At 69.2% G+C, this 115,343-nt stretch carries 95 protein-coding genes (1 of these 95 running past the window's edge); 38 read left to right on the top strand and 57 right to left on the bottom strand.

Annotated elements, in window-relative coordinates; genetic code table 11:
* Window positions 1-243 carry the 3' end of a LysR family transcriptional regulator gene (locus tag ACIBTM_RS19085; RefSeq protein ID WP_395878317.1) on the top strand. Its footprint begins 681 nt before the window's first position, so the window shows 243 of its 924 coding nt (coding positions 682-924); the start codon falls outside the window, past its left edge; the stop codon is at window positions 241-243.
* On the opposite strand, the gene ACIBTM_RS19080 is transcribed toward ACIBTM_RS19085, so the two are convergent.
* Window positions 218-1,801 carry an FAD-binding oxidoreductase gene (locus ACIBTM_RS19080; protein WP_395878315.1) on the bottom strand — a complete coding sequence of 528 codons (1,584 nt, stop codon included), beginning with the start codon at window positions 1,799-1,801 and terminating at the stop codon, window positions 218-220. The two genes, ACIBTM_RS19085 and ACIBTM_RS19080, sit on opposite strands and share 26 nt — an antisense overlap.
* A 94-nt stretch (window positions 1,802-1,895) precedes the next feature.
* Here ACIBTM_RS19080 and ACIBTM_RS19075 point away from each other — a divergent pair, with 94 nt between their 5' ends.
* Both ACIBTM_RS19075 and ACIBTM_RS19070 read left to right on the top strand, forming a co-directional pair.
* Window positions 1,896-2,417, top strand: coding sequence for an HAD domain-containing protein (locus ACIBTM_RS19075; RefSeq protein ID WP_395878313.1), 522 nt, complete (start codon window positions 1,896-1,898; stop codon window positions 2,415-2,417).
* A 273-nt stretch (window positions 2,418-2,690) separates the two neighbouring features.
* On the top strand, window positions 2,691-5,147 hold the full coding sequence (locus ACIBTM_RS19070) for a LamG-like jellyroll fold domain-containing protein (protein WP_395878311.1): 2,457 nt from the start codon (window positions 2,691-2,693) through the stop codon (window positions 5,145-5,147).
* 21 nt (window positions 5,148-5,168) lie between these two features.
* On the opposite strand, the gene ACIBTM_RS19065 is transcribed toward ACIBTM_RS19070, so the two are convergent.
* The gene (locus ACIBTM_RS19065; protein WP_395878309.1) at window positions 5,169-6,824 is read right to left on the bottom strand and encodes a DUF885 domain-containing protein; all 1,656 of its coding nucleotides are present in this window, start codon (window positions 6,822-6,824) and stop codon (window positions 5,169-5,171) included.
* An 84-nt stretch (window positions 6,825-6,908) separates the two neighbouring features.
* Here ACIBTM_RS19065 and ACIBTM_RS19060 point away from each other — a divergent pair, with 84 nt between their 5' ends.
* Window positions 6,909-7,907: an enoyl-CoA hydratase/isomerase family protein gene (locus tag ACIBTM_RS19060; RefSeq protein ID WP_395878307.1), complete on the top strand. Its 999-nt coding sequence runs from the start codon at window positions 6,909-6,911 to the stop codon at window positions 7,905-7,907.
* Here ACIBTM_RS19060 and ACIBTM_RS19055 read toward each other — a convergent pair.
* Both ACIBTM_RS19055 and ACIBTM_RS19050 read right to left on the bottom strand, forming a co-directional pair.
* The gene (locus tag ACIBTM_RS19055) at window positions 7,895-8,599 is read right to left on the bottom strand and encodes a hypothetical protein (protein WP_395878305.1); all 705 of its coding nucleotides are present in this window, start codon (window positions 8,597-8,599) and stop codon (window positions 7,895-7,897) included. The two genes, ACIBTM_RS19060 and ACIBTM_RS19055, sit on opposite strands and share 13 nt — an antisense overlap.
* On the bottom strand, window positions 8,592-11,588 hold the full coding sequence (locus ACIBTM_RS19050; protein WP_395878303.1) for a DEAD/DEAH box helicase: 2,997 nt from the start codon (window positions 11,586-11,588) through the stop codon (window positions 8,592-8,594). The genes ACIBTM_RS19055 and ACIBTM_RS19050 overlap by 8 nt, the downstream gene beginning before the upstream one ends.
* Before the next feature lie 85 nt (window positions 11,589-11,673).
* Here ACIBTM_RS19050 and ACIBTM_RS19045 point away from each other — a divergent pair, with 85 nt between their 5' ends.
* The gene (locus tag ACIBTM_RS19045; protein ID WP_395878301.1) at window positions 11,674-12,291 is read left to right on the top strand and encodes a hypothetical protein; all 618 of its coding nucleotides are present in this window, start codon (window positions 11,674-11,676) and stop codon (window positions 12,289-12,291) included.
* Window position 12,292: 1 nt separating this feature from the next.
* On the opposite strand, the gene ACIBTM_RS19040 is transcribed toward ACIBTM_RS19045, so the two are convergent.
* A complete protein-coding gene (locus tag ACIBTM_RS19040) occupies window positions 12,293-12,721 on the bottom strand; it encodes a MarR family winged helix-turn-helix transcriptional regulator (RefSeq protein WP_395878299.1) in 429 nt (142 codons plus the stop codon).
* Between the two features lie 70 nt (window positions 12,722-12,791).
* On the opposite strand from ACIBTM_RS19040, the gene ACIBTM_RS19035 reads away from it, so the two are divergent.
* Window positions 12,792-13,400, top strand: coding sequence for a TIGR03086 family metal-binding protein (locus ACIBTM_RS19035; RefSeq protein WP_395878297.1), 609 nt, complete (start codon window positions 12,792-12,794; stop codon window positions 13,398-13,400).
* Here ACIBTM_RS19035 and ACIBTM_RS19030 read toward each other — a convergent pair.
* Entirely contained in the window at window positions 13,382-14,254 is an 873-nt protein-coding gene (locus ACIBTM_RS19030; RefSeq protein WP_395878295.1) for an alpha/beta fold hydrolase, read from the bottom strand. The genes ACIBTM_RS19035 and ACIBTM_RS19030 overlap by 19 nt on opposite strands.
* Window positions 14,255-14,343: 89 nt before the next feature.
* Between ACIBTM_RS19030 and ACIBTM_RS19025 the strand changes: the two genes are divergently transcribed.
* Window positions 14,344-14,949, top strand: coding sequence for a TetR/AcrR family transcriptional regulator (locus ACIBTM_RS19025; RefSeq protein ID WP_395878293.1), 606 nt, complete (start codon window positions 14,344-14,346; stop codon window positions 14,947-14,949).
* On the opposite strand, the gene ACIBTM_RS19020 is transcribed toward ACIBTM_RS19025, so the two are convergent.
* Complete coding sequence (locus ACIBTM_RS19020; protein WP_395878290.1) at window positions 14,933-15,652, bottom strand: TetR/AcrR family transcriptional regulator; 720 nt, start codon at window positions 15,650-15,652, stop codon at window positions 14,933-14,935. The genes ACIBTM_RS19025 and ACIBTM_RS19020 overlap by 17 nt on opposite strands.
* Before the next feature lie 82 nt (window positions 15,653-15,734).
* Between ACIBTM_RS19020 and ACIBTM_RS19015 the strand changes: the two genes are divergently transcribed.
* A complete protein-coding gene (locus ACIBTM_RS19015; protein ID WP_395878288.1) occupies window positions 15,735-17,201 on the top strand; it encodes a carotenoid oxygenase family protein in 1,467 nt (488 codons plus the stop codon).
* A gap of 43 nt (window positions 17,202-17,244) precedes the next feature.
* Here the strand turns inward: ACIBTM_RS19015 and ACIBTM_RS19010 are convergent, their stop codons facing one another.
* The 6 genes from ACIBTM_RS19010 to ACIBTM_RS18985 all read right to left on the bottom strand — a co-directional run bounded on the left by ACIBTM_RS19010 (window position 17,245) and on the right by ACIBTM_RS18985 (window position 25,077).
* Complete coding sequence (locus ACIBTM_RS19010; RefSeq protein WP_395878286.1) at window positions 17,245-20,001, bottom strand: hypothetical protein; 2,757 nt, start codon at window positions 19,999-20,001, stop codon at window positions 17,245-17,247.
* A complete protein-coding gene (locus tag ACIBTM_RS19005) occupies window positions 19,998-21,110 on the bottom strand; it encodes an AAA family ATPase (protein ID WP_038514683.1) in 1,113 nt (370 codons plus the stop codon). The genes ACIBTM_RS19010 and ACIBTM_RS19005 overlap by 4 nt, the downstream gene beginning before the upstream one ends.
* Before the next feature lie 19 nt (window positions 21,111-21,129).
* Window positions 21,130-22,500, bottom strand: a complete 1,371-nt coding sequence (locus ACIBTM_RS19000) for a VWA domain-containing protein (protein ID WP_395878284.1) — start codon at window positions 22,498-22,500, stop codon at window positions 21,130-21,132.
* Window positions 22,497-23,870 carry a hypothetical protein gene (locus ACIBTM_RS18995; protein WP_395878282.1) on the bottom strand — a complete coding sequence of 458 codons (1,374 nt, stop codon included), beginning with the start codon at window positions 23,868-23,870 and terminating at the stop codon, window positions 22,497-22,499. Before ACIBTM_RS18995 ends, ACIBTM_RS19000 begins: the two co-directional genes overlap by 4 nt.
* Complete coding sequence (locus ACIBTM_RS18990; protein WP_395878280.1) at window positions 23,870-24,367, bottom strand: hypothetical protein; 498 nt, start codon at window positions 24,365-24,367, stop codon at window positions 23,870-23,872. Before ACIBTM_RS18990 ends, ACIBTM_RS18995 begins: the two co-directional genes overlap by 1 nt.
* Before the next feature lie 71 nt (window positions 24,368-24,438).
* Window positions 24,439-25,077, bottom strand: a complete 639-nt coding sequence (locus tag ACIBTM_RS18985) for a haloacid dehalogenase type II (RefSeq protein ID WP_395878278.1) — start codon at window positions 25,075-25,077, stop codon at window positions 24,439-24,441.
* Between the two features lie 64 nt (window positions 25,078-25,141).
* Here ACIBTM_RS18985 and ACIBTM_RS18980 point away from each other — a divergent pair, with 64 nt between their 5' ends.
* Entirely contained in the window at window positions 25,142-25,711 is a 570-nt protein-coding gene (locus ACIBTM_RS18980; RefSeq protein ID WP_395878276.1) for a CGNR zinc finger domain-containing protein, read from the top strand.
* Between the two features lie 52 nt (window positions 25,712-25,763).
* Window positions 25,764-26,948, top strand: coding sequence for a Shedu anti-phage system protein SduA domain-containing protein (locus tag ACIBTM_RS18975; protein ID WP_395878274.1), 1,185 nt, complete (start codon window positions 25,764-25,766; stop codon window positions 26,946-26,948).
* A 91-nt stretch (window positions 26,949-27,039) separates the two neighbouring features.
* Here ACIBTM_RS18975 and ACIBTM_RS18970 read toward each other — a convergent pair whose 3' ends face one another.
* On the bottom strand, window positions 27,040-27,759 hold the full coding sequence (locus ACIBTM_RS18970; protein WP_395878272.1) for a S1 family peptidase: 720 nt from the start codon (window positions 27,757-27,759) through the stop codon (window positions 27,040-27,042).
* A gap of 280 nt (window positions 27,760-28,039) precedes the next feature.
* On the opposite strand from ACIBTM_RS18970, the gene ACIBTM_RS18965 reads away from it, so the two are divergent.
* Both ACIBTM_RS18965 and ACIBTM_RS18960 read left to right on the top strand, forming a co-directional pair.
* Window positions 28,040-28,735 (top strand): nitroreductase family protein, encoded by a 696-nt coding sequence (locus tag ACIBTM_RS18965; protein ID WP_395878270.1) that lies wholly within the window; start codon window positions 28,040-28,042, stop codon window positions 28,733-28,735.
* A gap of 174 nt (window positions 28,736-28,909) precedes the next feature.
* A complete protein-coding gene (locus ACIBTM_RS18960; RefSeq protein WP_395878268.1) occupies window positions 28,910-30,298 on the top strand; it encodes a Gfo/Idh/MocA family protein in 1,389 nt (462 codons plus the stop codon).
* Here the strand turns inward: ACIBTM_RS18960 and ACIBTM_RS18955 are convergent.
* The 3 genes from ACIBTM_RS18955 to ACIBTM_RS18945 are packed head-to-tail and all read right to left on the bottom strand — an operon-like array spanning window position 30,295 to window position 32,578.
* Complete coding sequence (locus ACIBTM_RS18955; RefSeq protein ID WP_395878266.1) at window positions 30,295-30,885, bottom strand: TetR/AcrR family transcriptional regulator; 591 nt, start codon at window positions 30,883-30,885, stop codon at window positions 30,295-30,297. The genes ACIBTM_RS18960 and ACIBTM_RS18955 overlap by 4 nt on opposite strands.
* Complete coding sequence (gene zapE, locus ACIBTM_RS18950; protein ID WP_395878264.1) at window positions 30,872-31,726, bottom strand: cell division protein ZapE; 855 nt, start codon at window positions 31,724-31,726, stop codon at window positions 30,872-30,874. The genes ACIBTM_RS18955 and zapE overlap by 14 nt, the downstream gene beginning before the upstream one ends.
* 57 nt (window positions 31,727-31,783) lie before the next feature.
* Complete coding sequence (locus ACIBTM_RS18945; protein WP_395878262.1) at window positions 31,784-32,578, bottom strand: adenylate/guanylate cyclase domain-containing protein; 795 nt, start codon at window positions 32,576-32,578, stop codon at window positions 31,784-31,786.
* A gap of 227 nt (window positions 32,579-32,805) precedes the next feature.
* Between ACIBTM_RS18945 and ACIBTM_RS18940 the strand changes: the two genes are divergently transcribed.
* Window positions 32,806-33,402, top strand: a complete 597-nt coding sequence (locus ACIBTM_RS18940; protein ID WP_395878260.1) for a DUF6801 domain-containing protein — start codon at window positions 32,806-32,808, stop codon at window positions 33,400-33,402.
* Window positions 33,403-33,484: 82 nt separating this feature from the next.
* Window positions 33,485-34,300 (top strand): hydrolase, encoded by an 816-nt coding sequence (locus ACIBTM_RS18935; protein WP_395878258.1) that lies wholly within the window; start codon window positions 33,485-33,487, stop codon window positions 34,298-34,300.
* Here the strand turns inward: ACIBTM_RS18935 and ACIBTM_RS18930 are convergent.
* The 6 genes from ACIBTM_RS18930 to ACIBTM_RS18905 form a co-directional block, all read right to left on the bottom strand.
* Window positions 34,293-35,618 (bottom strand): MFS transporter, encoded by a 1,326-nt coding sequence (locus ACIBTM_RS18930; protein ID WP_395878256.1) that lies wholly within the window; start codon window positions 35,616-35,618, stop codon window positions 34,293-34,295. The two genes, ACIBTM_RS18935 and ACIBTM_RS18930, sit on opposite strands and share 8 nt — an antisense overlap.
* 21 nt (window positions 35,619-35,639) lie before the next feature.
* Window positions 35,640-36,485, bottom strand: a complete 846-nt coding sequence (locus tag ACIBTM_RS18925) for a DUF3592 domain-containing protein (RefSeq protein ID WP_395878254.1) — start codon at window positions 36,483-36,485, stop codon at window positions 35,640-35,642.
* Between the two features lie 184 nt (window positions 36,486-36,669).
* Window positions 36,670-37,197: a hypothetical protein gene (locus tag ACIBTM_RS18920; RefSeq protein ID WP_395878252.1), complete on the bottom strand. Its 528-nt coding sequence runs from the start codon at window positions 37,195-37,197 to the stop codon at window positions 36,670-36,672.
* A gap of 58 nt (window positions 37,198-37,255) precedes the next feature.
* Window positions 37,256-40,282: a hypothetical protein gene (locus ACIBTM_RS18915; RefSeq protein WP_395878250.1), complete on the bottom strand. Its 3,027-nt coding sequence runs from the start codon at window positions 40,280-40,282 to the stop codon at window positions 37,256-37,258.
* A gap of 1 nt (window position 40,283) precedes the next feature.
* The gene (locus tag ACIBTM_RS18910) at window positions 40,284-41,327 is read right to left on the bottom strand and encodes a hypothetical protein (protein ID WP_395878249.1); all 1,044 of its coding nucleotides are present in this window, start codon (window positions 41,325-41,327) and stop codon (window positions 40,284-40,286) included.
* A complete protein-coding gene (locus ACIBTM_RS18905) occupies window positions 41,324-42,637 on the bottom strand; it encodes a hypothetical protein (protein ID WP_395878247.1) in 1,314 nt (437 codons plus the stop codon). The genes ACIBTM_RS18910 and ACIBTM_RS18905 overlap by 4 nt, the downstream gene beginning before the upstream one ends.
* 155 nt (window positions 42,638-42,792) lie before the next feature.
* On the opposite strand from ACIBTM_RS18905, the gene ACIBTM_RS18900 reads away from it, so the two are divergent.
* Window positions 42,793-45,777 carry a family 16 glycoside hydrolase gene (locus ACIBTM_RS18900; protein ID WP_395878245.1) on the top strand — a complete coding sequence of 995 codons (2,985 nt, stop codon included), beginning with the start codon at window positions 42,793-42,795 and terminating at the stop codon, window positions 45,775-45,777.
* A 67-nt stretch (window positions 45,778-45,844) separates the two neighbouring features.
* Here ACIBTM_RS18900 and ACIBTM_RS18895 read toward each other — a convergent pair whose 3' ends face one another.
* The 4 genes from ACIBTM_RS18895 to ACIBTM_RS18880 all read right to left on the bottom strand — a co-directional run bounded on the left by ACIBTM_RS18895 (window position 45,845) and on the right by ACIBTM_RS18880 (window position 50,882).
* Complete coding sequence (locus ACIBTM_RS18895) at window positions 45,845-47,638, bottom strand: carboxypeptidase regulatory-like domain-containing protein (RefSeq protein WP_395878243.1); 1,794 nt, start codon at window positions 47,636-47,638, stop codon at window positions 45,845-45,847.
* A gap of 78 nt (window positions 47,639-47,716) precedes the next feature.
* Window positions 47,717-48,472, bottom strand: coding sequence for an EI24 domain-containing protein (locus tag ACIBTM_RS18890; RefSeq protein ID WP_395878241.1), 756 nt, complete (start codon window positions 48,470-48,472; stop codon window positions 47,717-47,719).
* 28 nt (window positions 48,473-48,500) lie between these two features.
* Window positions 48,501-49,844 (bottom strand): FAD-binding protein, encoded by a 1,344-nt coding sequence (locus tag ACIBTM_RS18885; protein WP_395878239.1) that lies wholly within the window; start codon window positions 49,842-49,844, stop codon window positions 48,501-48,503.
* A gap of 42 nt (window positions 49,845-49,886) precedes the next feature.
* On the bottom strand, window positions 49,887-50,882 hold the full coding sequence (locus tag ACIBTM_RS18880; RefSeq protein ID WP_395878237.1) for a hypothetical protein: 996 nt from the start codon (window positions 50,880-50,882) through the stop codon (window positions 49,887-49,889).
* A 97-nt stretch (window positions 50,883-50,979) separates the two neighbouring features.
* Between ACIBTM_RS18880 and ACIBTM_RS18875 the strand changes: the two genes are divergently transcribed.
* From ACIBTM_RS18875 to ACIBTM_RS18865, 3 genes are all read left to right on the top strand, one after another.
* The gene (locus ACIBTM_RS18875) at window positions 50,980-51,552 is read left to right on the top strand and encodes a TetR/AcrR family transcriptional regulator (RefSeq protein WP_395878235.1); all 573 of its coding nucleotides are present in this window, start codon (window positions 50,980-50,982) and stop codon (window positions 51,550-51,552) included.
* An 8-nt stretch (window positions 51,553-51,560) separates the two neighbouring features.
* A complete protein-coding gene (locus tag ACIBTM_RS18870) occupies window positions 51,561-52,703 on the top strand; it encodes a GDSL-type esterase/lipase family protein (RefSeq protein ID WP_395878233.1) in 1,143 nt (380 codons plus the stop codon).
* A gap of 266 nt (window positions 52,704-52,969) precedes the next feature.
* Window positions 52,970-54,064 (top strand): S1 family peptidase, encoded by a 1,095-nt coding sequence (locus ACIBTM_RS18865; RefSeq protein WP_395878232.1) that lies wholly within the window; start codon window positions 52,970-52,972, stop codon window positions 54,062-54,064.
* Window positions 54,065-54,082: 18 nt separating this feature from the next.
* Here the strand turns inward: ACIBTM_RS18865 and ACIBTM_RS18860 are convergent, their stop codons facing one another.
* Window positions 54,083-54,979: a LysR family transcriptional regulator gene (locus ACIBTM_RS18860; protein WP_395878230.1), complete on the bottom strand. Its 897-nt coding sequence runs from the start codon at window positions 54,977-54,979 to the stop codon at window positions 54,083-54,085.
* 80 nt (window positions 54,980-55,059) lie between these two features.
* On the opposite strand from ACIBTM_RS18860, the gene ACIBTM_RS18855 reads away from it, so the two are divergent.
* Both ACIBTM_RS18855 and ACIBTM_RS18850 read left to right on the top strand, forming a co-directional pair.
* On the top strand, window positions 55,060-55,467 hold the full coding sequence (locus ACIBTM_RS18855) for a hypothetical protein (RefSeq protein WP_395878228.1): 408 nt from the start codon (window positions 55,060-55,062) through the stop codon (window positions 55,465-55,467).
* Window positions 55,464-57,032, top strand: a complete 1,569-nt coding sequence (locus ACIBTM_RS18850; RefSeq protein WP_395878226.1) for a multicopper oxidase family protein — start codon at window positions 55,464-55,466, stop codon at window positions 57,030-57,032. The genes ACIBTM_RS18855 and ACIBTM_RS18850 overlap by 4 nt, the downstream gene beginning before the upstream one ends.
* Here ACIBTM_RS18850 and ACIBTM_RS18845 read toward each other — a convergent pair.
* From ACIBTM_RS18845 to ACIBTM_RS18835, 3 genes are read right to left on the bottom strand one after another with little or no spacing between them, the layout of a single operon-like run.
* The gene (locus ACIBTM_RS18845; protein WP_395878224.1) at window positions 57,029-57,766 is read right to left on the bottom strand and encodes a fumarylacetoacetate hydrolase family protein; all 738 of its coding nucleotides are present in this window, start codon (window positions 57,764-57,766) and stop codon (window positions 57,029-57,031) included. The genes ACIBTM_RS18850 and ACIBTM_RS18845 overlap by 4 nt on opposite strands.
* The gene (locus ACIBTM_RS18840) at window positions 57,763-60,660 is read right to left on the bottom strand and encodes an FAD-binding and (Fe-S)-binding domain-containing protein (RefSeq protein ID WP_395878222.1); all 2,898 of its coding nucleotides are present in this window, start codon (window positions 60,658-60,660) and stop codon (window positions 57,763-57,765) included. The genes ACIBTM_RS18845 and ACIBTM_RS18840 overlap by 4 nt, the downstream gene beginning before the upstream one ends.
* A 10-nt stretch (window positions 60,661-60,670) precedes the next feature.
* Window positions 60,671-61,837 (bottom strand): pyridoxal-phosphate-dependent aminotransferase family protein, encoded by a 1,167-nt coding sequence (locus ACIBTM_RS18835; RefSeq protein WP_395878220.1) that lies wholly within the window; start codon window positions 61,835-61,837, stop codon window positions 60,671-60,673.
* 156 nt (window positions 61,838-61,993) lie between these two features.
* Between ACIBTM_RS18835 and ACIBTM_RS18830 the strand changes: the two genes are divergently transcribed.
* Window positions 61,994-63,316: an SLC13 family permease gene (locus tag ACIBTM_RS18830; protein WP_395878218.1), complete on the top strand. Its 1,323-nt coding sequence runs from the start codon at window positions 61,994-61,996 to the stop codon at window positions 63,314-63,316.
* A gap of 90 nt (window positions 63,317-63,406) precedes the next feature.
* On the opposite strand, the gene ACIBTM_RS18825 is transcribed toward ACIBTM_RS18830, so the two are convergent.
* The gene (locus ACIBTM_RS18825) at window positions 63,407-64,153 is read right to left on the bottom strand and encodes a GntR family transcriptional regulator (RefSeq protein WP_395878216.1); all 747 of its coding nucleotides are present in this window, start codon (window positions 64,151-64,153) and stop codon (window positions 63,407-63,409) included.
* A gap of 113 nt (window positions 64,154-64,266) precedes the next feature.
* On the opposite strand from ACIBTM_RS18825, the gene ACIBTM_RS18820 reads away from it, so the two are divergent.
* From ACIBTM_RS18820 to ACIBTM_RS18795, 6 genes are all read left to right on the top strand, one after another.
* The gene (locus tag ACIBTM_RS18820) at window positions 64,267-64,620 is read left to right on the top strand and encodes a RidA family protein (RefSeq protein WP_395878214.1); all 354 of its coding nucleotides are present in this window, start codon (window positions 64,267-64,269) and stop codon (window positions 64,618-64,620) included.
* Window positions 64,613-65,257 (top strand): transcriptional regulator, encoded by a 645-nt coding sequence (locus ACIBTM_RS18815; RefSeq protein WP_395878212.1) that lies wholly within the window; start codon window positions 64,613-64,615, stop codon window positions 65,255-65,257. Before ACIBTM_RS18820 ends, ACIBTM_RS18815 begins: the two co-directional genes overlap by 8 nt.
* A complete protein-coding gene (locus tag ACIBTM_RS18810; RefSeq protein WP_395878210.1) occupies window positions 65,254-66,213 on the top strand; it encodes a pyridoxal-phosphate dependent enzyme in 960 nt (319 codons plus the stop codon). Before ACIBTM_RS18815 ends, ACIBTM_RS18810 begins: the two co-directional genes overlap by 4 nt.
* Before the next feature lie 219 nt (window positions 66,214-66,432).
* Entirely contained in the window at window positions 66,433-66,852 is a 420-nt protein-coding gene (locus ACIBTM_RS18805) for a hypothetical protein (protein ID WP_395878208.1), read from the top strand.
* A gap of 170 nt (window positions 66,853-67,022) precedes the next feature.
* Window positions 67,023-67,202, top strand: a complete 180-nt coding sequence (locus ACIBTM_RS18800) for a hypothetical protein (protein WP_395878206.1) — start codon at window positions 67,023-67,025, stop codon at window positions 67,200-67,202.
* Window positions 67,203-67,909: 707 nt separating this feature from the next.
* Complete coding sequence (locus ACIBTM_RS18795; RefSeq protein ID WP_395878204.1) at window positions 67,910-68,287, top strand: hypothetical protein; 378 nt, start codon at window positions 67,910-67,912, stop codon at window positions 68,285-68,287.
* 168 nt (window positions 68,288-68,455) lie between these two features.
* Here the strand turns inward: ACIBTM_RS18795 and ACIBTM_RS18790 are convergent, their stop codons facing one another.
* The 10 genes from ACIBTM_RS18790 to ACIBTM_RS18745 all read right to left on the bottom strand — a co-directional run bounded on the left by ACIBTM_RS18790 (window position 68,456) and on the right by ACIBTM_RS18745 (window position 86,394).
* On the bottom strand, window positions 68,456-69,433 hold the full coding sequence (locus ACIBTM_RS18790) for an alpha/beta hydrolase (protein WP_395878202.1): 978 nt from the start codon (window positions 69,431-69,433) through the stop codon (window positions 68,456-68,458).
* Between the two features lie 13 nt (window positions 69,434-69,446).
* Window positions 69,447-71,012 (bottom strand): acyl-CoA carboxylase subunit beta, encoded by a 1,566-nt coding sequence (locus ACIBTM_RS18785; RefSeq protein ID WP_395878200.1) that lies wholly within the window; start codon window positions 71,010-71,012, stop codon window positions 69,447-69,449.
* The gene (locus tag ACIBTM_RS18780; RefSeq protein WP_395878198.1) at window positions 71,009-77,428 is read right to left on the bottom strand and encodes an SDR family NAD(P)-dependent oxidoreductase; all 6,420 of its coding nucleotides are present in this window, start codon (window positions 77,426-77,428) and stop codon (window positions 71,009-71,011) included. The genes ACIBTM_RS18785 and ACIBTM_RS18780 overlap by 4 nt, the downstream gene beginning before the upstream one ends.
* Complete coding sequence (locus tag ACIBTM_RS18775) at window positions 77,425-79,185, bottom strand: fatty acyl-AMP ligase (protein WP_395878196.1); 1,761 nt, start codon at window positions 79,183-79,185, stop codon at window positions 77,425-77,427. The genes ACIBTM_RS18780 and ACIBTM_RS18775 overlap by 4 nt, the downstream gene beginning before the upstream one ends.
* A gap of 169 nt (window positions 79,186-79,354) precedes the next feature.
* Entirely contained in the window at window positions 79,355-80,731 is a 1,377-nt protein-coding gene (locus ACIBTM_RS18770) for an MFS transporter (protein ID WP_395878194.1), read from the bottom strand.
* A gap of 282 nt (window positions 80,732-81,013) precedes the next feature.
* Complete coding sequence (locus ACIBTM_RS18765) at window positions 81,014-81,931, bottom strand: helix-turn-helix domain-containing protein (RefSeq protein WP_395878192.1); 918 nt, start codon at window positions 81,929-81,931, stop codon at window positions 81,014-81,016.
* A 205-nt stretch (window positions 81,932-82,136) separates the two neighbouring features.
* On the bottom strand, window positions 82,137-83,945 hold the full coding sequence (locus ACIBTM_RS18760) for an alpha/beta hydrolase (protein WP_395878190.1): 1,809 nt from the start codon (window positions 83,943-83,945) through the stop codon (window positions 82,137-82,139).
* A gap of 130 nt (window positions 83,946-84,075) precedes the next feature.
* Complete coding sequence (locus ACIBTM_RS18755) at window positions 84,076-84,531, bottom strand: flavodoxin family protein (protein WP_395878188.1); 456 nt, start codon at window positions 84,529-84,531, stop codon at window positions 84,076-84,078.
* Between the two features lie 82 nt (window positions 84,532-84,613).
* The gene (locus ACIBTM_RS18750) at window positions 84,614-85,516 is read right to left on the bottom strand and encodes a serine hydrolase (RefSeq protein WP_395878186.1); all 903 of its coding nucleotides are present in this window, start codon (window positions 85,514-85,516) and stop codon (window positions 84,614-84,616) included.
* Window positions 85,513-86,394: a LysR family transcriptional regulator gene (locus ACIBTM_RS18745; RefSeq protein WP_395878184.1), complete on the bottom strand. Its 882-nt coding sequence runs from the start codon at window positions 86,392-86,394 to the stop codon at window positions 85,513-85,515. The genes ACIBTM_RS18750 and ACIBTM_RS18745 overlap by 4 nt, the downstream gene beginning before the upstream one ends.
* Before the next feature lie 101 nt (window positions 86,395-86,495).
* Here ACIBTM_RS18745 and bla point away from each other — a divergent pair, with 101 nt between their 5' ends.
* On the top strand, window positions 86,496-87,389 hold the full coding sequence (gene bla, locus ACIBTM_RS18740) for a class A beta-lactamase (protein WP_395878182.1): 894 nt from the start codon (window positions 86,496-86,498) through the stop codon (window positions 87,387-87,389).
* Between the two features lie 53 nt (window positions 87,390-87,442).
* Here the strand turns inward: bla and ACIBTM_RS18735 are convergent, their stop codons facing one another.
* Window positions 87,443-89,317, bottom strand: coding sequence for a Calx-beta domain-containing protein (locus ACIBTM_RS18735; RefSeq protein WP_395878180.1), 1,875 nt, complete (start codon window positions 89,315-89,317; stop codon window positions 87,443-87,445).
* 668 nt (window positions 89,318-89,985) lie between these two features.
* Here ACIBTM_RS18735 and ACIBTM_RS18730 point away from each other — a divergent pair.
* Together ACIBTM_RS18730 and ACIBTM_RS18725 are read left to right on the top strand one after the other, a co-directional pair.
* Window positions 89,986-90,381: an ATP-binding protein gene (locus ACIBTM_RS18730; RefSeq protein WP_395878178.1), complete on the top strand. Its 396-nt coding sequence runs from the start codon at window positions 89,986-89,988 to the stop codon at window positions 90,379-90,381.
* 12 nt (window positions 90,382-90,393) lie between these two features.
* On the top strand, window positions 90,394-91,053 hold the full coding sequence (locus ACIBTM_RS18725) for an LD-carboxypeptidase (protein WP_395878176.1): 660 nt from the start codon (window positions 90,394-90,396) through the stop codon (window positions 91,051-91,053).
* Between the two features lie 42 nt (window positions 91,054-91,095).
* On the opposite strand, the gene ACIBTM_RS18720 is transcribed toward ACIBTM_RS18725, so the two are convergent.
* From ACIBTM_RS18720 to ACIBTM_RS18710, 3 genes are all read right to left on the bottom strand, one after another.
* Window positions 91,096-92,019 (bottom strand): alpha/beta hydrolase family protein, encoded by a 924-nt coding sequence (locus ACIBTM_RS18720; RefSeq protein WP_395878174.1) that lies wholly within the window; start codon window positions 92,017-92,019, stop codon window positions 91,096-91,098.
* A gap of 79 nt (window positions 92,020-92,098) precedes the next feature.
* Entirely contained in the window at window positions 92,099-92,830 is a 732-nt protein-coding gene (locus ACIBTM_RS18715; protein WP_395878172.1) for an aminoglycoside adenylyltransferase domain-containing protein, read from the bottom strand.
* A gap of 17 nt (window positions 92,831-92,847) precedes the next feature.
* A complete protein-coding gene (locus ACIBTM_RS18710) occupies window positions 92,848-93,750 on the bottom strand; it encodes an NmrA family NAD(P)-binding protein (protein WP_395878171.1) in 903 nt (300 codons plus the stop codon).
* A 97-nt stretch (window positions 93,751-93,847) separates the two neighbouring features.
* On the opposite strand from ACIBTM_RS18710, the gene ACIBTM_RS18705 reads away from it, so the two are divergent.
* A complete protein-coding gene (locus ACIBTM_RS18705; protein WP_395878169.1) occupies window positions 93,848-94,402 on the top strand; it encodes a TetR/AcrR family transcriptional regulator in 555 nt (184 codons plus the stop codon).
* 47 nt (window positions 94,403-94,449) lie between these two features.
* On the opposite strand, the gene ACIBTM_RS18700 is transcribed toward ACIBTM_RS18705, so the two are convergent.
* Window positions 94,450-98,145: a CARDB domain-containing protein gene (locus ACIBTM_RS18700; protein ID WP_395878167.1), complete on the bottom strand. Its 3,696-nt coding sequence runs from the start codon at window positions 98,143-98,145 to the stop codon at window positions 94,450-94,452.
* Window positions 98,146-98,433: 288 nt separating this feature from the next.
* Here ACIBTM_RS18700 and ACIBTM_RS18695 point away from each other — a divergent pair, with 288 nt between their 5' ends.
* The 4 genes from ACIBTM_RS18695 to ACIBTM_RS18680 all read left to right on the top strand — a co-directional run bounded on the left by ACIBTM_RS18695 (window position 98,434) and on the right by ACIBTM_RS18680 (window position 101,546).
* Complete coding sequence (locus ACIBTM_RS18695; protein ID WP_395878166.1) at window positions 98,434-98,784, top strand: hypothetical protein; 351 nt, start codon at window positions 98,434-98,436, stop codon at window positions 98,782-98,784.
* A gap of 796 nt (window positions 98,785-99,580) precedes the next feature.
* Window positions 99,581-100,234, top strand: coding sequence for a S1 family peptidase (locus ACIBTM_RS18690; RefSeq protein ID WP_395878164.1), 654 nt, complete (start codon window positions 99,581-99,583; stop codon window positions 100,232-100,234).
* Between the two features lie 60 nt (window positions 100,235-100,294).
* Entirely contained in the window at window positions 100,295-101,290 is a 996-nt protein-coding gene (locus tag ACIBTM_RS18685; RefSeq protein WP_395878162.1) for a LuxR C-terminal-related transcriptional regulator, read from the top strand.
* A gap of 124 nt (window positions 101,291-101,414) precedes the next feature.
* Window positions 101,415-101,546 (top strand): hypothetical protein, encoded by a 132-nt coding sequence (locus tag ACIBTM_RS18680; RefSeq protein WP_395878160.1) that lies wholly within the window; start codon window positions 101,415-101,417, stop codon window positions 101,544-101,546.
* Here the strand turns inward: ACIBTM_RS18680 and ACIBTM_RS18675 are convergent.
* From ACIBTM_RS18675 to ACIBTM_RS18665, 3 genes are all read right to left on the bottom strand, one after another.
* Window positions 101,536-101,751 carry a hypothetical protein gene (locus tag ACIBTM_RS18675; protein WP_395878158.1) on the bottom strand — a complete coding sequence of 72 codons (216 nt, stop codon included), beginning with the start codon at window positions 101,749-101,751 and terminating at the stop codon, window positions 101,536-101,538. The genes ACIBTM_RS18680 and ACIBTM_RS18675 overlap by 11 nt on opposite strands.
* A gap of 55 nt (window positions 101,752-101,806) precedes the next feature.
* On the bottom strand, window positions 101,807-102,559 hold the full coding sequence (locus tag ACIBTM_RS18670; RefSeq protein ID WP_395878156.1) for a trypsin-like serine protease: 753 nt from the start codon (window positions 102,557-102,559) through the stop codon (window positions 101,807-101,809).
* A 75-nt stretch (window positions 102,560-102,634) separates the two neighbouring features.
* Window positions 102,635-103,609, bottom strand: coding sequence for a LysR family transcriptional regulator (locus ACIBTM_RS18665; protein WP_395878154.1), 975 nt, complete (start codon window positions 103,607-103,609; stop codon window positions 102,635-102,637).
* A gap of 111 nt (window positions 103,610-103,720) precedes the next feature.
* Between ACIBTM_RS18665 and ACIBTM_RS18660 the strand changes: the two genes are divergently transcribed.
* On the top strand, window positions 103,721-104,683 hold the full coding sequence (locus tag ACIBTM_RS18660; RefSeq protein WP_395878152.1) for a M64 family metallopeptidase: 963 nt from the start codon (window positions 103,721-103,723) through the stop codon (window positions 104,681-104,683).
* Between the two features lie 7 nt (window positions 104,684-104,690).
* Here the strand turns inward: ACIBTM_RS18660 and ACIBTM_RS18655 are convergent, their stop codons facing one another.
* From ACIBTM_RS18655 to ACIBTM_RS18635, 5 genes are all read right to left on the bottom strand, one after another.
* Entirely contained in the window at window positions 104,691-105,140 is a 450-nt protein-coding gene (locus ACIBTM_RS18655; protein ID WP_395878893.1) for an SRPBCC family protein, read from the bottom strand.
* 74 nt (window positions 105,141-105,214) lie between these two features.
* Window positions 105,215-106,105 carry a helix-turn-helix domain-containing protein gene (locus ACIBTM_RS18650; RefSeq protein ID WP_395878150.1) on the bottom strand — a complete coding sequence of 297 codons (891 nt, stop codon included), beginning with the start codon at window positions 106,103-106,105 and terminating at the stop codon, window positions 105,215-105,217.
* 186 nt (window positions 106,106-106,291) lie between these two features.
* Entirely contained in the window at window positions 106,292-107,347 is a 1,056-nt protein-coding gene (locus ACIBTM_RS18645) for an LLM class flavin-dependent oxidoreductase (protein ID WP_395878148.1), read from the bottom strand.
* Window positions 107,348-107,408: 61 nt separating this feature from the next.
* Complete coding sequence (locus tag ACIBTM_RS18640) at window positions 107,409-108,020, bottom strand: SecDF P1 head subdomain-containing protein (protein ID WP_395878145.1); 612 nt, start codon at window positions 108,018-108,020, stop codon at window positions 107,409-107,411.
* Between the two features lie 18 nt (window positions 108,021-108,038).
* On the bottom strand, window positions 108,039-109,034 hold the full coding sequence (locus ACIBTM_RS18635) for a YbhB/YbcL family Raf kinase inhibitor-like protein (protein WP_395878143.1): 996 nt from the start codon (window positions 109,032-109,034) through the stop codon (window positions 108,039-108,041).
* A gap of 76 nt (window positions 109,035-109,110) precedes the next feature.
* Between ACIBTM_RS18635 and ACIBTM_RS18630 the strand changes: the two genes are divergently transcribed.
* Window positions 109,111-109,743 (top strand): GntR family transcriptional regulator, encoded by a 633-nt coding sequence (locus tag ACIBTM_RS18630; RefSeq protein WP_395878892.1) that lies wholly within the window; start codon window positions 109,111-109,113, stop codon window positions 109,741-109,743.
* 139 nt (window positions 109,744-109,882) lie between these two features.
* Window positions 109,883-112,561, top strand: coding sequence for a beta-N-acetylglucosaminidase domain-containing protein (locus tag ACIBTM_RS18625; protein ID WP_395878141.1), 2,679 nt, complete (start codon window positions 109,883-109,885; stop codon window positions 112,559-112,561).
* Here ACIBTM_RS18625 and ACIBTM_RS18620 read toward each other — a convergent pair.
* Both ACIBTM_RS18620 and ACIBTM_RS18615 read right to left on the bottom strand, forming a co-directional pair.
* The gene (locus ACIBTM_RS18620; RefSeq protein WP_395878139.1) at window positions 112,542-113,423 is read right to left on the bottom strand and encodes a hypothetical protein; all 882 of its coding nucleotides are present in this window, start codon (window positions 113,421-113,423) and stop codon (window positions 112,542-112,544) included. The genes ACIBTM_RS18625 and ACIBTM_RS18620 overlap by 20 nt on opposite strands.
* 13 nt (window positions 113,424-113,436) lie before the next feature.
* Complete coding sequence (locus ACIBTM_RS18615; RefSeq protein WP_395878137.1) at window positions 113,437-114,732, bottom strand: choice-of-anchor B family protein; 1,296 nt, start codon at window positions 114,730-114,732, stop codon at window positions 113,437-113,439.
* Window positions 114,733-115,343: the final 611 nt, after the last annotated feature.

Genomic DNA, 115,343 nt, shown 5'->3' with positions numbered 1-115,343 from the left:
AAGTACGAGTTCGTCCGGTGCGGCGGCGGGATCGCCCTGGTCGGCGGGCTGGGTGACGTCGAGCAGGACGCGGCCACCGAAGGGGTCGCGTACGTGCTGCTCGACAACGCCGTGTTCCGCAAACGCGAAGCCCAGGTGCAGACCATGGCCGGGCGGACGTTGTCCTTGGCCGCCATGCGGTTCACCGCGCTGCTGACGTCGTTCGTCCGGCCTCCGGTCAGCCGATCAGCACCCCAGGATTGAGGATCCCCGCCGGGTCGAGCGCCGATTTGGCGGCGGTGATCGCGGCGGCGAAGGGGCCGGGACGCTGCCGGTCGTACCAGGGCCGGTGATCGCGGCCGACGGCGTGGTGATGGGTGATCGTGCCGCCGTGGCCCGCGATCGCCTCGGAGACGGCGCTCTTGATCTCGTCCCATTGGGCGACCGTGCTCCCCCAGCGCCCGGCGGCGTAGATCCCGTAATAGGGCGCGGGGCCGTCGGGGTACACGTGGCTGAATCGGCAGGTGACGACACCCGCGCCGCCGCACACCGCGTCGATCGCGGCGCGGGCCGCCGAGGTGATCGCGTCGTGGAACTCCGGGAAGCCGTCCCAGGTGCACGCGGTTTCGAAGGTCTCCACGATCAGCGAGCGGCGGGCCAGTGCGTCGCGTTGATAGGGCATCCGCAAGAAGGACGACCGCCAGGCCGACGCGCTGTCCTGACCGGCGGAATCCTTGCTGCGCCTGGCTTTCACGACACCGCCATGACCGGCGGCCAGTTCGAGCGCGCGGTCGAGCCAGGTGTCGACCGGGTGATCGGCGGATTCGAACGCGACCAGCAGGAGGCCGCCGCCCACACTCGCGCCCGCGTTGATCAACGCCTCCGCAGGGTCGAGCAGACGGCAGTTCGACGGATACAGCCCGGACTGCGCGATCGCGCGGGTCGCGGCGACGGCGTCTTCCTGCCTTTCGAAGGCGACGGACGCGGTCACTTGCCAGACCGGACGGTCCTGCAAGCGCATCCAGGCTTCGGTGATCACGCCGAGCGTTCCCTCGGAGCCGAGGAACATCCGATCCGACGAGGGCCCGGCGCCCGATCCCGGCAGGCGCCGCGATTCGCTGATCCCGGCGGGCGTGACGACACGCAGCGATTCGGTGAGATCGTCGATATGCGTGGCGAGGGTGGCGAAATGCCCGCCCGCGCGCGTGGCGAGCCAGCCACCGAGCGTCGAATGGGCGAACGACTGCGGGAAATGCCTCAGGGTCAGCCCCAGCGGGCGAAGCCGGTCTTCCAGCGCCGGCCCGAAGATCCCGGCCTGGATCCGCGCCGCGCGGCTGACCGTGTCCACTTCGAGTACCTCGCCGAGCCCCGCCAGATCCATCGAAACCGCGGGGCCGTCGAACCGCGGCTCGACTCCGCCGACCACGGAACTGCCGCCACCGTAAGGAATCAGCGGGGTCCCGGAGGCCGTGCACCAGTCCAGGAGGTCGACGACGTCCTGTTCCGTGCGCGGGCGGGCGACCAGATCCGGGACGTGGTCGAGCTGTCCGAGCAGATTGCGGACGACGTCGCGGAACGCCTTGCCGCGGGCGTGGGACAACCGGTCGACCGGGTCGGCAGCGCATAACGCGGCGAGCGCCGCGGGCGGCCGGATCCGTGGCGCCGGGAGGTCGAGATCCGCGGGGTCCGGCGGCGCGTGATCGGTGAAGTCGTGGCCGGGCAACACACCCGAGGTGCGGGCGACCAGCGCGTCGGACTCTTCCTTGGACAGTTCGCCGTCGGTGGTGCCCCAGCCCCACCACGAACGCTCCTCGGCCGGCATCGTCGCCTCCGTTCGATCTAACTCGCCAGTAAGTTACTCACCGGTCAATTGCCGTGTCAACGCCTGGAGCACAGCACCGATAACGTGCGTCTTCGTGACGTCCGACCCCGGAAGACTTCCCTTGATCTACCTCGACGTCGATGGCCCGCTCATCCCGTTCGGCCTGGAGCCCGCGCACTACCCGTCGTTCGAGCCGTCGCCGCGAGACGACGAGAACCCGCTCCTCGCCCGCCTCGACCCTTCGCACGGCTCGCGACTGCGAGCCCTGCCCGGCGAACTCGTCTGGGCCACGACCTGGCTGCACGACGCCAACGAATCCCTCTCCCCCAGGCTCGGCCTGCCCCGCCTGCCTGTCGTGGACTGGCCGGAGCCTTCCGACAGTGACGAGTTCGACGCCCGCATCGGCCTGCACTGGAAGACCCGCGCCCTCCTTGACCACGCCCAGGGTCGCCCGTTCGCCTGGATCGACGACGAGATCTCCGGCGTCGATCGCGACTGGGTGTCAGGCGAGCACACCGCACCGGCTCTGCTGCTCCGCGTCGATCCCCGCCGGGGCCTGACCGGCGACGACTACCGCGAACTCGGCGAGTGGCTGCGGGAATTCCACCACGCCTGACATACCGGACAGCTCTTCCGTCCACGACCGATTCGACGCCTTCGACGCTTTACAACGTTGTATCAACGATGTAAAAACATCTGGCGGCCAGCCGTGGCCCGGCTCACACCGGCCACGGGGTCGTGGTTTCACGCCTGCACAGGTCCAGTGGGAGGCGCACCTCCGCCGAGGCGGCCGCCCCCGGAGAAGGGTGTCGAGCAGATGTTGCCAACGTTGTCACCACCACAACGCCCCCGGAGGCCGAGACGCTTCCGGAAGCCCCTGACCGTCGCGGTGGTCGCCCTGACCGCCCTGGCGTTGACGCCGGGGGCAGCGACGGCCGCGGACAGCGGCTGGAAGATGGGCAAGCCACGCCTGACCACCCCGTGGACGAACCAGGTTTCGCCCACGAACGCGTTGCCCGAGTACCCGCGGCCGCAGCTGGTGCGCGAGAACTGGCAGAACCTCAACGGGGTCTGGGAGTTCGCCGGCGCCGCACCCGGCGAGGTCCCGCCCTTCGGTGAGAAGCTCGCCGAGAAGATCCTGGTCCCCTACCCCACCGAATCGGCGCTCTCCGGGATCCAGCGGCACGAGGACTTCATGTGGTACCGGCGCACGTTCACCGTGCCCAGGAACTGGAACGTCGGCAAGGACAACACCCTCCGGATCAACTTCGGCGCGGTCGACTACAAGGCGAAGGTCTACGTCAACGGCAAGGAAGTGGCCGCGCATCAGGGCGGCTACGGCGCGTTTTCCGCGGACGTCACCTCGGCGCTGAAGCCGAAGGGAGAGCAGGAGATCATCGTCGGCGTCGAGGATCGCACCGACGCCACCTGGCAGCCCGTCGGCAAACAGCGCCGGGTCCCCGACCGCGGGATCTTCTACGAAGGCGCCTCGGGCATCTGGCAGACGGTGTGGATGGAGCCGGTCGCGGCCAAGCACATCGGCACGCTCGGCATGGTCCCCGACCTCAAGTCCTCCACGCTCAAGCTGACCGTCGACACCGGCGGGGCCTCCGGGCTGACCGTCGAGGCCGTCGTCCGGGACGGCCGGAAGGTGGTCAGCCGCGGCAAGGCGGCATCCGGTTCGGCGACGATCTCCCTGCCGGTGCCCAAGGCGAAACTCTGGTCGCCGGATTCGCCGTTCCTCTATGACCTCGACGTCGAGCTGAAGGACGGCCACCGCACCGTGGACAAGGTGTCGTCCTACTTCGGCATGCGCGAATTCGGCACCGCGAAGGGCGCCGACGGGAAACTCCGGTTCACCCTCAACGGCAAGATCCTCTTCCTGCAGTCCACTTTGGACCAGGGCTACTGGCCGGACGGCATCTACACCGCGCCGACCGACCAGGCGCTGCGCTTCGACCTCGAACAGCACAAGGTCCTCGGCTTCAACACGGTCCGCAAGCACATCAAGACCGAACCCGACCGCTGGTACCACCACGCCGACAAACTCGGCCTGCTCGTCTGGCAGGACATGCCGTCGATGCGGACCGGTGGCCGCCCGCCGGTCGACGCCCAGCGGCAGTTCAAGGTCGAGCTGCAGGAACTGGTGGAGCAGAAGAAGAACTGGACGTCGATCGTCGGCTACGTGCCGTTCAACGAGGGCTGGGCGGAGTGGTCGCGCGAGGAGACCGGGAAGGTCGCCGAGAGCGTCAAGGCCCAGGACCCGACCCGGCTGGTCAACGCGCACAGCGGGGTCAACTGCTGCGATTCGCTCGGTGACTCGGGCAAGGGCGACGTCCTCGACTGGCACGCCTATCCCGGCCCGGCCAAGCCGATGCCCGACGCCAAGCGGATCTCGATCGACGGCGAACACGGCGGCTACGGTCTCGAAGTCAAGGACCACATGTGGTTCGGCGAAGGCCACGCCTACGAGATGGTGAAGGACCAGGCGACCCTGAACAGCCGCTACGTCCAGAACCAGCGCGACGTACTCGCGTCCGCGCAGAGCTGCGGTATCAGCGGCTCGATCTACACGCAGATCACCGACGTCGAGCACGAGGTCAACGGCTTCTTCACCTACGACAGGCAGGTGAAGAAGATGGACTTCGCGCAGGTGCGCGCGGTCAACCAGGCGATCATCCGTAACGCCGACGGCAGCGGCTCGGGCGCACCCGACCCCGGTCCCGGCACTCCGGGGATCGACGGCGTGCACGCCTACAAGTTCGACGAGGGCACCGGATCCAGTGCCAAGGATTCGGTCGGCTCCGCGCACGCGACGCTGACCAATGCGCAGTGGGCGGGCGGCGTCGAGGGCGGCGCGCTGGCCTTCGCGGGCAATGGGCAGGCCGACACCGGGGCGAACCTCGTCGACACAGGCGGGAGCTACTCGGTTTCGGCGTGGGCGAAGCTGGATGAGGCGAGTGGCGCGTTCCAGACCGTCGTCAGCCAGGACACCGGCCGCGACAGCGCGTTCTTCCTGCAGTACTCCGGCCAGGACCAGCGATGGGCGATGAGCTTCGTCGGTCTCCGCGCCCTGTCTCCGGAGAAGCCGGAAGTCGGCCGCTGGTACCACCTGACCGGCGTTCGCGACGCCAAGGCGGGCACGTTGTCGCTGTACGTCGACGGCACGAAGGTCGCGTCGCAGAACGCCTGCTCGGCCGCCCCGAGCACCGGCCACACGGTGATCGGCCGCGGCCAGTACGGCGGTCAGCAGGTCGACTTCCTGCGCGGCGCGGTGGACGACGTCCGGCTTTACGACCGGCCGCTGTCCGACGCCGAGGTCGCGACGTTCGCGAAGCGCGACTGAGCCCGGGCACGCGACGCCGGGTCACGCCCGGCGTCGCGCGTCCGTCACCCACTCCCGCACGATGTCGCCGAGCACGGGCAGCGGCACCTGCCCGTGCCTCAGCACCACGTCGTGGAAGTCGCGGATGTCGAACGCCTCTCCCAGCTGTTCCTCGGCGAAGGCGCGCAGCCGCTGGATCTCCAGCCTGCCCGTCATGTACGACAGCGCCTGACCGGGCCATTCGATGTAGCGATCGGTCTCTGATTGCACCTCGACATCGCTGAGCACGCAATGTTCCGCGAGGTAATCCACGCATCGCTGCCTGCTCCAGCCCAGCGCGTGCAGCCCGGTGTCGACGACGAGCCGCGCGGCGCGCAAGGAATCCTCGGCGACCATGCCGAGCCGCATCACGTCGTCGGAATACAGCCCCATCTCGTCGGCGAGCCGTTCGGTGTAGAGCGCCCAGCCCTCGTCGAACGCCGAGAGCGGGACTAGCCTGCGCAGCCGCGGCACTTCCTCCAGCTCGTAGGACACACCGGCCTGGAAATGGTGCCCTGGAACGGCTTCGTGGAAGGCGACCGACTCGGCGATGAACCGGAACCGCTCGGTCACCCGGTAGGTGTTGGTGGAGTAGACGCCGGGACGGCTGCCGTCCGCCGACGGCGGCATGTAGTACGCCTGCGCGGCGGAGGGCCCGTCGGCTTCCGGCACGGCACGCACGACGCATTCGGCCGACGGCACCCGCCGGAACCAGCCGGGCGCGGCGGCCGCGGCCCGCGCGACCGCTTCCGTCGCGGTCGTGATCATCTCGTCCGCGTCCCGCCAGCGCAGGGACGGATCGGTGCGCAGCCGCAGCCGGACCGCGACGGGGTCGTCCTCGTCGAAGACGGCCGCGCCGAGCCGCCGGTACTCCTCGTCCAGCGCCCGGCCGAGTTCGAGACCGGTCTCGTGCAGTTCCTCCGGCGAGATCCCGGTGGTGGTGTGCGTCTTGACCAGACCGGCGTAGCTCTCCCGGCCGCCGTCCAGCCAGCAGAGACCCGGCCGGTCGTCGGGGCGGCCACGTCCGGCGATCTCCCTGGCGAGCACCTCGCGATAGGCGGCGAGCGCCGGTCGCACCTGCTCGGCGAACAGCCGCTCCCGGCGCGCGACGCGGTCTCCGGTCAGCTGCGGGACCAGCAGCGGATGGGTTTCGGCGGCCAGGAGCCGGTCGAGGTGGCCGACGGCGTTGCGCACCGCGCGTTCCACCGGGGTCCGGCCCGCCGCGACCCCGGCACGGTGGCGTTCGGCCAGCGCCACGAGGAACTCTGGGAGTGCGGCCAGCCTGGCCAGGTAATCCTCCTCCGCCTGTTCCCCCGACGGCTCCAGCTGCGGAAGCCAGGACAGCGCCCCGATCCCCTCGGACACCATCGGATCGGCGAGGATGAACTCGGTCAGCCGCGAGTCCAGCCTGGTCAGGAGCGATTCCGTGTGATGGGTGATGACACCGAGGGTGATCCGGTCCGGGTCAGTGGACCGGGCGGCGTGCCCGGCGATCCGGACGGCCCGTTCCCGCAGCCGGTCGGCGCCCGCCTCCGAAACGTCCCGCAGTTCGTGGTCGTGCCCGGGGACATTGTCGAACGTCGCCATTAACGGCATCTCGGCGGCGAGGACGTCGAGAAGTTCGTCGGCCAGCTCCGCCGCGGTGGGCTCATCGCTCATAACCGATGACTACCAGAATCACGTGCGCTGAGGCATACGCCACAACTCCGACATAGTAGGACTTCCGACTTTTAGGGTGGCTTTGTGAACGACGTCCAGTTCTTCGTCGAGAGCGGAATCGGCCGGATCACGCTGAACCGGCCGCGCGCGCTGAACTCGCTGAACCACGGCATGGTCCTCGCCATGCTCGACCACCTCGAAGCGTGGCGCGCCGACCCGGGAGTCCGCGCCGTGCTGATCGACGGCGCCGGCGACCGCGGGCTCTGCGCGGGCGGCGACATCCGAGCCATCTACGAAGACGCGCGCCACGGCGGCACCGCGTCGTTGCGGTTCTGGGCCGACGAATACCGCCTCAACCTCCTGATCTCGCGCTACCCCAAGCCGTATCTCGCGCTCATGGACGGGCTCGTGATGGGCGGCGGGGTCGGCGTCTCGGCGCACGGCAGCCACCGGATCGTCACCGAACGCTCCCGCGTCGGTATGCCCGAGACCGGCATCGGTTTCGTCCCGGACGTCGGTGGCACGTACCTGTTGTCGCGGACTCCCGGCGAACTCGGGACGCATATGGCGCTCACCGCCGGGGCGATCTCGGGGCCCGACGCGATCCACTGCGGACTCGCCGACCACTTCGTGCCCAGCGAACGGATCCCGGACCTGCTCGACGCGCTCGCGTCGCGCACCACGGACGCCGCGCTGGAGCTGATCGCCGAACCCGCGCCGCCGAGCGCGCTGGCCGGGGACGCCGCCTGGATCGACCGGTGCTACGCGGCGGACACCGTCGAAGAGATCCTGGCCAGGCTCCACGCCGGGGGTGACTCGGCGGCCACCGCCGCCAAGGAGATCGAGGCGAAGTCGCCGACCGCGCTGAAGGTGACTTTGCGGGCACTCCGGTCCGCGGCGGCGATGCCCGACCTGGAAACCGCGCTGGCGCAGGAATACCGGATCGCGGCCCACGCTCTCTCGTCCGCCGAGTTCGCCGAAGGCATTCGCGCGCAGATCATCGACAAGGACCGTGCCCCGAAGTGGTCACCCGCCACCCTGTCCGAAGTGGACGACAGGATCGTCGACGCCTACTTCTCCTGACCGGTGATCGCCCGGTAGAGCGGCCGCAGCAGGGCGGTGACCGAGGTTCCGTCCACTGTGGCCTTGAGCGGCGGGACTTCGTCGAGCAGTCCCAGCGGATCCCCGGCGGGCGGCCGTCGCCTGTTCGTGACGTCCCCGGCCGGGCCCCAGCCGAAGAAGTCGTCCATCACCTCGTCGAGCCCTGGTGTCTCGTCTTCCGCGGCCGGGGTTGTCACGCGCGCACCCGCCTGCCGTCCGATCTCTTCGATAAGCGTCGCGCGATCGCGCCCGCGGAGCGCGAAGATGGAGAACGGGTCTGCCTCCTCTTCGAGCGCGATCAAGCCCGCGACGAGGTGATCGCACGGGACGCGGGTGCCGGGACACGTGCAGTCCAGCGACAGTTCCCACGCCGCCTCGGGGAACAGCGGCACCTGCTCGGCGGCGAAGAAGCGATCGATACCGTCCGGGACCCGTCCGTCGAGCAGGGCGGTCCTCGTGGGCTCGTCCGCGACGACGGCGGCGACGACCGCCGTCCACACCTGCTTGCCGAACGCCGGCAGGCCGATACGGACCTCGTAGAACCGTTGCCGGGTCACCCGGATCCTGGCGACGGCGGCCCCCGGCCCCAGCGTGAGCGTGTCGACCGTGCAGGGCGGGACAAGTCCTTTGTGGACACCCAGTTCGTCGAGCGCCCGGCGGAATCCTTCAGTCATCGGCCGCCTCCCGTCCGAGCGTGAAGACCTCGCGAAGCGAATCGGTGGACAGCTCGGTGAGCCAGTCCTCCCCGTCGGTGACGACGAGATCGGCCAGCGCCTCCTTCTTGGTGATGACGTCGTCGATCCGTTCCTCGATGGTGCCGGGACAGACGAACTTCCGCACCTGGACGCTGCGCCGCTGGCCGATGCGGAACGCGCGGTCGGTGGCCTGTTCCTCCACCGCCGGATTCCACCACCGGTCGAGATGCAGGACGTGGGTGGCGGCGGTGAGGGTCAGCCCCGCTCCCCCGGTCTTCAGCGACGCGAGCAGGATCGACGGGCCGTCGCCGGACTGGAAGTGCTCGACGATCGAATCGCGGCGCCGCTGTGACAGCCCGCCGTGCAGGAAGGCGATCTTCACGTTCAGCCGGTGCGAGAGATGCGGCACGAGCAGATGGCCGAACTCGGCGAACTGGGTGAAGCACAGCGCGCGGTCGCCCGAGTCCAGGATCTCCGCCAGGAGTTCTTCGAGCCGGTTGACCTTGCCGGAGCGGTGCCCGATCGGCGAACCGTCGTGCAGCAGATGCGCGGGATGATTGCAGATCTGCTTGAGCTTGGTGATCGCGGCGAGGATGTTGCCGCGCCGTTTGACCCCGGCGCTGTCAGCGATCTTCGTCATCATCTCGTCCACGGTCGCGCGGTACAGCGTCACCTGTTCGCGGGTGAGGCGGTATTCCTGCAGGATCTCGATCTTCTCGGGCAGGTCCGCGAGTACGGTGGGGTCGGTTTTGAGGCGCCGCAACAGGAACGGGCGGGTCAGCCGGCGCAGCTCGGTGGCCGCGGCGAGATCGCCCCGGCGCTCGATCGGCACCTCGAACCGCTCACGGAACTCTTGCCTGCCACCGAGGACGCCGGGGTTGAGCAGATCGGAAAGCGACCACAGGTCGGCGAGGCGGTTCTCCACCGGCGTCCCGGTCAGTGCGACCCGGTGCCCGGCCGGGATCCGGCGCAGGGCCTGCGCGGGTCCGGTGTTCTGGTTCTTCACCGCCTGCGCCTCGTCGAGCACGAGCCGGTGCCAGCAAATGCCCGCGAGCTCGTCGGCGTCGCGCGCGGCGGTCGAGTAGGTGGTGACGACGAGATCCGCGCCCTCGGTCCACACGCGGCCACGATCGGCGCCGTGATGGAGGTGGACTCGCAGCTCGGGCGCGAACTTGGCCGCCTCCCGTTGCCACGTCCCGAGAAGCGACATCGGACAGACCAGCAGTGTCGGCCGCCTGTCGTCCTGCGCTCTCTCCATCGCTTCGAGCGCGAGCAGCTGGACGGTCTTGCCCAGCCCCATGTCGTCGGCGAGGCAGGCCCCGAGCCCGATCGACGTCATGAACGAAAGCCAGGCGACACCGCGGCTCTGATAGGGCCGCAGCGTCGCCACGAAGGACGGCGGTGGCTCGACCGGTTCGATGGTGCGCTGGACCCGGCCGGCGAGGAAGTCGTCGATCCAGCCGTCGGTGGTGACTTCGGTGACCGGCAGCGGCGCTTCGAAGCCGCCATGGAGCAGGGCGAGAAGGTCCGCCGGGGTGGGCAACGGCGGCTTCTCGCGATCCGGATCGCGGCGGAGATACTCCAGGCCCGCGCGCAACAGTTCGGGATCCACGCTCACCCACCGGCCGCGCAGCCGCACCAACGACGACTTCGCGGCGGCGAGCCCGGCGAGTTCCTCGTCGGTCAGCGCGTCCTCCCCGACGGCGAGCGCCCAGCGGTAAGAGGCGAGCTGATGCCGCCCGAGCCGGTGCACGGCGGCCTGGTCGACGGGCGCGCCGCGGACGGACAGCTTGAGCGCGAGCTTCCGCCTGCCACCCCAGCTCGCCGGGAGCTGGACGTCGAAGCCGGCCGCGGCGAGCTGTTCCGCGCCGCCTTCGAGGAACTCCACGGTTTCGGCGACGGTGAGGTCGTAGGCGCCTGGTTTCCCGGCTTCGACCGCGGGCCCGAGCAGCGGCAATACCCCTGCGGCGCGCTCCAGCTCGGCGGTGAAGAGACCTTCGGGGTCGGTGAACTTCGCACCGGCCTTGCCGGACCAGACGTCCTCGGCCGGGAGCAGGAGACTGGGGTCGGCCGTGGAGCGCAGGAGGAAACGCAGCTGCCACTTGGTCCCGTCACCGGTCTGGTCGTCCGGGTCGTCGGCCGGGCCGTGCAGCGTCGGAACCTCGTCGAGCCGGACGCATACGGTGCCCTCGGTGAGATCCGTATCGCCGATCGCGTCCCAGGCGGCGATGCCCTCGGCGACGATCCCCATCCGTCCCGGCGACTGGCCGACCCGGTCGTCGGCGCTCTTCAGCGCGTGGAGCCACGACCCGAACGGGCCTTCGTTCCCATCGCTTTCGGTCGCATGTCCGGCGGCGCCCAGCCGATCGCGGACCGCGGCGTCGACCAGGGTGTGGAGCGCGTCGGTGACCAGCGCCGCCGGATCCGGCCCGGGATGTTCGGCCCGGCCGACCGGTGGGGTGGCCGCGATCAGTGCGCGGACCGCGACCGCGTCACCGCCCCTGGCCACCGGCCGCCAGCGCGCCCGCGCCACGATCTCGTTCCGCACGAGCGTCGGCAGGACCCGGCCGCGGCGGACCAGGTCGTCCGCCAGCCGGACGACGGCGCGGAGATGGCGGACCGAAGTGCCGTAGCTGACCGTCTCGGCCAGATCTTCCAGCTCCGAGGGGTCGATCAGGAGCGCCGGCACCGACCAGGGTTCCAGCGTCGGTTCCGGCCGCGGACGGCCGCGGGCGCCCAGTTCGGGCGAGGCGATCGGGCCGCCGCGCCGCGACGGCAACAGCAGCACGGCCGTCGCCGGCTTGCCGGGGTGCAGGGCGGTCAGATCCGCGACCGAGGCCGCGAACGGATGCGGCCGGGCCGCGCTCGACGGCCGCATCGACGTCGTCGCCGGGCGGTCCCCGTGCTCGCCCCAGAGCACGATCCCGCGGCCACGGGACCACAAGCCGTGCACGACCAGTGGCGACATATTCCCCCTCTCCGCGGTCTGGTCCGTCAAGCATGCCCGGCACCGATCAGCGGCCGGTCAGCGAGTCGCCGATAAGATCCCTCCGATGGAGGCAGCCGACGTTCTCGACGCGATCGATCCGCGCGAGGCACTGACGATCCTCGGCCCTTCGAAGGCCAAGAACCGAGGCGGGCATGCCGAGGAGACCGAAACGGTCTGGCCGGAACCGATGCTTCGCGCGCGAGCCGAGATCTTGGCCAGGTCCAAGGTCGAAAACGGCGGCTTGCGGCCCGCATGGCTGCGCTACAACGGGAATTTCTACCGGAACGTCGGCAGTGCGCTGGGCGAGGCGGCCGAGCACGGGCGAACGCTGATCCTCAGCGGCGGCTACGGGATCCTGCGCGCCGACGAGCCGATCTCCTACTACGACCGGAAGCTGAAGCTCGGCGACTGGCCGCCGGGAGTGCTCGAAGACGCCGTGCTGGGGGAAGCGCGCCGGATCGGCGCGGCGAAAGCGGTCACGTTCGTGTCCGCCAGCGCCGACTACGCGAAACTGGCCCGGCGGATCCCTTGGGATATCGAGGCCTTGCTGGTCACGATCGAGTTCCACGGAGGCGGCGCGCAGGTCGAGGTGCCACGACGGCTGGCCCAGGCCTTCAGCGCGTGGTGGCGCCGGTCGCCGTCGGACTATCCGGCCGGAATGGTCGTGGAGGAACTGGGGTGACTCACGGCCACCGCGCTTCGGAAAGCACGCGCGCGGCCCTGAGGAAGGCCTTGCGGTCGGCTGCCGACAGCTGACCGAGCAGCCGTTCCTCCTGCTCCTGGATCCGGGCTTGAGCCGACCTCCGCGACGCGCGGCCCGCCTCGGTGATCCCCAGCAGCCGGACCCGGCGGTCCTTCGGATCAGGCTCGCGGGTGATCAGCCCGTCCTCCTGGAGGGCGTCGAGGGTGCCGATGATCCGGGTCTTGTCCGCGCCGATCGCCTTGGCGAGCGCGGCCTGCGTGCGGACGGGCCCGTCGTCGAGGGCGCTCAGCACCACGTAGCCCCACATGGTCAACCCGTGCTCGGCCAGCACCGGCGTCTCGGCGTTCATCAGCCGTCGCATCAGCCCGCCGAGCATCGCCGCGAGATCCGGCCTCCCCTGCTCCGCCATGCGCAGACCATACCGACCGGAGTTCCGAAACCGGTTGACGAACTCGTATGCACATGTAGATGATGTGCATATGCCTATCGATGAACTCCGCATGCTCGACGCCGTCGTGACCCGGGCCAGCCTGGACCTCGTCACCAAGATCACCCCCTCGGACCTGGCCAAGCCGACCCCCTGCAGCGCATGGACCCTGCACGGCCTGCTGGCGCACATGACCACCCAGCACCACGGCTTCGCCGCCGCGGCCGAAGGTGAGAGCCACCTCGACCACTGGCGCCTTCGCCCGCTGGGCGACGACCCCATCGGCACCTACCGAGCCTCGGTGAACCGGGTACTGAACGCCTTCGTCCCCCACGACCTCGCCGACCGGAAGTTCGCCCTCCCCGAGTTCTCCACCGAAATCACCTTCACCGCGGAGCAGGCCCTCGGTTTCCATTTCGTGGACTACCTCGTGCACTCGTGGGACGTCGCCAAAACCCTCGGCCTGCCGATCACGTTCCAGCGAGAGGTCCTCGACGCCGGGCTGCGGTTCGCCAAGGCGATCCCGAACGGGAAGAGCCGAAACGCGCCGGGCGCCGCCTTCGCGCCGGCCGTCGACGTGGTGGGGCAGTCCGATTTGGACACGATCATGGCCCTGCTGGGCCGTTCCCCGTCGTGGCCGGATCAGGTGGCCGCGGCGTGACGCGCGGCCTCGAGAATCCGGGTGGTGACGAGGTCGGGCTCCTCCAACGAGAGCCCATGAGTGCGCTTGGGCACGACCTCGACCTCGACGTGCGGGCTCAATGATCCGAGCCGGGCCGCCACCTCGCGAGCGTCGTGGATGACGCTGCGTTCGCCGACGACGATCCGGGTCGGTACGTCGATCGCCGCCAGCTCGTCATCGCTGAACAGGTGCATCTCAGGGAGTTGCTGCTTGTACTTGAGCGCGGCGAAGAGCAGAGGCCGCACGGTGTGCCGCACGTCCGGATCTCCCGACGCCACCAGGCGGAGGAGCCACCTGGGCAGGAACCACCGGAAGATCTCACGGAAACTCCACCAGATGAAGCTCCGGCCGATCACGCCGAACCCCGCGGCTTCAATGGCGACGACACCGGCGACCCGAGCGGTGGACCGCGTCGCGAGATTCAGCGCCAGCCAGCCGCCTCGCGAAACACCGGCGAGGTAGACCTTTTCGTGGCTTGTTTCCGCGAGCACGCCTTCGACGACCTCGGCGAGCCAGTCCGCACAGTCTTCCGTGGACTCGATCGGCGCGGTCTGGATCGATCGCCCAGGCTCGCCGAGGGAGTCGACCGCGTAGACCCGGTGCCGGATCGCGAGTTCGGCGATATGCGGATACCAGGACAGCGAGGTGCCCATCCCGCCGGAAAGCAGCACGATCGGCGGACCGGCCACCGGCCCACAACTACGGACCCGCGTCGGGCCGAATCTCGTTTCGATGTCCAGCTCCGCGGCGGGAACCGGCCACTTCCGCAAAACCTCGTCGTAGACGGCGAAGAAGCGTTCTTCGGCCTTCTTGTCGGTGAACTCCCCCAGCATCGGACCTCCTCCGAGTTTTATGGTGCACTTGCACCATAACAGGGGGTGGCCATTCCAGCCAGCCCTCACCGGCATGGGAGAGTGATCGCGTGCCGAAACGTGTGGACCACCAAGAGCGCAGGCGCGAGATCGCGGAGGCGCTCTTCCGGATCGCCGCCGCCCAAGGCCTGCAGGCGGTCACGCTGCGTGCAGTGGCCGCGGAGGCGGGGATCTCGATGAACCTGGTCCAGTACTACTTCCCGACCAAGGAAGAGATGCTGCGCTTCTCGTGGCGGCGGATCGTCGAGCTGACCATGGAGCACGCCGGGAAGACCATCGGCGAGGCGATGAAGTCGGAGGACGAGCGCACCATCGTGCGCGCCTACCTGACCTCGGTGCTGCCGGACGGCGAGCGCGCCCGCATGCTCTCCGCCGTCCAGATCGCGTATTTCGCCGTCGACGTCACACGCGGGAGCCAGGATCCCGATCAGGAACCGCTTCTGCCCCACCTGGTCCACGCGATCACCGAACTGCTCCGGGCAGCCCAGGAGAAAGGCGACGTTCCCGCGCGCCTCGACCCTCGACTCGAGGCGGACTCCCTCGCGACGATGTCCGCCGGCCTCGTCACGGCGATCATGGTCGACGCCTACACGGCCGAGCGCGCGTCGGAGATCGTCGACTACCGGCTGGACGGGGTGTTCACCGGCGCTCGATGAGCGCCTCGATGCCGTCCAGGATGCGACCGAGACCGAACTCGATGTCCGCTTCCTCGACACCCTCTTCGCCGTACGCCTCACCGGAGATCACGGCGGCGACGCGCGTATAGCCTCGCTCTTCGAGACGCGGCCCCAGAAACGAACCGAGAGCCCGGACCTGATCGGGAGGGCTCGCGTTCACGTCCCGAAGCAGCGACGCGGTGCTGCGAACCCATCCGTCGACCAGCATCGCGCAGCCCGTGACATCCTGGGCACTCAGCCCTGAATCCGCCATCCCCTCGAGGAAATTCTCCAGCCACCCCAAGAGATTCGGCGTACTGGGCGCCCTCCGCACCGGCAGGTCGATCAGCCACGGATGACGGCGGCAGCGTTCGAGGAGTGTGCGAGCCCAGACGGTGACCGCGGTGCGCCAATCGCCGGACGTCAGTCGCGGCGGCGGCCCCCAGGCCGCTTCGGCCACGAGGACGAGCAACTCCTCTTTCGAGCTCAGATATCGGTAAAGCGCGTTCGCGGTGACACCGAGACGTTTGGCGATCGAAGGCATGGACAGTCCCGCATAGCCTTCCGCGTCGGCCTGCGCGATGGCCGCGTCGACGATCTGGTCGAGGCTGTATCCCGGTTTCGGCCCGCGCCGGGGCGCCGGGCCGTGCCCCCAGGCCAGCGCCGTACCCGGCGGCAGCAACTCGATCTTGACGTCGTCCATCGGGGCATTGTTGCACCCGAAACCGGTAAAGGCATACACTGTTCATGGCATACACAGTTATTTATGAGTTGGGGGATCGACCATGACCGAACCGACCAGGCGGAACGTGCTCCGTGGTGCGGCCGCGCTCACCATCGGCGGAACCGCCGCGAGCTTCGGGATCAGCGGGCCCGCTTCCGCCGCGCAAGCTTCGGAGAAACCGCACTACCCGTTCGTCGAAGGCGCGTTCGCGCCGGCCACGGAGGAGGTGACCACATTCGGGCTACCGGTCACCGGCCGCATCCCGACGGACCTTTGCGGGCGGTACCTGCGCACCGGGCCGAACGTCCTCGGCCTCGAAGATCCGCGCGCCCACCACTGGATGCAGGGTGAGGGCATGGTGCACGGCGTCCGGCTTCGCGACGGGAAGGCCGAGTGGTACCGCAACCGCTGGGTGCGTTCGTCCGGGGTCGCGGCGAAACTCGGCGAGCGGTACCCGTGGCCGGTGCCCGCCGAGGACTTCGCGCCGAACACGCACGTGATCGGCCATCACGGCCGCATCCTCACCCTGCAGGAATCGGGTGCCCCGCCGTACGAACTCGACGGCGAGCTGAACACGTTGGGTCCGTTCGATTTCGACGGCTCACTGGAGGGCTCCTACACCGCGCACACCAAGTTCGACGCCCGCGCCGACGAGCTGCACGCGGTGACCTACCACCCGACCTGGGACCACGTGCGGCATCTGCTGGTCGACCGGACCGGCCGCGTGGTGCGGACCACGCGCATCCCGGTCACCGACAGCCCGATGATGCACGACTTCGGGCTCACCGAGAACTACGTGGTCGTCTTCGACGTACCAGTCACCTTCGATCCGCAGCCGGGCAAGATCGTGCCCTACAAGTGGAACACGGATCACCCGGCCAGGGTCGGGGTGATGAAACGCGACGGCGGCCCGGTCCGCTGGTTCGGCGTGGATCCGGTGTTCTACTCGCATACACTCAACGCCTACGAGCAGGGCTCCACGGTGGTGGTCGACCTGACCACGATGCCCGCGCCGTTCGAGGTGGCCGGCAAGCAGGGCTTCGGCGGTCCGTCGGCGTCGGGCCCGCCGGTGCTGGAGCGCTGGACGATCGATCTCGCGCAGGGACGGGTCCGGCGCCGCGTGCTCGACGACCGGCCGCAGGAGTTCCCGCGGGTCAACGAAAGCCTGGTGTCACGACGGCACCGGTACGGCTACTCGGCTTCTCCCGGTGAACTGTTCGACGTCTACCTGGACAAGCCGTCCGGCTCGTTCGGCAACGCGCTGATCAAGCACGACCTGCGGAACGGGCGCTCGGAGGTGCACCGCTTCGGCCCGGGCGCCGACGCGAGCGAAGCGGTGTTCGTGCCGTCCTCCCACGCCAAGGCCGAGGACGACGGTTACGCCCTCGCCTACGTCAACAACCGCGACCGCAACGCGTCGGACCTGGTGATCCTCGCGGCGCAGGACTTCACCGCGAAGCCCTTGGCGCGCATCCACCTGCCAAGGCCGGTGCCGCTGGGCTTCCATGGAAGCTGGGTCGCCGACTGATCTACCGGGCTGTCGCCGGATGCCCCGGCGACAGCCCCTCGATTCACCCTCCGGTCAGCACCTCCTCCAAAGCGGCGGCGGAGTCCGGATACCGTTCGAGCAACGCCAAACCGGTGGGTGTGGTGCTCCCCCACGGCTCGTCACAGCCCAGCAGACCCGCCACCGCGTCACACGCCGCCGGATGAGCCGCCAGCAGCGCGAGTCCGCCGCCCTTGGTCTTCCTCGTCGCCTCGATGGGTTCCGGCTGGTCCTGCCACGGTGGGACCCATTCGTCGAGCGCCGCGAGGCGGCCGGGGAAGATCCGCCCGGCTTCACGCACGAGCAAGGGCACCAGTTCGGCTCCCCGCGACCGCAGTGTGGTGATCAACGTCGGCAACCACGGCAAGAGCAACCTGTCCGGAAGCTCGGCGAAGGCGTTCGACACCGCCTCGACGACGAAATCGGCCAGACCCGGCGCCGGCTCCAACGCGTGGACGAACCCGCTCAGGTAGCGCGGATAAGCGGGCAGGACCATCGGGTTCGCCAGCAATCCGGCGCACCGCTCCCGTAACTCCGCTCGGGAAAGACGGCCGAGCTGTACCTGCGCCGCCCACAGCAGCGCCACCTTCGACGGCTCCTGCGGATGCGATCCGACGATCGCCAGCTCCAGCTGCGTGCGGTCGCACCCCAGTGACAGGGCGAGCGACTCCATGCTGAACAGGAAGCCCAGCATCGCGGCGACCTGTTCGACACCGGCTTCCTCGTCGGCGAAAGCCGCCGGGAGCAGGGTGCAGTAGTGCGCGTACCCCGTCTTGACGAAGTCCTCGATCCATCGAGGCAGCACCGGCTCGCTGGTCCGGTAGTGCGCCAGCAGCCTCCGCACCCGTCGCAGCACTTCCGGAGCGCCGTCGACGGTGCGTTCGGTGGCGAGCACGTCCAGAGCACGTGTCCCCAGCTCTCCCGCGAGCCGTGCGCTGCGCAGGTAGAGCGTCGCGTCCTCGACCGCTCCGAGCACCTTCGCGGCGGTGACCTGCGGGTGGTAGGCAGCGCGCCGAAGCCGTTGCTCCAGCACCTGCTCGACGCTGACACCCTCGTAGCCCAGCTCGATGAGGGCCCGCTGGTGGGTGCCCAGCGCCAGATCCCACGACTCCTGGATCGGCCGCTCGCCGAGCCGCCGCTCGCCCATGATCGGCCTCGCCGCACCGTGCGGCATCAGGTAGCGCAGCATCCACAGCAGATCGGAGCAGGGTTCCAGCTCCGGCCGCGACGCGATGTCGAGCAGCGCCCGCTGCACACCTCGTTGCTGCAGCTTGAGGTTCAGCGGCTCCAGCCTGTCGTGCACGTCGCGCGCCAAGGGTGGCAACGCGTCGTACCCGACCTGGCCGATCCGGTCGCCGCCCATCATGATCTCGACGAGGCGGCGCACGTCGCGCCTGCCGGGCACGACGTCCTTCTCGATGCAGGTGACCGCCGCGTCCTGGAAGTCGTACGGTGTCGGTTTGGCCCGGTCACGCACGCCCGCCAGCAGGATCGAGGTCTCGAAGACCGCGATGGCGTCGGCCGTCGAGGCCAGGTACCCGTTGCGGCGCGCCGCCCGCACGATCTCGACCGACCAGCCGAGCAGCTCGGCTTCGTCCAGCCGGTCGAGCACCGGAGGTCGTTGCAGGAAGCCGGAAAGCCGGTCCGCCGCCACCGGATCCGGCGTCGGCGCGGGCAGCTCCGCGGCCTTCTTCCGTTTCGGCCCGCCGACCTGCCCTTCCAGCTGGAACTGCTTCACCTTGGTGCGCTTGAGGTTCTTGGCCCACTCGGTGGCCGCGATCGACACCGAGCCCCCGGCGAGCCCGAACTGCGCCTCGATCGAGGCGTGGCTCGACGGGATCAGCCCGTACTGCCAGGTGCTCTCGCTGCGCGGGCTGATCACGAACCCGTCCGTACCTTCGACGCCGAACTCCGCGACCCGGCTGGCCGCGTGGAAGGCGCCACAGATGTAGAGACAGTCCGCGGGGTCCGCGCCCGACGTGGCGAGGTGCTCGCGCATACGGGTCCACATGTAGCGCTCGCGGTCTTCGTCCACCCGCACGTGCCGGGTGTCGCCTGGCGCGAGACGGCGGAACAGGCTGCCGATCAGGAACATGACCTGGCGATAAGTGTCGTGGTCGCTGTCACCGAGCGGCAGTTCGACGTATTGGTGCCACCATTCCGACCAGTGCCGCACCCGTCCGTGCCGCAGCAGGTGTTCCTCGAGTTCGGCGAACCGGGGCCGCAGGTCACCGATTTCGACGCCGACCGCGTCACCGTGCAGCGCGGCCTCCTCCTCGGCGGGCGGCGCCTCGGGGTCCGTGGACGGTTCACGTTCGTTCCATTGGAAGACGTGGTCCGCCGACCGGTCGACGAGGACGAGTTCGACGCCCGGGGTGTCGAGGGCGTACGCGATCGCCTGGTACTCCGCCGAAGCCTCGGTGATCGGCGCGACCACGGACAGGGGCGCCCACTCGGCGGGGAATCCCTTCACCTCCGTCGCGAACGCCTGCACCGCCACGGGAAGGCGGCAGTTGCGCAGCTCGGTCAGCAACGGCGCCATGTCCTCGCACAGTTCGAGGTAGACCACCTTCGGCTGCTTCTCCCGCAACCGCCGCGCCATCGCCACGGCCGAAGCCGGGGAATGGTGGCAGACCGGGAAGATCTCCAACGGCTCGCGCACCGCGCGGTCGACGTCGTCGACGAGTCCGAGCAGGATGCCCTCCAACGCGCCGGGCCCGTCGGCGAAGGCGGCCGCGGCCTCCTGCAACTGGCCGCGCAACGCCTCGAAGGCGCCGCTCACGAGAGGGTGGCGATCGCGTCGCGGCCGCCGTCGAGGAACTCCGGCCAGTCCCCGCCCTCGTCCTTGCTTCGCGGCTCGACGACGCCGTGCAGGTATTTGTTGAGGATCGCCAGATCCTCCGGCTCACGACGGGCGAGCGAGCCGACCAGTGAGGACGCCAGCGTGCGGGCGGTCAGCTCGCGTTCCCCGAAGAAGTTGCTGTGCAGCACCGCGTCTTCGAGCACACCGATCTGTTCGGCCGTGGACAACGCGGACTCCAGCTTCTCGTCGTCGCTGCCCGCTGACGCCGCCGCGGCGCGAAGGTCACCGAAGCTGCGCAGCAGCACGTCGAGCAGCGTCGGCGGCACGTCCAGCTCGATCTGGTGGCGGCGCAAGAGTTCCTCGGTGCGGAAGCGGACGATCTCCGCCTCGCTCTTCTTGTTGGTCACCACCGGGATACGCACGAAATTGAAGCGGCGCTTGAGCGCGGACGACAGGTCGTTGACCCCGCGGTCGCGGCTGTTGGCGGTGGCGATCACGGAGAAGCCGGGTTTGGCGAAGACGATGCCGTCGCTGTCCAGCTCCGGCACCGAGATGTACTTCTCCGACAGGATCGAGATCAGCGCGTCCTGCACGTCGCTGGTGGACCGGGTCAGTTCCTCGAACCGGCCGATCGAGCCCGCCTCCATCGCGGTCATGATCGGCGACGGGATCATCGACTCGCGGGACTGGCCCTTCGCGATGACCATCGAGACGTTCCACGAGTACTTGATGTGGTCCTCGGTGGTACCGGCGGTCCCCTGCACGACGAGGGTGGAGTTGCGGGAGATCGCGGCGGCCAGCAGCTCGGCGAGCCAGCTCTTGCCGGTGCCCGGGTCGCCGATCAGCAGGAGCCCGCGGTCCGAGGCGAGCGTGACGATGGCCCGCTCGACGATGCTCCGGTCGCCGAACCATTTCTGCGAGATCTCGCGGTCGAGGCCGTCGGCGCGTTCGGAACCCAGGATGAACAGGCGCAGCATCTTCGGGGATAGGCGCCAGGCGAACGGTTTGGGATTGTCGTCGACCGACTCCAGCCAGTCCAGCTCTTCGGCGTACTTGATCTCGGCCGGGGCGCGCAACAGGTCGGACATGTCTTGCCTTTCGGGGAGTTCAGGAGGTGAGGAAAGTCTTGAGTTCGTGGACGAGTTTGGTGATGTGACCGGAGATCACGGGCGTGCCGAGATCCTTGAAGCGCTCGCGGAACCAGGGATTGACGCTGCCCCGTCCGGCGCTGGTGACCGAACCGACCGGGATGAACTTCGCCCCGGACCGGTGGATCGCGGCCATGCTTTCGAAGAGCTGCTCGACGCGGGTCTCGTAGAAGTCGGAGATCCACACCACCACGGTGTTCGCGGGCTCGGCGATCTTCGGCTGGGTCAGCCCCATCGCGACCATTCCGTCGTTGCCGCCGCCCAGGTTCGTGCGCAGCAGCGTTTCGAACGGGTCGTGGACCCACGGCGTCAGGTCGAGCGCCTGTGTGTCGTAGGCGATCAGGTGAACGTCCACTTTGGGCAATCCGGCGAAGATCGAGGCCAGCACGGCGCAGTTGACCATCGAGTCCACCATGGAACCGGATTGGTCGACGACCGCGATGAGGCGCTGTGGCGTGGTCTTCTTCGCGGTCTGTTTGTAGTAGAGGCGATCGACGTAGAGCCGTTCCTCTTCCGGGCTCCAGTTGGTGAGGTTCTTCCAGATGGTGCGATCGAGGTCGAGGTTGCGGAACACCCGTTTCGGCGGGACCGAACGATCCACCTTGCCCGTCGAGGCTTTCTCGACCTGGGTCCGCAGGACCTCCGCGATCTCGTCGACGTAACGCCGGATGAGCGACTTGGCGTTGGCCAACGCCACTCCGGACAGGTTGTCCTTGTCCCGCAACAACTGTTCGATGAGGGACATACTCGGGCTCAGCTTCGCCGCGAGCGCGGGATCGGCGAGGACCTCGCGCAGATGCATCCGTTTGACCAGGTCCGCCTCGATGTCGCCGAGGTCCGGGCCGATCGCCGGGAGCAGGGTGCTCAGATCGGGTGTGCCGCCCCCGCCGGTGCCGCCGAGCCCGGTCGGGGCGCCACCGGGACGACCACCGCGCAGTTCACCCGGACGGCAGCCCAGCGCGCGCTCAAGCCAGCCCGCGTCGGACTGCCAGCAGGACAACCGGCCGGCGGTCACCGTATGCGGCGGCTGAGCGAAGACGTTGAGCAGCACCTTCGACACGAGCGCCGCGCGCCGCACTTCCGCCGCCTTGTCCCGGCTGTCCTCGGCCTCGGGGACCATCAGCCCGTCGAACTCGGCGGCCAGCTCCGGATGGCGCTGGACGACCGAGTCGACCGCGACGTTCGGATCCAACAGGGCCGACGGCAAGCCGATGTCCTCGACCACGGCGACACTCGCCGACTCGAGCGCGGCCTGCTCCTCGGTGTCGAAGAGCCGGGCGAGCAGCCGCCAGTACAGGACCTGGCGGCGGTTGTCCTCGGGTTCGGTCATTTCCGCAACAGCCTTCCGGCGCGCTCGCGCAGTACGGCCGCGGCGTCGGTGGCCGCCTTCTCGGCTTTCACCCCGGCCTTGTCCGTGGTGCCGCCGGCCCAGGCTCCGGCGTGCACGGCGGTGGTCTTCTTCCGCACGGTGGTCTCGACGGCGAGCGGCTGGAGACGGAATCCGCCGTCCCACCGCATGAGACCGATGCACGCGCTGGAGCTCGCGACACCCTTCGGCGTCAGCGGACCGGCCGCTGGAATGCGGTCCGTCTCGACGGGGAGCCGATTCCCGGCGAAGGTGAACGTGACCTCGTCTTCGTCGCCCTCGATGTCGTAACCCTCGAGGAAGACAGGGACGGCGATCCGCACCGGATGCCGGTCCAGCGGAGCGACCACCGGCGTAACGGCCTTCGGCAGGGTTACGCGCGCCGTGGAGAACGCGTCCGCGGGCTCGCCGAGGCGGGCGTGCTCGTCCTGCCAGAGCAGGTCGCCCTCGGCGGTGACCGGCATGCCGGTGAGGTCCATCGAGCGACCCTCGCTGATCGCCGAGAGCAAGGAGAGATGCGGACGCAGAAGCTGCCAGATCCCGGCACCGATGATCGTGTCCGGCTTGGGCACGGTCACATTCGCCCGCACGAGACGGGGCGCCGTACCGTCTTCGGGTTCGAACACGGCGTGGACCTGGGCCTGCGCGGCCGTCGAATGTTCAAGGAGGTCGACCCCGAGCGGCAGCAAGCGGCCGGTGACCATTCCGATCTCCGGCGCCGCTCCGGGCAACGTCAGAACCATCGCACGCGACCACAGATCGCCCCAGCGCCGGACGGGGACGCGTTCCAAAGCCGCACCAGGGCACGACGCCGCGAGCTCGGCCGCGAAACCGTCGAGCAGGACGGCCGGCCGACGCAGGCTCGGTTCGGCCAGCAGCGCCGAAATCACCTGCGCCGAGCCCGAGATGAGGTCATGGTCGATGCCCTGCCAGCCCGCTCGGGCCAGATCGGCGAGCCAGGAACGAGCGGCGGCCAGCAGATTCGGAGACTCTGCCTCGGCCCCTTGCCGGATCGAATCCTCGCCCTGTGGCCGGCCAGTCGCTTCGACGAGACGGGCGAAGACCGCGTCGTGCACGGAGCCGAACACCGCGATCCTCGCCGCCGCAAGGGAAACGAAGTGCTCCTCCCCTGCTGCCCCTGCCGCGGTCTTCTCGGCCGCCTCCGCGACGCGCGCCGCCAACGGCGACCCCGCGACGGCTTCGGCGAGCCCTGTCAGACCGGCGATCTTCTGAGGACGAAGCAGCCCAGCGACGAGCACGTCGTCGAAGGCGTCGACAACCGCCAGCGCCTCGTCGAGACCGGCGATGGGATCGGCGAGCAGATCGATGCGCATCAGACCACCGCCCTGGTCGACGGGAACCACTGAAGCTCCGGCACCGGCGCCGTCGACGCTTCGAATTCGAGGTATGCCAAGTGCCGCAAGAATTGGCTGAACACGGAAGCCGCGGCGGTGCTGTCACCCTGCGACGGCCGTGTCGCGCTCATCGTCTGCGAAATGGCCTGCGCTGTCGGCTCGGGAGCTTCGACGCGCAGGTACCGCGCCACCCGCTCGGCACCGTATTGAAGGGTGGATTCGTTGATCAGCGCGAGAATGTGGTTGCAGAACATTCCCCGCGCCCCGCCACAGGGCCGGTTGTTGTTGGTACTACAGGAGAATTCATACGTGCTCGCCGTGACCGACGAGACGTACACCCGCCCGATGTCCGATCCGCTGGACACCACGCCCTGCACCCGTCCGTCGGCCAGTTCGACGAACGGGACCTTCGCGAGCTTGCGCGGGCGGGCAGGTGGCAACACCCTGGCCGTGCTCGCTCTTTCCCAGTCTGACAACGCATCTTCTCCTTGCGGGGTGCCTCGGTGGGGACTGGGATGAACCTAGCGGGAGGCACCGACAGTTTTGATCACATCCGAAGTTTCGCGAGCTGAACGGCCAGATCGGCGAGGCCGTCGGCATGGAAGTCGAACCGATCCGTCTCGGACGGCGGGTCGCCGACGGGCCTGGCGACGTAGGCGGTCCGGAGACCGACGCTCTGCGCTCCCCTCAGGTCCCACGCGTGGGTGGCGACCATCAACAGCCGCTCCGGCTTCGTTTTGGCCACGTCAACGGCCAGTTCGTAGACCGCCGGGTCCGGTTTGTAGGTCCGCGCCTCCTCCGCGGAGAGCGCTTGATGCCAGCGGAGGCCGGCGTGGGCGTTGATCCGGAGCAGACTCGTCCGGCTGGCGTTGGAGAGCCCGATCAGCGTGTGGCGTTCAGCGAGCTTGGCCAGCCCTTCGACGGAGTCGGGCCACGGCGAGAGCTTCGGCACCACGTCCGTCTTAGTGGCAACCTGGGCGGCTTCGCGGTCGAGAACGTCGCTCGGGGCGTACGGCCTCTCCCCCGCGACGATGCGCCGCTGCTCGGTCTCGACGTGGCCCTGCCACAGCCTGACCAGTTCATCGGCGTCGGCATCCGGCGCGGCCTGCCGAACGGCCGCGCGGATCCCGGCCGGCTCGTCGACGAGCGTGCCGAGGATGTCGAACACCAACGCGTCGATCTCCACGGTGAACCTCCCGGTAAAGGTTAAAGTGTCGGTTAACCGCGAACGTACGAGAGGTCGGTAAGGGATGCAAGTAGCGTTAGACGATTACGTCTGGGCGGCGGGCGTCGCTACCGACCTGGTCAACACGGCGCCTGAGGTGTGGCACGGCGAGGACAAGCTGCCTGACCTGGCGTCGCTTGTCGCCTTCGCCGAGCTGCACTCGATACCCGTGATCACGCGGCCCAGCGATCTGCGCGCCGTTCACCGACTGCGCGTCGCAGTGCGCGATCTGATCGACCAGCCGATCCATGATCGCTTGATCAACGGCGCGACCGCACTCACTTCGACGGCCGCCCAGGTCACCCTCCTAGCCGGTGCCGGGAACGCGCGATGGGCCGTTTCGCTGAAACCGACCGCGACGACTTCGGACGCGTTGTCCCTGGTCTGCGGCATCGGGATACTCGGCGTGGTCCGGACTCTCGGCACAGAACGATTCCACGCCTGTGGCGCGCCCACCTGCCAGGGCGCGTTCATCGACACCACACGCCCCGGACGGCGCCGTTATTGCATGCCGGGACTTTGCGGAAACCGCGTCAACGTCGCCAACCATCGGGCCCGTCGAGCGGCGCACCAGCCTCGGACGAAGTCCGTATAGTGCAGGGCATTGTAAGTGCGAGTCTCGTCTTGTCGGACTTTGGAATGGACTCATGTACATCAGATCAGACTCGGTACTCAAATACTTACTACTTGCCATTCACGAACAGGCAAGTGACGACGAGGTTGCCCAGGCAATCATGGACACACTTGAGCACATTGGGACTACTAGCCCATACCGAGGAGGACGACAGCTTCTCAACCTCCTACAGTTCGCCAAGAGAACAGCACAAGACAGGAACGCCGAACACGCCGCCCAGGGATTGATTGACGCCTTGGCATACGCAAGCGGCAAGATGCTCGAGGAGGACTTGAATCACAAGTACCCGCTCTACTCAGGAAGCGGACAAGACGATACACAGATGCTTGAACGCACCGTGAGCGGCGTAACAGCCTTGGCAGCACAAGAGATCGCGGACTACCTCAAGAGCAACCCCGGCGCCTCAGGCGAAGACCTAAGGGACTACTTTGCACGACAAGGTCAGAGGCCGCTCCGCTTCGCCCGCGCGAGGCGCCAAGGACACTATGGCGCCTTTCGCATACGGTCAGACATAGCCGCTTGGATAGTAGACGTTTTGGCCGACAGAATCGACTATGTTCATCATTTCGGCGAAATCCGGCCTTCACTCGATGACCTGCTCGCATTGCCAGATGTCGACACCATCTTGACTGCGGCGCAAATCACCCGGCGCCGACGACAACTAGCGGAGTTACGACAGATCGTCGAGAATCGTTACAGCTCAGAGGAACAAATCCGTAAATCCTTGTCGAAATCCTGGTGGATTTTCGGAGGAAAATTCATCGGCGAACTCGCCCGGCGCCGGCTGACAATTGGCATGGAGGCCGACATCCCGCTCCTTCGGCCAGACGGCGTACTGCATATTGTCGAACTAAAAAAGGCAAATGTCGAGATCATCAAACAGTATCGAGGCGGATACGTTCCAACTTCCCCCGTGCACAACGCCGTTGGCCAGGCCGCGAACTATCTACGACAACTCGACGAAGACCGCAACGAGATAACCGAAAGGCTCGGCGTGGAGACAAGCAGATCGTTTGCAACAGTAGTGATCGGACACCCCATGTTCCAGCCTGACCACGTCGAAGCATGGCAGATAAACGGCGCCCTGCGTACCTACGGGAGCCATCTGAGCAGGATCGACATCATGACATACGCAGAACTCTTGGACAGCGCTGAACGATCACTGGACCTGGAAGACGACGCTAACTTTAGCTCATGAGACTGGAGTCGAACGAGGAGTCATCTACGCCATCGGGCACCACGGGCCCTCCCCGACAAGCCGCCGGAGAGGGCCCCGCTACAACCGAACCTCAGACCCCGGCGATCTGCTGGATCCAGGGCCGGTACCGCGTGATGTTGGTGTACGCGGTCGTCGTCTGCCGGTCGCTCGTCGACGCGACGCCGACCTGACGGCCGGAGGCGAACATCGGGCCACCCGAGTCCCCGCCGGCGGTGATGCCGTCGCCGCGGCGCGCGCACACCGCGATGCCGCCGTTGTAGTCACGGCAAGAGACCGACGTGACCGAGACGTTGGCGACCTTCAGGTAGCGCGACTGGCAGTTGATCTCCGAGCCGCACTGGCTCGTCGCGCCCCAGCCGTAGACCTGCACGGTCTGGCCGACGGAGACGTTGGCGGTGGTACCCAGCGGCGAGTAGGTGGCGTTGACCGATGTCGTCAGCTTCACGATCGCGAGGTCCGCGCTCGGGTGGCGGGTGACGGTCGATCCGGTGGCCATGGTGCCGCCGCTCTGCTGGTCGAGGCTGCCGATCCGGAAGGTGAACGTGCCGCTGCTGGCCACGCAGTGCTTCGCGGTCAGGATGTACTGCGGCGCGATGATCGTCGAGGTACAGGTCTGCCGGCCGTTGGCGAAGAGCCTGGCCGCCCACGGGCCGCTCGACGCGTTCTGGCCGCCGATGATCATCGGCTGGACGTCGGAGGACGGTTCCGCGGCGGATGCCACGGGGGCGGTGACGCCGAGCAGTGCCGCGAAGGCGGTGCCGGCGATCAGTGCGAAGGAGCGCAGTCGCATGGTTCCGACTCATTTCTGCGGCCGGGATTCGGCCGCGCGATGGGGACGGGTGTGCTGATTCTGGGACGCGGCACGAGAAACCGGACACCGCCGAAAGTCGTGCAATAGGTACTTATCTCTTCGCCACGGCCACCGCTAAGTGCCCCTCTAGGTACCGGAACCACCCGCAGGTTACGACGCCCGGCGTCCGTCCACTTGAGACAGATGGCGGCATAACTCCAGGGACATAACCCGACGCCGGGGCTTCCCGAAAACGCTTCCCGCCGACAGAATCGCCACCATGACCGCAGCACAGTGGACCCCGACCTACGGCGACCCCTTCGAGCCGGTGCCCTACCGTCCGGCGCGTATGACCGCGGAAGAATCGCTGGCCATCGCCGCCGATCTGCGCCGTCGCATGGACAGCCGCCGCACCGTGCGGATGTTCTCGACCGACCCGGTACCCGAGCAGGTGGTCGTCGACGCCATCGCGGTGGCCTCGACCGCGCCCAGCGGCGCGCATCAGCAGCCGTGGACGTTCGTTCTCATCGAAGACGCCGCGACCAAACAGCGGATCCGTGAAGCCGCCGAAGAGGAGGAACGCGTTTCGTACGAGGGCAGGCTCGGCGAGGAGTGGCTGTCCGCCTTGCGCCCGCTGGGCACCGACGCGGTGAAGACCCACCTCACCGACGCCCCGTACCTCATCGTGGTCTTCCAGCAGCGCTACTTCCTCGACGAGGACGGCACCAAGCACAAGCATTACTACGTCGACGAGTCGGTGGGCATCGCGGTCGGCATGCTGCTCACGGCGCTTCACCTCGCCGGACTGGCCGCGTTGACGCATACGCCGTCGCCCATGCGGTTCCTCGGCGAACTGCTCGAACGGCCACAGAACGAGAAGGCGTTCGCCGTCATCCCGGTCGGCTATCCGGCGGACGACTGCGTGGTGCCGAACCTGGTGCGCAAGTCGATCGACCAGGTGATGATCCGCCGCTGACGCCAAGCGTGACCCGGGTGTGTACGCGCACCCGGGTTGCGCGAAGCGGCCGCGAACACACAGTCAAACTGCGCATTAGTGCAGTTTACTGCTCACTTTGGCGCATCTCTTGACATATCTGGCGGCGATTGGACAAAGTCTGGGCACCTAAGGCGACACGAAGGAGTGTTCTTCATGGCCGACCTGCCCTCTGTCTCCCGGCGGACACTGTTCGGTGGCGCGCTCGCCGCCGGGGCGCTCGCCGCGATGCCGGCGAGCGCCACCGCCGCGGAAGAAGCCGCGATCTCGCCCCGCCGTCCTGGTCAGCGCAGCATGATCGGCGTCCCGTTCGAGCGGCACCAGACCGTCCGGATCGGGATGATCGGTCTCGGCAACCGCGGGATGTCCATGATCGGCGGCTGGAGTGCCGTACCGGGCGCCGCGGTCACGGCCGTCTGTGACATTCGCGCCGAGCGCGCGAAGGCCGCCGCGGACAAGCTCGCCGCCGCCGGGCGTCCGCGTCCGGCCGAGTACGGCGGCTCCGCCGACGCCTACAAGAAGATGCTCGCGCGCGACGACATCGACCTCGTCTACATCGCCACGCCGTGGGAGTTCCACTACCCGCAGGGCAAGGCCGCGCTGCTGTCCGGCAAGCACGTCGGCGTCGAACTGCCCATCGCCACCGAGCTCGACCAGCTGTGGGACCTCGTCGACACCAGCGAGCAGACCCGCAAACACCTGTTCCTCGCCGAGAACTGCAGTTACGGCCGCAACGAGCTGGCCATCCTCAAGATGGCGCACCAGGGTGTCTTCGGCGAGGTCACCAACGGGCACGGCGGTTACCTGCACGATTTGCGCGAGCTGCTGTTCTCCGACACGTACTACACCGACGCGTGGCGCCGGAAGTGGCACACCCGCAGCACCGCGAGCTTCTACCCGATGCACGGCCTCGCGCCGATCGCCGCCTGCATGGACGTCAACCGCGGCGACCGGTTCGCCACGCTGCGCGCCACGGCGACCGAGCCGAAGGGGCTCGCCGACTACCGGAAACGCCACATGCCGCCGGGCCACCCGTCGTGGAACGAGACCTACATCAACGGCGACCTGGTGACCTGCCTGATCGAGACCGAGCAGGGCCGGATCATCCGCGCCGAGCACGACGTCAGCTCGCCGCGCCCGTACAGCCGCATCAACAGCCTCGCCGGCAGCCGCGGCATCGTGGAGGACTACCCCGCCCGGATCTACGTCGAGCCCGACCACAGCGGGCACGCGTGGAAGGACTTCGGGCCGTACCGGGAGCGCCACGACCACTGGCTGTGGAAGAAGCTCAAGGACGACCCGAACCTGGGCGGGCACGGCGGTATGGACTACGTGCTGCAGTGGCGGATCGTGCAGCAGATGCGCGCCGGGCTGGTGCCGGACATCGACGTCTACGACTCGGCGGCCTGGTGCTCCCCCGTGCCGTTGAGCGTGGTCTCCCTCGCGCGCGGCGGGAAACCGGTGGCGGTACCGGACTTCACGCGCGGCGGCTGGACGAAGCCCCGGGCGGGGCTGGACTCGCAGCCTTCGGAGATGCCCGGCTAAGGCATTCCCCGCAGGTAGGCCGCCAGCGGCCGGGTGAACTGGTCGACGCCGGCCGGGGTACCCGCCTCGACGCCGTCGAGGGAGCGTGCGCCGGCGAACCGGTCGAACAGCAGGCCTTCGATCAGGCTGATGAGGTCCGCGCTCGCCGTGCCGGGATCGGACGCGCCGAGGGCTTCGCATAACCGCGTCGCGTGTTCACGGGAGAACAGGGACCGCGCGAGAATTTCGTGGAGTTCAGGGAAGCCGGCGAGTTCGATCGCCAGCGCATAGCGGGCGGTGACGTGATGGCGGCGGCTCACCAGAAGGTCGTCGAGCCATGCCGCCATCGCCCGCGCCGCGGCGGTGCGGCCGGCGACGGCGGCGTGCGCCAGGCCGGTCAGCTGGAAGCGGTGGGCGGATGTGTCCGCGATACGCCGGACCACCGCTTCCAGCAACGCCTGGCGCGTGCGGAAGTAGTACGACGTCGAGCCGCGCGGCAGATCCAGCCGGACGTCGACGGCGCTGTGCGTCAGACCGCGGATTCCTTGCGAGGCGAGGACTTCCGTCGCGGCTTCGGCGATGCGGGTCCGCCGGTCAATGGACTCCACAATGGACCTTCCCGTCGGACAGCGCGGTGAGCCTGCTCCGGATCCGGTCCAGATCCGGGACCTCCGGAGGGTCGCGGAAGAGTTCGTCCAACGACGCCCGCGCGTAGACGGCCAGTTCCACGCCCTGGTCGACGAGGATGTCGATCAGGACCCGGAACCGCATCGTGGCGTCGGCCCCCGCCGTCCTCAACGGCGGGACATCGGTGATGGTCCACCGGTGGTGGCGCGCGGCCAGATCGAGGTAATCCCCGGTCGACATCTCCGTGGTCGCGCAGAGCTCGTCGAAACCGAACGTGACACCGGACGTCGTCTCCGGTGGCAGGCCGACGACGAATCGGCCCGGCCTGGTTCCCGGCAGCCGGTAGTCGTTCTCGCCGTCGAGGCGTACGACGTCGAGATGCGTTCGAAGCGCCGTCACGACAGCCTCGATCTTGTCGTGGAAGAGCGGATCCGGCAGCAGCCCTTCCGGTGGGTAGTTCGACGTCGCGACCAGCGTGATCTTCCGGTCGAACACCGCGTCCAGCAAGCGCCGCAGAAGCATCGCGTCGCCGATGTCGTGCAGGTGGAACTCGTCGACGCACAACAGCGAGAGCCGGTCCAGCACCGCGGCGACGGCCCGGTCGATCCCGCCGAGGTCGTGCGCGGTGGACTGCAGGTGCGCGAGCAGGTGGTGCAGATGCCATCGGCTCTTGCGGCCGGGCGCGGCGGCGTGGAAGGCGTCGAGCAGCATCGTCTTGCCTCGCCCGACGGAACCCCACAGGTAGACACCACGCCGGCTGCGTGGCACCTCGTCCAGCAGCGCCGCGACGGCGATCTGACCGGAGTCCAGCTCTATGCCCATAGAGGAAGCCTCTATGGGCATAGAGGGCCGGGCAAGCGAAGGTGATCGAGAGGACACTCAGCCGTCGGCCGTGTACCGGGGAACGACCCGGAAGACCCGGAGGTCCCTCGGGGTCCCCTTGGCCCGGAAGTTCCGGCGCGGCCGCACGGTGAAGATGTCCTGGTCCAGTTCTTCGACGACACTGGCGCTGGCCAGGACCTCGTCGCCGTCGGCGGCGGCCATGATCCGGGCGGCGATGTTCACGTCGACGCCGAGGTAGTCGTCGCCGACCCGCTGCGGATTCCCGCGGTGCAGCCCCGCGCGCAGGTGGGGCAGGTAGCCCTCGGCCTTGATCACGCCCACGGCCGAGCACGTCTCGTAGGCGGCGTTCACCGCCTCGCCCGGGTCGGCGAACACGGCCATCACCCCGTCGCCGAGTCCCTTGACGACACTGCCGCGGTGCCCGGTGACGATCGACTCGGTCACCTTGGAGACCTCTCGCAGCAGCTCCAGCACGCGGTCGTCGCCGGCCTCCAGCGCCCAGGTCGAGAAACCGACGAGGTCGGTGAACAGCACGGTGATGCCGTTCGCGGACAGTGGCGGGGCGCCGGAGCGGCGGACGGCCTGCCACGCCTGGACCGCGGCCAGCCCCAGCTCGCGGGTGACGCTGGGCCGGTCTGCGCCCGCTTCGGCGAGCAGGCGGGCCAGCCGATCGGACGAGCGTCCCGCCGACGGCGCCAGCGGCTCGCCGTTCCCGGGGACGAGCCCGCGAAGGAACCGCGCGCCGCGCACCAGTTCGCCACGCTGGTCCGTCGCACGCAGGAACCGGCGCGTCCGGAGGTGCCACGGCTCAGGTCGTTCGGTCACGATCAAGACGATAGTCGTTCGCCGCGCGGACGGAGCACCTGTCACCGGGGTGACAAGAACACGGACGACGTTTCCCCTTTCCTCCTTCGCATGACAATTCGGGAACTCACAATTCCACATACGCGTGACAAGATCGAAGCGTAAATAAAACGCGAGAGATCTTTTCCTTTCCTCGTTGGTGACTTTCCACCTAGATTCGGTTTCGAGCCCATTCAACGACGAAAGGACCTGACATGACGGAAACCCTCGTACGGAAGGGTGTCCGGCGATTCCGCGCGGCCGGGATCGCGGCCGTGGTCGCCGGAACCGTAATGCTCACCGCGGCGGGAACCGCGGCCGCCGTCGAAAAGAATCTCACGTACAAGGGCGGCTTCCCCATCATCGGCGACCAGAAGGTGGCAGTGGTGGTGAAGGCGGAAATCCCCGCGACGGCGAAGGCCGGTGAGCCGATTTCGGTACCGTTCACCCTCGACGTCGATTCCGGCCAGGCCGCCGGTGACGGGCTCCGGCTGGTCGGCGCCAAGAAGCTCTCCGGCACCATCAGCTCGAAGGTGAACATCGCGCTCGGCGAGCAGAAGGTGTCGGTCCCCATCGAGCTGCCGATCCCGGACACCGAGGTGCCCGCCGAAGGTCCGCTCAAGTTCACCGCGACGGGCAAGGTCGACTTCACCATCCCGGCGGGGACCCCCGCCGGTGAGGCGACCAGCAGCGTGGACGCCGCGGCGACCTCGCATATCGTCACCGACAGCTCGCTCGGCGAGTTCGACGTCAACCTCACCCTCGACCCGCCCGACCAGGACGCCGTCCTCGGCAAGACGACCGTCAGCTGAACACCCGTCTTCCCCCGGCTCGCCGAGCCGGGGGAAGACGCGTCTTGACCTCCAGCGCACTGGAGGTCGCAGACTCTCGATCATGTGGATTTGCGACAGGTGCGGTATCGAACACCCAGCCACCCCGGAGCCGCCCCGATGCGTACTCGACCGAGGTGAGGTCGGCATCGAGGAAGCCGGTGACCTCGGCGCGCACACCGGACGCTGGTGGACGCACGAAGAACTGATCTCCGCGCCGCACAAGACCTTGCACCGCGATCACGGCCGCGGCCTGCACAGCGTCAAACGGGACCCGCACTTCGCGATCGGGCACTGGTCGTTCATCGCGACGACCCCGGCGGGCACCCTGCTCTGGGATCCGCCGTCCTGGTTGGACACCGAAGTGCTCGACGTCGTACGCGGTCTCGGCGACGTCGCCGTGATCGCCACCAGCCACCCGCACATGTTCGGCGCCCAGCTCGGCTGGAGCCGTGCGCTGGGCGGGGTCCCGGTGCTGGTCAACGAACGCAACCGCGAATGGCTGCCCGCACCCGATCCGGCGTTCGAGTTCTGGGACGAGCACGTGGAACCCTTGCCCGGCCTCGATCTCGTCCGGCTCGGCGGGCATATGCGCGGCAGCGCCGTCGCCAGGACACCGGACGGCAGCATCCTGGCGGGCGACACGATCTCGGGCGGGCTCGCGCCGGGCTGGGTTTCGTTCCAGCGCAACTTCCCCAAGCACATCCCGCTGTCGGCGGCCGTGGTCCGCCGGGTCGTCGACCGGCTCGACGACTTCACCTACGACCGGCTCTACACCCTCGGCGGCGACACCATCGACCAGGACGCCCGCACCGTGGTGCGGCGAAGCGCCGAAACCCATATCCGGTGGGTGAACGGCGACTTCGACCACCTCACTTGACCGCGGCGTTCTCCTTGGCCTTCTCCTTGCGGCGGAAGAACAACGCGATGACGCCCGCCATCCCCATGAAGAACGCGACGGCCCACATGCCTGGCCGGAAGCTGCCGGTCAGTCCCTGCAGCCAGCCGACGAGGTAGGGACCCACGAAACCCGAGAGGTTGCCGAAGGAGTTGATCAGGCCGATCCCGGCGGCCGCGCCGACCCCGGTGAGGAAGGCGTTCGGCAACTGCCAGAACACCGGGACCGCGGTGAACACGCCGACCGCGCAGAGCGTCACCGCGGCCATCACCAGCAACGGCGAACCCAGGTAGAGCGCGGCGGCGATCGAGACCGCGCCGACGAACGCGGCGATGGCGACATGCCCGGCCCGTTCGCCGGTGCGGTCGGAATGGCGCGCCCACAACACCATGGCGACCGCGGCGATCGCATACGGGATCGCCGTGATGAGCCCGATCTCGACGATGCTGTAGGTGGTCTGGAACTGCTGCTGGAAGCCCTTGATCACCTGTGGGAGGAAGAACGCGAGCACGTACAGGCCGAAGATGATTCCGAAGTAGACGGCACTCAGCGCGAGCACGCGCGGATCGGTCAGGGCCGACCGGGTGCTCACCTCGTGGCCGACCTCGCGGGTGTCCTCCGAGTCGAGGGTCGACTGCAGCGCGGTGCGCTGGTCCGGGGTCAGCCATTTCGCGTTCTTCGGCCGGTTCGGCAGCAGGAACAGCACCGCGATACCGAGCAGGATCGAAGGAACGCCCTCGGCGAAGAACATGAAGCGCCAGCCCGCGTCGAAGCCGAGAGCCCCGTCGCCGTGCTTGATGAGCAAGGCGGAGATGGGGCTGCCGATGACCGACGAGAGCGGGACCGCCAGGAAGAACAGCGCGACGATCTTGGCCCGCACCTTCCGCGGGAACCAGTAGGTCAGGTACAGGATGATGCCGGGGAAGAACCCGGCCTCGGCGATGCCGAGCAGCACCCGCACGATGTAGAAGCTGATCTCGCCCTGGATGAAGGCGGTGGCCGAGGCGACGATGCCCCAGGTGACCATGATCCGCGCGATCCAGACCCTGGCCCCGACCTTGTGCAGGATCACGTTGCTGGGCACCTCGAAGAAGAAGTACCCGACGAAGAAGAGGCCGGCACCGAGCCCGTAGGCCGCCGAGCTGATGCCGAGGTCGGCGTTCATGGTGAGCGCCGCGAACCCGACGTTGACCCGGTCGAGATAGTTGAGCAGATAGAGCAGCCCGAGGAACGGGACCAGCCGGATCATCGCTTTGCGGACCGCTTGCGCGGTGGACACCTCTGCCGTCTGTTCGTCCATCCGCGGGAGTGTAGAGGGCGATCAGAACAACGGGGGCAGGAAGGCACCGAGGTTTCCGCCCGCCGCCCGATCCGCCGGATCGGGATCGATCCGGACCGAGTCCGGATCGCGCGGGTCGTAGGTGACCTTCACCGTCGAACCGCGGGCCGGGGCCTGCAACGGCGGGGTGATCATCGTGGCGACGACGGTCCGCTCCCCCTCGTCGGCAGGGAATCGGACCTGCACGGTGAACCGGGGATTCCCCATCACCCAGACATTCGTGAACTCGACGCCGATCACGTGGCCGATCACCTGGCGGCCGGTCTGGGCCAGCGCCTGCGCGCGGTCGTCCGCTTCGGCCCTGGTGACGAACGCCCTTCCCAGCACCATGATCATCACCAGTGCCGTCACCCCGGCCACCGCCGGGACGAGATACGGCTCGTAGTAGACGATCCAGTCCACGTCGGTCCAGGGTTCGGACGGCAGCCGCTTCCCCACCGACTCCGGCGGTGTCCAGGACGGAATCGCGGCGCCGGTGCCCAGCGCGATGCCGAGGGACGCGGCCAGGCTGCTCGCCCGGAAGCCGACGCCCATCCCGCGCAGCGACATCCCGCCGCCCCACAGCATCGCGAACCCGAGCGACGAGGCCACCGTGATCGAGATGCTGAAGAACAGAACGAGGGAGACCGCCGGGCCCGCGTCGGCCCCCCACGTGTCGACGCGGTTCAGCGACATCAACCGGAAGCCGTCCAGCAGCCCGAGCGCGCCCGACCAGCCCGCGGCCGCCCAGGCGAGCGTGGTGGGCACGCCGAGCAGCCACAGGCGCAGGCCGGGGCGGCGGGCCCGCCGGGGGTCATCCGGCAGGCCGAACTCGAAGGTCCCGAACATCACTACCGCCTAACTGTTTGTGGGTGAACCCGCGACCGCGATCGACGTCGGCAGGGCGCGGCTTGACAAAGCACGTCATGGCGGGCGAACAAGGCGCCCTGCCACCGCGATAGCGGGGCCTTCGGCCGGGCGGGTTCACGCATATGGTCACTTCTCCGGACCTATCGCAGCTCCGCTTACCGCTCTAACCGATCGGCCCGAACACGGCGACCTTCGCCGGGTCCGCGGGGTCGACACGGGCTTCGTGGCGGGTGCCCGGCGCGTACTGCTGGATCGTCGCCAGCGGCGTGATCAGCTGAGTCACCGTCCGGTAGGTGGTGCCGTCGGCGCGGGTGACCTCCAGCGTCGCGGTGTACTGCGCCTGCCCGGCGATCTTCCGGCCGGTCGGCTCCAGCTCGCGGATCACCAGGGTGGCCGGCTCGCAGGTGTCGTAGAGCCGCCGCAGTTCGGTGCCGTAGGCCTGCAGTTCCTGCTGCTGGCGCAGCTGCTCGTCCATCGGCAGCGCCAGGAACGCCGCCATGTCCGGGTCCGCGTTGAGGTTCCGGAACGCCTGCGCGGCCAGCTGCGGGGTCGGCAGCTGCGGGGTGATGTCGTGGCCCTGCGCGGCGGCGGCCTGCCGGAACTGCTCCGCGTGGCGCTGGAAGTCCTGCTCGCCGCGCGCCATGCCCTGCTGCGTCGCTTCGTTGATCTTGTCGCGGATCTTCTTGAACATCGGGTGCCGCCTTTCGCCGTGTCGTCGGTACTGGACACAGCTTCGGCGGCCCGTCCCGCTACCGAACCCAGGTTTTCCCGTCGTCGGTCGCGTCGAGGCAGATCAGCGGCGCCCAGAAGACCGGCGACGCCGCCGGTTCGGGCCGCTCGCGCCAGCGGGCGAGCCTGGTCCGCTGCCAGGCGCACAGCTCGGTGACCGGATCCTCACCGGCGAGCGCGGTATCGACGGCGATGACCAGTTCGGACATCGGGTCCGCACCGGGCACCGCGGCCGACGTCGGCAGCGCCCAGACCGTGGCGGCGACCAGACCCGCTCCGGCCGCGACGGCGGCGAGCAGCACACCGAACGGTTCGGCGAGGCCGAAATCGCTCGCGCTGGCACAGCCGATGAGCGCCACTCGCGCGGGCATGGTGTCCATTTCGGACAGTGCGAGGTCGGCGGCGGTGAACGGCCGGTGCGCTCCGATCGGTGCGGCCGTGCCCGGCAGATCGGCCGGACAGGACAGATGCAGCGCGGTCTGCGCGCCGTACTCGTCACGGACGCGGCTGACGTGCCCGACGAACACCAGCCGCGAACAAGGCCCCGCCAGGAGTTCGGCGAGCAGACGGCGGTCGGTGTCGGTGCGGCGCACCAGTTCGAGCCCGTGTGCGGCGGCGGGAAGGACCGGGCCGGCGGCGAGCCGCTCGTCGAGATGGCGGATCAGCGGTGAGGTCGTGTCCTGCTTGCCGAGCACGGAACCCAGCTCGCCGAACGCGCTCTGGCCCGGGATTCGTGGATCGAGCAGGTAGACCGGCGGGCCGTCGGCCGAGGGCGGGCGGCGCGGGATCGCGGCCGGGGCGAGCAGCGAGACGTCGGCGACGTCGAGGACGCGCTCGTCGCCATCGAAACAGAGACCGATCTCCTCGATCCCGAGCACGTGATCGGCCCGCCGGTCGGGCAGCGCCAGCAGTCCCCATGGCACACCGGCGAGGCTCGGCGACGGCTGGATCCGCAGGAGCGGGCGATTTCCTCCGGCGGCGGCACGCCGGAGCCGTTCGACCAGATCCGCGGGCAGGAGGTTCAGTGCGAGAACGCGGGCCAGGCGTTGTTCTCCGGCGATGCTCCCGAACGCGTCTTCGCTCAGTGAGCGCCGGACCGCGTCGGCCAAGCTCTCACCTTCGTGCGGTGTCGGGGACGCGGCGTCCAAAACCTGACGGGCGGTCCCGACCAGGGCGAAATCGATCGGGTGCAGGTGGACGGTGTCGAGGTCCTCGGTGGTCCGCCAGGTGAGGAAGGTGTGCCCGGCGTCGGCGAAGCGCAGAAGGAACGTCTCGCGCCCGGGCTTCGCGGCAGGCCAGGTCTCGACGGTTTCGGTGACCGGACGGGGCAGCCGATACCGCTCAGCGGCGAGGCGGAGCCACGGATCCAGCGCCATGGGCGACGTAGGAGACCAGCGCAGCGCGGGCGGCGGGGCGAGCCGCAGCGGGAGCGACGAAGTCACGGAACCCAGTGCCGCCAACGGGAGTCCCTCGGCGACCGGGCCCACTTCGAGGGTGGGGAGTGCGCCGGTGAGGTCCAGCGAGCGCTCCTCCGCACCCGTGTACGCGCCGACGGCGCAGGTGCGCTCGATGAGTTCCGCCGCCAGCCTCTGCTCCCCGAGCCTCGCCAGCAACGCCATCAGCAGCTCCATCGCCGGACCGGCGACGTCGCGGGCCCAGGCCGTCCGTGCCTGCGGCGCGGCGAACTCGAACCGGTACTCCGCCGCCGCGAGGGTCAGCGGGAGCAACAGGTCCAGCACCGCGGGGAGGTCTTCTCCACGGGCGAAACCGAGGGTGGCCGCGACGAAGTCCGTGTGGAGGCGGTCCGGCCACTCCCCCGACCTCCGAGCCGACTCCCGGGCACGGGTCACGTGCTCCTCCGCCGTCGCCCAGTCACCCGTCGCCGCGGCGCACCGGGCCAGCGACACGTCGAGACGGCGCAGGCCCCGGGTGTCTTCGTTGACCGTCCAGAGCTTTCCGGCGTGTTCGAACTGCTCACGGGCCTGTCCCAGCTCGCCCGCCAACAGCAGCAGGCCGCCCAGCGCGTGGCTCGCCTCGGCGACGTCCCCGGTCAGGCCGGCCGCGGCGAGTTCGTCCCTGGCCGCGACGATCGCCGCGATCGCACCCGGGAGGTCGCCGCCGAGCGCGCGGTCCGCCGCCAGGTCGATCCCCGCCTTGGCGGCCAGCGGACGGCCTTCGTGCCGCGCGCCGAGCCGCAGCAGATCCGCTCGCGCGTCGGCGTCCTCGCCGCCCGCCTGGCGGACACGGGCACGTTCGGCTCGCGCCATCGCCTGCAAGGACGCCACTTGCTCGCGGACCTCGTCGACGCCGGCAAGCGCGTCCAGCGCCGTCAGGATCTCGTCGAGCGCGTCCCTCGCCTCGGCCTGTTCCCCGGCCGCGATCTGCACCCTGGCGTCGAGGATGCGCAGTTCCAGCTCGTCCGCGCCGTGCGTGTCCAGGAGCTCGGGCGGGAACTGTCCTGGCTCGGCGGCCTTGCGGAAGGCCGCCCGCCGCCGCTGATCCGCGATGAGCTCGCGTGCCCCCGCGACATCACCTTCCTCTGTGGACAGTGAGATGAGCACGCGTTCGGCGACCTCGCGCGAGCCTTCGATCATCCGCAGTTCGACGTACTGACCGAAGTGGGCGATGGCGGCGGTGCTCACCTTGAAGGCTTGGAGTACGGCCTCCGCGCACTGCCGCGCGTTGCGCAGGTCGCCCGCCGAGTAGCAGACGGTGGCCAGATCGCTGACGGCGGCGAGTTCCAGATCGGTCCGGTCGAGCCGCTGCGCGATCTCCCGCATCCGCCCGTATGCCCGATGCGCGCCCGCGACGTCCCGCGCCGCGGCGAGCCGCTTGGCCTCGGCCTGGAGGCCGGCCGCTTCGACGAGCAGCCGCCGGTACTGGCTTTCGGACAGCGAACACGCCGGCACCTCGCCGTACGGAGCCGGTTCGAGTCCGAAATGCCGCGCGACGCAACGACAGTTGTACCCGTGCGAACTCGCCGTCGACAGTTCCGGCGGGGTTGGACCGTCCGGCGAATTGCGAGGCGGGGGCATGCCGACGAGCACGTCAGAACTCCTCGTCGGTGGAAGCGGCCGCCGCCCGTTCGGCGAGCGTTCCGCTCTCCGGCGGACGGGCCCGCACGAGCGCGACCACCTCCGCCCGGTCCTCCGCGGTGGTCCCGGCGACGCCCTCGTCGGCCACCCCGACGACGAGCGTGATCTGTCCACTATGGACACGCGCCGCCAGCCGGGCCGCGGTCTCGTCCAGATCGGCCGTGCCGGTGAACCGCCCGGCGCCCAGCTCCAGCGGCACCTCCGCGAACGGCTCGCCCTCGTGGCTCGCGAACGCGGTGATGGCCGCGTCGGCGAACGCGCCCGCGACGACGACTTCGAGCCGGGTGGCGGCCGCGGCGGCGACGATCCGCCAGGTCACCGTGTCCTCGCCGGCGTCCAGGATCCCTGGCGGCACCCGCGCCCAGTCGACGCTCGCACGTCCGCTCGCCAGTACGCCTTCGCCGGGTGCGACCGGATCGAGGCCCGCGGCCAGCGCGTACGCGCGTTGTCCCGGAGCCGCTGTTTCCCAACGTGCCGCCACTTCCGCGCGGACGACGTCGTCCTGATCGTCGAACCAGGCGGCGAGCCGGGCACACAGTCGCCGTACGTCTTCGGCGACCGGCCGCGCCGCTGCGACGAGGGCACCGCCCGCGACCGCCGCGTCGAACAGTTCCGCCGGAGAGGCTTCGAAATCGTCGAGAAGCCCTTCGGCCAGGTCTTCCACGTCGGCCGTCGCGACCGCCGTTTCGAGGTCCAGCAACGCCGGATCCAGCGGCGGAACTCCGAGCGACGGACCGGCGGGCCACCAGCGACGCAACCACAACAACAAGGCGAGCCTGCCGAGTTCCGGCAGGGCGGGGAGATCCGCGTGGCCCCGGCCGAGCGCGGCGAGGCTCGCTTCCGCGCCTGCGAGCCGCGTCAGCCAGGGTTCGGCGGCCCCGGCATCACTGAGCTCAACGCGCATCGTCGTCATCCTGCCCGCGAGGAGATCGGCGAGGGCGAAACGGATGAGGCCACCGTCCGCCGCGACCACGGGCGTGTGCACCGGATGCGTCACGACACGGCCTCCAGATCCGGCAGCCGGGCCATGAGCGCGCGGCGCACCTTCGTCCGCAGATCCAGCGACGTCGAGCGGACCACACCGGTGACGAGATCGCGGACGTCCGCGGCGTCGGCGGGCAGGTCGCCGCGGACGTCGAAGCCGTGCAGCCGGACCCACAGCCTGCCGAGGAAGTGCTTGGCGAACTCGCGAAGATCGCGTAGGAGCTCAGCGTCGGGCCGCGGGGTGAGCGGCGTGGCCCCGGCCAGGGCACGGCGGGCGTGCAGGACGTAACCCTCCCGCGCGACTTGCGCGTTGAGCCGCCGCGCGAATTCGGGGACCCCAGTGGGCGCCGCGCCGTCCAGCGGCCGCAATGCGGGGGCGAGGACGACGCCCAGCGCGAAGCAAGCGGCCAGCGCGGGCAGACCGAGCCCGAATCCGGCGGCGGCCCGGGTGAGTTCGTCGTCGACGAGGTCCTCGACGGGAGCCCGCTCGTCCGCGGGAAGACGGCGCAAGGTCGCGCGAACCCGCCGTTCGACACTGCGTTCGAGGAGTTCGGCGCCGGTTTCGTCGCGCCGGCTCAACGGCGGGACGGCGGTGCGATCTCCGCGCTGCAGACCGAGATCCGGTGCGGGCAGGCCGGAGATCTCCCGGACGATCTCACTGAGCGCGCGTGCCCCGCCCGGCTGTCGCAGCCCGAGCCCGAGAGCGTGCCCGGTGGCCGAAGCGGCGAGGGCGTGCCAAGCGCTGTCGGAAAGGCCGTCGACGAACGTCCGGAGCGCGGCGATGTCTTGCGGTATGGCGGATTCGGCGTGCCAACGGCGACGCAACTCCGCGGCCAGCCGCGCCTCGTGCCGTGGATCCGCGAGATACGCGGTGAGCTGATCGACGCCCGCCGTGCCGCCCTCGCCGTGCAGATCCCGCAACGCCGCCGCGGCCGTCGCCGCCGCGTCGGGACCCGGCGAGCCGAACCCCGTCGCCAGTTCGTACGCCAGCGGGAAACAGACGTCCTGGACGTTGCCCGCCGTGATGCGCAGGGCGCGGCGCTGACGTTTGAGATGGGTGAACCACGCGGCCGTCGCGCGCAGCCTGTCCGCGTCGGCCAGCAGGAGCTCCGTCAGCTCCGCCGCCGTGACCGCGTCCAGTACGGGACGGCCGAGCCGGGGACGCGCCGCCGTGCGGATCACCAGCGGGTCGATGATCTTCTTGATCGTCCGGGTCAGCGGCCCGCCGTCGGCCGCCGACAGGACCTCGACGCCGTCGATGCGTTCCCACGCCCGCGCGAGGACGGCCGACCGCAGCCGGGGCTCGCCCGATCCCGTCGTCAATCGCCCTCCCCCACACTCCGGCCGCAACTCTATCCGAGGGACCGTTCGGACTAACTTTCGTCCGTTCTGTACATACTTTCGTTGACTTCGATCGAAAGTCCTCTTAGGTTCAGCGACGTCACAGAGGTGCTCCGCCGCCGACCCGAGGAGCAACGATGCTTCCGTCCGTCCGCAAGCGCTTCACCCGGTCCATCGTCGCCTCGTCGGCGCTGGTCACGGCACTGTCCGGGCTGGCGACAGCCCCGGCCGAAGCGGCCATCCCACCCCAGCAACCCGGTGTCACGCTCCGCACGTACGACCTTCAGCGCGAGCTCACCAAGCTCTGCGCGATCAAATCCGGCCAGACCCCCAACGTCGACAAGCTGATGCCGACGATCAACTGGACCACCACCGCCGACTTCGGGCTCGACGAGCGGTTCGTCTCCGAGGTCATCGGGAACATCAACATCGCCACCGCGGGTCAGTACGAATTCCGGCTCACCAGCGACGACGGCTCCCGGCTCCGTATCGACGGCCAGACGGTGATCAACCACGACGGCCTGCACGGGGCGACTCCGGCGACCGGGTCGGTGCAGCTGAGCACCGGGTACCACGCGCTGCGGATCGACCATTTCGACAACACCAACGATCAGCAGGTGACCCTCGAATGGCGGCCGCCGGGCGCGGCGGACTTCGCGCTCGTGCCGAATTCGGTGCTCAGCACCGACGCCGACGTCGTGCGGGTGACATCGCCGGGACGCAAGGAATGCGAGGGCGCCACGGACTCGCCCGGTGACGGCCTGCCGCTGAACGGCGTCCACCCCGGCTTCACGCTGACGAATCTGCGTCCCGAGGGATTCCAGCCGCAGGTCACCGGCATGGACTGGCTGCCGGACGGACGGCTCGCCATCGCCACCTGGGGCGGATCCGACAAGGTCCTCGGCGAGGTCCATCTCCTGAGCAACGTCAGCGGGAACACCGACCCGGGCAAGGTACGCACGCAGCGTGTCGCCAGCGGGCTGAAGGAACCGATGGGCGTCAAGTACGTCGACGGCAAGCTGTACGTGTCGGAGAAGACGCGGCTCGTCGAACTGAACGACACCACCGGCGACGGCGTGACCGACGACTACCGCACGGTCGCGACCTGGCCGTTCGGCGGCAACTTCCACGAGTTCGCGTTCGGCCTGCTGTACAAGGACGGCTACTTCTACGCCAACCTTTCCGTGTCCATCAACTACGGCGGCGCCACGACCGACCCGCAGCCGGCGCCGAACCGCGGCACGACGATCAAGGTCGAAAAGACCACCGGCAAGGTTTCCTACATCGCCGGCGGGCTGCGTACGCCGCACGGAATCGGCTGGGGTCCGGAAGGCGACGTCTTCGTCACCGACAACCAGGGCGGCTGGCTGCCGGCGAACAAGCTCGTGCGGGTCAAGCAGGACCGCTTCTTCAACCACTACACCAATCCCGCGGGACCGTTCGACGCGAAGCCGGTGACCGCGCCCGTGCTGTGGTTGCCGCACAACGAGATCGCGAATTCGCCGAGCAATATGGTCATGCTGCCGACGGGCCCGTTCGCCGGGCAGATGGTGTACGGCGACGTGACGTACGGCGGGCTTCAGCGAGCGTTCCTGGAGAAGGTCAACGGCGAATACCAGGGTGCGGTCTTCCGCATGACCCAGGGCCTTGAGTCGGGCGTCAGCCGGATCAGCCTCGGCCCCGACGGTGCGATCTACACCGGCGGGATCGACGGCGGCGGGAACTGGGGCCAGCCAGGCAAACTCGCCTACGGCCTTCAGAAGGTGACACCCAACGGCACGAACGCCTTCGACATCCGCGCGATGCGAGCCGTCGCGGGCGGATTCGAACTGGAGTACACGCAGCCGCTGTCGGCCGAGACCGCGCAGAACCTCGCGGCGAAGTACCAGGCACAACAGTGGCGCTACCAGCCCACGCCTGCCTACGGCGGGCCGAAGATCGACGAGCAGACTCTGTCCGTCACCTCCGCGAGCCTGTCGGCCGACCGCAAGAAGGTCACGCTCCAGGTGGCGGGACTGAAGGCCGGGCACGTCGTCCACCTGCGGTCGCCGCGTCCGTTCGCGGCGGAGTCCGGCGCCGCGCTGTGGAGCACGGAAGCCTGGTACACGCTCAACTCCCTGGTCGGTGGCCCTCCGGCGAGCACGACCTACGAGGCGGAGCGGGCCGCGCTGAGCGGTGGCGCCGGGACGAACACGAACCACGCCGGCTACACGGGCACCGGGTTCGTCGACGGCTACTGGAACCAGGGCGCCACGACGACGTTCACCGTGAACGCGCCGAAATCCGGTGCCTACAACGCGGCCCTGCGCTACTCGAACGGCCCGGATCCGGCGCCCGGGACCAAATCGGTGACCGTCTACGTCAACGGGACGAAGGTGAAACAGGTCAGGCTCGCGAGCACCGGCAACTGGGACACCTGGAACACCCAACCTGAGACGCTGAACCTCACAGCCGGATCGAACACGATCTCCTATCGCTACGACACGGGCGACTCGGGCAACGTCAATCTCGACAGCCTCACCCTGACCGAATCCCGGCGCATCCAGTTGTTCAAGGGCACCGACCTGAACGCGTGGGAGAAACGCGCGGGCGGCGCCGCGACCTGGCCGGTGTCCGGCGGGGCGATGGAGTCGAACGGCGGGGACATCCGTACGAAGCAGCAGTTCGGCGATTTCCGGCTGCACGTCGAATGGAACGAGCCGGACTATCCGCCGGAGGTCACCGGACAGGCCAGGGGCAACAGCGGGGTCTACCTCCAGGAACGCTACGAACTGCAGGTGCTCGAATCCTTCGGGGACACCACGCTCGCGAACAACGAAGCGGGCGCGATCTACTCGAAGAAGGCGCCTGACCGGAACATGGCGACGGCGCCCGGGACCTGGCAGACCTACGACGTCACCTTCCGCGCCGCCCGGTTCGACGGCGCCGGGAACAAGACCGACAACGCCCGCGTGACCGTGGTGTGGAACGGCGTCGTGGTCCACAACGAAGTGGCGATCGACGGTGGTACGGGCGACAGCATCCCGGAGAGCGCGGCACCGGGCGCGATCCGCCTGCAGGACCATGGGGATCCTGGTGAGAACCCGCGGTTCCGCAATATCTGGATCGAGCCCATCGGCTAGTTCGCCATGGCGCGTGAAGGCCCCCTTCTCTCGGCTGAGCTGAGGGAAGGGGGCCTTCACGGACTTGTCAGCGGCGGCAGGGGCGGAGGTCCACACCTCCTGTCGTCTGCCCGGCGGTGACCGGAATCGGTGTGGCGGAAGCGAAATCGGCCGCGTCGCGGTACCAGCAGTCGGCATCGGTGTAGTGCTTGATCTTGACGTTCTGCGTGGTGAGACCGTTGACGGTGTACTGCCCGTTCGAATCCGGCGTGGCCCAGTCCACGATGTCGCCGGTACGCGCGCTGAAGGCGTAGACGTAGCCGAAGGTCGGCTTGCCGTCCTTGTCGAGGATCCGCCCGCTGACCGCGCCGTTCGGCACCAGCGCGGCGTTCTCGGTCACCGTCGCGCCGGGCCGGACGCGCACCGGGCGGGCGGCGAACCGGTCCGCGCCGCCTCCCGACCACTGCCACGCGTAGTCGCCCCGCGAAGACGCGAATTCGAGCGGCCACTTGTACGGCCCGAGGCCCTTGATCGTGTAGATCCCGCCGTTCCGGCTGCAGTTCACGTCGAAGCGGAAGCCGATCCGGGGATCGACCGCGTACGGGTAGACGCAGACGCCGTTCACCGGCGCCGCCGTGGCGCGATCGGTGACCTTGCCGGTGATCGTGCCGGCGGGATCCATCTTGATGTCCGCGGTCGGGACGGCCTTGCCGAGTTCGGCGGTGACCGTGCGGGCCTGCCCGATGTCGCCGGTGCCTCCGTCCGGCCCGGCCCACTGCATGCCGTAGCGCTCGTCGAGCGGCTTGACCAGCAGTTTGTACGCGCCGGGTTCGATCGGCCCGATCACCAGTTTCCCGTTCGCGTCACTGCAGTAGTACTGATAGTCCGCGTCGAGGACACCGACGATCGGGAGGGCGTAGGTGTCAACGCAGATCCGCTCCAGCGGTGCCTTGGTTGTCGCGTCCCGCACCGTGGCCACGACCGACGCGGCGGGTTTCATCGACGCCCGGAAGTCGGTGGTCTGCCCGGGGGCCAGATGGACCTGCTGCCCGTTGACCGGGTAATGCGTACCGTCCGGACCCCACACGCTCAGCGTGTAGTAGTCGAACGGCGGCACGTCCTCGTACAGCATGACTCCGTCGGCGCCCGCGCATTTCCGCAGTTCCGGCGGACGGGGCCGGTTGAGCTGCGAGCACGCCCCCGCGACGGGCGCGCCGGTCTTCTCGTCCGTCGCGACCACCCGGAGCTTTCCGTACGGCACCATGGCCTCGTCGACGACGGCGACCTGGCCTTCCTCGACCGCGAAGGTGTCCGCTTCCGGGAAGCTCGACTTCTGCCGGATCCATTGCCTGCGGTCGCCGTAGGTGATCGCCATCGTGTAGGTGTCCGCCTTGACACCGCTGAACGAATAGGTGCCGTCCGCCGCGGTGAGGACCGTCGACCACCACCGCTGGTTCTGGTCGGTGAGACTCACCGAGGCGCCCGCGGCGGGCCTTCCCTGATCGGTGATCTGCCCGCGGACCGTGGCCGTGCCCTGGCGCAACGAGAAATCCAGGCCGTGCGGCAGGTCCAGTACCTCGGCGGCGAGCGCGCTTCCCTTGTTGTACGCCCAAAGCTCGCCGTATCCGGCGGCGGTCGCGCGTGCCTTGTACTTGCCGGGTACGACGCCCGCGATCTCGTAGCGGCCGTCCGCGCCCGCGCACCCCGAACCCGTCTCCTTCAGGTCGAGGTCGAACAGCGTCACACACGCTCCGGCCACCGGCTCGCCGGAGTCCGCGGCCTTGACCACCCCGGCCACGATCCCCTCGTCGGCCGTCGCCGGACCGGCCGTCAGCAGCGCGACGATCGGGATGGCGGCGGCCAGGAACAACGCTCTCTTCATCGGAAGCTCCCCTCAGTGTCGCGCCAACGATGACGCCGGGGAGCCGTCGGTGTCTGCGTCATCTGACACAGACACCGGCTAGGAGGCTGGGGCCGACTCCGCCGCCAGGACCTCGCGCGCGACGAGCACGCCACCGACGAAACCGACCGGCATCACGATCAGCGCGGCGAACGGGACGAGGCACAGCAATGACACGGGAAGCCCCAGCCCGAGGGCGAGCGCGCGGTGCCGCCGCAGCAGCGGCCGACGCTGCTTCAGGCCCATCCCGCGCCGGTAGAACGGCACGGCGATCAGTTCCAGCGCCAGGAACCACGCCGTCACCAAGGCCAGCAGGACCGGCACCACGGTCTGCCCCACCACGGGGATGAAACCCGCGATCAGCAGCGGGATGGTGAACATCAGTGAACGCAGCACCAAGGCCAGGCCGTCCTTCAGGCCCATCACCAGCAACCGCCACCACGACAGGTCCACCGCGCCGGGCACGCCGCCGAGGTCGTCCTCGACCTTCTCCGCGATGTGCTCGTAGAACGGCCCGCCGACGGCGAGAGTGATCGCCGTGAAGCCGATCATGGCGATCGCCAGCACCACCCCGAACACCGCGACACCGGCCGCCACCCGGATCGTCGTCTGCCAGCCCGGCGACCAGTCGTCGGCGAACGGCGTGATCAGCAGCGAGAGATCGTCGATCCAGAACGCCAGCGCGACGATCCCGCCGATCAGCAGCACCGTGGTCAGCAACGCGGGCAGCGCGCCGATCAGCAGCAGCCTCGGCGACCGCGCCAGGATGCCGAGGCCTTGCCCGAACATCCGGATACCCTTGAAGAAATCCCGCACCGGACATTTCTACCAGTGCCCGCGCGCGTCAGGGCACCCGCAGGTGCTGGCCGGGGTTCAGCAGGTTCCCCGGCGCGTACCGGGCCTTGGCGCCGGCGAGTTTCGGCCAGGCGTCGCCGAAGTGCGCGCGCCAGTCCTCTGTGGACATCGGCAGCGCGTTCGACGGATAGACCTTTCCGCCGAGACCGCGTGCCTTCCGGTAGAGGTCCACATTGAGCTCCAGCAAGCGTGCGTTGTGCAGCGGATCCTCGGGAGAACCGACCCGCAGCGGGGAAAAGAGCCACGAGAGCTCGCCCGGCGGCACGCTGAACAGAGCGGTCTTCAACCGGTCGTTCCGCACCGGGTAGAGGAGGATCAGGCCAGTGGCGCCCAGTTCGGGTTCGCCGGTGGCGGCGAGGGTTTCGGCGACGAACCGCTCGACCGTGTCGTCGGTGAGGAACACGTTCAGCCATGGATGCGGGTGGAACCAGCTTCCCATCGCACGGAGGGCCGCCTCCCCGTCTGCCATCCGGTTCAGGAAGTCGAAATACGCCGTGTCCTCGTCTTCGCGCTCGTCGAATTCGAGAAAGTCCAGCAACGCGGACTCGTCCGGCTCGGCGGGCGGCGTGTAGTAGGCGACCGCCTCCAGCATGTACCGCCAGCCGTCCTCGACGGGAATCAGCTGGCCCTCCAGGTAGTCAAAACGACCGTCGCGGACCACGGCGCGCTGATCGGTCAGGAACGCCGGAAGCGAGTCGTAGTAGAGCTTCCACCGGCGGGCCCGCGCCGGGGCCGGGGTCAGCCGCAGCGTCGCGCGGGTGATCACCCCGCATTGCCCCAGACCGGCGAGGACTGCGTCGAACAGGTCCGCGTTCGTGTCGCGGGAGCAGGTCAGCACCTCACCGGTGCCGGTGACGACCTCCAGTTCCACCACGCCATCGGTCTGCGTGCCGTGGTGGTGGGCCGCGCCGCCGATCCCGCCGACCACCAGCGTGCCCGCGACGGTCAGCTCGAGATAGTCGGTGAGCACCGGGGGTGCCAGCCCGTGCGGCAACGTCGTTTCCAGTACCTCCCGCCAGCGCGCACCGGCGTCCACCGACACCAGGTCGCCGGTGACCACCCGGCGCGGCGGCAGCGAGGTCATGTCCAGCACGATGCCGCCGTCGACCTGCCCCTGCCCGTACGGCGAATGCCCGGCGCCGCGGGCGGCGACCGGAAGGCCTCGCGCGGCGGCGAACTTGAGCACGACGGCTACGTCGGTCACCGAAGCCGGCCTCACCACCAGGCCTGGCCTCGCGTGGATCAAATTCCCCCAGTCCTTGCCGGCGACGGACAAGGCGGCTTCTCCGGTGAGGATCTCTCCGGCGATGGCGGGCAGGATCTCGTCGGTCATGACCGCACGCTACCGAGCCGAGCCCGGAAAGCACGGGCGACGTCAGCCACCGTCCGCGAGTGAGCCGCTGCCGCCGGGGCCGGTCACGATCACCCGGCTGCTCACCGCGGTCCCGAACGGGATGATCGTGACCTGCCACGTCTGCGGCTCCCCGACGTCGATGGTCGCCTTCGCACGCTGGACGAGGCCCGGGACGCGGTCGACCGCCAGTGCACGGAGGTCGAACCGCGGCACCTGGGCGTCCGTCGGGGCGAAGACCACCGTCAGGCGCCGGTCCTCGACGACCGCGGTGATCACCTGGGAGACGTCCGTGGCCCGCGCCAGCGCGTCGATCGCCCGGCGCAACTCCCCTTCGCCCAGCAGGGACCTGTCGACGTTCACGATCGCGGATCCCGAGGAGGACGTGGTCGTGCTGGACCGGGTTTCTTCCGCTCGCGCGGGCGCTTCCGGCGCGAACAGCTCCGCGCGGAAAAGGAACAGCACGAGAGCGGCGCCGAGCGCGAATCCGAGGACCGCGAGCGCGCCGAACGCACAGCCGTCCGGCGGCTCCTCGACCAGGCCGGCCTCCGGGGCGGATTCGATCGCCGCTTCGGCCACGCGGCGCTCCCACTCCGGCGACAGCCGCTCGACGACCTGTGCCTTCCACGGCCGGTCCGGCGGGTACCGCACGACGAGGATGCCGCCCGGCCGGTAGTTCGGGATGTCGACCAGGTTGATGCCGTGGGTGATCTTCAAGCGATACGTCGCCACGCCATCGGGGGCGACGGTGAGGACGAAGGCGACCGGGATGTCCCCCGTCTCGGTACCCCCGGCGCGGAGGCTCTCGATCTTGGCGAGCGCCATCACCGGCGCGACCTTCGCCTCGCGAGCCCGTCGCGGCGCCCCGGCGACGTGGAGCAGGAGTCCGTAGACGACGGGAAGCCCGACGCCCGTGATGATCAGGGGAACGTACTCGATGACGATCCCCACGATGAACGCGCACAGGGTCGTCCCGGTGATGATCCCGGTCAGGAATCCGCGGATGAGGGCGAGCGGCATGGACGCCAGTCTCCGTCGACGTGGGTGCTACCGAACCCAGGTTTGCTTCCTAATACCATTAGGCAAGTCCCGAATGGACTATGCTAAAGTGGCCGCCATGGCGAGAGCGGGACTGACCACGGAACGTGTGGTCCAGGCGGGTGCGGAGCTCGCCGACGAGATCGGCTTCGAGCACGTGACCCCCACCGAGCTCGCGAAGCGGTGCGGCGTCAAGACGGCGAGCCTGTATTCGCATGTGCGGAACGCTCACGAGCTGAAGACCGAGATCGCCCTGCTGGCCTTGGCCGAACTCGCCGATCTCGCCGCCACCGCGGTGGCGGGCCTGGCGGGCAAGGACGCCCTGATCGCCTTGGCGAACGTCCACCGTGACTACGCGCTCGAACACCCCGGCAGATTCACCGCCGCGAGATTCCGGCTCACCCCGGAGCAGGCGTCCACCAGCGCCGGCGCCCGGCACGCCGAACTGACGCGGGCGATCCTGCGCGGCTACGACCTCGCCGAACCGCACCAGACGCACGCGGTCCGGCTGCTGGGCAGCGTGTTCAGCGGCTTCGTCGGCCTGGAAGCCGCCGGAGGCTTCAGTCACAGCACACCCGGCTCACTGGAGAGCTGGACCGAGATCCTCGACGCGCTCGACGTCCTGCTGCGCGCTTGGCCCCGAACGAAATGAACGGAAGAATGCTCACCACCCCGATCACCGCCGCCCTTGTCCGCGGCGCACTGGACCTCGAACACACCGAACGCGGTGTGCTCCCCCACCGGCTGCCCGCCCCGGCCAGGCAGCAGATCCCCGACGGCCAGCTGACCATGGCGGAATCGCAACCGTCCGGGGTGCGGCTGGTCTTCCGCAGCACGGCGTCACTTGTCGAACTGGACGTCCTGGCCACCAAACGGGTCTTCGCCGGCACACCGCCCCGGCCCGATGGCGTCTACGAACTGCTCGTCGACGGACGGCTCGCCGGACAAGGAAGCGTGACCGAGGGCGACACGATCACCGTCGACCTGGCCACCGGCACGGCGCGGCACCAGTCCGGCCCCGTCCGGACCCTGCGGTTCGACGGGCTTCCCGGGCACGAGAAGAACGTCGAGATCTGGCTGCCGCACAACGAAACGACACGGCTCGTCGCCTTGCGCACCGACGCGTCCGTCCACAGTGTCCAGTCGTCCGGTCGCAAGACCTGGCTGCACCATGGCAGCTCCATCAGTCAAGGATCCAACGCGGCGACCCCGACCGGGATCTGGCCGGCCAGGGCCGCGGCCATCGCCGGACGGGAACTGGTCAACCTCGGCTTCGGCGGCAGCGCGCTGCTCGACCCGTTCACCGCCCGGGCGATGCGGGACACGGCGGCCGACTTCATCAGTCTCAAGATCGGGATCAACGTCGTCAACGCGGACCTGATGCGGCTGCGCGCGTTCGGCCCGGCGGTGCACGGTTTCCTCGACACCATCAGGGAAGGTCATCCCACGACGCCGTTGCTGGTCGTCTCGCCGCTCTATTGCCCCATCCACGAGCACACGCCAGGGCCCGGCGAGTTCGACCCGGACGCTTTGCGGGAAGGAAAAGTGCGGTTCAGGGCGACCGGTGATCCCGCGGAGACCGCCGCGGGAAAGCTGACGCTCACCGTGATCCGCGACGAACTCGCCCGCATCGTCAAGGAGCGGAGCGCGAGCGATCCGAACCTGCGCCACCTCGACGGCCTCGAACTGTACGGCGAGTCCGACCATGCCGAGCTGCCGCTGCCGGACCACCTTCATCCGGACGCGGCCACGCATCGGCTCATCGGGGAACGCTTCGCGCGACTGGCTTTCGACGCCTCGTGAGTGGTGAGGACGGTTTTCGGCAACCGTCCTCACCACTCACGAGCCACCGCGGTTACTGTGCGCGTATACCTCGGTAGCCCCGTTTGCGGGTACCTATTTTTCTTCCTGTCCAACGAAAGTCGGTATCCGCCCCCGGTGCGGCGGATCACCATGATCAGCACCGGATCACCGGTGCCGGGTCGCCTTGGCCGTGCCCGGCGACCCCACTGTGTCCAGTGCGGCCACCCCTCGCGCTGGATCCTCCCTCGCGAAAGTGAGTCACCGGTATGCGCACAAACCCCTTGGCCCGTACCGCCACCACACTGGTGGCCGCCGCCGCGGCCGTCGGCTTCCTCGCCCCTTCCACGGCCACCGCCACCACCATCGCGGGCTACTCCCCCACGGTGCAGCACGAGGCGGTGACGTCCCTCGCCGCCGAAACCGGGATGAGCCAGGCCGCCGCGGTCGAGTTCCTCCGGACGCAGACGGCCAGCGTCGAAACGCTGCAGAAGGTCACCGCGTCCCTCGGCTCCCGTGCCGCCGACGGCTACCTCGACGACGCCGCCAAGCCGGTGGTGAACGTGCTCGACCAGGCCGCCGCCGACCAGGTGACCGCGACCGGCGCGCGGGCCCGCCTGGTCAAGCACTCCAGCGCGGCGCTCGCGGGCGCGCAGAACGCCCTGCAGGCATTGCCCACGGTCGCGCACACCTCGATCGGCCTCGACCCCAAGGCCAACCAGGTCGTGCTGACCATTTCCGACGCCGCGAAGGGCTCCGAGGTCCTCGTGAAGGCCGCGGAAGCGCTCGGCGACCGGGTCCGCGTGGAGCGGACCACCGGCGAGATGCACACCGCGATCTACAACGGCGAGGCCATCACCGGCGGCGGAACCCGCTGCTCGGTCGGGTTCAACACCAACCGCGGCGGCCAGAACTACATCCTCGACGCCGGCCACTGCACCCGCGCGGTGTCGCAGTGGAACGTCGGGCCGTCGCAGGGCGCCAGCTTCCCGACCAACGACTACGGCCTGATCCGCAACACCACCGGCAGCGCACCGGGCGCGGTCACCCTGTGGAACGGCTCCACCCAGCGGATCGCCTCCGCCGGTTCCGCCACCGTCGGGCAGCGGATCAGCAAGAGCGGCAGCACCACCCGGCTCACCTCGGGTTCGGTGCAGCGGCTGAATGTCACGGTGAACTACGCCGAAGGCTCGGTGCACCAGCTGATCCAGACCAACGCGCTGGTCAACCCCGGCGACTCGGGCGGCTGCCTGTTCTCCGGCAGCGTCGGACTGGGCATCACCTCCGGCAAGGGCAGCGGCACCTCGTACTTCCAGCCGATCGGCGAGGCGATGAGCGCCTACAGCGTCACGCTCAACCCGTAGGCAGGTCCCGGGCCCCGGTCACCGCGACCGGGGCCCGGCCTGTGCGTGGAAGTGCTCGACGGCGTGGTCACGGAAACGTCGTGCCGCGACGGAAAGATAGGTGTCCTCGCGCCACGCGACGCTGAGCACGCGCCGGCATTCGGGATCGTCGACGTCGAGCCAGACCACCGTCTGGCTGGTCTCGGGCCGCAGTCCGAGCGACGGCACGAACGCGAGCCCGAGGCCCGCGTCGATGAGCTGGAAGAGCACGGTGGCTTCGTCGCCCTCGCACACGATGCGGAGTTCCAGCCCGGCCTTCGCGAACAGGCGCTCGACGAGCGCGCGCTGCCAGTACCCGGGGCGCGTGGTGAGGAACGGCTCGCCTTCGAGGTCCGCCAGGCCGACGCGGCCACGCCCGGCGAGCCGGTGCCCGGAAGGCACGCAGAGGAACACCTGTTCGTCGAGCAGCATGCTGCTGCGGATGTCGTTGCCGGCCAAGGGCTGCGAAGTGATGCACAGGTCGACCTCGCCGGATCGCAGCTTCTCCGCCATGCCCTCCGCCGACGCCTGGGACAGCCGCACGTCCACCAGCGGGTGCCCGGGAACGAAGGTGCGGAGAGGCTCAGTGAGAGCAAGCAGGCTTTCGGCCGCGACCGTGACGGTGCCGCGTTCCAACCCGGCCGCGTCGTCGAGCTCCTGACGGGCGTCGTCGAGTTCGGCCAGCGCCCGGTCGACGCGGCGGAGGAACGCGGCGCCGAACCGGTTGAGCCTGATCCGCCGGCCGTGCCGGTCGAACAGCGGTACGCCGAGTTCGGTTTCCAGCCTGGCCAAGGTCCGGCTGAGCGAGGGTTGCGCGACTCGCAGCTTCTCGGCCGCGCGGCCGACGTGTTCGAGCCGGGCGACCGTCTGGAAGTACCGGAGGGCCAGAAGATCCACTGCTGATACCTCACCTGTTATGAACAGATAACCGATCTTGTCTTGGACAGCATAAGGCCTCGGCTCTTACGTTCGATCGCGTGAGTGAAACCCTGACCAGCCCGGGCCGGAAGGCGAACGGGACGCTGGTGGTGAACCGGGTGCTGGTGAGCGCCCACGCCGTCGCGATCATCGGCCAGCCGGTGTTCGCCGGCGGCTATCTCGGCGGCGACTACGACATGCTGTGGCTGCATCGCTGGGGCGCGGACGCGGTGTCGTACCTGGCGTACGCGCAGATCCTGGCGGCCTTGGTCCTCTGGCTGGTCCGCGGACCGCGCTGGCTGTTCTGGATCAGCCTGCTGCTCGCCGTGGGCGAGACGGCGCAGTACCTCGCCGGGATGGCCGGCACGCTCGATCTGCACATCCCACTCGGCGTCGCGCTGGTCACCGGAGCGGTGCTGACGACCATCGCCGTCTGGCGGCCGCAGGCCTGGCGGGCGCGCCGATGAGCCGCCGTCTTCCCCGCAGGACCTTCCTCGGACTCGCCGGCGGAGCCGGTGTCCTCGTCGCCGCCGGGATCGCGGCTCCCCGCCTGCTCGCGCAAGGCGCGCCGGGGACCGGTGAGTTGCTGCGCAGCGGGCTCCCGTTGCCGGAGCCCTTCCGGGTACCGCTGCCGATCCCGCCGGTCCTGCGTCCACAAAGGACCGCCGACGCCGATCACTACACGATCACCCAGCGGGCGGCGACGGCCGAGATCCTGCCCGGTGTCCGGACGCCGATCTGGGGCTACGACGGGATCTTCCCCGGTCCGACCATCGAATCGCGACGGGACCGGACGGTGGTGGCGCATCATCGCAACGAACTTCCCGTGCCGACCGTGGTCCACCTGCACGGCGGGCACACGCCGGCCGAATCCGACGGCTACCCGACCGATCTCGTCCTGCCGCGGTCCGGCTGGAACACCGCGCACGCCGGGCACGGCATGGTCGACGCCCGTGCCCGGATCTCGAACGGGGAGCGCGACTACGTCTTCCCGCTGCGGCAACGGGCCGCGACCCTGTGGTACCACGACCATCGCATGGACTTCACCGGACCGGCCGTGTACCGGGGCCTGGCCGGATTCCACCTGATCCGCGACGACGAGGAAGACGCGCTGGGGCTCCCGTCCGGGGAACGCGAGCTGCCGTTGATGATCGCCGACCGTTCCTTCGACGAGCACGGCGAGTTCGCCTACCCCTCTCTCGACCGGACCCTGCGGACCACGCCGGGCGTCGAAAGTGCTTACGTGGAAGGCGTTTTCGGTGACGTGATCCTCGTCAACGGCGCGCCGTGGCCGGTGCACGAGGTGGCGGCCGCGCGATACCGGCTGCGTATCCTCAACGGCTCCAACGCGCGGCGTTACGACCTGGCGCTCGACCCGCCGCCACCCGGCGGAGGCGGTTTCGTGCAGATCGGCGCCGACCAGGGCCTGCTCGACGCACCGCGCGCCCATGATCATCTCCCCATCGCACCGGCGGAACGGTACGACGTCGTCGTCGACTTCGGCCGGTATCCGGTCGGTACCGAGGTCACTCTCGTGAACCGGCTCGGCACCGGCTCGACCGCACAGGTCATGCGGTTCGTCGTCGCGCGCCGCGCGCCGGACGACAGCCGGGTTCCCGCGAAACTCGGCGAAATCCCGCCGCTTACCCGCGAGCAGGCCACGACCACGCGCGACTTCTCGTTCCGCGCGGGTACCGTCCACGGTCGCGCGGGCTGGGTGATCGGCGGGGAACCGTTCTCGCCGGACCTGATGTCGGCGAGCCCGCGCCTCGGCGACACCGAGATCTGGCGGTTCGTCGCCGACATCCACCATCCCGTGCATCTGCATCTGGTGGGATTCCGGATCCTTTCCCGTGGCGGGCGGCCGCCGGGACCGTTCGACGGCGGTATCAAGGACACCGTCGATCTGGCCCCGGGCGAGTCGGTCGAGGTCATCGCCCGCTTCGACGGCTACCGCGGCCGGTACGTCTTCCATTGCCACAACGCCGAACACGAGGACATGGCGATGATGGCGAATTTCGAGGTGGTCTAGCGGACCGGGTTGGTCAGCTCCCCGACCCCCTCGATCGCGACGGTGACCTCGTCCCCCGGCTTCATCGGCCCGACCCCGGCAGGGCTGCCGGTGAGCACGACGTCGCCGGGGCGCAGGGTGAACCAGCGGGTCACCCACGCGAGGATCTCCGGCACGCCGAAGATCATCTCCCGGGTGGTGGCTCTCTGGGCGAGTCGATCGTTGATCCGCGTGGTCACCTCGAGGTCTCCGTTCTCGATGCCGGTGGTGATCCAGGGCCCGAGCGGCAGGAACGTGTCGGCGCTCTTGGCCCGCGCCCATTGGCCGTCGGCCCGCCAGTCGTGCGCGGTGACGTCGTTGGCGCAGGTGTAGCCGAGGATGTGCTCGGCGGCGTCGTCCGCGGTCAGGTTCCGCGCGGTTCTGCCGATGACGACGGCCAGTTCGCCCTCGTACTCCAGGCGTTCGACCTCGGGTGGCCGCAGGATCGGCTGCCCCGGACCCGCGACGGCGTTCGGTGCCTTGAGGAACAGGGCGGGCCGCTCCGGCCACGGGCGGCCCTTTTCCTTCAGCTGGCAGGGATAGTTGCTGCCGACACAGACGATCGTGCGCGGCTCGCACGGGGCGAGCAGCCGGATCCCGGACAGCGGGCCGACGACCTCGCCGGGGCCGGTGGCCGGGTCATACGCGCGGACGACGTCACCTTCGAGACAGCCCGTCCGGGCGGCACCCTCCCGGTCGAAGCGGACCAGCCTCATGCCGGACCACCGAGCGCTTCACGGACCAGTTCGAGCGGATGCCACGCCGTGCGCCCCGCACCGTGGAAGATCTGCTGACGGCACGAAACCCCGGTGGCGGCGACCAGCGTTTCGGCCGGTTCCTGCTCCAGCGCCGGGAAAAGCCGGTCGCGGCCGACGGCCATCGAGGTCTCGTAATGCTCGGCCTCGAAGCCGAACGAGCCCGCCATCCCGCAACAGCCGGAGTCGATCTCGGCGACCTCCAGCCCCGGGATGCGGCGCAGGAGCGCCATGGTGGCGGCGGTGCCGACCTCCGCCTTCTGGTGACAGTGGCCGTGGAAGACCACCCGCCGCCCGCTCAGCCACGATCGGTCCGGCAGGTTCAGCCTGCCGTCGTCGATGGCCTCGACGAGCAGTTCCTCCACCTGGCGGACGCGCTCCTTGATCTGCCGCGCTTCGGGAAGTTCCGGCAGCAGCGCCAAAGTCTCGTCGCGCAGGGTGAACACGCACGACGGCTCACAACCGACGATCGGCGATCCCGGTTCGGTGTCGCGGGCCAAGGACGTGACCAGTCCGGTGGCCTTCTTCTTGGCATCGTCCAGCAGGCCTTTGGACAGGCTCGACCGTCCACAGCAGCCCCCGGACGCGAGTTCCACCGCCCAGCCCGCGCTTTCGAGCAGCTCGATGGCCGCCTTGCCGATCTGCGGTTCGGTGAAGGTGGTGAAGGAGTCCGCGAGCCAGTTCACCGTGCCCGCCGTCCCCGGCGCCGTCACCCGGCGGCGGTTCCAGCGCACGAGGTTGTCCCGCGCGAACTTCGGCAGCGGCCGTTCGGCCTTGATGCCGACCGCCCGCTCCATGAGCTTGCGGAGCGGCCCGATCCGACCGGGCACATTGGACAGTGGGGCGGTGGCCGAGCCGAGCCGGTTGAGGAACCTGATCGAACCGAAGATCCGTGACCGCAGCGGCGTCCCGTGCTCCTCGTGGTGCTGGTGCAGGGTTTCGGCCTTGAGCGAGGCCATGTCGACGCTCATCGGGCATTCGCTCTTGCAGGCCTTGCACATCAGGCACAGGTCGAGGATCTCGTGCAGGCGTTCCCCGCCGAGCGCGGCCTTCGGGTCCGGCTCGGAAAGAGCCTTGACCAGCGCGTTGGCCCGGCCGCGGGTGGAATGCTCTTCCTGCAGGGTGACCTGGTACGACGGGCACATCACGCCGCCGGTGGTCTTGCGGCACAACCCGATGTTCATGCAACGGTCGGCGGCGTCGCGCATCCCGCCGACGACCTCGAACGACAGCATGGTCCGCATCGGCGGCGCGGGTGGCAGGGCGTCGCGGTCGCGCAGGTTCTCCGTCATCGAGGGCGCGTCGACGATCTTGCCGGGGTTCATCGTGCCCGCGGGATCGAAGAGTTTCTTGACCTGGCGCATGGCTTCGTAGAGTTCGTCGCCGAAGATCTCGCGGTTGAACTCCGAGCGGGCGAGGCCGTCGCCGTGTTCGGAGGAGTTCACGCCGCCGAATTCGGCCACGAGATCCTTGATCTTCTCCGCGACCGCGCGCATCGTGTCGACCTGAGCGGGGTCGGTCAGGTCGACGAACGGCCGGATGTGCAGGCAGCCGACCGAACAATGGCCGTAGAACCCGGCCTCCAGGCGGTGCTCGTCGAGGATCTCCTTGAACCGCGCGGTGTACTCCGCGAGGTGCTCGGGGGCGACGGCGGTGTCCTCGACGAACGCCAGCGGCCGCCTGGTCCCCTCGCCCGCCGCCATCAGCAGGCCGAGGCTGGACTTGCGCACCTTGAGCAGCGCCGCCTGTTCGGCGGCCGTGACGAGCTTGAGCGTGTGGTAGCCGTGTCCGTTGCGCTTCCAGAGCGCGGCGACCTCGTCGAGTTTGGCCGCCAGCAGGGTCTCGTCGTCGCCGGAAAAGGACACGAACAGCAGCGCCTCCGGATCGCCGGCGAGATGGTTGCCGAGATCGGCGTACTCGATCTTCCGCCGCGACAGATCGAGGATCGTCTTGTCCATCATCTCGACCTGGTGCGGCCCGCAGCTGAGCGCGTCGAGCGTCGCCGAAATCGCGCCGTGCGTCGTCTCGAAATGCCCGACCGCGTAGACGGTCTTCTTCGGTTTGGGCACCAGATCGACTTCGATCCGGGTGGCCAGCACGAGTGTGCCCTCCGCCCCGACGACGAATTTGGCCAGATCGAAGGGTTTGCCGTCGCCGTATCCGGAGAGGCGGTCGAGCCGGTAGCCGCACGCGCGACGCCAGAACACCGGCATGCCCTTGGCGATGACGTCCTCGTGCGCGGTGACGAGTTCGGGGAGTTCGCGGTAGATGCGGCCTTCGAGCGTGTCCGCCTCGGCGCGCCGCGAACGTTCGGTTTCGCTCACCGGTTCCAGCCGGGCGGTGGAGCCGTCGGCGAGGACGACGTCCAGCGCGCGGACGTGATCGATGGTCATGCCGAAGGTCAGCGACCCAGAACCCGCCGAGTTGTTGCCGACCATGCCGCCGATCGTGGCGCGGTTGCTGGTGGAGGTGTCGGGCCCGAACATCAGCCCGTGCGCGGCCGCCGCCTTGTTGAGCTGGTCCTGGACGACGCCGGGTTCGACGACGGCGGTCCGCGCGACGGGATCGAGTTCGATGATGCGGTTCATATGCCGCGACAGGTCGAGCACCAGACCCGGGCCGACGGTCTGCCCGGCCAGGCTGGTGCCCGCCCCGCGCGCGACGACGGGCACGCCGAACTCCGCCGCGGTGGCGACGGCCGCGGCGACGTCTTCGTGATCGACGGGGAACACGACCCCGCGCGGCATGATCGAGTACATGCTCGCGTCGCGGGAGAACAGGTGGCGCGTGTAGTCGTCGAAGGCGACTTCGCCGTTGATCCGGGCACGCAACGCTTCTTCGAGAAGGCTGGTCATCGGCGGGCCCTCAGTCGTTCTGCAGCAGTTCGAGGGCGTCCTGCAGCCCACGTGGATCGGCGGGGGCACCGGCGAGCGTCAGTCCCATTTGGACTCCCGCGAGGGTGCCGGCGAGGGTGAGATCGTTGAACGCGCCGAGATGCCCGATCCGGAAGATCTTCCCGGCGAGTTTGCCCAGTCCGGCGCCCAAGGACAGGTCGAACCGGTCGAGGATGATCGCGCGGACCTTGTCGGCGTCGATCCCTTCGGGCATCAGGACCGCGGTCAGCGCGCCGGAATGCTCGCGCTCGTCCTGGCACAGGACCTCCAGGCCCCAGCCGCGTACGGCGGCGCGCGTGGCGGCCGCGTGCCGGGCGTGGCGCGCGAAGACGTTTTCGAGACCTTCTTCGTAGAGCAGGCGCAAGGCCTCCCGCAGGCCGTACATGAGGTTGGTGTTGGGGGTGTAGGGGAAGAATCCGCGTTCGTTCGCGGCGAGCATCGGGCCCCAGTCCCAGAAGATCTTCGGCAGGCTCGCGGTCTTGGCGGCGTCGAGGGCCTTGTCGCTGATCGCGTTGAAACTCATGCCCGGCGGGAGCATGAGCCCCTTCTGCGAGCCCGCGACGGTGACGTCGACGCCCCATTCGTCGTGCCGGTAGTCGATCGAGCCCAGCGACGAGATGGTGTCGACCAGCAACAGCGCGGGATGCCCGGCGGCGTCGATCGCGGCGCGGATCTCCGGGATCCGGCTGGTGACACCGGTGGAGGTCTCGTTGTGGACCACGCAGACGGCCTTGATCCGGTGCGCGGTGTCGGCCGCGAGCTTGTCGGTGACCACCTCCGGGTCGGCGCCGCGCCGCCAGTCACCCGGCACGAAGTCCGCGTGCAGGCCGAGCCCCCGCGCCATTTCCTGCCACAGCGTGGCGAAGTGGCCGGTCTCGAAAGCCAGGACCGTGTCGCCGGGGCTGAGGGTGTTGGTCAGCGCCGCTTCCCACGCACCGGTCCCGGTCGCGGGGTAGATGACGACCGGGTTCGTCGTGCCGAAGACGGGCTTGATGTCGCGCAGCAGCCCCGTCGCCAGCTCCTGGAACTCCGGCCCGCGGTGGTCGATGGTCGCCGCCGACATCGCCCGGAGCACCACGTCGGGAACGTTCGTCGGACCCGGGATCTGCAGGAAGTGCCGTCCGGCCGCATATGTCATGTGCGCCTCCACGCTGGCTTCGAAATGTTTCAAGGAGCGAAACCTTGGTCTCGCCGCTTGAACGGTATACCGTGTACCGAACTCCGTCGAGGGGGTGCCCGGAACAACTTCGACCCGATTCCCTGAATGTGTCAGCGCCGACCGCAGAGGATTCCGATGTCCATACAACTCGTCACAGTCGTGGCGCTCGCCCTGGTCTTCCTGATCGCGACCGTGCTCCCCGTCCACATGGGAGCGCTGGCGTTCGTCGCCGCCTTCGTGATCGGCACGGTCTTCGCCGGGGAGAGCACCGACGACATCGTCTCGGGCTTTCCCGGCGATCTCTTCGTCATCCTGGTCGGGGTGACGCTGCTGTTCGCGATAGCCAAAGGCAACGGCACCGTCGACCGGCTCGTGCACCTGGTGGTGCGCGCCGTCGGCGGGCGGATCGCCCTGATCCCGTGGGTGATGTTCGTGGTCACCGCGGCGTTGACCGCGGTCGGCGCGGTGGTACCGGCGGCGGTGGCGATCATCGCGCCGATCGGCATGGGATTCGCCCGCCGCTACTCGATCAACCCGATGCTGATGGGCCTGCTGATCATCAACGGCGCCAGCGCGGGCGGTTTCTCCCCCATCAGCATCTTCGGCAGCATCGTCAACGGCGTCGTCGCCCGCGACAACCTGCCGAGCGATCCGGGGCTGCTGTTCGCGTCTTCCTTCGTCTTCAACCTGGTGCTGAGTGTCGTGGTGTTCTTCGTCTTCGGCGGCCGCGAACTGATCCGCCGCTCTTCGACCGCGAGGCCCAAAGTCGCCGCACTCGCGCACAGCGGTTCCTCGACGGTGACGACGTTGACCGGCGACCCCACGCCTTCGAGCGGCGGCACCGACGAGCCCGAAGAACGACTTCCGCTCACGCGCAACCACGTGTTCACGCTGATCGGGCTGGCCGCGCTCGCGGTGGGCGCGCTGGTGTTCAAACTCGACGTCGGCTTCACCGCGCTGACCGTGGCGACGGTGCTGTCACTGGTCTCGCCGGGATCGGCCAAGGCCGCCGTCGGTGAGGTGGCGTGGCCGACCGTGCTGCTGATCTGCGGGATCGTCACCTTCGTCTCGCTGATGGAGCGGGTCGGCACGATCGACTGGCTCGGCAACCTGGTGACGCGGATCGGTTCACCGCTGCTGGCCGCGATCCTGATCTGCGCGATCGGCGCGGTGGTCTCGGCGTTCGCGTCGACGACCGGGATCCTTGGCGCGCTCATCCCGCTCGCGGTGCCGTTCCTGCTGGCGGGCGAGGTCGGGGCGGTCGGCATGATCATCGCGCTGGCGATCTCATCTTCGGTCGTCGACTCGTCGCCGTTCTCCACCAGCGGCGCGCTGGTGGTGGCCAACGCGCCCGCCGGCCAGAACGACAAGGTGTTCCGGGGCTTGATGATCTGGGGATTCAGCATGTGCGCGATCGCGCCGATCGCGACCTGGCTGCTGTTCATCCTGCCCGGCTGAGGCCTTCGCCGGCTCCGAAGTACATGAAGGCCCCCATCCTTGCGCCTAAGTACAGGAAGGGGGCCTTCATGTACAACCCGGCTCCTTCGGCTAACGGCTCCGGCGTTCGGCCAGCCAGCGTTCCGAATCGGGAGTGCCACCGTCGAGCTGGTCCACCACCGCGTCGAGGAAGCTGCCGTGACCATGATCGGCCAGCGCCTGCAACACCGCTTCGGGATCGCCGCCCTCGATGATCGTGAGCAGTTCGCGATGCCGCTCGACGTTCTGCATCAACGATTCGCCGTCGCGGCGGGCGCTGCGGTTGAGGGCCATGCACAGCTGCATCTGCAGGGAAAGCGCGCGATAGGCCTCGGTGACCCGCTCGTGCCCGGCCAGCGCGACGATCGACTGATGGAAGTCGTACTTGCGTTGCGTGAACACACCTTCGTCGCCATCGCGGCCCGCCTGTTCGAACGCCGCGAGGGCGTCCCGGCAGGCCTGCAACCGCTCCGGAGAGCGGACCGGGATCCCGATCCGGACGGCGAAGGCTTCGAGTTCTTCGCGCAGGGTGACGATTTCGTAGACGTCATGGCGGGTCAGCGGGCGGACGATGACGCCGCGCCGCGGATGGGGCACGACGAGTCCCTCGAAGGCCAAGACCTGCAACGCTTCGCGAAGCGGCGGGCGGGACACCCCGAGCCGCTCGGTGAGCTTGGCCTCGACCAAACGCGTGCCGGGCGGGAGCTCGCCGGAAAGTATCATCGCGCGCAGCGCCTGGGTGGCCAGATCGGCCATGCTCGGCGGCGCGACGATCCGGCCGTCCTGGTCCTGCACGGCACTGGCGGAACTCGTGGTCATCCGGATCCCCTCCCTGTCTGTATACGGTATATCAATCACCGTTGTCGCGTGTGAGCGGTAGGTCACTTCTTATTCGGTTGGACACTCCGTCCAATGCTTATACAGTCGGTCTCGTGACCAACGAGCATCCGTATCCGCCCGCCTTCCGCAGCGGCGACCTGGTTTCCGTGTCCGGGCGGCTCGGCGTGACCGAGACCGGAGAACTGGTATCCGGCGGGTTCGATGCCGAATGCCCGCAGGCCTTCGCCAACCTCGACGCCGCGCTGCGTTCGGTGGGCGCGACCCGGGCGGACGTGGTGAAGGTCGTCGTCTATCTGACCGACATCGCCGACCGCGACGGCCTCAACCGGGTCTACGAAGAGTTCTTCTCCGAGCCCAGGCCCGCCCGTACCTGTGTCGGGGTCGCATCCCTGCCCTACGGCGGCGTCGTCGAAGTCGAGGCGCTCGCCCGGGTTCGCGATGTCTGAGCAGGACGCGATCCTCGACGCGCTCGCCCCGGTCGCCGACGGCATAGCGGCGACGCTCGGCTCGTTCTGCGAGGTCGTGGTGCACGACTTCCGCCGTCCGGAGAAGTCGGTGGTCGCGATCGCCGGATCGGTCACCGACCGCACCGTCGGCGGGTCGATGAGCGAGATCGGCATGGGCCTGCTCGCCCGCGGCGACGATGCCGAAGACCAGCTGAACTATGTGACCAGGACAGCGTCGGGGAAGCTCGTGAAGTCTTCGACGATGCTGCTGCGCGACAGCGGCGGCTCGGTGTTCGGCGCGCTGTGCGTGAACCTCGACGTCACCGCGCTCGGCCAGCTGCGGACCCTCGTCGGCGAACTCGCCGATGTCGGCACCGCCGCCGCGACGCCGACCACCACCTTCAGCGACGACGTCGACGCGGTGGTGGACGCGATCGTCGACGAGCACCAACTCCGGCTGAACAAACCGTGGACCGCGCTCAGCCGCGAAGAACGTCTCGACCTGTTCCGCAGCCTGCACGCACGCGGAGTCTTCGCCGTGCGGCGGGCCGTGCCCCAGGTGGCGGCCCGGATCGGGATCTCCCGCGCCTCCGCCTACAACTATCTCGCCGAAATCCGTGAGCAAGGAGCATCATGACCGCCCCCGTGACCATCGACGACATCCGCGACGCGGCCGCCCGCCTGGCCGGGGTCGCGCACCGGACCCCGGTCGTGCGTTCCCGCACCCTCGACGACCTCGTCGGCGCCGAGGTCTTCATCAAGTGCGAGAACCTCCAGCGCGTCGGGGCCTTCAAGTTCCGCGGCGCGTACAACGCCGCCTCCCGGCTCTCGCCGGAACAGCTGGCCAAGGGCATCGCCGCGTACTCCTCAGGCAACCACGCGCAGGCCGTCGCGCTCGCCGCGCGGGAACTCGGGAGCAGCGCGGTCATCCTGATCCCGGAGGACACCCCGCAGTCCAAAAAGGACGCCACAGCGGGCTATGGCGCCGAGATCGTCACCTACGACCGGTACACCGGCGACCGCGTCGCCATCGGCGAGGCGCTGGCGGCCGACCGCGGTCTCGCGCTCATCCCGCCCTACGAGCACCCGCACGTGATCGCGGGTCAGGGCACCGCGGCGCTGGAACTGCTGGAGGACACCGATTCCCTGGACACCCTCCTCGTCCCGGTCGGAGGTGGCGGCCTGATCGCGGGCAGCTCGACCGCCGCGAAGGCCGTGCGGCCCGGCATCCGGGTGGTCGGCGTCGAACCCGCCGCGGGTGACGACACCAAACGCTCGCTGGAGGCGGGCGAACGCGTGTCGATCCCGGTGCCGCGGACCATCGCCGACGGCCAGGCCGCTTCCATCCCCGGCGAACTGACGTTCTCGATCAACCGGCGGCTCGTCGACGAAATCGCGCTGGTCACCGACGAGCAGGTCCGGGACGCGATGCGGTTCGCGTTCGAGCGACTGAAGCTCGTCATCGAGCCGAGCGGGGCGACCGGCCTCGCCGCGCTGCTCAGCGGCCAGGTCTCCGCCTCGGGCCGGGTCGGGGTGATCATCAGCGGCGGGAACGTCAGCCCGGAACGCTTCGCCGAACTGATCGCCGGCTGATCCTCGCATTTCGTCCTCTGAATGCGGTGGTCCGAGGGCATGACATGGAGATGATCAATGATCGTCGCAGGTCAGGAATCCGCGGGTGGATCTTGTTGCGACCACCGACGTGGGCATGGGCATGGACTTCGCCCATTAGCTTGATCAGCTCGTCGTCATCGGGTTACGGTCGCCTTGCAGGGATCGCCGCGCGTGCGCACGGCGAGAGGCAGATCCTCCATGTCCAAGAAGACGCGGAAACCCAGGCGTGGCCCGGGATACAGCGTTGAGGAAATCCATCGGAAGTCCGGTACCCAGTACCAGGTCTACGTCTGGGACGCGGTAGCCCAGAGGAAACAGAACGTCCCCGCTCCGGACGGCTCGAAGACCCTCGAGTTCTACGAGCACGCCGAGGCCGCGGCGAAGGTCCTACACCAGCGGATCGACGGCACCTACACCGACGCGGGTCTTCCCGTGCAGCGCCAGTCGAGGCGGTTCGAGGAGTACGCCGATCTGTGGTGGCCGCACCAGGGGGGCACCGCTTCGACTCGCAGGGCGCGCAAGTACGGCGTGAGCGCCTTCAAGAAGACGTTCGGCAAGCGGATGCTAGACGAGCTGACCGAGACCGGCTTCAAAGCTCAACGCGGACCCGGAGGCTGATCCGCCGGCCGATGTCGAGTACACCGGAGGGCTCCCGTAGGGAACTCACAGCCCTACAGCAAGGATTCCGCGACAGGGCGAAGTGTGAGGCCGAAAGGTTCCGCCTCGCCACAGACTCCGAGTAGAAGTTCCTCCGGAACGCGAAGCTGCTCCCCATCGGCGACAAGTACATGGACGGCTACGCCATGGCCAGCGTGCTCGGCGTACTGATGGAAGACGAACAGAGAAAGAAGGAGAGCACACCTGCGTCGTTCGCTCGTCAACGTCAGCGGAGCCACGATCCGTGGACCGCCCGTCGGCTCGACATTCGCGCGGCGGGCGCGGCCGGTGACCGCAGCCCTGCTACCTGACCGAGGGCAGCAGACACGAATGCCGCAAAATCGACCGGGCAGCATTCGTCTCTGCCTTCACCTGTTCCGCCTTACAATGTCACGCAGGCCGCATTGGTACCGTGATGCTGATCTCCGCACACCAACGTACCTTTCGGGTACTTTTTGTTGACGTTCGCCGCAAAAGACGTCCGTCGCGGCGGTGTACCCGTGGCGGGCCAGCGGTCGTTCCTGATGAAGACCAACAGTGGTCGCGCAATTTTGTCGGTAACGTAAACGACAACCGTGCTGACTAGCACGCGGCCGCCGTCCGAGTTGTAAATGTCGGCTCTCGTGCAGATCTTTCCGTTACAGACTGTGCGAAGATCCGCATTGGCCGCTGGTGCGCTTGTAGCCATGAGAGCACCTGCCGCGACCGTGGCGGCCATTAATGACGCGATTTTACGCCTCAAGGTATCCTCCAATTGACATTGTCAAAGGAAGGAAAACGGCTGCCCTTTCAGGCATTCTCGATCATTTCAGACTAGGCGTGATCATTACGCCGCCCCCTCCCCGATGCCACGCCAGTGTGGCACATGGCCGCGATCCGTCACATGCTCCTAATGGGTTAATCGCTGACGTTGTGCGTGCAATGTGTAGACGTTTCACAAATCAACGCGACGAAGCACGGGAGAGGTGAATGACCAGCGGGAGCACGTGGAGCCAACCCGAAGCCGACAGCACTGAAGTTGCTCCACGGCGACCGGCCCGACCGGATCGACCACGCGGAGCCGATCCCGCCCGAGAACGAGGTCATCGCGCCCGTGAACCCGTCCGACGACGCCCGCGCCGCGTGGGACCGGCTCGCGCCCGGCCTGATCGGCGTCGGCGTGGTCACCGTGTGGGACGTCGACGCCTTCGTGGTCGTGCGCGAGGCGCTGGCGTGGTCCCGCCGGCCGTTTGAACTCGCGCCGTGGCAACGGAAAGACATCGTCGAGCTGCGGTCGGCGAAGTCGTGTGGGATCCGGAATGGGAGTCCTTCGTCCGCCGCTTCCAGATCGGCTGGATCGAGCTGGCGCGGAAGAACGGCAAGAGCGAGCTGCTGGCGTTCACCGCGCTCGTCGTGATCAGCGGGTGGCTGCGTCCGCTGATGCCGGTCATCGTCGACATCGCAGCGGCCTTCCTCGCCTGGTACGCCGTGGCCGCTGCGATCAGCGCGGTGACCAAGGCCGTCGAGCTGGTACGCGGAGTCATCCTTGCCGTCCGGATCGCCTGGCCGTTGCTGAACCTCGCGGTCACAGGCCGAGCCCGCCCGCCAGCACCGGCCAAGAGTTCCGCAGCGCCCGCTGCCAGTAGGGCCAGCTGTGCGTACCGTCGCCGTAGTAGTCGACGGTCGCCGGAATCCCCTTGGCCTTCAACCGATCCGTGAAGGTCACCGAGGAGGCCAGCGCCTGGGGTTCGAAGATGTCGGACTTGCCCGGCGGGTCGAGCGGGCCGGTCTTCCCGTTCCCGCAGGAGATGTAGAGCGCCGTGCCGCGTAGGCCGTCGATGTTGTCGTACGGGTTGTTCGCCGTCCAGATCGGCCGCATCCCCCAGCTGTCGCCCCAGAGTTCGAGGTAGTTGAAGATCCCCGCGCGGGCCAGGATCCCCTGGATGAAGAGCGGGGCCCCCTGGTTGAGGGTGTTCGGCACCCCGCTGTAGGACGCCGCCGCCGTGAACATCCCCTTGTGCTTGTGCGAGTACGCGAGCGCGCCGTATCCGCCGATCGACAGCCCGGCGACCGCCCGGCGCGTGCCCGCCCGGTAGCCGCGTTCGACGATCTGCCGTACTTCCAGGGTGTGGAAGGTGTCCCAGTCGGGAGTGCTCCTGAGCCCGAAGTTCCACCACTTCGTGTACATGCCGGCCGGACCGCCCGTCGGCATGACGACGAGGGCGTCCTTGTCGGCGGTGAACGCCTTGACGTCGGTGAACTGGTCCCACGAGCGGTAGTCGACCGGTTCGCAGCAGCCGTGCAGCAGGTACAGCGTCGGCCAGGTCCGCGTGGGTTGCGCCGCCCAGCCGGTCGGCACCAGCAGGCGGACCATACCGGTGGTCCCGAGCGCGGGCGAGCTGATCTTGAGGTCGACCGTGCGCGCGTCCAGCCAGGTCTCCTCGACGACCTTCGCCCCGTTGTCGGCGGAGACGGGCGCGGGCGCCGCGCTCGCGGGGATCGAACTTCCGAGCAGGGCCACCATGGCCAGCGCCAGCAGACCCCACCGCCGGGTTCGCTTCATCACTTCTCCTCGCTCACAACGGGATGTTTCCGTGTTTCTTGGCCGGGAGGGTCTGCCGTTTGGTCCGCAGCGCGTGCAGCGCCCTCGCCACCTGAAGGCGGGTCTGCGACGGCGCGATGACCTGATCGACGTAGCCGCGTTCCGCTGCCAGGTAAGGGTTCGAATGCCGTTCGCGGTACGCCTCGGTGAGCCGCTTCCGTTCGGCGGTCCGCTGTTCCGGTGGCTGTGCGGCGAGTTCGTGCCGGTGCAGCACCCGCACCGCGCCCTCGGCGCCCATCACCGCGATCTCGGCGGTGGGCCACGCCAGGTTGACGTCCGCGCCGAGGTGTTTCGACCCCATCACCGCGTAGCCGCCGCCATAGGCCTTGCGGATCACCACGGTCACCTTCGGCACGGTCGCTTCGGCGTAGGCGTAGATCAGCTTGGCACCGCGGCGGATGATCCCCTGCCGTTCCTGCGTTTCGCCGGGCAGGTAACCGGGGACGTCGGCGAGGGTGAGGATCGGGATGCCGAAGGCGTCGCAGAACCGGACGAATCGCGCGGCCTTCTCCGAGGCGTCGATGTCGATCACGCCCGCCTGATGGCGCGGCTGATTCGCCACGACCCCGACCGTCCGGCCCCGCACCCGGCCGAACGCGCAGATCATGTTCGGCGCGAAGGCGCTGTGGATCTCGGTGAACTCGCCGTCGTCGACGAGTCGCGCGATCACCTCGGTCATGTCGTAGGCCTGGTTCAGCGAGTCGGGCACCAGCCGGTCGAGTTCGAGATCGGCGGCGGTGAGCTCGGGATCGGTCTCGTCGGCGTATTCCGGGGCGGCGTCGAGGTTGTTGGACGGCAGGTAGCCGAGCAAGGTCTGCACCCAGTCGATGGCGTCGTGCTCGTCGACCGCCCGGTGGTGGGCGTTCCCGGAGACCTCGCTGTTCACCGCGGCGCCGCCGAGCCGCTGGGCGGAGACCCGCTCGCCGCTGACGGCGTGCACGACGTCCGGGCCGGTGACGAACATGTGCGCGGTCTCGTCGACCATCACGGTGAAATCGGTGATCGCCGGCGAATAGACCGCCCCGCCCGCGCACGGTCCCATGATCAGCGAGATCTGCGGGATGACACCGGACGCGAGCGCGTTGCGCCTGCCGAGCTCGGCGTAGTAGGCCAGCGAGACGACGCCTTCCTGGATCCGGGCGCCGCCGGAGTCGTTGATGCCGACCACGGGACAGCCCAGCGTCATCGCCAGGTCCATCACCTTCAGCACCTTCTCGCCGAAGACCTCGCCCATGCTGCCGCCGAACACGCTGAAGTCCTGGGAGAACACGCAGATCCGCCTGCCGTCGACGGTGCCGTGCCCGGTCACCACGCCGTCGCCGTAGGGCCGGTTGGCGTCCATCCCGAACTCGGTGCACCGGTGCCGGGCGAACTGGTCGAGTTCGACGAAGGAACCTTGGTCCAGCAACAGTTCGACGCGTTCGCGCGCGGTCAGCTTACCCTTGGCGTGCTGCCGGTCGACCGCCCGTTTCTCGGCGATCCGGAGATCCTCCTGGCGGGCGGCGAGGTCGGCGATCCGGAACGCCGTCGTGTCGGTCATGGCCGCGCCGCCTTGGGTGCCCCGAGCCGGGCCGCGAGCGCGGCGGCGACCACCTCGACGTGCGGCGGGTCGATCATCGACAGGTGATCGCCCGGCACCCGCACGACCTCCAGATCCGCGCAGAAGGCGTCCCAGCCGAGGGTTTCGTCGGTGCGCAGGTACCGCGGATCGAGGGTGGTGGTCAGCGGATGCGGCTCCTGCGCCCGGATCAGCAGCACCGGCCCGCCATACGGTTCCGGCTCGTACCGTTCGGCCACCCGTGCGTCCACATAGGACTCGTACTGGTGCCGCAGCACACCGTGCCCCATGCCGGGCACCTGCGCGGCCAGGCGGGCGATCACCAGCCGGATCTGTTCGTCGTCGCCGAGCCGGACGAGGTCCTCGCGCGGGATGTCCAGCGGCACACCGTAGGTCCGCTCGACGTGCTCGGCGAAGCGGTCGAACCGGTCCAGCAGGATCTCGTGCGCCGGCTTCCCCGGTGCGGGCAGCGGCAGGATGCTGTCGATCATGAACACGAGATCGACCCGCTCCCCCGCCGCCGTCAGCCGCCGGGCGGTCTCGTAGGCGAGGCAGCCGCCGAACGACCAGCCACCCAGCCGGTACGGGCCCCGCGGCTGGATTTCCCGGATCAGTTCGAGATAGCACTCGGCCTTGTCCTCGACCGTGTCCTCTTCGTCTATCCGTTCGAGCCCGTAGACGGGCCTGCCCTCCGGCAGCAGGCGGACGAGCCCCTCGTAGACACTCGTCGGACCGCCCGCCGGATGGAACAGGAACACCGGATCCGTGCCGCCCTCGCGCAGCGGCCGGACAGGGCAGCCTCCGCGTCCCTCGATCGCGTCGCGCAGCAGATCGGCCATCGCGGCGATCGTCGGCGTGGCGAACAGCCGCTCAGGGACGGCTCCCAGCTGCCCGGCGAAAACGACGCGCAACCGCTCGGCCGCTTCGTCGTCGCCACCGACGGCGAAGAAGTCGTCATGGACGCCGGGTTCCGTGCCGCCGAGCTCCGCCTGCCAGTGCCGGGCGATCCAGCGTTCGGCCGGATCACGTGGGCCGACGGCCGCACCCGGGCCGGCCGGCCGTGAGCCCGCCGCGCCGAACCCGGCCTGGTCCGCGAGATGGTCGGCGAGTTCGCCGAGGCTCGCGCCACGCAACAACAGCGGGATCGGCAGCGGCAGGCCGAAATCGCGTTCCACCACTCCCCTGGCGCGCATGGCGGTGAGGGAGTCCAGGCCGAGCCGGGTGAGCGGCGCGTTCCGGTCGATCTCGTCCGCGGCGAGGCCGAGCATCCCGGCGACGAGCCCGGCCAGGTAGTCGGCCAGCATCTCGCGGGCGGCTTCGGGCAGGACGGCCCGCAGCGCGTCCAGTCCGTCCCAAGTGGACTGTCCGGCGACCGGCTCGTCCCCCGGTACCAACAGGGCGAAGAACGGCCGTCCGGCCAGTCGCGGGAACAAAGCCAGGACGGTCCCCGCGTCGACACGGGCGATCCCGGTCGAGGCGCGATCGCGTCGCAGCACGGCGTCCAGTGCCGCCAGCGCCTCCTCCGTACCGAGCGGTTCGAGTACGGGGTTGCGATTGCCGACCGCCGCACCGGCCTCGCCCCAGGCTCCCCAGCCGATGGTCGCCGCGGGCAATCCGGCGGCCCGGCGCCACGCGACGAGCGCGTCCACCCACGCGTTCGCGGTGGCGTAAGCGGCCTGGCCCGGCGATCCGAACAGGGCGGCCGCCGACGAGTACGTCAGCCACCAGTCGAGTTCGTGCCCGGCTGTCGCTTCGTGCAGGCGCCACGCCCCGAGCGCTTTGGCGCGCCAGACGGCCTCGACGGCGGCGGTGCCGAGGCCGGCGGCGGCACCGTCGGACAGCACGCCGGCCGCGTGCAGCATGCCCCGCAACGGCAGGCCGCCGTCGGTCGCGGCCGCCACCAGCGCCTCGGCCGTCCCCGGCTCCGCGATATCCCCCGTCACCACGCGGACGTCGACGCCCTGGTCACGCAAATCCGCCAGCAGTGGTTCGACGGCGGGGCTCGCACCACGCCTGCCGGAGAGGACGAGCCTGGTCGCGCCGCGTCCGGCCAGCCAGTCCGCCGCGACCAGGCCGAGGCCGCCGAGACCGCCGGTGATCACATAAGCGCCTTCTCTCACAACGATTTCGCGGCCGGGCTCGCCGAGTTCCGGCCGGGCCAGCACCCGGGTGTACCGGACGCCCTCACGCCAGGCGATCTCGTCGTCCGGCGCGTCCGCCCGGATCTCCGCCGCCAGCTTGGCGACCCAGAGCCGGGCGGGATCCGGCTCGGCGTCGAAGTCGACCTGGCTCGCCCGCAGTTCGGGGTGTTCGAAGGCGAGTACACGGACCAGCCCGCGCAGCCATGCCTGACCGGGGTCTCCACGCTCGCCAGGTTCGATGGCGGACGCGCCCGCGCTGACGAACCACAACCGCGGCGCCCGTTCGGCCAGTTCGGCGAGGACACCGGAGAGCGTCGCGACCATCCGCGCGTCCCGCATCGGATCGGGCGCACCGGAACCGAGGCAAGCGAGGACTCCCGTCACCTCGCGGGCTCGCAGGGCTTCCGCGAGCGCGGCCCGGTCACCGAGCGGAACGGTCACCAGTTCGTCCCCGGCGAGCCGGTCACGCAACGCCGTCAGCCACGGCGCGTCTTCGTGCAGCACGACCCAGCAGCGCGGGCCCGGCGCGGCCGGCGGCAGGTCGGCCTGCCGCCAGACCGTCTCGAACAGCAGATCCGCCATCGGCACCGGCAGCGCCGAACGCTGGAACCGGCGGCAATAGACCTCGCGGAACTCGACCAGGACGACACCGTCGGCGTCGACCAGCTGGACGCCGCCGACCAGGCCGTCACCGGCCGGATCGAGCGAGTCGAGCACGGCGTCGACCCGGACACCGCGACGTGGGTCGCCGGCGAGGACGACCTCGCCCAAGGTCAGCGGCAGGAACACGCCGTCGAGTTCGCGCAGCACGTCCCCGGCGGCCGCGGCCAGCGCGTGCAGGCAGCCATCGGCGATCACCGGGTGCAGGACGTACGCCGGATCGTCGGCGGGCAGGGTGATCGACGCCGAGGCCCGGCCGGGTGCCGCCAGGACTTCGCGCAGCCCGCGGAAAGCGGGACCGTAACCCTGCCCCATCCCGGCCAGTACCTGGTACAGGTCGATCGGCCGGGCGTCGTCGCCGACCGCGCCGAACGGCACCACCGCGGTGTTCCCGTCACGGACACGGGCGGTCGCGTGCCGCACCCAGCCGCCGTCCGCGGAGCGCGCATAGACGTCCACTTCGGACGGTCCGGCGCTCAGGCTGGTCGTCACCTCGGTATGCGCGGCGAGCGGAAGGACGCGATGCAGTTCAAGACCGCCGATACGCAGTTGCCCGCCGGGCCGCAGGACCGACTTCGCCGCCGCGAGCGCGAGTTCCAGGAATCCGGCGGCGGGGAACAGCGGAACACCCATCGCCGCGTGGTCGGCCAGCCACGGCAGCGTCTCGGTCCCGACGTCCGCGCGCCACAGATGCCCGCCACCGGTCGGTTGTTCGATGTGGACACCCAGCAACGGATGCGCGCCCTTGGCTCGATTCGCCGGGCGTCGCGGCCAGAACCGCCGGTGCCGCCAGCGCGGGCCGGGCAGCTCGACCGGAAGCGGGCGGGGGCCACCGTCGTCGAGTACGACGGGCAGTCCGAGGGTGTGAAGCCGGGCGAGCGTGGTCAGGAACGCCTGTCGCTCGTCGACCTTGCGACTCGCGGACGGCACCGCGAGCGCGCCGGTGCTCTGCTCGATCGCGGCCAGTGCCACCGGATGCGGCGAGATCTCGACGAACACGCCGTAGCCGTCGGCGGTAGCCGCCGCCAGCGCCTGGCTGAACCGCACCGGACGGCGCAGATTCGCCGCCCAGTACTCGACGTCGAACACCGGCGACCACTGTGGATCGTCGAGAACGCTGCTGTAGCAGGGGATCTCCACCGGTCTTGGGGACAGCCCGCCGAGCTCGGCGCGGAACCGGCCGAGAACGGCGTCGACGGCTTCCGAATGGCCCGCCCCACCGACCGGAAGCCGCTTCGCCAGCCTGCCGAGGCTCTCGACATGCGACACCAGCGCCTCGACCTGTTCGGCTCCGCCGCTGACGGTGCACTGGACCGGCGACGCATAGACCGCGACCGTGATCCCGGGGAAGTCCGCTTCGAGGTCGGCGAGTTCGGCCGGGGACAGTTCGACCACCGCCATCGCGCCGTCGCCGGAGGCGTCGACCTCGGCCAGCAGCCGGGCGCGGGTGGCCATCACGCGCAGGCCGTCGGCGGCGTCCAGCGCTCCGGCGACGACGGCGGCCGCGACCTCGCCCATCGAATGCCCGAGCACCGCGGCCGGGACGACGCCGTGCGCACGCCAGAGCCCGGCGAGGGCGAGCTGCATGCCGAACAACGCGAGCTGCGTCGCGCCGAGGTCCGGCAGGTCGTAGTCGCCGGAGAACACCGCGTGCAGGGAGAATCCGGCTTCGGCCCGGAACACCGGATCGAGTGCCTCCACCTCGGCCCGGAACGCGGGCTCGGTGCGCAGCAGGACGCGGCCCATCCCTGGCCACTGGGAGCCGTAGCCGGAGAAGACGAACACGACATCCGACACGGGCGCGGCCTCGCCGAGGACGACGTCGCCGCTCTCGCGTCCGGCGGCCATTTCCCGCAAGGCGGCGGTCGCCCGGTCGCGTCCCTCCGCGATGACCGCGCCACGGACGGACAGGTGGTCCCGGCTCCTGGCCAGTGTCGCGGCGACCGCGTCCAGCGAGACCGCCCGGTGAGCGGGATCTTCGAGCCAGACCGCCAGATCGGCGGCCCGCGCCCGGAGCACCTCGGCCGAACGAGCGGACAGCGCGAACACCCGCGAGCCCTCGGTTTCCTTCCCCCGGGCGGCGAACGACGCGGCGGGCCACTCTTCGAGGACGACGTGGGCGTTGGTGCCGCCGAACCCGAACGCCGAGACCCCGGCCCGCACGACGTCGGAGTAGCGCGGCCAGTCCGTCCCTGCGTCCACCACACGAAGGTGCAGACCGGGGAAATCGATGTGCGGGCTGGGTTCGTGATGATGCGGGGTCGGTGGCAGCCGCCGGTGGACCATCGCGAGGACGACCTTGATCAGCCCGGCCATCCCCGCCGCGCCTTCCAGATGGCCGAGGTTCCCCTTCACCGAGCCGATCAGGAGCGGGCGGCCGGGTTCGCGGCCGGCTCCGAGCACCTCGCCGAGCGCGCTCGCCTCGATCGGGTCGCCCACCTCGGTCCCGGTCCCGTGTGCCTCCACGTAGTCCACAGAGGACGGTTCGACGCCCGCCGCCGCGTACGCGTCACGCAACAGGTCCGCCTGCGCGCCGGGACTGGGTGCCACGAGACCGTTCGACCGGCCGTCGGAATTGATCGCGCTGCCGCGGATCACCGCGAGCACCCGATCACCCACGCGGCGAGCGGCCTTCAGCGGTCTCAGCACGATCACCCCGCAGCCCTCGCCGCGGGCGATACCGTCGGCGGCGGCGTCGAACGGTTTGCAGTGCCCGTCCGGGGCCAGCACCCCGGCCCGCTCGAAGGACGCGGTGACCGCGGGCGAGAGCAGCAGGTTCACCCCGGCGACGAGTGCCGTCCCGCATTCGCCGTGGCGGAGGCTCTGCACCGCCTGGTGCACCGCGACCAGCGACGACGAGCACGCGGTGTCGAGGGTGAGACTGGGGCCGCGCAGGTCGAACAGGTACGACAGCCGGTTCGCGGCGATACTCGTCGCGGCGCCGGTGGCGGACCAGACGTCGACCGTGGCGGGGTCGGCCATCGTCAGGTGGCCGTACTCGCCTGCCGAGAGCCCCACGAACACCCCGGTCCGGCTTCCGCGCAGCGTGGACGGCGGGATACCGGCGTGTTCCAGCGCCGCCCAGGCGACTTCGAGCAGCATCCGCTGCTGGGGATCCATCGTTTCGGCCTCGCCCGGCGTGATACCGAAGAACTCGGCGTCGAAACCGGCGATGTCGCCGAGGAATCCGCCGCGGGCGGGGATATCCCAGCGGTCTTCCGGGACCTCGCGGATGCCGTCGCGCCCGGCGTCCAGCAGCCGCCAATACCGCTCCGGGGAGTCCGCGCCGCCCGGCAAACGGCAGCCGACTCCGACGATCGCGATCGGTTCCTCTTCGCGGCTTTCGCCGCTCACGACCGCAGGTCCCTCCTCTGTGGACAGACGAGCGGCGAGAGCGGTGATCGTCGGGTACTGCCACACCAGCGTCGGCGGCAACGGGCGGCCGAGATGCCTGCCCAGCTCCGCCGCCAGTTCCATCGACTCCCGTGAGGAAAGCCCGCTCTCGTGCAGCGGCCGGTCGGCGTCGACCTGGCCGGCGGGCGACCCGGTCCGCTCGGCCACCCGCGCGATGAGCCAGGCGCGGATCTCGCCGGTCACCCGAGCCGCCGCGCGGTCAGCGAACCGTCCAGATAGGACTTCCGGCAGAGAGCCCGGCTGATCTTGCCGCTGGAAGTGCGCGGGATCTCGCCCGGGGCGAGGAAGACGACGTCGTCCGGCCGCAGACCGTGCGCGGCCGAGACCGCCCTCCGGATCTCGCCGGTCGCCGCGGCGATGTCGGCCTCCCTCCCCTTCGCGCGCTCCGCCAGCACGACCGCCGCCTCGCCGTCTCCACGCTCGATCGCGAACGCCGCGGCGGAATGCGGCCGGACCGCGGGATGGGTCTCCACGGTCTGTTCGATGTCCTGCGGATAGTGGTTACGGCCGTCGACGATGACGAGATCCTTGAGCCTGCCGGTCATGAACAGTTCGCCGTCGTACCGCACCCCGAGATCCCCGGTCGCGAGCCAGCCGGCGCCGGACTCCGGATCGATCGGCGGCAGGCCGAAGACACCGCCGGACGCGGCGGGCCGCCCCCAGTACCCCACTCCGACGTTCGGGCCGTTGACCTGTATCTCCCCCACCCTGCCGGGTTCGACCAGCGCGCCGGTGACCGGATCGGCGATGCGGACCCGTTGCCCCGCCGGGAATCCGCACGAGACGAGCGTGGTGGACGGCGCGCCGTGGAGCGCGGGCGTCGCCAGCCCGGCGGCGAGCTGATCGCGGTCGAAAGCGACCTCTCGCGGCACCTTCCCCGCCTCGGTGACGGATACGAGCACGGTGGCCTCGGCCAGCCCGTAGGACGACCGGTGCACCTCCGGGCGCAGCCCGCACTCTTCGAAAGCGCCGTGGAACTTCGCGATGGTCGACGGGAGGACCGGCTCGCTGCCGTTGATCAACGAGACGACCCGGCTCAGTTCGAGGTAGCTCTTCTCGGCCTCGGTCACGCGGGAAGCGCAGTAGGCGTAAGCGAAATTGGGTGCCGCGCTGATCGCGCCGGGGCTGGCCGAGAGCGCGCGCAGCCAGCGTGACGGACGTTCGAGGAAGGCGAGCGGATCCATCAGGACCGACGACGCGCCCGCCGCCATCGGCGCGCCGATCCCGAGAATCAGGCCCATGTCGTGGAAGAGCGGCAGCCAGCTGACGGTGGACGTCGTCCCGGTCTCGACCGCGTAGGCGTCGCACGCCTGCCGGGCGTTGGTGAGCGCGTTGCGGTGGGTCAGCATCACACCCGCCGGCGTCCTCGTGGAACCGGACGTGTACTGCAGGTACGCCAGTCCGTCCGGTTCCGGTCGCGGCCAGGAGCGGTCACCGGCCGCGACCGGAGCAGTGGTGTCGACGGCGAGCACGGCGGGTCGCTCGATCGCCGTCGAGGCGAGGAAACCGGCGGTGGCGTCGAGTCCGTCAGTGGTCGTGAGCACGACCCTCGGCGTGCAGTCGGCGAGCACGGCCGCCAGCCTGCCCGCGTGCCCGGGGAGGTCCGGGGCGAACAGCGGGACCGCGACCAGCCCGGCACGGATCGCGCCGAGGAAGGCGACGACGTAGTCGACGGACTGCCGGGCCAGGATCGCGGCCCGGTCACCGGCACCGGTGAACGAGGTCAGCCGGGTGGCCAGGGCGTCGACGCGCTCGTCGAGTTCGCGCCAGGACAAGGTGATCGCCCGGCCGTCCGCTCCGGCGCGATGGTCGAGGTAGGTCACCGCGACCTCGTCGCCGAGCCGCCACGCCCAGTACCTCAGCAGGGTCGCGAACGACTCCCCACCGGGGGCGTCGTCCGTGCCGTGGGCGGCGACGACCGTTTCCGAAATGGTTTCCATGGCCCCTCGTTTGACGACGTGAGCAGGAGCGGGTGAATTCGGAACGGCGCCGTTGCCGAAAGCGGATTCCATTCCGGAGACCGTTCTTTATCTGCCCGGAACTGTATGGACGTCCCGGGAAGGGTGTCAATGAAAGGATGATGGAATGCCGGTGCTCGCACGGACGTGCTCACCGGGAAGTGAGAAAGGGGGCACCCCGCTTGTCACTTCGGGACGAACTTCGGGGGTTCAGGAGCCGGAGCGCGAGGAGCGCTCCGGCGAGTTGCAGCGCCGCCGCGGTCAGCAGACCCGCCGTGTAGCCGTCGGCCAGCGCGGCCGCGGCACCTTCGTCGAACCGGGCCGCGCGGACCACCGACAGCACGGCTCCGATCAGCGCGACCCCCAGCGCGCTCGACAGTTCACGGGACGCGGTGAGCAGTCCGGAGGCCGTGCCCGCGTGCCGCTCGGCGACGACTTCCAACGCGTACGAGGTCAACGGGGTGGTCAGGGCCGATCCGGCGCCGATCAGCACCAGCCCGGGGATCCTCGGCGGTATTTCCGGCACGTGGTTGACCGCGGCGACCGCCAGCAGTCCGGCGGCCACCGTGGCCAGCCCGACCGCGACCGTCCGATGTGGACCCCACCGTGGTACGGCCCAGGGCACCAGCGGCGTGGCGGCGACGACCGCGACCGCCACCACGACCAGCGGCAATCCGGCCAGCGTCGGCCCGAGGCCGAGGGATTCCTGATGCAGCAACGGTGTGAAGAAGAAGACCCCCGAAACCCCCAGTCCCCACAGCAACTGCACGATGAGCGCGCCGGTGAAGACCCGGGTTCCGGTCAGCGCCGACGGCACCAGCCGCACGCGCGCGCGTCTTTCCCTGCGCACGAACCAGATCGCGAAGGCTGTCCCCGCCGCACCGAGCAGCACGTTCAGCTCCACCACGGCGGCGGTGACCAGGACCATCGCGGTGGTCACGACCAGCATGGAGACCACGGCGGGCCTCCCCTCCGCCGGATCACGATCCGCGAGGGCGACCTTGCGCACCAGCATCAGCATCGCCGCGACGAACGGGAGATTGATGAAGAAGATCCAGCCCCAGCCCGGATATTCGCTCAGCACCCCGCCGAGTGTCGGGCCGAGTGCGAGAGCGGCCGCGAGGCAGGCTGTCCAGACCGTCGCGCCGACCGTTCGTCTTCGCGCGTCGAGGTTGGTGCGGAGCAGGCTGAGCAGGGCCGGGACCAGGAACGCCGCGGCGACGCCCTGCAGCACCCGCGCGGAGATGACGAGCCACGCCGTCGTGGCGAACCCTCCGACAGCCGCCCCGGCGCCGAACGCGAGCAGCGCGGCCCGCAGCGTCGCTGCCTGGCCCCAACGGTCCACCAGCGTTCCGGCCACCGGCAGCAGCCCGGCGAACGGGAGCATGTAGCCGATGCTCACCCATTGCAGCGTGGACAGATCCAGGCCGAGCTCCCGGGCGATCGAAGGCGCGCCCGCCGCGACGATCGTGTTGTCGAGGGTGGTGACGAACGCCCCGAGCCCGATCATGAGGAGCGTCGGTCCCATTTCGGCTCCTCGCGAGTGAAGAGGACGGTTCGCGGCCGGGGCGAAGCCGTGACTCGTGTGATCAGACGCCGAACTCGCGTGATTGGACACGGAACTTACGTGATCGGAGGCCGCACTCGGGTGTGCGGCCTCTACTCACGCGAGTTCCGTCTCCAATCACACGAGATCCGTCTCCGATCACGCGAGTCCGGTACCCCGAGCACCGTCTTTACCACTCACGAAACCCGGCCCCGGTCTCTCGTGACAATTCCCGCCGCCCCCATTGACACTCACGCCATAAAACTAGAGCCACCCCTGCCGCGAAGCCTGCGCTCCCAGCTGGAACCGGGTCTGCGCGCCCAGCAGTTGCTGTAGGCGGCTGATCCGCCGGAGGACCGTGCGTTCGCTGATGCCGAGCTCGCGCGCGATCGCCTCGTCGGTCAGGCCTCCGCTCAGCAACGCGAGCAGACGGCGCGTGGCGACGGTCGGTTCCTGCGTCGCTTCCGCGTCGTCCGGACCACCCGCCCGCACCGGTACACCCATCCGCCAGAACGATTCGAACAGCTCGATCAGCGCGCTCAGCAGCATCGACGGATGGATCAGCAGGGCCAGCACGTCACCGGCGTCGGAGTTCGGGACGGCGATCAGCGCCTTGCCGCTGTCGGCGATCACCAGCTTGAGCGGCAGCCTGGGGAACACCCTGGCCTGCTCCCCGAGCGCGATACTCGACTGCACCTGGGCGAATCCGTCGTCGGTCCGCAGCACGGACGAGTCGTAGACGACGCGGTACGCGATGCCGCGTGCCATCGAACCCGGCTGCACCGTGCTCACTTCGGCCTTCGGGCTCATGTACGACCCGGGGTCCAGCGCGACGATGTCCACGGCCGCCTGCGTCTGCATGGCCTCGAAGGTCGCGATCACCTCGTCCCGGCTCCGCAGCACCTCGACGAAGTCCGCGTCCCGGCCGGTCCGCAGGGAGTAGGCGGCGCCGAGCACCTCGGCCGCTTCCCGTGCGCGGACGGCGGCGGCCTCGTGCTGCGCCGCGAACGCCGACAGGGCCGCGCGCGGCGGGCACACCTCGACCCCGGACTCGCCGGCGCGGATCAGGCCGAACCGCTCCAGCTCCGCCAGTTCGGCACCGGGTGTGCCGGGGCACCCGTCCAGCAGGGCCCGGTACAGCTGCTCGGCCTCCATCGACAGGCCTCGCGACTCGGCGAGCATGACGCTTCTCCTCCCCCACCCCAGGATCGATCGGCGTGACATCGATGTCACGCCTTCCGGAATCGCTGATTCCGTTCACTGGACTTGAGGGGGAAAGCGGCCGGATCGTGCGGCTGGACCGATAACGAAACCGTCACGGATCACGCCGACAGGCTCCCGCGGACCGGATCGGCCCGCGGGAGCCCTTGTTCGACGCCGCCGGGGATCAGGCGTTGGCGGGCATACCCTTCTCGTCCGCTTCCGGCGTGGCGGTGCCTTCGAGCAGCTCACGGACGATCTCGTTCGCCTTGCGCACCTGGGGCGTGATCATCTTGATCTTGATCTTCCCGTCGTGCCCGAGGTTGCCGCCGACCTCGACCGTCTTGTCTTCACCGGGCAAGGGCAGGCCCTGGCAGCCGGTGAACTTCTTCTTCGGCGTGTGGCCGGTCTGGAAGTAGGCGACGATCGGGTCGTCGACGCAGTCGGTGTTGTACGGGAAGATCCCGTGGCTGCCTTCGTTGTCGACGCTGATCATCTTGGCGCCCGGCAGGCCGTTCGCGGTGGCGAGCGCGCCCTCGTACGGCGTGGCCGCGTCGAGTTCGGTCTGCGCGATCAGCAGCTTCGGGAACGTCTTGGCGTCCGGCGCCGGCTTGGCGTTGGTAGTCGGCCAGAACGCGCACAGCGGCGCGCCCGAGAGGGCCATGATCGGCGCGATGAACGGCGCGTTCACGGTCAGGTCGGCCTGCCAGTAAGTCCAGTAGTGCAGGTTCTGGTTCCACTGACCGTCCTGGCAGCGGATCGCCTCGAACGCCGCGTCCCAGGTCTCGACCTCGGCGCCGCCCTGGTAGGAGGCCTTGCGCTCGACCGAGTCCTTCTTCGCGATGGCCTCCAGCGCGTTGCCCTTGGCCTTGTTCAGGAACGCCTTGTTCGCGTCGGTCAGGCCGGGGGTGGCGAGAGCCTTCGCGACGACCTGCTCCAGCTTCTCCGCGTCGGTCCCGGTGGGCGCCGGTCCCTTCGCCAGCGCGGCCACCATGGAGGCCGCCGACGGGTACTGGGTGGTGTCGTACATCGCCGGGATGATGAACCACGCGGCGTAGAGCATGCCCGCGAATTCCCGCGTGCCGCCCGCCTTCTCCCAGTTGCGGCGGATCTCGAGCGGGTCGGTGCCCGCCTTGTACTTGGCGTCGTTGCGCGCGACGTAGGGCAGCAGCGCCTCCTGGAACTGGCGGTCACGGCTGCGCGGCTGCAGGTCCCAGGTCTTCTCCAGGGTCGGGCGGCTCGCGTCGGTCGACGAGTCGAGCAGGAACCGGTGCGCCTTGCTCGGGAAGGTGGTGGCGTACCAGGTGCCGAGCCAGGTGCCGTACGAGTAGCCGATGTAGCTGGTCTTCTTCTCCCCGAGCAGGACCCGGATGAAGTCCATGTCGTACGCGGTCTGCTCGGTGGTGATGAACTTCGTCAGCGGGTTCTTCAGGCAGCCCTCGACCTTCGCCCGGCTGATCACGTTCTGATCAGTGCTGTCCGGGACGGTGTAGCTACAGGTCAGCGGGGTGCTCTGGCCGACACCGCGCGGGTCGAAACCGACGAAGTCGTACTGCGAGGCCAGCACGGGACTGCGCATCGCCATCGCGGCGCCCCACGGGAGGCCTTCGCCGCCCGGTCCGCCGGGGTTGACCAGCGCGACGCCCTGCCTGCCGGTGCCGGGGTAGGCGGTCCCGGTCTTGGAGACGCGGACGCCGATCGTGTTGCCGTCCTGCGGGTTGTGCCAGTCCCGCGGCACCTGGACGGTGGCGCAGGCCAGCCCCTTGACCTTCTTCAGCTCCGCTTCCGTCGCCGGCGCGACGGACGGGAACGAGCACTCGCCCCAGGCCACGGCCTGCTTGGTCAGCGCGCCAGCCAGCGCCGCGGTGTCCGGCTCGGCCTTCGCCGCGGGAGCCGCACCCGCGGCGGGGGCCAGCACCAGGCCCGAGGCCAGGAACGCACCGGCGACCAGTGCCACCGTGCCCTTCCGCGTCTTTCTCGTACTACTGATCACCATGATCCCTTTCGACAGGAGCCCCCCGACGTCCGTACGTGAAGTAAAGACCGGTGATCAGGTTTCCCACACGGCCACGAGCTGGCGGATACCCGACATGGCGGGATCTCGACACGATCGCGGTTGCTCGCGTTCAGCTCGCAAGGCTTTCGGCGAACCGCCGCGCCGCGTCGAGATCGGCCGTACCAGGACGGTCCTTGCCGATACCACCGACGAGCTTGAACGGCAGCCATGTGTCGAAGCCGCGGCACGAGAAGGTGCCCACCACGTCGAATCCCTTGTGGCCGAGGAGCCGTGCCAGACGGCGGAGGTAGCGCCGGAACGGCGGCTCGGGCAGCCCGCTCGTGGTGAACACGAACGCCTTCCGCCGGTGTTCCCCCGGCAGCTCCCGCACGAACCGGCGCAGGCGCGGATGGAAGTCCATGCCGAAGATTCCCGAACCGAATCCCACCAGGTCACAGGAATCGAGGTCGGCGGGCCCGATCTCCTCGGGGCTGACGACGCGGGCGCCGAGCACCCCCGCCATGACCTCGGCGACCCTCTCCGTGTTGCCGTGGGACACCGATACGCACACGATGACGACCTTCATGCCGATCCTCCACTTCGCCGGTCCTTTTCCCTTAGGAACCGGGCGGAGACGAAGATCGTGACATCGGGCGCCGTGTCCCGCGTCACCCCTCGCGCAGGTGATCCCGCAGCTCCCGCGCCACGCGGGCCATCAGCACTTCGGCCTCCGGCTGGATCGCCGCCGGCACCCGGGATTCGGTCAGCGCGGCGATCGCGAACATCCCGCCGTCGGCGTGCTCGACCACCCCGACCTCGTGCCGCAGGTTCAGCACGGTGCCCGTCTTCGACGACCATTTCGTGGCGTCGGAGACGAAATCGGGGCTCAGCCGTTGGCGCAACAGGTTGAGCCCCATGAGCTCGCGCACCCGCGCCGCCACCTCTTCGTCCACTTTGGACGGCTTCCACAGCGCTTCGAGCAGGTTCACGAACGCGCGGGCCGAACCGGAACTCGCGCGAGTGACGTCGAGCTGCGGAACGGGATGGCCTTGCCCCGCGGTGCCCGCGTTGATCGCGAGCGCGTGCGCGAGGTGGACGTCGGCGGGGTCGAAACGTTCGGCCGGGGTGTCGCTGAGGTCCGCGGCCGGATGCCGCGCGGTGATCCCGGTGACGCCCCATTCGCGGGTCATCCTGGTGACCTCGGCGGGTGGCGTCAGCGCGAACAGCGCGTCCGCGGCGGTCTCGTCGCTGATGGCCATGGTCAGGTACAGCAGGTCGTCGATCGCCACCCTGGCCGGATGCCGGAACCGCGTCAGCCCGGTCGGCCCCGGCGCGGTGGCCCGCCCCGGCTCGACGTCGAGCGGCGCCGAGCCGTCCAGCTCGCCGCGGCGGATCCGCTCCAGGGTCGCCGCGGCGAGCGGGATCTTCACCAGCGAAGCGCTCGGGAACTCGAGGTCGGGGTCGATGCCCGCCTCGTAGCCGGTCCGCAGATCACGCACGAGGAACGAACCCCGCAGGCCACCGTCGGCCAATTCGGCGCGCAGCCGCATGAGCGGCGTTTCCGTGTTCACGTCGTCTCCTCCGCGCCGAGACATCGGGCGATGTCCGGCCACAATCGTGCCCGCAGCCGCTGCGCGTCCTCACCGGGCCCCGCCGTGATCTCGAACCCGCGCACGAGCCGGATCTCGCCGGCCTGCCGCCAGTTCAAGCCGAGCTCGGTGGCCTGGGCCGCCGAGCACAGCAGCAGATCGTCCGAACCGAACACGGCCGCGGCGGCTGCGGTGAGCGAATCGGCGACGGAAACTTGCGCGGGCCGCAGCCCCACCGCGTCCCTGATCCGGAAGAGGCGGTCGCGGAGATGCGGGACGTCGTCCTCGGGCTGGATCCAGACCCGCCGGGGCGAACCGCCGGACCGGCCGACCCGCAACGTCTCCAGATGGAGGACGTCCGCTCGCGGTCTGCCTCCGCCCGCCAGCCCGAGCGGAACCTTCCAGGTGCCCTCCTCGCCGGGGACGGCGGTGAGCGCCGCGCGGACCTCCTGGGTGCGCACGAGTTCCGCCCGTTCCCGGGGCGGCGCCTGCCGGAACTCCAGGAAGACGTCCAGCGCTCGCGCCGCCGCGTCGAGTTCGGCGAGCTCGCGGACGGTGCAGGTCTCCGGCATCGCCAGCCGCATCGGCCGCAACCTGGCGCGCCGCGCGTCGTGTTCCAGGGTGTCGGCCAAGGCCACCAGCCGTTTCGCCGACGGCAACATGTCCCGTCCGAACGGGGTGAGCATGGCGCGCCGGGTGGAGCGGTCGAACAGCCGCTCGCCGAAATGCCGTTCCAGCGCGGCGATCCGGCGGCTCGCCACCGGTTGGGGGATGCGCGCGAGCGCGGCTCCGGCGGTGAACGTCCCGGCCTCGCTCACGCTCACGAACGCCCGGCAACTCCCGATCAGGTCCACGACCACATACTATGCGCGTTTCGCATGAAAGACGTCATTCGTGTCTTGGACAGCATGACCGGTGCTGGACAGACTGCGGACATCGAACGATCTTGAAAGGAATCATCGTGTCCGTCACTTCTCGCCGGTGGGCCGCCTTGCTGGCGCTCTCGGTCGTGTCACTCGCCGCGTGTTCCACACCCGCTCCGGCACAGCCGCCCGCGGCCACCGCCCCGGTCGCGTCGTCCGGACGCGCCGACTTCGAACAGCTCGAACGGGCCTTCGGCGCCCGGCTCGGGGTGTACGCGGTGGACACCGCCACCGGCCGCGAGGTCGCCTTCCGCGCCGACGAACGCTTCGCCTACGCCTCGACGCACAAGGTGTTCAGCGCCGGCGGTGTCCTGCAGCGGACGCCGGTCGCCGAGCTGGACCGCACGGTGACCTACCGGCAGCAGGACCTGGTCGCCAACTCGCCGGTCACGGAGAAGCACGTGGCGACGGGTCTGCCGCTGCGCGCCGTCATGGACGCGACCCTCCGGTACAGCGACAACACCGGCGGGAACCTGCTCTTCCGCGAACTCGGCGGCCCCGAAGGACTGAACGCGGTGTTCCGCGGGATCGGTGACACCACGAGCCACGCCGACCGGATCGAACCCGAACTCAACGACACGGCGCCCGGCGACAACAGGGACACCAGCACACCCCGTGCCCTCGCCGTGAGCCTGCGCGCCTTCGCCCTCGGCGACGCCCTCCCCGAGGACAAACGCAAGATCCTCGTCGACATGATGCGCGCCAACACCACCGGCGACCAGAACATCCGCGCCGGGGTGCCCGGCTGGGCGGTCGCCGACAAGACCGGCACGGCGGGCTACGGCACGCGCAACGACATCGGGGTCGTGTGGCCGCCGAACCGGGCACCGATCGTCATCTCGGTGCTCACCGACCGGCCGGAGAAGGACGCCAAGATCGACAACAAGCTTCTCGCCGACGCCACCGCGGCCGCGATGAAGGCCCTCCCCTGACCTGTCCCGCCGGGACGGACGAGGATCCGTCCGTCCCGGCGGGGTTCAGCGGCTCAGCGACGGCAGGGGTTGCCCGCCGGATGCGCCGCGGTTCCGTGCACGTCGGCCTGGGACTCCGCGAGCACGATCTTCGCGAGCGCGGTGTCCAGCGCGACGGCCTGCTGCTTCACGACGCCGTTCGCCACGGTCTGGCCGTTGAGCTTCAACGAACCGATGACCAGCGGGATGGTCAACGGCGCCGCGCCCACCGTGATGGACTCACCGTTGATCTTCAGCGAGGCGACGTTCGAGCTGCCCGCCAGCACCGGCGCGAGCCCGCCCGGAGACGGCCGGCAGGTCGCGGTCGCCTGCGACTGGATCACGCCGAGTTCGATGGTCAGCCCGAGCGTGCTGATCACCGTCTTGTCGATCTTGGCCGACGCCAGCGCGCGATCGCCCGCGGCCGGAGCCACCGACTGGTCGTCCGGCGTGAGATCGGTCGACGCGGTCAGCACCTTGGCGTCGACCTTGATCAGGCCGGCGTTGAGTGTCGCGGCGGCGACGGTGCTGCTGTCGTCGGCACACGGCAGGTTCGCCGGGTTGGCCCGTGCCGCGGTCACGCCGAGGACGTTCGCAGCGGTACCCGTGCAGGAGAAGAAGCCGTCACGGTCGTCGTCGACGATCGTGCCGACCCCGGTCGCGTCGAGGAGACCGGCGCCCGACGGTGCCGAGAGGTTCACCGTGAAGGTCTCGTCCGGCTCGTCGACCGTGTCCGGGTCGACCAGGACGGTCACCGGTTTGGCCGTCTGCCCCGGGGCGAACGTGACCGTCCCGCTCGCCGCCGCGTAGTCGGCGGGCGCGGTCGCGGTGCCGTTGGCGGTCGCGTACTGGACCGTCACCGGGTTCGGGCTGGGGCCGCCGAGCAGCGACACCGTGAAGGTCGCCGGGACCTGCGCGCCCCCGGAGCCCTCGTTGACCGTCACGTCGTTGATGCTCAACCCGAGCACCCGCACCGTGGTGGTCTCGATGTACCCACGAGAAACCCCGTCGACCTGGTAGTCGACGACGCACTGGTAGGTGCCGGGAGCGGCGCCGGCCGCCACCTTGATCGTCTCGGTGAACGTGGCGACCTCGCCGCTGGTCACCTTGACGCTGCCGGGATCGTTGGTGACGGTGAGCTGCGGGTCGCAGCTGGTCACCTTCGGCGTCACGGTGACCTCGATGGACTTGATACCGTCCAAAATGGCCTGCGAGACTTGGCCTGCCGGAACGTTGTTCAGCAGGACACCGCCCGTGGCCGAGGTGATCGCGGACGCCTGGCCCGTGGCGTCGAGCGCGCCGACGTTGACGGCGATCACGCGGATCTTCGCCGCCTGCAGCGCCGCGATGGTCTGGGCCAGCGTGTGCCCGCCGCTCGGGTCGTGCGACGGCGCGTCGCCGAACCACGCGATGATGCGGGTGCCGTCCGGCCGGAAGGCGACCGCCCCGGTGGCCAGCTGGTAAAGCGCGTTCAGGTTGGCTTCCGGTGTGTCCCCGCCGCCCGCGGCCGCCCACTGGTTGATCCCCGCTTGGACGGCGGTCGTGTCCCCGGTGATGCCCTGGTTGACCTTGAACGGCACCGAGTCGGTGAAATCCTTGTACTCGGCGACGCCGAACTGCGCGGTCGGCTGCGCGGCGAGCACGTCACCGGTGATGGTGCCGGCGTTCGACCGCACGTTGCCGATCGGCCCGCCCATGCTGCCCGTGGTGTCGGCGAGCAGGACGAGGTCCGGATTCGGCGGCACGGCCGAGGTCGTCACGTTCTTGATCACGGTCTTGCTCTGCCCGGCGTCGAGGGTGAGATCGACCGTGGCCGGGTCGACTCCCGGCGGAGCCGCGGCGGCGACCGCGGTGGACGCGAGCATCGCCGTGACGGCGGCCAGGACGACGAGCAGTGGTCTTCGTGACATGGACTTCCCTCCTCAGACCCGGCCGGAGCCGGAATTCCTGTGGGTTTCCTCGGAAAGACGGAATATTCCGCTTTTCGTTAGCGCGAAAGCCGGACTTCACCCAGTGCGCCCTGTGTCAGGGCACCCGACCGGCTGTTACCGCGAATCCGGGCTACGCGGACCAGGTCCGCATTGCGCCGTCCAGCCGAAGGACCTTGGACACCCCTCACTCTTCAGCGTGAGAGGTGTCGAAGCTTCCTGCGGATTCCGTGATCGCTTTGCCGGACGGAATCCGCATTCATCCGGCGCCCATCAGCGAACAGTCACCGAATGTCGTAACGCCGCCCGCCGCTCGATACCGTGGCGAGACATCGGGTTCCGTCGTGGCACCGAGGTGTGGGGGGGGGGGGGGGGGGGGGGGGGGGGAGGGGGGGGGGGGGGGGGGGGGGGGGGGGGGGGGGGGCTGGGCGGGGGGGGGGGCGGGGGGGTGGGGGGGGGGGGGGGTGGGGCGGGGGCCGGTGGTGTTTCTACAACCATTTGTGGGGTTTTTGTTTGGCCCCTTGTCCCCCCCCCCCCCCACGCCCCTGACGCAGACCGGCAGAGCCCACGTGTGAACCCCGCACTCCTTGGGTACTCCATGCCTGCGCCCATGCTCTTGGCCCAGCTGGGAAACCCGCTAAGGAGAACGCGTGGGTATCACGAGAACACGACAGGCTTACGAATTCCCCATCGGCATCGCCCCGCCACTGGGAGAAGTCCGGGCCTGGCTGAGAGAACAGCTGAGCGAGATCGGACGGACCACCATCGCGGACACCGAGCTGCTGACCACGGAACTGGTCGCCAACGCGCACGAACACGCGGACGGGGTCGCCGGGCTCAGGGTTTCCGTCCCCTCGGGCCGCGACGTCGTCCGCATCGAAGTCGACGACCACCGTCCGCGCCTGCGGCCGCGCCGCGTGCTCAAGGACGACCCGGCGAGCCCCCACGGTCGAGGGCTGGCGCTGGTCGAGGCGATCAGCACCGAATGGGGCGTGCACACCGGCGCCGGATTCAAAACGGTGTGGGCGGAGATCCCGGTGCTCTGACACGATCATCGCGTGATCGCCCCGCGCAGCACCCTGATCGCGCCGATGCCACGGCCGGGTGACCACGTTCGCCTCGACTCCCCCGCCAGCTTTCCAAGCCGCGAACTGGTCGCCGAGACCAAGGCGGTCCTGGAAAGCTGGGGACTGGTGGTCGAAATCGGGGCGCACGCGCTCGACCAGCGAGGCTTCATGGCCGGCCGGGACGAAGACCGTCTCGCCGACCTCGACGACGCGTTCCGCGATCCCGCCGTCCGCGCGGTGATCGCCACCCGTGGCGGAGCGGGCGCGTACCGCATCGCCGACGACCTGGACTTCGCCGCGGTACTGGCCGATCCCAAGCCGATGGTCGGTTTCAGCGACATCACCGCCCTGCACCTCGCGCTCTGGCGGCACTGCGGACTGGCCGGGATCCACGGTTTCCTGGCGGGCTCCCGTTCCGCGGCCGCGACCCGCAAGCTGCTGATGGCCGGTGAGCCCGCCGTGCTGCACCGCGATCCTGCTTCAGGAGCGGGGCTCCTGGCGTTCCTGATCTCGGTCGCCACTCCCCTCGGGTGCGCTATGAACGGTCCGTTCCTTGCAAAATTTGCAAGGAACGGACCGTTCATAGCGTCGGGACTGGGTGGCTACCGAACGATGGGCTCGGTCAGATCGATCGCCAGCTGCCCCAGCTGATCCGATCGGGAACGCTCACCGTCGAACCGGCGGTGCGCTGAACTACTTCGACTCGACCCGGCCCAGCGGATCCGGCGCCGCCGCCAGTTCCTCGCAAGCCGTCAGCCAGGCCGTGTCGCCCGGGTAGAGCTCGGACCGGAGGTAGGCCCAGGTGAGGTGCCCCACCGCGGCCACCCGATCCGGGTTCTCGTCCGTCGTCTCGGCGACGTCGTAGCCGGACACCCCGCCGAGTCCGTGCTCGGCGCCGAACAGGGTGAGCAGCGTTTTCCGGCCAGGCGAAAGGAAGTACGGGTCGGTGTGCCATTCCGGGCCCCGAACCGTCAGATGACCGGAGGCGTCCTTGTCCCCGGCGACGACGAGCGCGGGTGTCGTCATCGCGGAGAAGTCCGTGCTGAGAAGGACGGGGTAGTTCTCGGCCACGAACCCGGTGACCGCGTCGCCGCCGCGGCCGGGCGCGGCGAGCAGGACACCGGCCGAGATCCGGGGCTCGGCGAGGCGCACTTCCTCGCCGCTGTGAGGATCGGTGTATCGCGCACCCAGCAGAAGACTCGCGGTGTGCCCGCCCATCGAATGCCCGGCCACCGCGACCCTCCCCCGGTCCAGCCTGCCGCGCAACTGCGGGACGGCGTCCTCGATCTCGTCGAGCCGGTCGAGGATCCGGATCATGTCCTCGGCCCTGGACCGTTGGTACAGCGGCGCTTCCGGGTCGCCGGGCGGCAGGTTCAGCGTCCGCGAGCTCAGATGGGTCGGCTGGACGACGGCGAACCCGTGCCCCGCCCAGTGGTTCACGAGCGGGGCATAGCCGTGCAGGGACGAGAGATGGTTCGAAGGTCCCTGGCCGTGCGACAGCAGGATGATCGGCAGCTCGTTTCCGGTCGCCGGCGCGGAGATCCGCAGCCGCAGGTCCACGGCCCGGTCCGGCGTGGACAGCTCCACCGGGGCGATCGAGATCACTGGCGTGCTCATGGTGAGTTTCCTTTGCGAGAAGGCGCCCGCGCTAAGCGGAACACTGTTCCACAAACATACGGAGCAGTGTTCCGCTTTGTCAAACGCCCCTCGCCCGGTCCGCGAGAGCACCCGCGAGCGAGGCCACCTCCGCCGAAAGCCCGGTCCAGTCATCGATGGCCGTACCGAGGTATCCCGCCCGCGCGCGCTCCAGCAGCACACCACCATCGACCATCGCCGCGGCGGTGTCCTTCGAGACGATCCGGCCCGTTTCGACGGTCACGACGATGCGCGCGAGCGTGAGCAGGACGTTGCGTTCGTCGCCTTCGATCTCGGACAAGAGGCCGGGAATGACGCCGAGCGCCGCCTCGCGGAGCAGATCCGGCGGCACCGGATCGACGAGCTCCGCGAAGTCAGGGCCGCGCAGAACCCGGTGCGCCGCATGGGCCGTGGCCGCGAGGATCACGACATCGGGATCCTCGACAGGCCCGGGAAGACGGCCCTCGGCGAACTCTTCCCGAAGCCATTCCCCGTACTGGAAATCCCGGCGAGACGGTTCACTCCCGGCCACGATCCCGGTCAGCTCGATCGGACGCCGGTCCGCCGCCTCGGGAAAGCGGTCGGCGTGGCCACGCCAGCCCGAAAGCCGCAGCAGCAGTGACACCAGCGCGGCGCGTTCTTCTTCGCCGAGCGACCGGCGGGTGACCAGCAGCAGATCGACGTCGCTGTCCGGTTTGAGCCCGCCCGCCGCGGCGGAGCCGTAGAGATACAACCCGAGGACGCCGCCGGGATCCTCACGGTCGAGATGGTCCAGCAGAGGCTTGATGCGCATGCCTCAACGATCACCTGCTACGCAAGGTATTTCCGGGCCCATGCGGCGAAGCCGGTGAGCGGGATGCCGAGGTCCCGCGCGAATTCCGGGCGCCCCGGCTGGCCGATCACGTTCAGCCACTCGTGCGAGGCGCCCATCGGCGGCATCCCGGCGGCGACCGCCTGCTCGACGGTCATGTCCGGGGCGGCCAGCCTCGTCCCCAGCACACCGGACAGGACATCGGCGATCTCGGTCATGGTCAGGAAGTCGCTCGCGAGCTCGAGTTCGACCCCGGCGAACCGGTCCGGTTCGGCGATGGCGGCCGCGGCCGCGGTGCCGACGTCGTCGACGGCGGCCAGCGAAAGGGACGTCGAGGGCTTGACGACGCTCACCAGGCCGCCATCCACCCCGCGCGGGAACAGGAACTTCATGTCAGGCAGGAAGTTCTCCATGAAGAAGCCCGGCTTGAGCAGTGTCCACCGCGGAAAACCCGCCTCGCGCAGGTGGTCCTGGATCGCGGCCTTGGCGCCCAGCGTGGGCTCCATCGAAGACCAGCGACCTTCGGCCCATCCGTCCGCCTCGACGTGCTGACCGGCTCCCGAGACGGAGGTGTGCACGAACTGCGGCACCCCGGCCGCCTTCGCACCCTCGATGAGGTTGACGCCTTGAGTCACCTCCCCGGCGAAGTCGAATCCGTCTTCGCTCATTCCGGGCATCTGCACCGAGAAAACGGCGCGGGCACCCTTGGCCGCGCGGATCACGGAGTCGACGTCGTGAAGATCGCCGACGACGAGTTCGGCGCCGAGCGCTTCGACGGCTTTCGCCCTGGCCGGATCACGGACGAGGGCGCGGACGGGAACGCCGGCCGCGAGCAGGGCGCGGGCGGTCGCACCGCCCTGCCTGCCGGTGGCGCCGGTGACCAAAACGGGTGCTGCGGACATGATGACTCCTTCTGTCGGCTAAGTGGCGGGGCCCGCCACTTATCGTCCGCTACAATATGGCGGGCCCCGCCACTTACGCAAACACCGAGGTGAAGGCATGTCCGACGGTCAGCGCGCCGACGCACGGCGGAACTACGCGCGCATCCTCGCGGTGGCCGAGGAAGAGGTCGCGACGCACGGCTCCGGTGCCTCGCTGGAGCAGATCGCCCGCACCGCCAACGTCGGCTCGGCGACCGTGCGCCGCCACTTCCCCACCCGCCGGGCACTGCTGGAGGCGGTCTCAGCGAGCCGGATCGCCGCGTTGTGCGCCCGCGCCGCCGAATTGACCGGCGAAGAAGACAGCCGGAAAGCGCTCCTGACCTGGCTCAACGAGGTCGTCGTCTACTGCGTCTCCGCCCGTGGCCTGGCGGCCGCGCTGGCGTACGACGGCCCGACCCACGAGAACTCCTGCTCCACCGCCATCGAGGACGCCGGGGAACCGCTCCTGCGACGGGCCGCGCGGGACGGCATGGTGCTGCCGGAAGTCACCGTCGCGGATCTGATCACGCTGATCGTCGGCATCGTCCTGGCCACCGAGCATCACCCGGATCCGGCCGCACAGGCGGACCGGCTGTTCCGGCTGGCCGTGGCGGGGCTGGGCCCCCGGACGTGAAAAGGGGCCGGAGTGGTCGCCCGCTCCGGCCCCGGCACGGATTTCGCCTACCGTGTGCCGCGACGGCCCGATGAGACCACCGCCGGCACCGGGGCACCGTTGATCACGAACTGCGACCCCGGTTCACGGACGACGTCGCCGTTCGCGGAGTTGCCGATCGTCACATTCGTCAAGGTCGCGCTGCCACGGGCGCCGCTCATCGCGAGGATGCCCGCGCCGTTGTTCGACTTGTCGATCTTGACGTTGGTGAGAGCCGCGGTCACGACGCCGCCGCCCGTCTTGAACTGGACGCCGTCGTAGGTCGAGTCGTGGATCTCCGTGTCCCGCAGCACGACCCCGGGGATGTCCTTGCCCTGCGCGAAGAACGTGATCGCGCCGAACTCCTGCTGCTCGCCCCAGAACACGCCGCCGCAGCGGTACAGGGCGTTGTTCGCGATGAGCGTCTCCCCGGAGAACGGCAGCGGATCGTGGTCCGTCGCCAGCATGATGCCCGGATAGTTCATCGTGTCGTGGACGATGTTGTTCTCGATCTTGTTGCCGTAGCCGCCGTAGATCGCGATCCCGTTGGCACGCCACGGAAGCTGGATCGTGTTGTTGGCGAACACGTTGTCGTGCGCGATGTCCTGCGAAGGGTCCTTCACGTACTGGTTCGCCCACACCGCGAGCGAGTCGTCACCGGTGGTGCGGAACGACGAGTTGAACACCTTCGAGTTCCGTGTGCCGTTGGTGAAGTTGATGCCGTCGGCGTAGGTGTTCCGGATCCGCATACCGCTGAACTCCAGGCCGTCACCCGGGCCCCACAGCGCCGGGACGTTGCTGTAGTCCCGGCCGACCCACACCCCGACGTTGGCGTGCTCGATCCACACGTTCGTGATCTTCGTGCCGGTGCCGAACCGGCCGTTGAGACCGACGCCGCCTTCGGCACCACCGTCCCCGCCGCGGATCCGTCCGGAACCGAAGATGGCGATGTCGGAGATCTGGGTGTTCTTGTCGATGTCGAACCCGAAGTTGCCCTCGTGCGGATGGTTGATCCCGCCCGCGTTCTGCGGCTCGATCAGCGAGTACAGCTGCGAATGCCACATGCCGGCGCCCCGGATCGTCACGTTGGAGATGCCGACCTGGTTGTACTGGCCGCCGCCGTTGGGCACGTTCGGGTCGTCGGTCAGGATCTTCTTCTCCTGCCGCCACTGCCCCGCCGGGATCCAGACACAGCCGATCACCCCGTTCTGGTCGTCGGTCACCGCGCGCTGGATCGCCGCCGAGTCGTCGTTCCCGTCGTTCGGCACCGCGCCGTACTCCGTGATCGACGTGCAGTTCGCGGGTTTCCCCGACGCCGGGGCGACCTGTTCCAGATCGATGAGATCGACGATGTAGAACGCCGCGTTGTCGCCGTTGTCCCGCTGCAGCTTGAACTTCGTACCCGGCGGGTACGACCGGGACAGCAGCGCGTGCGACTCGTCGAACAGGCGCCGTGCGTTGGCCTGCGGGGTGTTGGTCAGGCCTTCGGGGTCGTCGGTACTGCCGTAGAGCCAGCTGTGTTTCGACGACAGCGTCAGCTTCTGCGCGAAGGTCCCGTTGACGTAGAGGCTGATGGTCGCGTCCTGCCCGCCGCCGCCAGGGGCGTCCGGAATGGAGTTGCGCACGACGATCGAGTTCGCCTCGTTCGCCGACGTGAACTCCACGTACTGGCCCTGATCAGCCAACCGCACGGATTTGCGGCCCGAGGACTCGGTCGCGAAGTTCGTGTGACCGAAGGTGCGCAGCGGGTCGGTCTCCAGCAGTTGTCCTTGGTACTGCGCGGCTTCCGCCTCGTACTCGACATACGGGACGGCCGCGCCGCGGCCCACGACGATCGCCCGGGAGAGGCCGTTGTTGGACTCGTTGGTCTCCGTGACCGTGCCGGTCGCGTCGGCCGTCGCGGTCAGGGTCGCGCCACCGTCGGCAGCGGTCCAGGTGCCGGCGATCGCGACGTTCGCGGTGGCCCCCGCCTCGATCGCACCGGTGGCGCCGGTCAACGTGGTGCCGCCGACGGCCAGCCGTGTCACCGAAGCGTCCGCGCCGCTCGTGCCGCGGTTGTGCACCGCGACGGTGAACGACACCGCCGAACCGGCGGCCGGGTTGGGCGGGTTCGACGTGATGCCGGTGACCACGAGGTCCGGCCCCGGCGCCTGCGCGACGACCAGCGGGGTCGCCGAGGTGTAGGTGTTGTTGGTTTCGTTCTGCTCGGCCACCGTGCCCGCCGGGTCCGCGGTGGCGGCCACGGTGTACGTACCCTGCGGACGCGTTCCCGCGTCGACGGTCACCGTCGTGGATGCGCCGGCGGCGAGTGGCCCGATTGCCGCTTCACCGACGACGGTGCCGCCGAGGCTGACGTTCACGGTCGCGGCGGCCGCGTTCGCGGTGCCGGTGTTCTTCACCGTCGCCGAGACGGCGAGCTTGCTGGTCTCCGTCGGATTCGCCGGCGTCCAGGTCGTACCGGTGACCACGAGATCCGGGTTCGGGGCGGGCGTACCGATCACCTGGAACTCCGCGACCTGACCGCCGGGAGCGCCGGAGTTGGCGAAGAACTGCAGGCGCACATCCGAAACGCGGCCGCTGACCGGCACGACCACCGAGTTCTGGTTGGTGGCCGGATCGAAGCGGTGGTCGGCACGCGCTGAAAGCGAGGTGAACGCGGTGGCGCCCTGCGCGCGCCCGAGGACCTCGAAGTTCTGCGTCCGCGCACCCCAGATGGCGTCCGGGTTGAGCTTCACCACGACCGAGTCGACCTCCGCGTCGGCCCCGAGTTTCACCGTCAGCGAGTTCGGATAGCCCGCGGCGGACTCCCAGTACGTGGCGGTGTTGTTGTCGTTGGCGTTGGCTGGGACGAACGAGTGGACCGCCGACGTGGCCTCGATCGGTTTGCCCGCCGCCAGGTTCGCGCCCGCGCTCGTTCCGGAGCGCACGACGTGGTAGCTGTCGCCGGACTCGTTGCCCGCGGCGTCCTTGGCACGCACGAAATACTCGACCCGTGTCCCCGGGGGCCGTGATTCGGTGAACGTGGTGCCGGTGATCGTCGCGACCGGCGTGCCGTCGCGGTAGACGGTGTAACCGGCGATCCCGATATTGTCCGCCGAGGGCGACCAGGTCAGCCGGATCTGACCGGCGGCGGGCTCGGTCAGCGCGAGATTCGCGGGCGCGCTCGGCGCCTGGGTGTCCCCGGTGTCCGGTCCGTACAGCTCGAACTCCGCCAACTGCGCGGCGGGCCACCGCGTGTTCGCCGTGACCTGTAGCCGCACGTAGCGGGCCGACGCGGTCATCGGAATCGTGACGGTGTTGGTGCCGGGCGCGAACGCGTACCCGGTCGGCGCGGCGAGGTCGGTGAACGCGGTGCCGTCGGTGCTTCCTCGCACGGCCAGCGTCTGGGTGCGGGATTCCCAGCCGGACGGCAGTTTCAGCACGATCCGAGACAGGGGTTTGGCCGTCCCGAGGTCGGCCTGGATCCATTGCGGGAACGCGTTGTTGGCGGATTCCCAGTAGCTCTCCTGGTTTCCGTCGACGGCGTTCGCGACGGGATAGCCGGGCAGCGCGCTGCTCGCCGACACCGTGCGGGTCAACGGCACCTCGGCGAGCGCCGCCGGTCCGGGTGGGGCCGCGGGGTCCGGTGGCGGGCCGCTCGCGGCGGAGGCGAAGGAGAGTCCGGCGACGGAAAGCCCCGTGACCAGGAGGCCGGCGACGATCCGGGACAGGCGCATACGTGTCATGGCGTCTTCTCTTCTTTGAGACGGCGGGGACGGAGCCTGAGCCGTACGAGCATGCAACAACCCGGAGACAAAATGCAAGAAGCGAACTTCTTCATGAAATTTTGCGACTTCTCCCGGGTTGATCTCGAGTCAGCCTCGCTGATGACCTACGCGCGTTCTCCGAATGCGGACAGCATTTCGCTTCCTTTATGCGCGGCAAGGGAAAGCTTGGTCATGTATTCCGGAGACGCGGTGCACAGTTGTACACTCAACGCAGGCTAGCCGTGTGGAGGTCGATCCCTGATGGACATGACAAAAACCCTGAGGTCCGCGCTCACCGGCACGACAACCGAGTCGAGGTCCGCCGTCCGAGAGCTGCGACGGGAGACCGAGGATCTCGTGGCGCGCCGCGCGGGCAGGACGGCGAACCGGCTGACCGAACTGGGCGAACGGCTCGCCGATCTGGTCCTGGTCTCGGGAAGCAGGCTCGCGGGCCTCGCCGATCGGCACAGTAAGCCCGTGGGCGAAGGTGTCCGCCGGGAAGCGGGCCGGATCGGCGAGTCGGTGGAGCGGTTGTCCGCCACCCTGTCGGACCGGGCCATTCTTCTCGCCGAGGAACTGCTCGATCCGCGGCCGTCCGGGAAACGCCGCCGTCGATAGGCGATCACACCTCGCCACACATGCCCCAAGAGCACCAGCAGTCACAGCGGCTACGCGTGAAGGACCCCATCCCTCGGCTCAGCCGAGGAAACTCGACCTTCACACCTTCCCCAGTACATGAAGGCCCCCATCCTTGCGCCTAAGTACAGGAAGGGGGCCTTCATGTACTACAGGCACCCCAACGCAGGTCGCGAGTGGCATGCCAGGTCCGTGAAGGCCTCCTTACCTACCCTGAAGGTAGTGAAGGAGGCCGTCACAGACTTGCGAGGCGCCACACGCGCCCCATGAGCACCAGCAGTCACAACGGCCGCGCGTGAAGGCCCCCATCCCTCGGCTCAGCCGAAGAAACTCGACCTTCACACCATCCCAAGTACATGAAGGCCCCCATCCTTGCGCCTAAGTACAGGATGGGGGCCTTCATGTACCTCAGCCGCCCAACCGCCTCGTGAGTGGCGATTCGGGCTAGAGCCAGGGGCGCCTTAGGTACCAACTGGTGCCAAATACCGATCCGCTTTTACTACCTCAAGGGTAGCTAAGGATGCCTTTGCAGACCGGGCCTCCTTCCCTGGCACATCGGTGCCATCGGCACCCGAGTGCCGAAAGCCCGGGTCTCGTGCCGCCCGGCGCCGCTTTCTCCCGTCTTTAGTCGCTATCAACCGCCGCATCCGCTTGCCTAGCATGGGAAAACCGATATCGGATCCGGCCGGGCGATCCCTGGCGATCCGCCGTGGCCGTGAACGGGTGACCCGTCGATTCCCCATTCCTTTCCCTGATTCCCCTGCATTGGAAGGCACCCATGCGCATCCGAGGTCTCCTCACCGCCCTGCTGTGCGCGGCCGGGCTCACGACGGTCGCGCCCGCCGCCGTCGCGGCCCCCATCATCGACGGCGAATACGCCCAGTCCGGCCCGTGGGCGGCCATGATCGAGCAGAACGGCCAGCAGTGGTGCTCCGGTTCGATCATCAGCGCCCGCTGGGTGCTCACCGCCGAGCACTGCATCGACGAACCCGGCGCCGAATACTCCGTCCGGGTGGGCGACGTCGATCACCAGGCCGGAACCTACGCGGTGGTGGCCGACATCTACACGCCGTCCAGCGGCGCCGACATCGCACTGTTGAAACTGGACCGCTCGGTGACCACGACATACGCGTCCCTCGGCACTTCCGTCGCGGTCGGCGACACCGAATACGTTTATGGCTGGGGCTACAACGAAGACGGTGATCTGCAGCGCTACCTCAAGGTCGCCCGGATGACGGTGACCAGTGTCGGGAGTGGACTGATCAAGGCCCGCCGGGGCAACGGATTGACCAACGGCGGCGACTCCGGCGGCCCGGTCTTCGTCGGCGGCAAGCAGGTCGGCGTGCATATCGCGGGCAACAAGGTGGACACCTCGACGCACACCAGCATCTCGGCGAACCGCACCTGGATCCGGAACACCTCGGGCGTCTAGGGCGAACCGGTCCGGGAGCGGTGGCGCCACCGCTCCCGGACCGCTGAGAGGCAGGTGGAAGTGGCATCGACGACTCCGGACGGGCTCGGCCCGCAGCTGAGCAGGCTGGGCCTCGGCGAGACCGCCGCCCGGATCTACCGGCGGATGCTCGCGAGCGCGCCCGTGACCGCCGCGGAACTGGCCTGGCGGGAGGACGACGCGGAGAACGTCCAGCTGGCACTGAAGGAGCTGGCGGACGCCGGCCTCGCTGTGCCGTCCGGAGTGGCCGGAGACGAGTACCTCCCGGCGAACCCCAGCGAAGCGCTCACCGCATTGACCACGCGACGGCAGGCCGAACTGCACGACGCACGGCTCGCCGTCCAGACCGCGTACCGCGCCTTCAGGCGGGCGCATTCGGAGATGCCGAACGCGCAGGACCTGCTCGAAGTGGTCACCGGCGACGCCATCATCCCCCGGCTGCAGCACCTCGCGACCACGGTGCGGCATCAGGTCCGCCGACTCGATTCCCCGCCCTACTTCACCGGCGGCCGCCGGAATCTCCTGGAGGAGGAGCAACTGCGGCGTGGGATCGGCTACCGCTGTGTCTACAGTGGAGCGTCGTTCGGCGATCCCGGCTATCTGGCCACCAATATCCTGCCGTGCCTGCGAGCCGGCGAGCAGGCCCGCCTGCTGCCCGAACTCCCGGTGAAACTGACACTGTTCGACGACCGTGCGGCCACCATCGCGCTGACCATCCGCGAGGCCGATCGCAACCGGTCCATCGTCATCGTGCGCCCCTGCAGTCTTTTCTCCGCACTGGAAGGACTGTTCGAAACGTCCTGGGCGGCCGCGCTCCCGATCGACCGGCGCGGACGGACGTCCGAACAGCCGATCCGGCCGGCCGAGCGGGAGCTGCTGATCCTGCTCGCCGCCGGGCGCAGGGACGACGAGATCGCCGCCGCACTAGGCGTCAGCAGACGCACCCTGTTCCGCTATCTCGAAAACCTGATGGACCGCGCGGGCGTCTCCAGCCGGTTCCAGCTGGGGGTCTTCGCGGCGCACAACAACTGGCTCTGACACCCCCGCATTCAGTCCTCTGAATGCGGGAAGCCCTCACCCGGATGGGGTCACCCGGTCCGATCATCCCCGCTGCGGCGAACGCGCCGGCAGCGCAAGATGATCTTGGAAGGAGGGCGTCATCATGGGGAATCACCGACAGCACACCGGCACCGCGTCGCTCCGGATCGCCACCACCGGCCTGCGGGTGTTCGCGGTCGTCGTCGCGATCGCGGCCTGCGCCTGGCTCGCACTCTGGCTCGCGTTCACCCTCTGAGACCCGCCGGTCCAGGCTGGGATTCGGGCGGGGTCTCGGGTTCCGGCAGCGGGCGGTCCGGCCCCGGACCGGGGACCCGTTCGGGCACCCCGGGGTCCGGGACCGGCTCCGGCCTGCCCGGGTCAGGCACCGGTTCGGGGATAACGGGATCCGGCGGCATCGGGTCCGGCGGCGCCGGAGGCGCGGTCGTTCGAGGACTCGTCATCGCACTACCTCCTGCTCACGCCACTACCCGATGCGCCTCCGGCCGAAACGGTCCGTTAGCCCGTATGGGTGGAGATCCAGTCCGCGATGACGTCCGCGCGGGAGGTCGTCTCGATGCCGGCGTGCGGGCAGTCCGGCCCGGTGGCCTCCAGCGAGACCAAGGCGCCGCCGGTGCCGCCGGGGACGAAGTACGGCGCCCCCGAGTCATACGTGCAGGCACTGGTCGTGATCGACGGCGCGGCGCCGCGGACACCGACCGTCGTCGGGGCGACCGTCGCCACCTGCACGGTGCCTTGCTGCATCCGGGTGGCCGGAGCGGGGTTCTTGGCGGTCAGGCTCCCCCAGCCCGCCAAGGTCAGCTGCTGGCCGACCTTCGGGAGCACACGGTTCACCGTCAGCGGGGTCACCGTCGTCACCGGGGTGTCCAGCTTGATGAGGGCGACGTCGTTTTCCTTCGCCTGCAACACTTCGGTCGCTTTGCGGGCCACACCCGATTCGACCGCCTCGTCGACCAGGCCCAACGTCACCATCGTCGGATACGGCATTTTGCCGGCGACCCGCTTGCGGTGCGCGTCGTGGAAGCAGTGTCCCGTGGTGACGACCCAGCTCGGCGCGATCAGCGCGCCTGTGCAGTAGCTGCTGTAGGTCGAGCCGTCGGGGCGTGGGATCTTCGTCATCGCGATCTTCGCGACGAACCCGAACCGCCCCGTTGGGACATCGGTGCCGTGGGCGACGTCCGGCGCGGCGAGCGCGGCCGGCGCGGTGGTGATGGTCAGGACAGCAGCGGCCAGCAGGGCGCGCAGACGCAATTTCTTACCCTTCGTCGATGAGGTGATCCGAGGCTAGAACCCCCTGCCCGACAAGGGGAATTCCCCGACCAGGTGTCACCCGATGGACGCCTGCTCCTCGATCGGCCCAGCGCGACGAGCGCGCCAATGGCGATAGGGACGGCTCGTTTCGGTGTCGGAGCGGTAAGCCGCCTCGGCCGCCGCGATCAAGGCATCGGTGTCCCCGCCGAAGGCTCCTTCCACGCTCCAAGCGATCAAATACCGCATCCACAGCGGATCCCCGGTGAGGGGCCGGATCGCGATCCCCGGCGAAGAAGGAAAGGTGACCTGGCACGGGGAAATCGCCCGGCCTGCCGCGATCAGGCGTTGCAGGGGACGCAATTCCGTGCTCCGGTGCGCGACCTGCGGCCGGAATCCCGCACGGGCACAGGCTTCCTCGAAGCACTCTGGCCACCCGGCACCGTCGGACGGCCCGAGCACCCACCGTTCCCCGGCGAGGGCGGCGAGGTCGATCTCGGCGCGCCGGGCGGCCGGATGGTCGGCGGCGATCGCCACGAACACCGGTTGCGTGGCCAGCGGCCGCGACGCCACCCCCGGGGCCGACGGCAGGAGGTGACCGGGATAGTCGGCGACGACCGCGGCGTCGAGTTGCCCGCCCGCCACGAGATCCAGCAGCCGCAACGGCGAGAACTCGGTGGTCACCGAAACCGCTTGCCCCCGGCCGGAATCACCGAGCCGGTCCGCCAGCTCGACGACCATGGACCCGCCGATCCCACCCAGCGCGACAGGACGTTTCTCGCCTTCGGCCAGGAAGCGCTCCGCGTCCCGGTGCATCGTGTCCGCCGCGGCGAGGACGGCACGGGCGCGGACGAGCACGCATTCGCCGAACGCCGTCGGGAAGACGCCGTCCCGCCCTCGGACGAACAGGGTTCCCCCGAACGCGCGCTCGATCCGTTGCACGGCGGCGGTCAGCGCGGGCTGGGTGCTCCCGATCCCGATCGCCGCGCGCGTGATGCTGCCCGCGTCGGCGACCGCGCACACCACTCGCAGATGACGTAACTCGACGTCCATCACGCGGACCTTATGGCCACTTGGGATGTGCCGGAAGCCGTCGAAAGTCGGGATCGTTTTTCGTACTCCGCTTCCTGCCCCTCCCCTCTCCCCTCCCCGCAAGGAGTACGCATGCGACGCGCCTGCCTCATGGTCGCGCTGACCGCCGTCCTCGTCGCCGGGCTCGTTCCCGCGACGGCGTCGGCGGCTCCCCGATTCACGACGTCGATGGAGGCCTTCGAGCCCGGAGGAACCATCACCCGCGTGGACGTCACCCGGCCCGCTTCGGACCGGGCGGCCGCGCCGCAGCAGATCGCGGCCGCCGCCGCGGTGACCCCGATCGAGACCAACGGTCCCAGCGAGACCACCTTCGACCTGGTCTTCGTCGGCGACGGCTACACCTCCACACAGCTGGGCACGTATTCGCAGCACGTCCGCTCCAGTGTCGCGGCGCTGTTCGCCATCGAGCCGTACAAGAGCTACCGCAAGCAGTTCAACCTCTGGCAGGTCGACGTCGTCTCGGCCCAGTCCGGTATCACCAACGACCCGACCCAAGGCATCCGGCGCAACACCGCGCTCGGCTCGTACTTCTGGTGCGGCGGCATCGAACGGCTGTTGTGCGTCAACGAAACCAAGGCGAACCAGTACGCCGCGGCCGCACCGGACGTCGATCAGGTCATCATGCTGGCGAACACCACGAAGTACGGCGGCGCCGGCGGCGGGGTCGCGACCTCTTCCGGCGGCAACATCCAGGCCAGCCAGATCGTGGCCCACGAACTCGGGCACTCCATCGGCGGGCTCGCCGACGAGTACGACTACGGCACCTGCGACACCCGGGAACCGCAGGAGCCCAACGCTTCCGCGCTCACGGCCCAGCAGATGAAGGACCGCCGGGCCAAGTGGTACGCGTGGCTCGGCAAGCCGTCGCCCGACGGCGGCACGGTCGGCGTCTTCGAGGGCTCCCGCTACTGCAAGACCGGGATGTACCGCCCCAGCGTGAACTCGCTCATGCGCACCCTCGGCCAGCCCTTCAACCCGCCGAGCACCGAAGCGATGATCGCGGGCTTCCACCGCGAAGCCGCCCATCGGCACTGATCCCTCGTCATGGCCTCCGTACCGGGCCGCCGGCGTGACCGGCGAGCCCGGTCGCCATGCCGCGCATGAAGCGGCGGAGGTACCACCGGAAGATCCACGCGCTCCCCTTCCCCACGCGATATGTTCCGTGCCAACGGATCCGCGTTCCCCCACCGGGCGTTTCACACAGATCGACCGCGGCCTGGTAGTCCACCATCACCGGCACGTCCACGCCCTCGTAGGCGAACCGGCGTTCCGGGTCGAGGGCGGTGATCCGCTCCTTGGTGACCGTCTTGCCGGTGCGGAAGGCGCGAACCGCGCCGACCTCGTCCCGGCCGTCGGCGGAAAGTCCTTGTGACGCGGCGACTTCCAGCGAACCGATCCGTGACCAGACCGGCCAGCTGCGGGCGTCCACCAGCAGCGCCCACACCGCGGCGGGCGGCGCCGACGATTCGGCCGTGACGTCGTACGACTGCATTCCAGAACCACTCACCCGGCCAACCCTAGGAACGGGCGGGCGGGGCCACCATGCGCCGGATTGCGGCGCGGTGATCAGGAATTGCGGTACTCCGAGGGTCGCGATCCGGTGTGCTTCAGGAATGCGGCAGAGAAGGCGCCGGGAGTGGCGAACCCGCACCTTCGCGCGATGCCCGCTATCGGGAGATCGGTGCCGCGCAACAGCCTTCGCGCCTCCTCGATCCGGAGCCTGCCGAGGAAGCGGCGTGGCGTCTCGCCGGTCTTCTCCTTGAAGACCCGGATGAAGTGGTAGACGCTCAGATGTACCTCGCCGGCGATCTCGTCGACGCTGAGCGGATCGGCCAGCCGGTCACGCATCATCGCGATGGCCGCGCGGACACGGTCGTCCTCGCGTCCCGCACTCGGCGGGTGCGGTTTCCGCGCGTGGCGGGTGAGCAGGTGCACGGCGAGGAACGCGGCCGCGGATTCGGCGTAGAGGTCGTCGTCCTCCTTCGCGTTCCCGACCGCCCGGACCAGCTCGTCGAGGAACGGATCTCCCCCGGCCACGGACGCCGCCATCGCCTCGTGGTCCACCGCGCGGCCGCCCAGCCTCGCGGCGGCCGACTCCACGGTGGTGCCGGGGATGTGCACCTGCAGGCTGCGCATCGCTTCGTCCCCGCGGTAGCGGCGCCGCAGCGGCCTGCCGGGAACGGCGAGTTCGAGCCGTCCTGGCCTCCACTCGTGCCGGTTCCAGCGGCCTTCGCCGCGGGTCTCCATCACCGCCCGCCCCGAAAGCGGCAGGACCAGATGCAGATCCGCGACGGCGGGCAGCCGCATGTCCTCCGCTACGGGAACGTGCTCGAACCGCTGGACGAGCAGCGACTCCCAGCCGGAATCCTCCCAGCTGCAATAGGTCCGCCGGACATAGCGGGACATGTCGAAACCGGTGTAGGGCTGAAGGTCGAATCGCTCGGAATCGAACACCACGGCTTCGACCCTAGCCTGTGTCTCTTAAGGCGCGCTTTCGGATTTCCGTAGCCGGGCCGCGGCATCAGCTGGTCACTCACTCAGCCGTGTCAACGGCCCGCCTCCGCAAATCCGAGGCCTCCGGCCGAAAAAAACGCGCGCGCGTGTCCTCGCCAACCAGCCAAACTTCGGTCTGAGAGACACGCCCTAGCCGAGCAGCTCCTTCACACGCGGGACAACCTGCTCGCCGTAAAGCCGGATGGAGTTCAGGCGCTGCTCGTGCGGCAACGCGCCGACGCTGTACTTGAGCTGGAACCGCGACAGGCCAAGGGTCCGCACCGCCCAGGCGATCTTCTGCGCGACGGTCTCGGGAGAGCCGACGAACAGCGCGCCACGCGGACCGGCCATGGCGTCGTAGTCGGCCCGGGACATCGGGCCCCAGCCCCGTTCGGCGCCGATCTTGGCGAAAGCGGCCTGATGGTGCGAGAAATGCTGGGAGACGGCCAGTTCGTCGGTCTCGGCGATATGGCCGGGGCTGTGCATCGAGATCGGCAGCTCCTGGTGGCCCGCCTCCTTCAGCGCGCGCCGGTACAGGTCGGCGAGCGGGGTGAACCGCTCCGGCGACCCGCCGATCACCGCCATCACCAGCGGCAAACCGTACGCCGCCGCGCGGACGACCGACTGCGGGGTGCCGCCGACCCCGACCCACGCGGGCAGGCTGCCCGATTCGGTGACCGGGAAGGCCTGCGCGCCTTCGAGGGCCGGGCGGACGGTCCCGGACCAGTCGACCGGCTTCTCCCCTTGCAGATGCGTGAAGAGGTCGAGTTTCTCGGCGAACAGCGCTTCGTAGTCTTCCAGCGAGTAGCCGAACAGCGGGAACGACTCGGTGAACGAACCCCGGCCGAGCGTGACCTCCGCGCGGCCCCGGGAAACCGCGTCCAGCGTGGCGAACCGCTCGTACACCCGCACCGGGTCGTCCGAGCTGAGCACCGTGACCGCCGTACCCAGCCGGATCCGTTCGGTCCGGCCCGCGATCGCGGCCAGCACGACGTCCGGCGAGGACACCGCCATCTCCGCGCGGTGGTGTTCGCCGACCCCGAAGTAGTCCACGCCCACCTGGTCGGCGAGGACGCCCTCGGCCACGACCTCGCGGATGGCCTCGGCCTGGCTCACCGGCTGGCCGTCCGGGCCGTTCCCGACGTCGCCGAACGTGTCCAGGCCGAAGGTCGGCGCCTGCGGGGTGCCCAGGATCTCGTAACCCATGTCCAACTCCTCAAGTAGTTGAACGCTCAAACGTCGGGTGCGGTGATCGTATTCCGCGGGCTCAGCCGCCGGCGATGTCGCGCGCCAGCCGCCGGGCGTCGTCCATGGTGAACTTGCCGGTGATCTGCGTTTCCCCGCCGGGGATGGCCGACTGGATCGTCGGCGCGGTCAGCACCCGGCTCTTCAGCACCATCGCGACCTGTTTGCCGATGTTCGCCGCGGTCCAATCGGCCCAAGTCCGCGCGCCCGCGTCGGTGAAACTGAGCCCGACGAGCGGACCTCCCGACTGCGTGTCGAGGCGAGCGTTCGCCCGGCTGAGGTCGGCTCCGGTGAGGAACGCCGGGCCGAGCAGGTATTTCGTGCCCTGCACACGGTCGCAGCTGACCAGCGGGAGTGCCGGGTCGTCGCGGCCGTCCAGCGGATCCGGTCCCGCCGAACAGTCCAGCGCCGCCGCGGCGGCCTGCTGTCCGGCGGGATCCGTGCTCTGCCGGTCGGTCGCCGCGCCGGTCGCCGGGCCGGGCGGAAGCTCCGCGAGTACCGGGCGGAACCGCAGCCGCGACCCGTCCTTGATCGCGAAACTGTCGCCTTCGGGCTCGGCTTGACCGGAAACCCCGCCCTGGCAACCGGTGACACCGAGCAGGACGAGGGCGATCGCTACAAGGCTGTTCCGCACCGGGACATTCTGTCGTGTTCAGCGTGCGCGTGTGGGCGAAACGCCTCGACGCCGCACAGTCCGCTCAAGAATCCCGAGGGTGGCCTTGAGCGCGGACTCGGGCACGACGGGGAAGGTGATGCGGTCCTTCCACTCCTCGCCCACCTCCGACCAGTCGTAGTACGACGTGACCAGCGTGCCGCCATCGGCTGGTTCCAGCCGGTAGCCGTAGATGTGCCGCGCATGAGGCCGGATCCGGCCCTCGACGGTCCAGGCGATCTCCTCGCCCGGAGTGAGCGTGGTGATGACGACCTCGACGTCGTACTTGCCCAAGGGCACGTCTCCGAGCGCTTCCCGGTCCATGTGGACCACGAACCGGTCGCCCGCCCGCTCGACCGGGCCCCCTTCCGCGTCGATGAGCATCCCCGACGCGTCGATGTCGACGTGCCCCTGCGGATCGCTCAAGACCGCGAAGATCGCGTCGGCGGAGGCGGGGACGAGCCGGGAGACCTCGATACGTTCGGGGCCCGGCGTTTCCGCCGTGGCGACCAGGACCGCGCGAGCGAGAACGTGCGGAGCCATCGTGAAACCGAGGAAGGCGGGCGTGCAGCCGTCCGGGACGCCGATCGACTCGACATCGAGGGCGTGCACCACGACGAAGTAGCGGTGCACGCCGTGCCCGGCGGGCGGTGCGGCGCCGATGAAACGGGCGAGGCGGGCGTCGTTGGGTACCTGGAAGGCGCCTTCGGGCAGCCCGGAGCCCGCGTTGTCGCCGGCGCCTTCCGGCAGCTCCGTCACGGTGGCGGGGATATCGGCGACCGCCCAGTGCCAGAAACCGGAACCGGTCGGCGCGTCGGGGTCGTAGACGGTGACGGCGTAGCTCTTGGTGCCACGCGGAGCGCCGCTCCAGCTCAGCTGCGGTGAGACGTCCTTGCCGGCCAGCTGATCGGGCGACCAGGCTGCGCCATCGACAACAGAAGTACTGGTGACCGCGAAGGAAGGCACCTCGGGCAGTCTCGCGAAGGGATCGTTCATAAATCGACCATAACACAAATAATCGATTATCTTGCTGTTCGTCTATGCTCCGTGGATGGCCTCACCGGACAAGCAGATGCTCTCCGAGCAGGTGTACACGCGCCTGCGGGACGCGATCATGCGCGGCGACCACGCCCCCGGCGCCGCGCTCAAACCGCAGGACCTCGCCAAGGAACACGGCGTGAGCCTGGCGGTCGTCCGCGAGGCACTCGTCCGCGTGGTCGGCGACGGCCTCGCCGACCGGCTCCCCAACCGCGGCTTCGCCGTCCCCGCCTTCTCCGACCGGCGCTGGCAGGAGATCACGGAAGCCCGCCGGACCATCGAGCCGCTCGTGCTGCGTCTCTCCGTCGAACGCGGCGACCTCGACTGGGAGGGCCGCGTCCGCGCCGCCCATCACCGGCTGAGCCGGACGCCGCCGTTCGTTCCCGAAGAGGGCGAGTACTTCAGCGGTGCGTGGTCCGAAGCCCACCGCGTCTTCCATCGGACCTTGCTGGACGGCTGCGGAAACCCGGTCCTGCTGGAGACCTTCGACCGGATGTGGACCGCGAGCGAACTGGCCCGCCGCTGGGCGGCGCACCGTGCTCCCGGCCGGGATCATCTCGCCGAACACCGCCTGCTGGAGGAAACGGCGCTCGCGCGCGACGCCGACGCGGCGGCAGAGGCACTGACGCGGCACCTCACCCTGACCGCCGCCGCCTTGGCCGAATAGTCGTGGGCCCGGTCGGAAAATCACCCAGACCGACCTAGCCCGGGTCATCGCATCGGGTGTTTCCTTGCTCACAGACCGTCGTTGATCGACGATTTGGGGGCCACCGATGTCCTTCCGATGGGTATTTCGACTCATTCCGGTGACGCTGCTGGTGACCGCGGTGGCGGTGGCCGTCCCCGCGCCGGCGAGCGCGGCCCCGGCTCCACCCTTGGCGCAGGTATGGCCGACACCCCAGCAGGTGACACCGCGAGCGGGGCAGGTGACCATCCCGCGCACCGTCGTCGAAGTCGTCGGCGCGGGCACCGATCCGTCCGCGCTCGCCGTCGTGGACCAGGTCCTCCGCTCGGCGGGCGCGAGCACGATCGTCAAGATCACCGACAACGATCAGGCCGCCGTCGACCGGGAACGCGGCAACGGCGGCCTCGTCGTCTTCGTCGGCGGGCCCACCGAAAGCAGGGCGACCGCGCCGGCGCTCGCCGCGCTCCGCCTCGAAGGCCCGGAAGGCCTGTCCCCCGGCGGATACGTCCTGGCCGCCGACCGCGGTGTGCTCGCACTGTCCGGTGTGGACACTTCGGGGACGTTCTACGCCGCGCAATCGTTCCGGCAGCTGTTCGCTTCCGGCAAGAGCCGCGCGTTCGGCATCCGTGACTGGCCCGCGGCCCCGCTGCGCGGCGTGATCGAGGGCTTCTACGGCGCGCCGTGGTCCCACGCCGATCGGCTGGCACAGCTGGACTTCTACGGCCGTACCAAGCAGAACATGTACGTCTACTCGCCCAAGGACGACCCGTTCCTGCGCGCCCGCTGGCGCGACCAGTATCCGCCCGAGCAGCTCGCACTGCTCTCGCAGCTGGTGGGCCGCGCCGCCGCGAACCACGTCGAGTTCACCTACGCCCTCTCCCCCGGCCTGTCCGTGTGCTACTCCTCCGACGCCGACAAGACCGCATTGGTCACGAAGTTCCAGTCGCTGTGGGATATCGGGGTACGGTCGTTCGCGATCCCGCTCGACGACATCTCCTACACCCGCTGGAACTGTGACGCCGACGCCGCGAAGTTCGGCACCGGTGACGCGGCCGCGGGCGCTGCGCAGTCGTTCCTGCTCAACCGCGTTCAGCAGGACTTCATCGCGACACATCCCGGTGTCGAGCGGCTGCAGACAGTCCCGACCGAGTACTACGACCTGGCCGACTCCCCCTACAAGACCGCGCTGCGCACTCAGCTCGACAAGGCGGTGATCGTCGAGTGGACCGGGGTCGGCGTCATCGCCGGGCAGATCACCGAAAAGCAGGCCCGGCAGGCGAAAGAGGTCTTCGGGCACGACATCCTGATCTGGGACAACTACCCGGTCAACGACTACATCACCGAACGCCTGCTGCTCGGCCCGTACATCGGCCGCGAACCCGGGGTCGCGAAGTACCTCTCCGGGATCACCGCGAACCCGATGGTGCAGGCCGAGGCGTCGAAGATCGCCGAGTTCACCTCCGGTGACTTCCTGTGGAACCCGGACCGGTACGACCCCGACAAATCCTGGCTCGCCGCCATCGCCGACCTCGGCGGACCCGCCGCACCCGCGCTGAAGGTGTTCGCGGAGAACAACTATTCGAGTCTGCTCGTCCGCCTCGAAACCGGGAAACCGGATCTGGATTCACCGGTACTGCGGCCACTGCTGGCCGCCTTCTGGACCGCGTTGGAGAAGAAGGATCCGTGGGACGCGGCCGCGAGACTGGATCGCTACCTGACCTCGATGGCATCCGGCCCCGAAGATCTGCGGCGCGGGATGGCCTCGAACCCGAAGTTCCTCGCCGAGGTCGGACCGTGGCTCGATCAGGTCGGCCTCTACGGTCGGGCGGGCAAGCACGCGGTGCGGATGTTGCTCGCCCAGGTCGACGGCGACGGCGCGAAGGCATGGGCGGAACGCGGCGAACTCGTCGCCGCGCTCAAGCAGGCGCAGGCGATCCGCGTCCCGACCTCGCGAGGCCCGCGCAACCCGAGCACCTGCACGGAGGTCTGCGTGCCGTTCCTCAACAGCGCGCTGGCCACGGCCGACCGCTGGTTCGGCCTGCCCGGGATCCGGCCGCAGCCGACGACGTCGCTCGGGACCTACACCGACAACGTCCCCGCCCGGATGGTCGACGGCGATCCCGAGACCTACTACTGGAGCGACTGGGCACCGCGGATCGGCGCCACCGTCGGGGTCGACCTCGGTTCCCCGCAACGGGTGTCCCATGTGGACATCCTGATGGGAAAGCCGACCAGCCCGGACGACTACGTCCACAACGGCGTCCTCGAGTACTCCGCCGACGGCACCCGGTGGACGACGGTGAAGACGGTCACCGAGCCGGTGATCTCGGCCGATCTCCCGGAGGGCGCCGAGGCGCGGTTCGTCCGCGTGCGCACGACCGGTGCCCAGAACTTCTGGGTCGTGGTCCGTGAATTCACCGTGTCCACACCGGACAGTCCGAAGCACACCGTCACCGGCACCCCGGCGGGGTCGAACCTGGCCGCGGCGGCGGACAACAACGCCGATTCGCTGTACGTGGCGGCATCGGCGCCGACGGCGGGCGACGCGCTCGTCGTCACGGCCGCCGCGCCGAAGCCGCTGGGCAAGGTCGTCGTCCTGGCGGCGGACGCCGGTGCGGGCGCCGAGGTCCAGATCGCGGACGCGGCAGGCGGCTGGCGGACGATCGGCAGGATGTCGGGCGGCTACACGGAACTGCCCGCCGAGGGCGTCGTGACCGACAAGGTCCGGCTCCTCTGGTCGCCGGGAGGCTCGGCACCGAAGATCGCGGAGGTCGTCCCGATCAGTCCACCGCGACCGTGATGGCGGCCGTGTGCACCCGGCCGCCGTGTGAGAACTCCAGGAACAGCCGGTACTCCCCACGTTCCGAGAACAGGGAGTGGAAGGTCAGCTCACCGCCGGCCAGTGCCGCGCCGAGCGGCTGGACCGGATGCAGGTGCGTGGCCGACAGCAGCATGGTGTGGAACCCGGTCAGATGGCCGTTGGCACCCAGATGCGGGTCGACCGCGGTGACGGGCGCGCCGTCCGGGCCGCGGAGAGCGAACCGGAGGATCTGCGCCCGCATCGACGGGATCCGGGCCGCCCCGTCCACCCGCGTCACCCGGTATCCCGTGGCCGTCACGGTGTCGCCCCCTGGAGCGGGCACCGGTACGAAGGTGGTGTCACCGGGCACGGTGAACGGGACACCGAGCACCACCGGATGCTTCGGATCCTTCGTGTCGAGCGGCACGAACTCGGCGAACATCCGGTAGGCGCCACCGTCGGTCAGCGCGAGATTCGTGTGCCAGGTGTCCCCGTCCAGTCTCGGATGCACGTGCTGGAAGACGTTCATGTCGTCGCGCACGGCGAAGAAGTGCATCTGTTTGGTCTGGTTGTCCAGGAACCGGGTCACCGGCCGTCCGTCGGGGCCGAGGATCCGGAACGCGACCGGTACCTCGGGGCCCCGGACGGCGGGTGTGGTGACCCGCTCGAACCGGTAGCCGCTTTCCGCCTCCGACAGCCCGTCGCTGTGCGCGGCCGGAAGAAGATCCGCCGTCACGACGGGCTGCTGGTGAGCCGAGTGTGCGGAGCCGGGTGTGGGCCGCAGTGCCACGAACACCGCGGCCGTACCGATCACCAAGGCCAGCGCGAGGAACAACCAATCCGTGAGCCGGGGTTTGCGCACGCCCTGCCCCCGGTCACTTGCCGCCGAGGTTCGGCTTCACCACGACCAGGCCCTGCTCGATACCGTTGACGATGACGATGCCGCTGGAGAAGTACGGGTAGTTGCTCCACGCCCCGTTGAAGTTCGCCGCGTCGCCCGCCGGGTAGATGTCGAAGTAGCCGACCTCGGACAACTTCGCCGAAGCGACCCCGCTGACGTCCAGGATGCGCAGACCGGCCTGGTAGTTCGCCTGGTAGGAGTACTGGCCCTTGATGTACTGGTTGTGGTCGATCGCGGTGGCGGGCGAACTGTAGACGCCGGTGTGCACGGGGGCGGACAGCTTGGCCAGGTCCCACACGTAGGTCTTGGTGCGCTTGTCGGTGCCGCGCGACTCGTCCAGTTCGTCGTCGAGCAGGAAGTAACGCTGGTCGCCGGTCAGCCAGCCCTGGTGCGAGTACTGCGCGCCCGAGTAGCCCTTGCGCGAGATCTGGACCGGCCTGGCCTTGTCGGTGACGTCGACGATGGTCAGCGTGTCCTCGTTGGCGTTGAAGCAGATTTCCTTGCCGCTGTAGGCCGTGTCCGGTCCGCGGTAGACGACGCACTGCGTGTCGTGGGTGTAGCCGTCCTGCGAAACGCAGCCCGCCTTGGCCGGGGCCTTCGGGTTCTGGATGTTGACGATATGCGGTCCGCCGCTGCACGTGTTGGAGCCGATCGCGTAGGCGAAACCGGTCTCCTCGTTGATGGCGATGTTGTGCGCGGGACCGAATCCCTTGTACAGCGCGTCGGCGGTGAAGGTCTGCGGCGTGGTGACCGTGCGCAGCCTGGTCAGGTCGAACACCTGCATCCCGTGCCCGGTGATGAAGTCGGCCACGATGAACGCGTGATTCTTGTACACCTTCATGTCCCGCCACGAGCTGCTGCCGCCGTTGGAGGGCAGATTGCCGAGGAACTTCGGCGAGGTCGGGACGCTCAGGTCGACGAACGCGGTGCCGTTGGTCCGCCCGACGATGGCGTATTCCTTGCCGGACGAAGGATCGGTCCAGCCCCAGATGTCGTTGCCGTTGCCGCCACCGAGACCGGAGAGGGGAAGCACGCTGAGCAGGTCGACGTTCTTGCACGGGTACTTGTCGGCCTTGCCGTTGACGCACGGGACCCCCGCCGCGGTGCCGGTGACGGCGTGCCGCTCGGCCGGGACGTGGTCGGCCATGAAGGTCCGGGCCGCCGCCTGTCCCTCCGCCGTCTCGGGATCGTGCGCGGACGCCGCGGTCATCGACAACACCAACGCGGAGGCCGTCAGCACGGCCAACCCCATCATCCGCACGAGTTTCATCTGAGGCGCTCCTCACCGGTTGCGATCGGCCTCCGACGATAGGAGCGCCCGCTCCCGGTGTATCCCGGCGAACGTATGGGGTTTTTAACCGTTTATGGCGGGTCGAAGGTGGGCGGTGGCGCGGTCCGCTCGCGGCCGTCTGTGTTCGTGGCTTTCGCGACATGCCGCCGACACCGGGCCGGGATCTGGGCTCCGAACCGGCCTCTCGGTAGATTCCCGTCGGCAACGGCACGACACGCGTCGCCGCTTACCGGCGAATCCAAGCACTTCGCTGACCGGGGTCGGTCCCCCGGCAACGATCCGATCGTGACGAGCCGGCCAGGTCCGCACCGGATGCCGCCTCGCGACGTCGTCGTTACGACTGAGCACAACAAGCCCTTGGTAACCTGGCACGCTCTTCAGCCGGCTGCCGTCGACGGTTCCGGCGCAGGTCTTCGGCGGCGGTCTTTTCGCAGGGCTGTGGCCACGAGCGACGCCCTCCCGACTGCGGGCATGCCGAGGGGCCCGTCGCCGGTGGGCGGGTTCTAGCGATCCCTGCAACACCCTGGATTTCAGGGGGTTGCGGGGATCGTGGGTTTTGAGGAGTTGAAGGCGAAGTTCTTTGTTGCTCT

Origin of the sequence: Amycolatopsis sp. NPDC049868 (assembly GCF_044461365.1) — a bacterium.
Classification (GTDB): Bacteria; Actinomycetota; Actinomycetes; order Mycobacteriales; family Pseudonocardiaceae; genus Amycolatopsis.
Note: the sequence above shows the minus strand (reverse complement) of the source record. Positions and strands in the feature narration are given on the sequence as shown.

Bases quoted from the DNA above. Each gene is read 5' to 3' on its own strand.
- ACIBTM_RS19050 (WP_395878303.1), bottom strand. From the start codon at position 11,588: ATGTCGCCACTGGTCGTGCACGGCTTGTGGTCCCGTGGCCGCGGGATC.
- ACIBTM_RS18765 (WP_395878192.1), bottom strand. From the start codon at position 81,931: ATGCTCGCCGAGTCGCGAGGCCTGTCGATGGAGGCCGAGCAGCTGTAC.
- ACIBTM_RS18900 (WP_395878245.1), top strand. From the start codon at position 42,793: ATGCTTCCGTCCGTCCGCAAGCGCTTCACCCGGTCCATCGTCGCCTCG.
- ACIBTM_RS18690 (WP_395878164.1), top strand. From the start codon at position 99,581: ATGCGCATCCGAGGTCTCCTCACCGCCCTGCTGTGCGCGGCCGGGCTC.
- ACIBTM_RS18835 (WP_395878220.1), bottom strand. From the start codon at position 61,837: ATGACATATGCGGCCGGACGGCACTTCCTGCAGATCCCGGGTCCGACG.
- ACIBTM_RS18865 (WP_395878232.1), top strand. From the start codon at position 52,970: ATGCGCACAAACCCCTTGGCCCGTACCGCCACCACACTGGTGGCCGCC.
- ACIBTM_RS19035 (WP_395878297.1), top strand. From the start codon at position 12,792: ATGCCTATCGATGAACTCCGCATGCTCGACGCCGTCGTGACCCGGGCC.
- ACIBTM_RS18815 (WP_395878212.1), top strand. From the start codon at position 64,613: ATGTCTGAGCAGGACGCGATCCTCGACGCGCTCGCCCCGGTCGCCGAC.
- ACIBTM_RS18755 (WP_395878188.1), bottom strand. From the start codon at position 84,531: ATGAAGGTCGTCATCGTGTGCGTATCGGTGTCCCACGGCAACACGGAG.
- ACIBTM_RS18715 (WP_395878172.1), bottom strand. From the start codon at position 92,830: ATGCGCATCAAGCCTCTGCTGGACCATCTCGACCGTGAGGATCCCGGC.
- ACIBTM_RS18830 (WP_395878218.1), top strand. From the start codon at position 61,994: ATGTCCATACAACTCGTCACAGTCGTGGCGCTCGCCCTGGTCTTCCTG.
- ACIBTM_RS18635 (WP_395878143.1), bottom strand. From the start codon at position 109,034: ATGAACGATCCCTTCGCGAGACTGCCCGAGGTGCCTTCCTTCGCGGTC.
- ACIBTM_RS18800 (WP_395878206.1), top strand. From the start codon at position 67,023: ATGGACGGCTACGCCATGGCCAGCGTGCTCGGCGTACTGATGGAAGAC.
- ACIBTM_RS18665 (WP_395878154.1), bottom strand. From the start codon at position 103,609: ATGGACGTCGAGTTACGTCATCTGCGAGTGGTGTGCGCGGTCGCCGAC.
- ACIBTM_RS18710 (WP_395878171.1), bottom strand. From the start codon at position 93,750: ATGTCCGCAGCACCCGTTTTGGTCACCGGCGCCACCGGCAGGCAGGGC.
- ACIBTM_RS18935 (WP_395878258.1), top strand. From the start codon at position 33,485: ATGTGGATTTGCGACAGGTGCGGTATCGAACACCCAGCCACCCCGGAG.
- ACIBTM_RS18875 (WP_395878235.1), top strand. From the start codon at position 50,980: ATGGCGAGAGCGGGACTGACCACGGAACGTGTGGTCCAGGCGGGTGCG.
- ACIBTM_RS19040 (WP_395878299.1), bottom strand. From the start codon at position 12,721: ATGGCGGAGCAGGGGAGGCCGGATCTCGCGGCGATGCTCGGCGGGCTG.
- ACIBTM_RS19030 (WP_395878295.1), bottom strand. From the start codon at position 14,254: ATGCTGGGGGAGTTCACCGACAAGAAGGCCGAAGAACGCTTCTTCGCC.
- ACIBTM_RS18975 (WP_395878274.1), top strand. From the start codon at position 25,764: ATGTACATCAGATCAGACTCGGTACTCAAATACTTACTACTTGCCATT.
- ACIBTM_RS19005 (WP_038514683.1), bottom strand. From the start codon at position 21,110: ATGTCCGACCTGTTGCGCGCCCCGGCCGAGATCAAGTACGCCGAAGAG.
- ACIBTM_RS18895 (WP_395878243.1), bottom strand. From the start codon at position 47,638: ATGAAGAGAGCGTTGTTCCTGGCCGCCGCCATCCCGATCGTCGCGCTG.
- ACIBTM_RS18735 (WP_395878180.1), bottom strand. From the start codon at position 89,317: ATGTCACGAAGACCACTGCTCGTCGTCCTGGCCGCCGTCACGGCGATG.
- ACIBTM_RS18805 (WP_395878208.1), top strand. From the start codon at position 66,433: ATGTCCAAGAAGACGCGGAAACCCAGGCGTGGCCCGGGATACAGCGTT.
- ACIBTM_RS18995 (WP_395878282.1), bottom strand. From the start codon at position 23,870: ATGCGCATCGATCTGCTCGCCGATCCCATCGCCGGTCTCGACGAGGCG.
- ACIBTM_RS18790 (WP_395878202.1), bottom strand. From the start codon at position 69,433: ATGAAGCGAACCCGGCGGTGGGGTCTGCTGGCGCTGGCCATGGTGGCC.
- ACIBTM_RS19020 (WP_395878290.1), bottom strand. From the start codon at position 15,652: ATGGACGACGTCAAGATCGAGTTGCTGCCGCCGGGTACGGCGCTGGCC.
- ACIBTM_RS19000 (WP_395878284.1), bottom strand. From the start codon at position 22,500: ATGACCGAACCCGAGGACAACCGCCGCCAGGTCCTGTACTGGCGGCTG.
- ACIBTM_RS19045 (WP_395878301.1), top strand. From the start codon at position 11,674: ATGGAGGCAGCCGACGTTCTCGACGCGATCGATCCGCGCGAGGCACTG.
- ACIBTM_RS18810 (WP_395878210.1), top strand. From the start codon at position 65,254: ATGACCGCCCCCGTGACCATCGACGACATCCGCGACGCGGCCGCCCGC.
- ACIBTM_RS18720 (WP_395878174.1), bottom strand. From the start codon at position 92,019: ATGAGCACGCCAGTGATCTCGATCGCCCCGGTGGAGCTGTCCACGCCG.
- ACIBTM_RS18675 (WP_395878158.1), bottom strand. From the start codon at position 101,751: ATGACGAGTCCTCGAACGACCGCGCCTCCGGCGCCGCCGGACCCGATG.
- ACIBTM_RS19015 (WP_395878288.1), top strand. From the start codon at position 15,735: ATGACCGAACCGACCAGGCGGAACGTGCTCCGTGGTGCGGCCGCGCTC.
- ACIBTM_RS18700 (WP_395878167.1), bottom strand. From the start codon at position 98,145: ATGACACGTATGCGCCTGTCCCGGATCGTCGCCGGCCTCCTGGTCACG.
- ACIBTM_RS19055 (WP_395878305.1), bottom strand. From the start codon at position 8,599: ATGACTGAAGGATTCCGCCGGGCGCTCGACGAACTGGGTGTCCACAAA.
- ACIBTM_RS18630 (WP_395878892.1), top strand. From the start codon at position 109,111: ATGCTCTCCGAGCAGGTGTACACGCGCCTGCGGGACGCGATCATGCGC.
- ACIBTM_RS18660 (WP_395878152.1), top strand. From the start codon at position 103,721: ATGCGACGCGCCTGCCTCATGGTCGCGCTGACCGCCGTCCTCGTCGCC.
- ACIBTM_RS18970 (WP_395878272.1), bottom strand. From the start codon at position 27,759: ATGCGACTGCGCTCCTTCGCACTGATCGCCGGCACCGCCTTCGCGGCA.
- ACIBTM_RS18870 (WP_395878233.1), top strand. From the start codon at position 51,561: ATGCTCACCACCCCGATCACCGCCGCCCTTGTCCGCGGCGCACTGGAC.
- ACIBTM_RS18880 (WP_395878237.1), bottom strand. From the start codon at position 50,882: ATGCCGCTCGCCCTCATCCGCGGATTCCTGACCGGGATCATCACCGGG.
- ACIBTM_RS18770 (WP_395878194.1), bottom strand. From the start codon at position 80,731: ATGGGACCGACGCTCCTCATGATCGGGCTCGGGGCGTTCGTCACCACC.
- ACIBTM_RS18695 (WP_395878166.1), top strand. From the start codon at position 98,434: ATGACAAAAACCCTGAGGTCCGCGCTCACCGGCACGACAACCGAGTCG.
- ACIBTM_RS18960 (WP_395878268.1), top strand. From the start codon at position 28,910: ATGGCCGACCTGCCCTCTGTCTCCCGGCGGACACTGTTCGGTGGCGCG.
- ACIBTM_RS18920 (WP_395878252.1), bottom strand. From the start codon at position 37,197: ATGTTCAAGAAGATCCGCGACAAGATCAACGAAGCGACGCAGCAGGGC.
- ACIBTM_RS18760 (WP_395878190.1), bottom strand. From the start codon at position 83,945: ATGGTGATCAGTAGTACGAGAAAGACGCGGAAGGGCACGGTGGCACTG.
- ACIBTM_RS18645 (WP_395878148.1), bottom strand. From the start codon at position 107,347: ATGGGTTACGAGATCCTGGGCACCCCGCAGGCGCCGACCTTCGGCCTG.
- ACIBTM_RS18655 (WP_395878893.1), bottom strand. From the start codon at position 105,140: ATGCAGTCGTACGACGTCACGGCCGAATCGTCGGCGCCGCCCGCCGCG.
- ACIBTM_RS18775 (WP_395878196.1), bottom strand. From the start codon at position 79,185: ATGGAAACCATTTCGGAAACGGTCGTCGCCGCCCACGGCACGGACGAC.
- ACIBTM_RS18885 (WP_395878239.1), bottom strand. From the start codon at position 49,844: ATGACCGACGAGATCCTGCCCGCCATCGCCGGAGAGATCCTCACCGGA.
- ACIBTM_RS18680 (WP_395878160.1), top strand. From the start codon at position 101,415: ATGGGGAATCACCGACAGCACACCGGCACCGCGTCGCTCCGGATCGCC.
- ACIBTM_RS18850 (WP_395878226.1), top strand. From the start codon at position 55,464: ATGAGCCGCCGTCTTCCCCGCAGGACCTTCCTCGGACTCGCCGGCGGA.
- ACIBTM_RS18705 (WP_395878169.1), top strand. From the start codon at position 93,848: ATGTCCGACGGTCAGCGCGCCGACGCACGGCGGAACTACGCGCGCATC.
- ACIBTM_RS18925 (WP_395878254.1), bottom strand. From the start codon at position 36,485: ATGTTCGGGACCTTCGAGTTCGGCCTGCCGGATGACCCCCGGCGGGCC.
- ACIBTM_RS18615 (WP_395878137.1), bottom strand. From the start codon at position 114,732: ATGAAACTCGTGCGGATGATGGGGTTGGCCGTGCTGACGGCCTCCGCG.
- ACIBTM_RS18825 (WP_395878216.1), bottom strand. From the start codon at position 64,153: ATGACCACGAGTTCCGCCAGTGCCGTGCAGGACCAGGACGGCCGGATC.
- ACIBTM_RS18980 (WP_395878276.1), top strand. From the start codon at position 25,142: ATGCAAGTAGCGTTAGACGATTACGTCTGGGCGGCGGGCGTCGCTACC.
- ACIBTM_RS18940 (WP_395878260.1), top strand. From the start codon at position 32,806: ATGACGGAAACCCTCGTACGGAAGGGTGTCCGGCGATTCCGCGCGGCC.
- ACIBTM_RS18930 (WP_395878256.1), bottom strand. From the start codon at position 35,618: ATGGACGAACAGACGGCAGAGGTGTCCACCGCGCAAGCGGTCCGCAAA.
- ACIBTM_RS18845 (WP_395878224.1), bottom strand. From the start codon at position 57,766: ATGAGGCTGGTCCGCTTCGACCGGGAGGGTGCCGCCCGGACGGGCTGT.
- ACIBTM_RS18840 (WP_395878222.1), bottom strand. From the start codon at position 60,660: ATGACCAGCCTTCTCGAAGAAGCGTTGCGTGCCCGGATCAACGGCGAA.
- ACIBTM_RS18785 (WP_395878200.1), bottom strand. From the start codon at position 71,012: ATGACCGACACGACGGCGTTCCGGATCGCCGACCTCGCCGCCCGCCAG.
- zapE (WP_395878264.1), bottom strand. From the start codon at position 31,726: ATGGGCATAGAGCTGGACTCCGGTCAGATCGCCGTCGCGGCGCTGCTG.
- ACIBTM_RS19080 (WP_395878315.1), bottom strand. From the start codon at position 1,801: ATGCCGGCCGAGGAGCGTTCGTGGTGGGGCTGGGGCACCACCGACGGC.
- ACIBTM_RS18965 (WP_395878270.1), top strand. From the start codon at position 28,040: ATGACCGCAGCACAGTGGACCCCGACCTACGGCGACCCCTTCGAGCCG.
- ACIBTM_RS19065 (WP_395878309.1), bottom strand. From the start codon at position 6,824: ATGAGCGATGAGCCCACCGCGGCGGAGCTGGCCGACGAACTTCTCGAC.